Origin of the sequence: Arthrobacter sp. GMC3, from assembly GCF_002929305.1 — a bacterium.
Classification (GTDB): Bacteria; Actinomycetota; Actinomycetes; order Actinomycetales; family Micrococcaceae; genus Specibacter.
The window spans coordinates 1-115,343 of sequence record NZ_PJIO01000002.1; the positions used below are offsets into that span (position 1 = coordinate 1).

Genomic DNA, 115,343 nt, shown 5'->3' on the forward strand with positions numbered 1-115,343 from the left:
TCGTAGACCCTACAGAGTCAAAGCATGCTCGCGTTCACTATGTGGTTCCCAAACAACAAACCCAGGTTTATTGTTCACGGGAAACAAACACCACAGTCCCACAGGAAAACACTCCTGTGACTAACCCCACCCCCGGTGGGAAACCGTCACAGCAACAAACCCTGTAGACTGTACAAAAGAAAATACTGATTGATCCACAAACAATCACCAACAAGAATTCCCCCCAACCCCCCACGGGTGCGGGAGCGGAGAACGAGTTACGGTGGTCATAGCGTGGGGGAAACGCCCGGTCCCATTCCGAACCCGGAAGCTAAGACCCACAGCGCCGATGGTACTGCATTCGTGAGGATGTGGGAGAGTAGGACACCGCCGGACAAACAGTAAACAGGTCGAGGCCCCACACCACACGGTGCGGGGCCTCCCTACTTTAACAACCCACCATCACCAACCCGGAACACAACCCACCACGGCCGCAACAATAGACTCGCCCGCACGGTCTGATCTGTGAACAAGGTACTCGGTCAGGGGCGGAAGAGCCTGCATGAAATCCAGCAGGACAAGGCGGGGATCGTGGCTAAATTCATCCTCGGCAACCAGGCCGATACCCAGGCCGGCCAGAACTGCCGCATGAACAGCTTCCCTGCTGTCAGCTTCGGTAATGTGCCCTGGAGTTACGCCATAACTTGCTAGCGCCGATTCCGTTGCGAGACGAGTGACGGAGCCAAGTTCGCGAACAATGATGGGCGCATCCCTGAGCGCCGTCAGATTTAGTTTCTTCAGGAGGGCATAGCGGGAGTCGCTGTGCACCACCGCCACCAGATCATGACTAGACAGGGCGGTGTACGCCAAATCAGGCCCCGGCGGGCCCTCGGCAACAATGCCCAGATCCAAAGAGCCGTTGATGACTGCCTTCTTGATGCTGGCTGAGTTTCCGGTGATGATGCGGATGCTTATCCCCGGATAGTTTGTGCGCAGCGCGGTGAGGATGGGGACAGCGTGGATGGGAGCGTCGGTACCAAACCGTAGGTGTCCGCGAAGGAGTCCGCCAGAGCCCAGCAGGTCTTGCGCCTCGGATTCGGCGGCAAAAAGCTTGGTGGCGATAACCATGAGCGCCTCACCCGCGCTGGTCAATTCCATTGCGTGTCCCTCCCTGCGAAGCAGCGCAAGCCCGTATTCGCTCTCTAGGAGGCGGACGTGTTCGGAGAGCGTGGGCTGGCGCAATCCGGCGGCCTGGGCCGCGGCGGTGTAGCCTCCATGGGTGGCGACCAGGTGGAAGGCGCGCAAGCGAGTCAAGTTCATAGGTTGAACCAATTATCTCTATAGGTTTTGTCGTTGATTTTGACTAATGATTCCAGAATTTCTATAGCGTTGCATTTATGAACACGAGATTTACACCCCGCCGCCCGCATGTGCTGGTAGTGGGCATTGACGGCATTCGCTTCGATTCTCTGCTGGCGGCAGCCACACCCGTCATGGACAGGCTCGCGGCAGACGGCGTACTCCTGCCTGTGCGCGTTCATGAAAAGAACTACACAGTCTCCGGACCCGTCTGGTCCACGGTTGCCACAGGCGTCTACATGGACAGACACAAAGTGGTGGACAACTCGAACCATCCTCCCGAGATGAAGATGTTCCCAGACTTTACCGCCCTGCTGCGGGCCCAGCGCCCCGAGCTGGAAACCATGATTGCCGCCAGCTGGTTCCCTCTCGCATCCGACGTTGAGTGTGGGCCGATCTTTTCCTCGCGCGGTTGGGTGAACGAGATAGACCCCGAACGTGAGAACAACAACCAAAGCTGGACCAAGGCCGATGATGAAGTAGCGGCGTATGCTTCCGCAAGGCTCCGGGAGGAGGAACTGGCGGTTAGCTTCGTCTACTTCGGCGAGAGTGACGTCAACGCCCACAACCACGGTGTGGGCCCTGACTACCTGGCGTGCATTGAACGTTGCGACGCGCGACTGGGGATGTTGCTGGACGCCATTGCAGCCCGTCCCTCGCGGGTGGAGGAGGACTGGACGGTCTTGGTTGTCACGGACCACGGACACCTTGATGCCGGTGGTCACGGTGGTGATAGCGACGAGGAGCGCACTGCCTGGATGCTCGCCTCGGGACCAACCGTACCGAACTCCATCACAGCCCTTGACCATGCCGATATTGCCATCCATGTGCTGGACACCTTCGGTGTGCCCGCGGTGGACCTCGACGGTGTCACGTTCGGTCACCGCTAAATGACGCCAGCAATTGCCGGGCTCGTCCTTTTCGCGGCATTGCTCCACAGCAGCTGGAACGCCATAGCGAAGGCCATTCCGGACAGACTTGCATCCTCGACGCTCATAGCACTGGTGTACTTGGTGGCCGGATTCATTGGCATATTCGTCTTCGGCTTGCCAGCGGCAGCGGCTTGGCCGTTCGTTGTTGTGTCGGCGTTCCTGCAGACGGCGTATCTGATCTTGCTGACCACCTCCTACAAGTACGGAGATTTCAGCCAGGTCTATCCGCTGGCGCGCGGCCTCGCAGTCCTTCTGATCGCCATCGTGGCCGTGACATTTCTGGCCGAAAACTTGAGCGTCCTGCAGTTGGCGGGTGTCGCCGTCGTCGGTGGATCGTTACTGGCACTGGCGCTCATAGGTAAAGGGTCCAGCCGACTGGGGGTCATGTTCGCCGTTCTCACGGGGATTTTTATAGCCGCCTACTCGCTTGTGGACGGGCTGGGGGTACGCGAATCGGGTAACCCGTTGGCGTACATTTCCTGGCTGTTCTTCTTGCAGGGATGGATGATTCCCGCGGTGTGTTGGCGCCTTTCACCGAGCCGCACCGTATATGTCGCCGGGATCAAGGCGCACTGGAAGCTTGGAGCTTTGGGCGGATTGCTGTCCATGCTCGCCTACGGGATGGTGGTCTGGGCGCAGAACATCGCCCCGCTGGCCCTGGTCTCGGCCTTGCGCGAGTCCTCTGTACTGCTGGCCGGTGTCATGGGCGCAGTGTTTTTCCGGGAAAAGTTCTCCCTTGTGCGGCTGGCACTGACGACGACGGCTGTCGCCGGGATTGCCGCACTGCAATTGGGCTGAAACTGGGCCCTGCGTGCTAACGCAGAATGATGTCGGTGGCTGTCGCCGGGGAACGTCCTGTGGAGACGAAACCCGAGACATTGGCTTGCGGGTGTTTGATGATGTCGGTGACCGAACCCAGGTGCTTGGAGAGGTCCACTTTGTCCTCCGGGGCCGCAAGGAGCAGCTGGAAGCCAAACTCTTGCAAGGCGTTGATGCCCGCGCCGGCGTACTCCGAGTTGGCCTGGATGAAAGCCTCGTCGATCATGACCGTGCCGTAGGTACTGTAACCCTGGGTATCTATACCCAGCTGGTAGGCCAGTGCGGCACCCATGATGAAGGAGGTGAAACGCTGCCCTTCACCGCCCGACAAGGTGCCCGGCTCCAGACCTAGCTCAACCTCGCCGTTGGGGCGATACTCATTGCAGCTGATGGTGACATGTTGGCGGACGTCCAGCACAGTGTCCGCCCAGTGCTGCAAGGAAGAATCGCTGAGAGCATCTACCAGGCGTTCCAATTGCAGGTAGCTGCTGGCCATGGTTTCCTCACCTGTCTTCGCGTAGGCGTTGCCCAGTGCTTCCTTGAGTTCGGTGCGGAACGCCCGGGCCTCGTCGGGAATGGTTGTTTTGACCTCGAGCCGCAGCCTGCTGCCCTTTTCAAAGGGCACGTCCTCCAAAATCTGGTTCAACGGCAGGATTCGATCTTCAATGGCGCGGCGCTCCTCTTCCAACAGAGCCAGCAGGTCCGAGAAGCGTTCGTAGGAGCGGTTGTTGAAGTACTCGCGGAACTCCTCCTGCCGTTGCGGCAATCCGTCCGCGAGAATGCGTTCGTGCAGCTCCTCATACGCCTCCACGGCGTCGACTCCGGTGCCATGGCTGGCACTGACTGAAGGGCCAAACTCGCGGGCAAAGGCCCTGAACGTCTCGCTGAGTGCGCCTTCTGTACGGAAGACCCGTTCCTTGACGGCGGCCAGGCGCTCACCCAAATCAACCGTGGCCTTGGTGAAAACGGCCTCCAGCTCGGCCAGCGTGGCGGGATCGCCGTCGGGAAGGTAACTGGCAAATTCGCCAAGAGCCCAGTCAGCGGCAGGGTTCTGGGCAGCCTTGCGGGCCAGCTTGTCACCTGAGGAACTGGCCGCGGAGAATTCCGTGTCGAGGCGGGACAAGTCATGGTGCAAGATCGCCACCTTGCCAACCCCTGCCTCTAGATCGGCCCTTGCGGACGTCAGGGAGTCCCGGATGTGGGCGAGCGTTGCGCTGCTCTCGATAGTGGCCTGCAGCGACGCCTGCAAGGTGGTCAGGGAAGCCGACAATGGGCCGCTGTCGAGTTGCTCGAACGACCGCTGGTCCTTGGCCACCCGCACTAGGGCATCCAGGCGGCCGGTCAGGGTTTCCTTTGCGTGGCTGCGCTGATCGGCCAAGGCAGTGGCGCTTTGGTACGCGGCAGCCAAATCGTCGGCCTGGGTTTCCAACTGGGCGATCTTGTCTACATTGTTAAAGCCCAGCAAGTAATCGCCCGGATTGACTTGGCGGGTGTCGCGTTCAAAGGTGGCGGAGTTGACCTTCAGCGTGCCGGCCAAAGAGATGACACGGTCGTGGCCGTGGAGCTCGGCGTCGCCTTCCACGCACCGGAACCCAAAATCACGGGTGATCTTGGCACGGAGCCAATCGCCGGCGTCGGAATTCTGAAATTCCATTTTTGCGACGAGATCCGTGGGGCCAGCCTCCAGAAGAGGGATTGGCGTGCCGATGTTGATCCAGCGCAGCTTCCCGTGATCGTCCAGGGAATTGATGGCGCCGGTGACGGCCTTGATGTCCTCGTTGCGCACCAGCAGCGTGGTAGCCATTGACCGCAGGACCTTCTCCGCGGCGGGGCGCCACTGGCTGTGTTCACTGGCAATATCCACCAATTCACCGGCAAACGGCATCAGCTCGGGCTCAAGGCCGGTTGCGGCGCAGATGGCGCGGCGGGCCGCGGCATTGCGGCCGTCAATGTTGCTGCCGCGGCGCTGGTAGGAGGCGATTTCCGCACGCAGCCTCTTCTCATCGGCCTTGGTGTTGATGCTGGCGGCCACCGCCTCATACTCGCGGGTGCGGGCAGTCTCCGTCTCGGCTTGTTGACGTTCGACGCCGTTTGCCGCCGCAAGGCGTGCGGCTGCCAGTCCCTGGGTGCTCCAGTCATATTCGAGATCGGCCAGCTCTAGGTCGTCGCGGACCGAAGCCTCCCGTCGGAGACGTTCCTCAAGCTCACGTTTGGCAGTGCGAATGTCCTTTTCGAGGCCCTCAATGGCCCGCCCACCGTGGTTGGCATGCTGCTCGTCCAGAGAGGCGACCGAGTCGGCCAGAGACTCCTTGGCGGCCGTGGCGGACTCAATCTCCTGGGCCTTTTCGGTGCGCTGTTCGGCCAAGGCAGCAGCCTTGGCGGCTAGTAGCTCCGCCTGGAACTGTTGGCGCAGCAGGGGCAGCTGAACATTTTTTAGCTCAACTGTACGAGAATGCGATTCTCTGAATTCACGCAATTTTCGGTGCAGTTCAGGAACCGGTGCCAATGCATCGCGCTGGCCCCGGGCATCTTGCAGCTGGCGGTAGATGCCACGCAGGTGGCTGAAGTCCTCGACGGCGGACTTGGCGGCGGCCATTGTGGCCGGGATGTCCAGCACTTCGTAGCGGAAGAACCTATTGACGCCCTTGTCCAGGCCCTTGCCGTTTTGCAGGGTGCGCAACAGGCTAAACGCCTTGTCGTTATCGATCCCGAGCCGGCGGCGGAACCTCTCGGCGAAGGTTCGGTGGACATCGAACGCCTCGGCGCCGGGGAGTGCTGCGTGCAGGGAGGAAGGCGAGAACCGGCGACTGCCGTGGTTTTCCAACGCCTCCGTATCCAGTGGCTTGTCGTGGGTGATGTAGTGCTTGCCTACCTGGCCTTCCAACCCATTGGCGGGCAAGTCGAACAGGGCGGCAATGCTGACCTGGCGGCCCAGGCCGTCCTCAAAGACCAAGGCTGTGGCAGACCAGGTGGCGCTTGGGCGTTGGTAGAGCGTGCCCTCGGCGGTCTTGATCTTACGCCCTCGCATGTAGCTAAAGGTGGTGCGGCGGTCCTTGCGGTTCGACGCCTCGTGGGCGGACTCGTTCAGCCGTGGGGCGGCGTAAAAGATGTGCTGGATACCGTCAAAAAGGGTGGATTTTCCTACGCCAGGGTGGCCGGTAAGCAAGGTGCCGGCCCTGTCGACATACATGGAGTGCCGCCCGTGGAAGGTGCCCCAGTTGATGATCTGGATCTGGCTGAGACGGTACTGCCCCGGGTTAAGTTCTTCGCCGATCGGCAAGGTCACTGCAATGCTCATTTAGAGGTTCTCCTCAAGGGGCGTTTGGGTGGCATCGTAGCCAGTGCCCGGTTCAAATATGTCCTCATCGGAGCCGTTGTCCAATGCGGCCAAGTAGGCCGGAATCTGATCGATCGAATCAAAGGGCAAGGCAAGTGCCAGCGCATTGCTGACCCTGTACTCGCCGCCCAGCTCAGTAGGCAGCAACAACTTCAATGCCAGCAACCTCGCCAGCGAGGAATCGGTCGCCTCATCCAGCCGCTTGTCATCCACGGTGCCGGGCTGGCGATGTTCAGCCAGGATTTCCCTGGCTCCGGCCCGGGTGATGGTGACATCGTTGCCGGTGCCCGCGTGCCGGTCAAGCAGTACTCGCAGGCGTAACGCCAGCAGTGTTTCTTCCCGGCGCAGGGGCTTGCGGGCCACAATCGGCTGGGTGTGGACGGCGTCGATCTGAGCGGGCGTCAACATGGCAATCTTGCGGTCCGTGTCCAAGGTGAGCAACAAAAAGATCTCGGACAGGTATTGCTGCAGCGAGGCACGGTGAGTCTGGATGGTTGTCCACAGTGCGGCATCCACGGTGCCGTCAATGTAGGGTCCGCGCAGCAGTCGCACCAGCGCCTGCCGAATCTCGAAGGGGAAGGCTCCAGTGTCCCCGATAAACAGGGCCCTTTCGGTACGGTACGGGTCTGTGCCTCCAGGAACAGAAGGTGCCGCGTCGGCGTCGTAGGTCTGCGAATCCAGTTCGGGGAGGTCGGTCATGGCGCGGAGTCCTTTGTGAAGGTGATCATCGGAACTCGGGCGGTGCGCTCCGAGCCGTCGATCTGGGTGAAGCGGAGGGTCTGGCTGTGGTCGGGGTCAAACGACTGGTCGGTGCCCCTGGCGGCAAGGATGAGGCCCCTGATGGTGTTGATGTGGTGCAGTTCAGGCGGCATTTCGGCATAAACATCGCTGAGGGTTGCGGTGCCGTTGCGGGCGGCCCTGGTGCGTGCGACGGCGGCGTGGACCGCTGGCATGTCGGCTTGCGCCGTGACGGGGGTGCGGTGGATGTCGGCGTCGCTGAGAGCCGGCGGGGCGGCTAGCTTGGGCGGCGGAATGTGATCCTCTGGGTTGAAGATCCCCAGTCCGGCCAAGGTTTCAAAGTCGGGGGAGAACAGCACCGGCGCGACCACGGGCGTGCGTGGGCGCAGAGGCGCTGTGGCCACCGCTTGCTCGGCCGCGTGGATGGCCTTGCGCAGCAGGATAGATTCCTTGAATTCATCCGAGCTGACGTAGCTGTGCAGACTCTCGGACAGCCGGCCGTAGATGGTGTGGACGTCATTGGCCTGGCGCCGCATCTCCTTGACCAGGGTTGCAAGATTGGCGCGTTCCTCGGTGCTGAGATGCTCGGAGAAGCCGCGTTCCAAGACCTCGTTGACCGATTGCCGGAAGCGCGCCTGCTGGATGGGGTCGTTTAGGAACTCGGTGAAGCCCTGGAAGGTCTCTCCCTCGGCGGTGTCTCGCAGCGCCTTATCGCCTTCCAGGACCTGGCCGACAGCCACGCCCTTCGTCACGGAGGACTCCATGATTTCCTGGCGTATGGTGTGCAGCATCAGCTCGACGCCGTCGCGCATCCGCTTGAAATCGGCGGGCAGGCTGGCGGCCAAGTCCAGAACGCTGCGCGTGGCGGCAACTGCGGAGGCGTCGGTGAGCACAGCCGGGCTTTGGCCGCCCTTCAGCGCCTCGATCTCGTTGCGTCGCTCCGCGATCTCTGCCTCCAGCGCCGCGATCCGGCTCTCCGGGTTCGGATCCGTTTGGAACGACAGCGTCTCAATACTTGTCAAAAGGGTGGCAAGGCGTGAGCTGTTGAGATTGGTGCGCTCAATGGTGAACGTTTCGAGGAACGTCAGCACCCGTGCCGTGGTGGCTGTAGGTTCGTAAATAAACCGGCCATCGACCATGGGGCGTGCCAGGAACTGGCTGCGAACCCACGAGTCGGCGTAATTGGAGGCCTGCCAGGCGTCGTTCAGGCTCAGGTTCTCGTGTCTGAGCTCCTTCATAAACGCGGCTAGATCGGCGTGGAACTGCTCCAGCGGCACTCGCTGCCTGGCAGGGGTAAACTCGGCCCGCAGGAAGGCAACCGTCCACGGCGCCGCCTGCATCAGCTTCCAGGCGGGGGAGTTCCGTAACTGTTTTTGCGCGTGCCACTGGGCAACGGCGTTTTCAGTGGAGCGCATGGAGGGGCCTTTGAAAGTCGGGGCGGGAACTCTTATTTTATCGCGTGGAACGTTGGGCGGAGATCAGGCTGCCGACGCAGGAAGCGGGCGTAAGCTGATGCCGGAATGCCAACGAAAGGAACGATCCGTTGAACTTTGTTGAAGAAGCCAGAATCATCCATCCAGGCCTGCGCGAGCTGCGCCGGTCATTGCACCGGGACCCTGAAGTGGGTTTGGACTTGCCCCGAACGCAGGCAAAGGTACTTGCGGCACTCGAAGGCCTGGGACTGGAGATCACACTAGGCACGCGGACCACCTCAATAACGGCCGTGCTCCGCGGTGTTTCCCCCGGCCCCACCGTGCTGCTGCGCGGGGACATGGACGCATTGCCGGTCATTGAAGAGACCAGTCTGGAGTACGCCTCGGGTAACAATGCCATGCACGCCTGCGGCCACGATCTGCACACGGCCGGCTTGGTCGGTGCCGCCCAACTCCTTGCGGCCCACCGCGAGGACCTCAAAGGGACCATCGTTTTCATGTTCCAGCCGGGCGAAGAGGGCTTTGACGGCGCCAAGGTCATGATCGAAGAAGGAATCCTTGAAATAGCCGGCAAACCCGACGCCGCCTACGGCTTGCATGTCATGCCAGGAGCACCTGGCGTGTTTGCCACCAAGCCCGGCCCGGTCATGTCCGGCGCCAGCGAGTTGAGAATCACCGTCCACGGCGAGGGAGGGCACGGCTCGGCCCCAGCGAATGCGCGCAACCCGGTGGCCGTGGTGGGTGTTCTGGTAGGCGAGTTGCAGTCCCTGGTGAACCGCCGGTTCTCCGTGTTCGAGCCCCTCATCCTGACCGTGACACAAATTCGCGGGAGCGACGCCGTCAACGTCATCCCCGGAACGGCCATGCTGGCTGCGACGGTGCGCAGTTTTGCTGCCGACACCGTTGACAGACTGCGCGAGGAGGTCACTGAACTCGCCAATGGGATGGCCGCAGCCCACGGCTGCACCGCAGAAGTGGACATTAAGTCCACCTTTCCCGTCACCATGAACGACGACGCTGAGACGGCTGCGGCACTTGGTGTCCTGTCCAAGACTTTTGGTGCCCAACGGGTGCACGTGCTGACGGACCCGGTCACGGCCTCCGAGGACTTCTCGCACGTACTCGCAGAGGTTCCGGGGGCGTTCGTGTTCTTGTCAGCATCACCTGCCGGGCTGGAAAACCCCGCCTACAACCATTCCCCGAAGGTGCTTTTCAACGACGATGTGCTCGGAGACCAAGCCGCAGCGCTCGCCGAACTGGCCTGGGCAAGGATCCAGCGCGGATGACGTGCCGGGCGGGTGTCAACGCCACTCACACAGTCCAATGAACGCGCCCAGTTCGGCCATGCCCGACGGTGTGGCCGGCATGAAGTTCGTCAACTCAGGGGACCGGATGATCACAGCCCGCCACTGCCCACGGGAAATTGCCACATTGATGCGGTTCCGGTTCAGCAGGAACTCCATGCCCCGCGGGGCTCCGGAGGGATCGGCGCAGGCCATGCTCACGATGACAACGGGGGCTTCCTGCCCCTGAAACTTGTCCACCGTGCCTACCTTTACCTCCGGCAGCCCGGCCGAATCCAGGACCCCACGTACCAGGTGGACCTGAGCGTTGTAGGCGGCAACGACCAGGAAATCCTCCTGTCCCAAGGGCCGGGGTTCCTGGCCCGGTCCCGGCGTCCACGCCAACCCAAGCTGATCCCTGATTTGCTGCGCCACCGCGGTGGCTTCCTCCGGGGACGACTGTTTGTTTTCCCGTTCGCTCCCGGCGGCTTGCGGCACGAGGATAGTTTCGACACCAGCTGGCTTGCCTGCCAAGTGACGCAGGGACGCGGCCGGCGCTGATTCCAGCTTGCCCTCGTAGCTTAGCCGCGACACCGCCCCGCACAGCGCGGGGTGCATACGCCACGAATCGGCAAGGAAGTACCCCATTTCGGGCGGCAAGGTGGGATGACCGGCCGACAACCAACCCAAAGCTGACTCATCCACCGGAACAGGGTGGGAACCCTGGGTGACCTGGGGTAGTTGTTGCGGGTCGCCCAGCAGCAACAAGCGCCGGGCGGATTGTGCGACAGCTAAGGTGTTGGCCAGCGAATACTGTCCGGCCTCATCGATGACCAGCAAATCCAACGAACCGGCCGGCACATTGGCGCCCGTCATGGTCCACGCGGTGCCGCCGATCAATGCTCCCTCCGCCGAACTCAACAGCCTGCCGAACTGCTTGTCATCGGTGATCTCCCACGGCACATCGTGCGGCGTGGCAAGTTTCTTTCCGACCCTTGTTGGGTCCACGCCGGCCTTGTCGATGGCAGCCCGCAGCATGTTCTCCACGACGGCATGCGACTGGCCCACCACACCAACCTTCCAGCCCTGCGCCACCAGATTTGCGATGACATGGGAGCCCACATGGGTTTTGCCGGTTCCGGGCGGCCCCTGCACCGCGAGGTAGGAATGGTCCAGCTCCAGCACGGCCGCAGTGATGGCGCCGACGTAGTCGGCCCGATCCTCGCCGTCGTCGCCTTGACGGAGGACGACGGCGGGCAGGCTTGTGCCGTTGGCTAACCTGGGCGCGGCCTTGCGAAGGATTTCCACGCCCGGATGCATGGGAAGGTGCGGAAGGGAGCCGCCCACGGTGTCTGCCAGGGCGGTCAGGGCGGCCTTGAGCGACTTTGAATTGATGGGCTGGTCGGGGGTCAGTGCCAGGGGGAATTGGCTGTGCGCGGGCATCTTCTTGGAGACCTTTTCCTTCACCACAAGAATGGTGAGCTCCGGGGAGTCCGGGGCTGAAATGTTCTCCACGATGGTCATGTTGAAGTCGCCGCCACGTCCCAGTTTGCTGGCCGCCGTCTCGTCAAAGCCATCCGGCAGGGGCGCATCAAACATGCCAAACCACGAGGTGCCGGGGCGGAAATCGGAGCCCTCGGTGGCGTCCCCGGTCAGCCGCAGTGTCCTGACTTCGTTGGAACGAGGCGTTGGTTTGACCCAGTCCTCGATGATTTCGGCGGTACGCACCACGAAGATGTTGCGTTCGGTCGGCCAGTCGTCCACGCTCCGGTCCAGCCGGTCGAAGTGCCCCCACCAGAACTGTTTGTCTTCGCGGCGGTGATAGCTGGCGGCGGCGGACACCATAGCGATGGCGTTCTCATCGGGGGTGAGTTTGTGGTCTTTCTCGGCTCGAAGCTCGCCGATGTAGGCGTCCAGCTTCGCCTCACCGGGGCCGGGCTCATAGGCGTTCGCGGGCGCGGCGGTGCCCTCTAGCTGGTGTTGTTTGCCGCTGCCCTCGGTCCAGGTGTCCACCACGGTGGCTGCGCCGATCTCTATCAGCCAGTCCCTCAGACGCATCGTGGAGAGGCAGTCGTACTCGTTGTAGGCGCTGATGGAGGCCAGAATCGTTTCAGCCTCGGCGGCCTTGGCCGCATCCCCAGCCAGTCCGGCGTCGCGCGCGGCACAGTAGTCGGCGTAGGCCACCACGGAGGCGCCAGCGTTTGTTACCTCGCCCTTACGCGCGTCCGACATGTAGAACGGCTCCAACTTCTTGATGGAGTACGACGCCTCGGATATCCGCACCGACTGCCGAACGGTGTCCAACAGGTCCACGAGCAGGCCGGCGCGCAACCAATCGTCCACCGTGTCCTCGGCGGCCTTGTCGCCGTGCAGGATCGCCAGATTGCGCAGGGCGGATTTCTCATACGGCGCGTAGTGATAGACGTGCATGTCTGGGTGTGCCGCCCGCCGTTGTTCCACATAGGCGAGGAAGTCCAGGAAAGCCTGCCGTTCCTGGGCTCGCGAATGCGCCCAGAACGGCACGAACGCTTCCTTGGTTCCGGGCTCAGCGCCGGGGGCAGGGGTCTCGATGGATCCGAAGAGGTACTCGATGCCCCATTTTTCCGTGGCCGGGTCCTGCCAGAGGGGATCGCCCTCAAAATCAAAGAAGATGTCGCCATCGCTTGGTGCGGGCAGGCGGCTAGTACTTTCGCGCAGCACCTTGTAGCTGACCTGGTGGGCGTTGGGCCCCTCGCCAGCCGTGGCTGTGCCGTCCACCGCTTCCTTGCCCAGTTGCATGCGGGCCTGGCTGCGCAGCCGGGACAACGGCCCGGTGGCCGTTGTCACTGGCATCGAGGCGAGTGCATCGACTGTGGTGATGTTTTGGGCCAGTAGCTTACGGCGCACCGATCCGCTCATGCCGTTGACCAGCAACAAGTCCTGGTTCAGGCGGACCTGCTCGGAACAGTAGTCGCAGCGGCCGCAGTAGCTGAGGCCGTCCTGCATCCACTTGACCGTTTCAGTCTGGGCCCTGTGCCCGGAGGTGAGTGCCAGAAAGTTCCGACGCCGTTCGCGGAAGACCGGAAGGAGATCGGCCATGGGGTGGTTGCTTTCGCTGCGGTCACCGAGCATCAGCGTTGTCACCGCGGCCACGGGAATCCCATATTTTTCCAACTGGTCCCCGTACGCGGCCAATTGCAGCAGTGCGCTGACCCTGGCATGGCGGGCCAACTTGGTGTCCCACACGGCATACGAACCATCGCTTTGCCTGATCAGGAAGTCGGCGAAACCCACCAAGGAGCCGTCAAAGAACGTGGCCTGGAAGACGACGTCGGCTCCGCCCCGCAGCGCCGCGAGCGTCTCCTCCCGCTTGGATTCCAGACCGTCCCTGCTTGGCGCCGTGCGCTCGAGAATCTTCACCCCGCGCCCGGTTGCCGGGTTCCACGGGCCGTGCTCGGCCGTGAGTTCGTGAAGAATCTTATGCTCAAAGGCGTCCCCCAGTTCGGAGGCTCGTTTGAGCATGGCGTCCTCGGGGAAGGCTGGCTTCGGTGCCCTGCCAAGTTTCGTGTCCAAGATCCGCAGGGTGCGGTACTGGCACTCGCTGGCAACCACCAGGTCGGATGCTGAAAAGATCAGCGGCGCGTCGCCACCTGCGGGGGAGTCAAGCAAAAACACGTCGGAGCCTTCCAATGGGGAGGGTGCAGTCCCTTGAATCTAGCAAGGGGTACCGACAATTCAGGTTTCGGTTGAGCCCGCGGTGGCATGATGGGAGCAAAGGTCCGGATTTCACCATGCCCAAACCCTTCGGAGTTGCCATGCCCACGTTCAGCTACACCACAGCCCTTCCCTTTCCGCGGGCCGAGGTTTTCGCATGGTTCACCCGGCCCGGCGCCTTGGTGCGACTCACGCCGTCGTTCTTTGGAAAGGTGCTGGCGGAGTCCAGTCACGGCATCAACCCAGGCTCGACGGCGTCCATGGGCGTGGGTGCGCCCGGCGGCTTGGGCATGTGGCTGGGGGCGGCAACGGGGACCGCCCACGGCCTGCTGCCACAAGCTTTGAGTGGGCTACGGTCGATCCGTCCCGAGCTGCGGTGGGATGCACTCCACACGGAGCTGGTGCCAGGCGAGAAGTTCACGGATGTCATGACCAACGGCCCCCTGACCAGCTGGACGCACCACCACACCTTTGCCGACGGGAGGGCCCAGGGCAGCACCGTCATGACGGACACCGTGAACTATGAGCTGCCCGCGGTGGCTGCGGGACACTGGGCGAGGCAGCGCTTTGAGGCCGAGTTGGGTCGAATGTTTGCTTTCCGGGAAAGGCAACTGCTGGGGGACCTGGCATTCCATGCCAGCCACGACGGAGACGCCCGCACCATTGCAGTGACGGGAGCCTCCGGACTGGTTGGCTCGCAGCTGTGTGCCCTGTTGACCGGGGGCGGACATACCGTCCTGAAGCTGGTGCGTCGGCCGCCACGCAATGCATCGGAGATCTTTTGGGACCCCGCCACTGGGACCTTGGACGCCGCTTCCCTGGCCGCCTGCGACGCTGTCATTCACCTGGCGGGGCACACCATTGGTGGAAGATTTACGGCCAAGAACAAGGACGCGATCTACCGCAGCCGTATCCAGGGCACCGGGCTGCTAGCCGAAAAGTTGGCTTTGCTTGCTGCCGACGGACGGCAACGGGTGATGGTCTCCGGATCCGCCGTGGGGTACTACGGTGCATCCCCCCACGGGCCCGGCGGGCACCACGATGGCCACGATTCCCGGGCGCTGGAAGAGTCCGATCCGGCAGGCTCAGACTTTTTGGCACAAGTGTGCCGTGATTGGGAGGCGGCGTGTAGGCCGGCGGCCGACGCGGGGCTTCGGGTTGTCAACGTCCGCACGGGTCTGGTGCTGTCTGCCGCAGGAGGTGTGCTTCAAACACTTCTGCCCCTATACCTGGCTGGGGTTGGCGGACCCTTGGGGAAGGACCAGTGGCAGAGCTGGGTTGGGATTGATGACATCGCCGGGATCTTCGCCCACGCGGCCCTGACCCCCTCCTTGCAAGGACCTGTCAATGGGGTGGCGCCGCACCCTGTCACGGCCGAACAATTCGCTCACACCCTAGGTGCCGTGCTGCACAGGCCCGCGCGGCTAAAAGTGCCCGCGGCGGGGCCAGTCCTGTTGCTGGGGAAGGAAGGTGCCGCAGAGCTTGCACTGGCCAGCCAGCGGGTTTCCTGCGCCAAGGTTGTGACCAGCGGCTACGAGTTCAGGAACGAGTCGCTAGATGCGGCCCTCAAGCACATTCTGGGCGCCTGAGGCTTCCCCTATGCGTCGGACTCGGCACGGGTTCGGCGCCAGTGACCAAGATGCGCGAAACTCGTTGCGGGTCGAGTGCGGCAAGTTCGCTAACGGTGCACTCAGGCCGCGGTGTCCTGGTTTGCGGGGGTGGTAAGCGGGCTCCGGAAGGCCCGCACGGCCAGGATGACGATGGGGATCAGGACTATCAGGGCCACGATATTCACCCAGCGGAAGCCGCCCGCCGTGAGCACCGGCCCGGCCACGGCGGCCATACCAGCGGCGCCAAAGTTCATCATCATGTCACTGGCGCCCTGCAGCGGAACCCGGATTTCCTGGGGTGCGGAGGCGCTGAGCAGGGACGATCCACCGATGAGGCACGCGGACCAGCCCAGCCCCAAGGTGGTGAGTGCTATCGACATGAATAGGGGATCGCTGCTGTCCGAGACCAGGGCGCCGAGGATGATCGCCGCCAAGAAGATGACACATCCGGCCAGGACCACCCGCAGCGCGCCAAGCTTATCCACCAGCCAGCCGAACACGGGGCTCGCCGCATACATCCCCACAATGTGCAGGCTGATCACCAGGCCGATGATCTCCAGGGAATGCCCGTGCGCGTTCATGGACACCGGCGTCATGACCATCACGCCCACCATAATCATGTGCCCGCCGGTCACCGCGGCAAGCGCGGCCAGCGCTCGCGGGCTCCTTGCGGCGATGCGCAGCGCTGTCCAAGCGCCGGGTCCCTTTTCCTTCTTCCCCGCCTGGGCAGGGGCGACAGCGTCATCCGCCACCGCCGAAGGTGCCGGCTTGGGTGCCCCCAGAAAGAAGGTGGCGATTACCAAGGCAGCCGTGACAAACGCGACCAGGGAAAAGATGAACGGACCGGAGAGCGGCACCATCTCGAGGCTGATGCCCAGCTGGCGACCTGGCTCGGAAAGGTTGGGGCCGGCCACCGATCCCACGGTGGTGGCCCAGATGACGATCGCCATGGCCCGGCCAGCCTTCTCCGGGGCCACGCCGTCCACCGCCGCATACCGGGCCTGAAGCCCCGAAGCGCTGGCGGCGCCAAAGAACAGCATGCCAACTGCCATCAACCAGAACTGGCCAAGGCTCGCGGCGAGCAGGACCAGCACCGCGCCCAAGGCTCCCAGGGCAAACCCGGTGCTCAACGCCCAGCGGCGCCCCGCCCGGACGGCAAGATTGGCCAACGGCACCGCCACCAGCCCGGCACCCAAGGTGGAGGCCGTCTGCACAAAACCGGAGGCCGCCGTGGTGCCCGCCAGCTGCGCGGCAAGAATACCGCCCACGGAGATCCCCGACGCCACGCCCACGCCCGAGAGGAGCTGGCCGATCACCAACACCAGCTGGTTGCGGCGCTGGCGCGAACGCTGTGTGGTTTTCTCACGGGACTGCAGGGCTGCGGGGGTGCTCATGGACTCCTTGCGGCGAAGACGGGGCCGCGGATCGGGGACTGTGGGACGATGTGGCCTAAGGAAAAGCAGAGCCATAGACAAGTGTGACAGAGGAGCGGCCCGCTATGACAGAGACGTCCGGAACCGGCAAGGGAACGGCAGAAGAACTATTTGACGCCATCACGGCCGGAGAGTTGCACGCCGTGGGCTCCCTGAAATGGACCAGATTTGGGCAGCAATTACCGGCGTGGGTGGCGGAGATGGATTTCGGCATGGCAGGGCCCGTTACCGATGCCCTGCAGGATGCCGTGGGGCGCGGATTGGTAGGATATTTGCCGGATCATCTAATGACCGCCATGGGTTCAGCGTGCCGCAACTTCATGCTGGCCCGCCACAGTTGGGATGTCCCGGCGGACTGGATCCGCCCTGTGGCCGATGTCCTGACGGCACTGGAGTGCACCGTCAATCACTTCAGCGCACCGAATGCGAAGATTGTGGTCCTCACCCCCGCCTACATGCCGTTCCTTGAACTGCCGCCAATCTACGGGCGCGAACTGGTCGAAGTGCCCATGATCGCTGCTGCGGCATCCTGGGAGCTGGACTTCGACGCTCTGGACGCCGCGTTGTCAGGTGGAGGCCTGCTGGTCTTGTGTAACCCGCACAACCCCGTGGGCAAGGTGTACAGCCGCGCCGAACTGCTGCGCATCAGTGAGATTGTTGCCCGGAGCGGTGCCCGGGTTTTCTCGGATGAGATCCATGCGCCCTTGGTCTACGACGGCGGCACCCACGTTCCGTACGCATCCGTCAGTGCCGTTGTGGCGAGCCACACTGTGAGTGCCACATCGGCGTCGAAGGCGTGGAACCTCGCGGGACTCAAGGCCGCCCAAATGATCTTCTCCAACGCCGCCGACCGTGAGCACTGGGCGGGTGTGAGCCACTTTGTGGAACATGGGGCCAGCACCCTGGGTGTGGTGGCGAACATTGCCGCGTACTCCAACGGCGGGCCGTGGCTTGCACAGGTCCTGGACTACCTGGACGGAAGCCGGCAGCTGCTGGCCGAGTTAGTGGCCACGCATTTGCCCGGGGCGCGGGTTCTGGTGCCGGAAGGGACCTACCTGGCCTTCATCGATTGCTCCGCACTGAGGCTGGGCGGTTCCTTGGCCGATTTCTTCCACGAAAATGCTGGTGTGGCGTTGGTCGACGGTGCCGCGTGCGGCGAGCCAGGCAAGGGCTTTGTGCGGCTCAACTTCGCCACACCCCGGCCACTCTTGCGAGAGATTCTTGAGAAGATGGGGGCCGCCGTGGCGGCCTAGTCGAGCGAGCCGCTGCGGCTAGGAAAGTGCGGTGGCCGCTGCCGTGGTAACAGCGGCGCTGAGGAGGTCCAGCGCCGTGGACTGTATCCTCCAGCGCTGCCAGAACAGTTCGATGTGCGAGAGATGGCCGGGGAGAAGTTCCACCAGATCGCCGGAGCGCAGCCCCGCGCGGCAATGTGCCTCCGGCATCAGGCCCCACCCCAGACCAAGCTGGACGGCCGCGGCAAATTGGATTGTGTCCGGGATGAAATGCTGTGCACCGGTCAGCGCTGAACCTGTCACGGTGGTGAAGAAGTTGCTTTGCAAGGTGTCCGTGCGGTCGAATTGCACGGCCGGCGCCGCGGCCAATAGCCCTGGGGTGAATCCTCCGGGGAACCAGCGGCGCATGAAGGGTGCAGACGCGACCGCGCGGTATCTCATGGCGCCTAGTGGAACAACGGAGCAGCCCTGAACGGGATCCGGTGTGGCGGTGACTGCCGCCATGGCCGCGCCGGAGCGCAGCAGGCTTGCCGAGTGCTGCTCATCCTCGCGCAGCACCTCAAAACTCAGCCCCGAGTCCGCCGGGATGATGGCCAGCGCTGGCATGAACCAGGTGGCCAGGGAATCGGCGTTGACCACCACGGTGATGGCCGTCCGGGCTGTTCCGGTCAGACCCAGCTCCGTGGCCGCATCGGACTCCAATTGCCGCAGCTGCCGTGCCAACCTGTGCACAATAACGCCGGCCGCAGTGGGCGAAATCGGGGCAGTTCGTTGCAGCAGAACCTGGCCGGCAGCCTGCTCAAGGGCCTTAATTCGCTGGGAAACGGCCGACGCGGTGACATGCAATTGCTGCGCCGCCGCTTCGAAGGTGCCGCATTCCAGGACCGCTAGAAAGGTGCGGAGCTGCTCGGTTTGAAAGTTCATCATTAGAATCCCTTAGGTATACGTAAAATAATTAGCTGTACCGGTACTGGTCACTCTAGTAGTTTCAGTAGTTGTGATCGCACTTGAAATCCTCTCAACGACAGCCACCGGCCTAGGCGCCGGGCTGGCCCTCATCATCGCCATCGGCGCCCAAAACGCCTTTGTGTTGCGCCAAGGTCTTCGCGGTGAACACGTGCTGCTGGTGGTGTTGGTGTGCATGCTCAGTGACATAGTCCTTATTGCCGCCGGCATCGTTGGGATCGGCGAAGTGGTGCGGGCGGTACCCGCCGTGGTGGTGGTCATTCGGCTGGCTGGAGCGGCGTTCCTGCTCGCCTACGGTGCCCTGGCAGCCAAGCGGGCCTTCCGCCCGGGCGCCCTCAACGCAAGTGCGCAGCAGGGATCGCTGAGTCGCAGGGCAGTTATGGTGACGGTGCTGACGCTGACCTGGCTGAACCCCCATGTCTACCTGGACACCGTGCTGCTGCTGGGCACGCTTGCCAACCAGCACGGTGATTTGCGCTGGTGGTTTGGCGTTGGCGCAGCACTGGGAAGCGTCATCTGGTTCAGCGCCCTGGGCTTCGGGGCCAAGCTTCTGCGTCCAATTTTCGCCAAGCCCGGCGCGTGGCGGGTACTGGACGCCATGATCGCCGCGGTCATGGTTTTCCTCGGCGTGAAAATGGCGCTGGGGGCCTAGAGAAAGTCCATCTCTACCCGCAAGAACGCCTCGGCGGAGACAATGGACGCGGCAAAGGCCTCCTCCTCCGTGGGCGAGGCCCGCGGTGTGCGGGTGAACCACTCATGGCTGTCCATGCGAACCTTGCTAAAGCCGTGGCCCGGAGGGGCGTAGAACACGGCAAAACGTTGCACCGGCCATTCAGGTCCGGTCTCGATTGCCACCAGCAAGGCCGCGTTGAGGGCGGGGTTGAACCATTGGGCTATGGGGCGGCGGCGGTCGTGGTCGAATAGGCCCGCGGCGTACCGCGAGGCCGATTGCGGCCCCATCTGGGCACACAAACGCTCCCACCACAACGGCAGGATCTCGCTGTCGTGGCGAATCCACAGAGCCGGAACCACAGGTTGCTCATCGTGTGCGCCCATAAGTCAATATTAGCGATCAGGGACACAGTATCTAGGGGTGGATCCAGCAAAAATCATGGCAGGTGAGGGCGGCGCCTATTCGCACCCTACGCCGTCGCCGTCGCCGTCAAACTTGCTCTGGAATCCTGGCTGTCCGGCCCGGATGGGGGCGGCGCCCGCTGCCCGGACGGCGGCACAATTCTTGTAGTAGATGTCAGCGGCTGGAGCCTGTGCGGGTGCCTGCGCGGGGGCAGGGTTGGCCGGAGGGGCCGCTGCCTCGGCGGCGGGGGCACCCTGGCTGGTGGGCACCGTTGCATCGGTGCAGCTTCCAAGAACCACGGTCATTGCATCGTGTTCGGCGGCGGTAACCCAAAGCTTGTAGGTGGCTTTTACGGAAATTTGCCGCGCCACATAGTTGCAGCGGTACGCCCTGCTCGGCGGCAACCAGGTGGCGGCGTCGCCGTCGCTCTTTTGCTGGTTGGCGGGGCCATCAACGGCCAGTAGGTTCAGCGGATCGTTGGCCAAGGCCGTGCGCTGCTGCACGGTGAGTTGCTGAGCGCCTTTCTGCCAGGCATCGCTGAGCGCCACCACATGGTCAATTTGCACGGCGGAACTGGTGTCTGTCCCGCGTACAAAGGAAATGGACGTGGCCGTATAGGGGTCTGCCAGCACGCCGCTAAGGACCGTGCAATCCTGGGTTCCCGGCTTGTATGTCTTGGCACTCAGGTCCCGGTTCAGGATGTCATTGCGTGTGTCGCAGCCGTTCTTGTCCACATCCGCCCACGCCTGGCCAAATTCCGTGCGGCTGTACCCGGTCTTCGGCGCCCTGCCCTTGACGGGGAGTGTCGCCAGAACATCCAGGGCCTTGGACGCGAACTCTGGCTCGGTGTTGGCCGCCAGATCCGCGCCGCCGGCATCCGGTGCGTGATCGCCATCCATCGGGGCAGAATCACCCGGGGCTTCCGCTACGTCCAACGCCGGGGCGCCCGCAGGTGCTGGTGCGCCGCCGCAGGCCGTGGCCAGTAACAAGACGGTGGCAAGGACCGTCCCCAGGATGAAATCGGTGGTCCGGGAGGGGCCGGCGGTACGGATCTTGCGCAAGGCGGTGCTCTTTCGTGGAAACGAGGGGGTGACCCACAACCCTATCCCGGGGACCGGCCGGCAAGAGCCATGCAGCTGAGCAGGTGGGGATGCCGAAGCAGACTTTTACCCCTGCTATGTCAACCTCAAATGACCGATGCGGCATCCCGGCCGTTGGGACGGGCCCTAAACCGGTTGCAGCAGTGCCAGAATGTTTTTGAGGATTTCCTCGCCGGCCAGGACGCCCCGCACGGAGGTGAGGCGCAGATGCGGGGCCAGGTATCCGGCGTCGTGCATCTCACCATGGAGCGGACGGAAGGCGATGTCGGCGTTGGCCAGCATGTCCTGATCCAAAAGAGAGTCACCGGCGGCCATGACAGTGGTGGCCCCCGTGCGACGCGCCACCTCGGCCAGTGCGTCGGTCTTGTTGATGGGCACCGGTACGCAATACAGTTTGCGGCCCTGTACGGACACCGTCCACCCCGCCGTTGCGCACATGGCGGTCAGGTTTGCCAAAAATGCTGCGGGCATAGCGTCCCGCTCGATGATGGCGTAGACGAAGAGGTCCTCGGCCCGTCGCAAACGCAAAATCCAACTGGCGAAAGCCGGGTCGGAAAGGTACTCCTCGACGGTCTCCAGGGGCGCACAGTCGGCGGCGATTCGCAGCCTCAGATGCTCCTGCCAATGGGGATCGCGCACCCCTCGATGCAACAGCACGCCGCCGTTGGAAGTAATCGCGTATTCCGGGACCGGCCCGGGCAGTTGCACTCGCTCGTACTGAGCCTGCGTGCGCGTGGTGACGGGGACAAACGTCGAGGCGTCCATGACTTCAAGCAGGAGGTTCTCGGCGGTGCGGGTCATATAAGAGAGGGGAGCGCCGTCATAGACCTCGGCCACCATCATGGGCGGGGCGTCCTTGTCTGCGCCCTCGAGCCACAGGGCATTCTTGGAGTAGATCAGCGTCCTATCAAGATCACAGGCCACCACGACGGTACTGGTGAGCCCGGGCGCTGAGACGGCGGGTTCATCAAGTGTCAGGGTCTCATGCATGGTGCACCGCCTTGCCGTCGGCGCCCACAGCGCTTTTGTCGAACAGTGGATTGATCAGGCCAACGCAGCTGTAGGGCAGTTCGGGGACTTCTTCGACCGGGACGCCGCGTTGCTCAGCCAGCAGCAGGACGTGGGCGACGTCGGCGCGGGCATCGGGATTTACCAGCACCTTCCACGGCACCCGGCGCAGCAGCACACGCGTGGTCTCCCCAACGCCTGGCTTCACCAGGTTCACATTGTTGATGCCGTACTCGGAGCTGATCCGCTCCACCGCCTGCCAGCCCACCCAGCTAGGTGTCCTGTCAAGGCCCGCCAGGGCTGCCACTTCCGTTTCGACGGCGCCGCGGACGGCGGAAAACTGGCTGGAGATGGCGTCCAGAAACTCTTCCGAGACATCATTGGGTGCCAATTCCGCATAGAACTTGGCTCCGTGGAATTCGTCAGGGCCAATGTGTTCGGTGTTGAAGACGGTGCGCGAGACCAGACCGGAAACCGTGGAGTTCAGGCAGGCGGAGGGGATCAGGTAGTCCTCCCGCGTGCCGTACAGCTCCACGCAGTGGCCGGGATCGGCCAGGACGGCCAGATCGGCGGGGAAGCGCACGCCGTCGCTCTTTTCAAAGGCGTCCAAGGCGGCGGCAAGTTCCTTGGAAATGGCGCCCTTGCCCGTCCAGCCATCGACGAACATGATCCGTGCAGGGTCAAAGTTCGCGGCTAAATAGCGCAACGCCACCTGGTCAAGACCTACGCCGCGCACGATGCTCATGGTGAAGTGTGGGGCGTCGATCCCGTGGACCGCCTGCGCCCAGCGGCGCATCAAAATCCCGATGGGCGTGCCGGCCCGGGCCAGTGAAACCAGCACCGGCTGGTTGTTTCGCGCAGCCAGCACCAGTTCCGTCACGACTCCCACAGCCGTGGCAATCCGTTCGCCCGAACGTTCCAGTGCGTCCTGGTACAACGCCTGGTATTCGGGGCTCGGGGTGTATTCCACCGGCAGAGATTCGGCATAGTTCGCGGCACCGGACTGGATGGCATGCTCCCGCTCGGCCGTGGGCGCCTCCAACGCCAGGTGGCTCAAATCCTGCAGCAGCCACGTGACCTCGCCGGGGGCGTAGGAGCCAAACTCCGGCCCGGTCAACGGAACCGGAAGGGCGGTGGTGCTCATGGGTTTTCCTCTGCTGCTGCCGTAGTGGGGTGCGGTGTTGGGTAGTCTGCGGGCAAGAGCACCACGACGACGTCATCGGCCGCGGTTTGTAGTGCAGTTGCCAGCCCCACAAGCCCGGCGGTGGCGCTGCCCCGCGTGATGTCACCTATGCTGGTGCCGGGCTCGGGGAACGCAACAATAGTGCCCGGGCGCCGGCCGGTTCCGGTGAGGTTGTAGGCGTACCTGACACCTGGCCCGTCGGCTGTCAGGTCGTGACTGGCAAACGTCAGTGCCCCTGCGATGGCGTAGTCTTCCCTGTCGATGGGCACAATGGGGGAACGGGTGGTGGTGGAGAACTGCACCTCGACGCCGGGGCGCAGCCGCTGAAGTTGCGTCGCGACAGCAAGCGGAAGGAACATGTTCTCCTCGGTACCCACCACAACGACGGGGCCTTGCGATGCCTGGCGGTCCAGAAGGTTCGCCACCTTGTCAGCTACAAAGGCGATGGTTTCCGGCGCTGGCGGGGCCGTATTGCCAAAGCGGTCGCTGCGGATGGGGGTGACGTCCTCGGGCATGAATTCCAAGATTGACAGTCGCCCGGGCTGTGCCGTTGTGGATAGCTGTTGCGGCAGTCCGTCGATCAGCTCTGCCGCCCGGTCCAGGATGTCCCCGCCCAGTTCAATGGAACCGGTACCCAGGGCCACCACCGAAATTCGGCAGCCCAGCTCGGCGGCCAGGGCGTCAAAGCGCTCGCGGTCAGCGGCTGCTCGCAGGTCGATCAGCGCCGCCACCACATAGCTGGGGTGCGGCACCAAGGCATGCAGTTCGCGGATGGTGTTGATGACGGTGGAACCGGTGCTGAGCTCGTCGTCGACCAAAATAACCGGGCCCTTGCCAGCTAGCCAGTGCGGATCGGTGGGCACCAACAAATGCGATGTGGCGTGCGAATGCCCCTCCTGGAACCCGGCAGCCTCCGCAACGCCCGGGGTGGCATGCCGGGTCGAGTGGATGTAATAGGCGCCCAGGGCATTGGCTACGAGTCGGCCAAGGCCGGTAGCCGTTTCGGCGTAGCCAATTACGACGGCGTCGGGCACGCGGGTGCGCAGGCCAGTTACATGTTCGGCGAAAGAGTCGATGGCCCGGCGCCTCTGATCGGCAGAAGTGCCGGGTGCCAAGACGGCCGTGAGCTGTGCCGCCGCCAGCTGGATGGAACTTTCATCCGCAAGCGGTTGGGTGTGCCCGGCGTCGGCCAACGCCTGTGCCACGAAGGCCCCCAGCAGTTCGCCGGCGGCCATGACAAGTGCCGGTTCGGTGGGGATGTGCTTGGCGAGGACCTGCGATACCAGCAGGTGCGCTCGTTTGGGATTTCGGCGCAGGGCCAGGCCTACTAGGTCTTCTACTGCCACTGCGCTCGCGGGATCGGAGTGGATGCGGATGCCTAGGGCAGATGCGAGGAAGCTGCCGCTCCAGGGCGCAGGGCTGGGCCCGCTCATGACATGCTCGCTTCCAGGAGATCCACGAACGTGACGTCGTCGGCCGCAACACCAAAGGCCTGCGCGCGCAACAGGATCCGTTGCGCCCACGCCTGGTGTGGCTTCATCTCGTTCATCTTGTTGCGGTACGGGGAGGCTGCGGCACCCCCGCCCACATTGCCGGCGATGGCTGTGGCGTCCAGGAATTCCTCATGGCTGACAACGCTCATGGCGTGGACCAGGGCGACGTGCGTGGGGTGGATGACCGTCTTGCCGAGCAGGCCGTTGGCCAGATCCAGCTCGATCTCCCGGATCAACGTGTCAAGGTTTGCGGTCATGATCCTGGTGCGCAATTCTTGTTCGGAGGCGCCCACGAACGGGGTCAGGCGCAGCTGCGGGCGCAGCACCCGTTCGGTGTTTGCGTAGTGTTCCCAGACGGGTCCGGAGATCACGAAGCCGCCGTCGGGCCGGCCCAGGACGTTGACAATGTCACCGATGACGCCGGCCACCACGTTGACGTCGTAGATGGTCAGATCGCGGGAACGGCGCAGCCCAAAGGCGCTGGACATGTCGGTGGCACCGATGCGCACGGACAAGATGTCCTCCCGGTTGGCGCGCAAAAGCTCATGGATGTTCGTTAGCGCCTGCGCACGAGTTTCCAGATGGATGACGGCCGGTGATTCCAGGATCGGCATGATCCGCAGGCGCCGGCCGGTCCCATCGAGACCCTGTTCGGCCTGGATGGTGTGCAGGGCATCAAGGAATGCTGCGCCCGCCCCCGTTTCGTTGTCGAACTTGGGGATCACAAAACCGGTCAGGATCGACAAACTGTGGCCGGCGCGGCGCGAGACGCTGAGCATTTGTTCGGGTGTGCGGACCCGCACAAACAGCAAGGGCAGGTCGCCGTCGTGCTCCGACAAGCGAGAAAGCGCCTGAACCACGTTGCTCTCTGCCGCCGGAACATCGGCGTCGGGAATGGAGTCCTCAAGGCACAGCACCATGGATGCGCAGCCCAAGTCGCGCTGACGCAGGACGTCCTTGACTAGATCTGCACGGTTCGCCGGGGTGTAAAGCGTGCCGCCCAGGGCAACGGCCAGCAGCCCCGGGTCAGTAGTGGCCGTCAACTCCTGCGGTTGCCGAAAAAACAGCCGGCTCAGCTGGGACGGTGTGAGGTACCGAAAGTGTCGCATGTGCCCTTTCGCACTATTTTCAAGAATTGGGGTGCTGCGCTGCGGCAGGGCACACTCGACGCTGGTTAACGCCGGTAAGAGGAGACCGGCGCCGCGTGCGTCATGGTGAAGTCAAACTCCTGCCAGATCTGCAGATCGGACCAACCGTGCGGAACCGGCTCGGCCCGCAGTTCCAGCACATTGCCAATACGCAGTGCCAGGACAAGGATCTGGGTGCCGTCGGCTGGCGGTGGCACGGCCACAGACGCGCCGCTAAAAATCTGCACACCCATGGGCCGGGTGCCACGGTTGATGAAAATGGCCCGCCGGAGCTGGCGAATGTGGCGCAGGGTCACCAGGGCGTTCTGGCCGTCGTAGCCCGCCAGGGGCCGGTTCCCCTTGGTCATCACGGTGCTGCCAGCGGTGTGCCCGTCGACGTCGGCGCCGCCGGTCACCCGCCGCACGCTCTCCCACGCCATGGCGGTGCTGCCGCTGACAACCAGGGTTCCCACAGCCGATTCCAGGGCCGATAACCGCAGGACACGATCCTGTATGTTCAGTTCATAAATGTCTCTGATTCCAGGGGCGGGGAAGAGAAGTTCCACCTCATGGTCCATAACGGTTGCGGCCTCGCGCAGAGCCTTGAGTTTTTGCGCCCGGGGGTTGGCGGACGACGCCGGGGCGTTGTGTCCCAGCACCAGGCCAGCTGATGCTTGCCGTGCCGATGGTGCGGGCGATGGTGGCTGAGGTGCCAGCGGGCGGCCCAGATTCAAGCCACCTGAGGTTGGGGTTGCCGGCGGTGCCGTTGCAATCATAGGCACGCTGGGTGCCGCTGATGCCTGCCCGGGTTTGATCCGGCGTCGTAAATACGGCAGATCCGTGCGAGGGGTGGGGGACCTATTGATCATTGGCTAGAGGCTGATTCCGAAGTCCTTGGCCACGCCGGCCAAGCCCGTGGTGTAGCCCTGGCCCAGGGCACGGAACTTCCATTCGGTGCGGTGCCTGTAGAGCTCGCCGAAGATCAACGCCGTGACGGATTCCATGTTGGAGGCGGGGATGTCGAACCGCAGAATCTCCCGGTCCCCGGCCGTGGAGAGGCGGATATGAGAATTACGCACGGAGGCAAAAGTGCCCTTGCCGCGCACGTCCGGGTCTACGTAGACAAAAAAGACGATCTTGGTGATGTCCTCCGGGACCAGTGAGAGAGCAACGTCAATCTGCTCTTGATCCTCATCCCCCGAAAAGGCGACCGAGGCGTCGGCGCTGACAATCTGGTTGAAGAAAACCAGATGATCGTTGGAGGCTGCCACACCGTTGGCATCACACATGACGGCAAAAGGCACCAGCTCGGCGCTGGGACCGTGGCTGGGGATGGTGTCCCAGCCCAAGCCCACCACCACGTGATCCAGTCCCGGGTTTTCAACTGTCAGGGCAGCATTGGCCCCGGCTACTAGTGTTGCCACGACTGGCCTTCCAAACGCAATGGGTCCCTTTCGGCGGGTACATGGGGTGCGGGTCGGTGTTCGAGTTGCAAGGCGGCGTCCTGGCCGGCAAATTTGTCGGCCAGGAAACGCCCATGGGTGGAAAGTTCCTCGACGGCGCCGATCCGGATCTGGTTGAGCAGATCGGCCAAGGTTTCTTCCAAGGTGGCCAGCTGCTCGGCAAACATGAACGTCGCCTTGGATTCGCCGTCGTGGTGCTCCGGCGGCAGGGCCAAATAAGCTTGCAACGGCGTGGGCACATAAGAACAGATCATGGCGTTGAGCAGCACCCGCTGTTCGGTGGAACAGCCACGGATGCTGATGTCCGTCACAGCCTCGCGCATCAGGTCACCCAAATGGCGCAACTGGGAGGTCAACAGGGGTGGCAGATGACTGCCGGAACGGCGCACTGCAGTACGGAGCGAGTCCACCGCAGTTCCCATTTCGGCGATTTCCGCCGCCACGGGGTCCAATGCGTCGGCGGGCGGCACTGCCGGTTCTTGCCCGCCCCCGAAGAGACCACCTACAAAACGGCCAATCATTGTGGTTCCCTTTGCTTCGAAGAAAGTATTTCCTAGGCTACTCCCGGTCGGTCTGGCGTGAACGCTCAAGGTACGGCTTGGCCTTGGCCAGTCCGTCCTCCAGGGCGTGCACAGTACCTTCCATGTTCTTGGCCGCGGTGGCACGGAACGTGTCGATGGCATCCATGGTGGCGAAGACGTTATCGAAGGCCTTCTGCAAGGTCTCGACGCTGACGCCGGAACTGGAAGCCTGCTGGTGGATGCGAACCGTCTGATCCTTCAACATTTCGCTAGTCTTCAGGATCATGTTGTTGGTGGTGGTGTTGATGGCGTCGATCTGATCCAGCACCATCTTCTGGTTCGCCAGGGCCTGGGCCACAATGACGGCGGTGCGCAGGGCGGAGATGGTGGTGGTGCGGGCCCGGTCCACTCCCTTGATGAGTTCAACGTTGTTCTTACGGATCAGGTCCATGGCGAGGTAGCCCTGGACTGACACGGCCAGCTGGGTCAGGATGTCCTGATGGCGTTGGCGGATGGGGAACAGGACGTCAGCTTCCAGCTTCTGTGCCTGCTCGATCTGGCCGGCAGCGCGGGTCGCGTCAATTTTCTCCACACACGCGGCGTCCAGGGCCTTGGCGAACACGGCGTATTCGCTCAGGCTCTGCATGGTCTCCCACATCTTGACCTTTTCCCCAGCAAGTGAGGCGTTGTCCTTCAGGAGTTCGTCCTGGCCGGCCATGAGGGACTTGATGATGGCGTCGAGCTGGGTCTGCGCCGACTCGTACTTTTGGAAGTACTTGGCCATCTTGTTGCCACCGGGGATGAAACCGAGAATCTTCCGGCCCACGCCAAGATCTGCATTGTTGGGGGTCAGATCCTCAACCGTGCTGCGGAGGTCATTCAGCGTCCCGGCGACCTGGGCCTGGGCGCCGTTGCCGCTCTTCTTGGCACCGGCCAGCGAGGTGGTGGAGCGCTCCAACATGCGGCTGGAGGCGTCCGAGGAGGACGTCATTTCTGAGCCGGCCAGCTTGGAAATACCATCAACTTTTTCCGTGAACTCCGGGCTGCGGGCATCAAAGTTGGCAATCTCCGAAATGTATTCCTTCGCCTGGCGATTGATCTCGACCTGGCGTTCGGCCGGGACCGGAACCATACCTGGTGCCTGCTCCGGCTCAACAATGTCCGGTGCGTCGGGAGCCTTCAGTACCAATGAGGTTTCGGCTTCGGTGGGAGGAGTCAGCGGGCTTGTCATGTGTTTATCCAGATTCGTTTGCGGTGGATACAGAGCATTAGTGGGGCCGGAGCACGTCTCGGTTTGTCGGGCCCAGACATGTCTCGGGTCGTTGGGCCCACGCTCCTTTATCCGGTTCGTTGGGCCCACGCGACCGAGGGGCCCCAACTGGATTCGCTCTAGCGAATTCAGTTGGGGAGGGCGCGGGGACTAGCCCAGCGGTACGCCGAAGTCGGTGGCGATTCCCGCGAGTCCGGTGGCGTAGCCCTGGCCAACAGCCTTGAACTTCCATTCGGAACCGTTGCGGTAAATCTCGGCGAACAGCATGGACGTCTCCGGGGCTGCGTCTTCGCTCAGGTCGAAGCGCACGATTTCGGTGTCGTTGCTGGCGTTGATCACGCGGCAGTAAGCGCCGCGGACCTGGCCGAAGTTCTGGCGACGCTCCTCGGCCTTGTCGATCGAGACGACGATGACCACGCGGTCGACGTCTGCTGCGATCTTGGTGAGGTCGATGGCGATTTGCTCGTCGTCGCCTGCCCCGTCACCGGAACGGTTGTCACCCTTGTGAACTACTGAGCCGTCCTTGGCGGAGGGCTGGTTGTAGAAGATGAAGTCGTCGCCGGAGCGTACCTTGCCGTTGGCGCCCAGCAGCAAGGCCGAGGCGTCCAGGTCGAAGGCGTCACCGGTTGTGGTGCGCGGATCCCAACCCAAACCAACCAAAGCCTGTGCAAGGCCCGGATCGGTTTTGGTCAGTGAGAGGTTGTTACCTTTTTCAAGCGTCAATCCAGCCATGAAGTCTTTTCCTTCGTTTCGGTTGTTCTCAAGCGTACCCGCGGGCAAATACCGGTGGGAGGGGTGGAACTAGTCCAGGACGATGCCGAAGTCGGTGGCGATTCCGTGCAAGCCGGTGGCGTAGCCCTGCCCGACGGCGCGGAATTTCCATTCGGCACCGTTGCGGTAGATCTCGGCAAAGATCATGGTGGTTTCCGATGCGGCGTCCTCGGAAAGGTCGTAGCGGACAATTTCCGTGTCCGTGTCCTGGTTGACCACGCGGCAGAAGGCGTCACGTACCTGGCCAAAGTTCTGCCGGCGGGCGTCAGCTTGATCAATGGAAACCACAATGATGACCCGGTCGATGTCCGCCGAGACCGCGTTGAGGTTGATCAGGATCTGCTCGTCGTCGCCGTCGCCTTCGCCAGTACGGTTGTCACCTTGGTGGATGACGGAGCCGTCCTTGGCTTCGAGCTGGTTGTAGAAGATGAAGTCGTCGTTGTTGCGGACTTTACCGTTCTTGCCCACCAACAATGCCGAGGCATCGAGGTCGAAAGCTTCCCCGCTGGTGGTTCGCGGGTCCCACCCCAAGCCAATCATGGCCTTGCTCAAGCCGGGATCTGCCTTGGTCAAGGAAAGGTTGCTGCCCTTGGACAGTGTCAAAGATGCCATGTTGTTGGACTCCTTCGCTGATTTTTGGTTTTTGATGAACGGTTAGAGAGCGTTGGCGGCCGGGGCTACCAGGTCCATGGCGGTGCGGCCGTTGGCGCGTTCGCCGATGGCTTTGAAGGACCAGCCCGAGCCCTCACGGGACACCTTGGCCATGATCATGGCAGTGTGCGTGCCAGCGTCGGTGAGCTGGAAGCGTGCCACTTCGGGGGAGCCGGGGGTTGAGTCATCGAGCAGGCGGCAAAACGCGTTCTGAACCTGGTCGAAAGTCTGGCGGCTGTAGCTGCTGATGACAAAGACAATCTGCTCCACTGTGGCGGAGACCTTGCTCAGGTCGACGTTGATCACTTCATCGTCGCCGTCGCCCTCACCTGTCAGGTTGTCGCCGGCGTGCGAGGCGGAGCCGTCCTTGCTCTGCAACTGGTTGAAGAAAACCACGTCCAGGGCCTTGCCGTTCTTGTCAAAGAAGATGGCCGAGGCATCAAGGTCGATGTCCGCTGCCTTCTTCATGCCGAACAGCCCGCGTTTGACCGGGGCTGCTGAGTCCCAGCCCAAGCCCATGCGGACCCGGGTGAGGGAGCCGCCGTCGTTCTTCTTCAGTGAAAGAGCCTGGCCCTTTTGCAAGCTAAGTCCCATAATGAATTACTCCTTTAGAAAAGTTGCCTGTTTTAGTTGGAAAATTGTTGTGTTTTGGTCGCATCGCCGGCGGCCTTCTTTTTGTTGCGCAGGATCGAGGAGCCGAAAGCGGCCCCGATGAAAACGACGCCGATGACACCGGTAATTACTTCGTTGATTTCAACACTAATGGTGAGCAGCAAAATAATTGATAGGGCGCCTATGGCCCAGTGCGCGCCGTGGTCAAGGTATTCGAACTCATCCAAGGTGCCTTCCTTGACAAGGAAGACCGTCAGTGAACGGACGAAGATGGCCCCGATCAGGCCCAGGCCCAGGGCGATGATGATTGGGTCTGAGGTGATGGCGAAGGCGCCGATGACGCCGTCGAAGGAGAAGGAGGCGTCGATAACTTCCAGGTAGAGGAAGAGCATGAATGCCGCCTTGCCAATGGCTTTGCCGGCGCTGTTAGTGGATTTGGATTTGGACTTGGGTGCGGCGTCGTCGTTCTCGTCGGGAAGGTTGAACAGTTCGCCCAGGCCGTTGACCAGCAGGTAGGTGACCATGCCGAGGACGCCGGCAATCAGGACGTCAATTTCCTTACCGGGGCGGACCATGGAGGCGGAGGCTACCAGCAGGATCAGGCCGATTGCCACCGAGGCGCCATGGAGCCGGCCGATGAATGCCAGCGGCTTTTCAAGGAAGCCGATCCAGTGCAGCTCCCGCTCCTCAAACATGAAGTCCAGGAAAAGCATCAGCAAGAAGATGCCACCGAAAGCGGCGATCTGGGGGTGAGCGTCATGGAGTAGATAGGCGTAGGTGCCGGGATCGTGGATGCTGCCCTTTTCCAAGGCAAGCGAGATGGCCTGCACCGGATTCAGGTTGGCGGTGACACCAACAATCAGCAGTGGGAAGGCGACACGCATACCCAGAACTGCGATCAAGATACCGACCGTGAGGAAGATCTTTTGCCAAAAATCGCTCATCTTTTCCAAGATGCGAGCATTGACCACGGCGTTGTCGAAGCTGAGGCTAACTTCAAGAACTCCAAGGATTGCGCACAGGATAAGTGCCTCTACGCCGCCATAAAAGAACGCGACTATGAGAGCCACGGCAGTAATCGCGAACGACCACCCAAAAGTCTTCATGAACACGCGGTGACTAGCTCCTCGAGAGTTCCAGACCTGAAATGGGCCTGATTTTGCATCCGGCTCCGTTGCCAGTCGATCGACCCAACGGTCCAAAGACTGTGAAGCTTTAGTCAATTATCTCCAATTGAGCGACTAATTCCTAATGGAATGCCCGTTGTAAAGCTGGGAAAACCCTGATGATTTGCCGCAGGTATGAGGTGGGTCAGCCGTAGACTGACTCAGACGACGGGCTGGACTATGACAAGTTCAAGGACCTGACTACCGAATACATGGTGAGGCAGGACTTTGCCGACTACGGCGTTCGTATCGACAAGCAACTCGTCGCCTTCATTGAGGTCAAGCGGATCAGCCAAAAACTCAACGAGCGGCACCTGCGGCAGGTTCAGATGTACGCCGTCAATGAGGGTATTGAATGGATGGTTCTGACCAACGGCGCCGTGTGGCAGGCTTACCATCTAACCGGCGGATTGCCGGTCATTGTCAACATGGCCTTCGAGATTGACCTGCTGGGGCCGGAGTCGTTGGAGGAAAAGGCTGAGCTGATGTTCCTGCTCCACCGGGAGGCTTTGAAGCGCCGGCGCATTGACGAATCTTGGAAGCATCGTGCGGCAACTGAGCCCAAAGCCCTCTTGGAAATGATCCTTTCCGAGACCATGCTGGAGCAGATTCGTAAAGAAGTGAAGCGGCGGACGGGAATCACCACAACCCCGCAGGCCCTGAGTGAGGTCATCCGTGCGGAAATCGTGGATCCCAAGCTTTTGGCCAAGATCTACAAATCCTGACGTGGGGTTTGGGGTAGGGCCGTCATCGTAGACTGGCGGTCATGACAACCGCACTGTCCTCGATGCCCAAAGCCGAGCTGCACCTTCACATTGAGGGCACCCTGGAGCCCGAGCTGATCCTTGCGCTGGCTGCCCGCAACGGCATCGCCATGCCCTTTCCCACACTGGCGGAATTACGGGCGCAGTACGAGTTCGCAGACTTGCAGTCGTTTTTGAACCTGTACTACGCCAACATGGCTGTTCTGGTGACGGCCGAGGACTTTGCCGACATGACCCGCGCCTACCTGGGCCGTGCCCAGGCGTCCGGGTTGCGGCATGTGGAAATCATGTTCGATCCGCAGGCGCACCTGTTGCGTGGCGTTGACCTGGCGACGGCGGTGAACGGGATTGCGGGTGCGCTGGCTGCCAGTGAGGCCGAGTTTGGCATCAGCACGGCGCTGATAGCGGCATTCTTGCGTGATCAGTCAGAGGCCTCCGCGTTGGAGGTTCTGGCGGAACTGCTGGCCATGGATGCGCCCATCGTCGGGATCGGCCTGGACTCGGCGGAGGTGGGGAATCCGCCGTCGAAGTTCGTGCGGTTATACGAGCGGGCCCGTGACGCAGGCCTGCGACTGGTGGCCCACGCCGGTGAGGAAGGCTCGCCGAGCTATGTGTGGGACGCCTTGGACCTGCTCGATGTTGAGCGTATTGACCACGGGATTCGCAGCATGGAGGACCCGGCACTGGTGGAACGACTGGCCCGTGAGCAGGTTCCCCTGACGGTGTGTCCGCTCTCGAATGTGCGCCTGCGCGCGGTGGACGTCCTGGCAGCACACCCGTTGCCAGCCATGCTCGCCGCGCGACTGAACGTCTGCGTCAATTCCGATGATCCGGCCTACTTTGGCGGCTATGTGGACAGCAATTTTCAGGCTCTGGTGGACGAGTTCAATTTTGACGCCGACACTTTAGCGACCTTGGCGGCAAATTCCATCCGTTCCTCGTTTGCCCCGGAGGAACGCAAAGCGGAACTGCTGGCCGAGCTTGCAGTATGGCGGGCCGCGCAGGCCTAGCGTGTGCCGCGACGACGGCGACAACTCGCGCGGACGGCGCATCTTCGACGGCGTTTGGCGAGTTGGCGCCGTCCTCGCGATGACGGCGCCACTACGCGCCGCCGTCGGCCCTATCCCCGGGCCAACAGGTGCCCGGCAACTGCCGCGACCGGACCCGCCTGCTCCACGAGAAGGACAGCGCCGAGCCCGCACATGATGATCCCGCTGGCCAGCGTAATTCCGCGTGCGGCCCCCGGGCGTGAGCGGAGCAATTTGCGCGAACCGGCGGCAACAACCGTGTAGATGATGGCCGCCGAGGCTACGAATGTCAGCCCCAGAATGACGGACTGCACCGGGACGGGGAAGGCGGCGTGCGGGCTGATGAATTGAGGCGTCAGGGCCAGGAACAACAGCATCCCCTTCGGGTTGATGCTGCTGACCCCAAAACCGTTCAGGAACGCGCCGAGGTGGGTTCCGGCTCCGCCTGTGGAACCGGAGGTATCGGTGGTGAAGCCTGCGCCGCGCCACGATTTCACCGTTGAGACGCCCAGCCACAGCAGGTACAGGGCACCCACAACGGTCAGCCACAACAGCAGGGCCGGCACCGCCGCCATGAGCGCGGCGATCCCGGCGGCCAGCAAAATGGTGTGCAGGATGTAGCCGCTGCACAGCCCGGCGATGGCCGGGGCAAAACTGCGTTCACGCAGCCCGGCCGAGATGGAATACGCCCAGTCGGGGCCCGGCGTGCACGTCAAGGTGACGGCGACGATGAGGAATCCGATGATTGCCTGCGGATCCATGGTGCTCCTGAGCTGGAAGTAATGATGGAGCAAGCTTAGGGAAATTGTTGCCACAAGTGCTTACTAATTACTGCCCAAAAGCTGTTGTTTGGGATAAAATCCGATAGTGATTGACGCTATTGACAGAGAAATTTTGCGCAGGCTTCAGGAAGATGGCCGCATGACTGCCACGGCGCTCGCCGCCGAAGTGGGGTTGACGGTTGCCCCCTGCCATCGCCGCATGAAGGACCTGGAGGCCGACGGCGTGATCAGCGGCTACCGTGTTGTCATTGACGCGGCGTCCGTGGGCTTGGGTTTTGAGGCGATCGTATTTGTCACCCTTGCCCAAGTGGACCGTGCAACTCTGGACAAATTTGAGGCGCAGGTCAGTGCCAATGTCCACATCACTAGCGCCCAGCGGCTCTTTGGCGACCCCGACTACATCTTGAAAGTCATGGCCGAGGACCTTCACGCGTACCAGCAGTTCTTCGACAATGAGCTGACTGTCCTGCCCGGCGTGCAGCGGGTCAGTTCCACCCTGGTCATGAAAAACCTCAAGCCCGGGTCCGGGCTGCCGCTCTAGCCCGGCCAGGCGGAATTGTGGCCCCCTGCTGTCCGTCGCTTCACGTCCGACGGCGGTGATCGCCTCATTCACGGTGGGGCAGGCTGCGTGGTGAACGGCTTGTCCAACGCCCGCGAAATGAGGCCCTGGCGATCATCCGGAGCGGGCTTTTGTGGAACTTAGGGTGTGGTCAGTCCACATCCAAGGTGATTTGCCCTACAGTGGGCCTTATGAAAATTGCGCTCTTTGCCACGTGCATCGTGGACGCCATGTATCCGCGCACGGCACGCGCCACGGTCACCATCCTGGAACGGCTGGGTCACGAGGTTGTCTTCCCTCAAGGCCAGGCCTGCTGTGGGCAAATGCATGTGAACTCCGGTTACTTCAAAGAGGCACTGCCCGTGGTGGCCAACCACGTGAAGGCCTTTGACACCGATGACTATGACGTCGCCGTGGCACCCTCGGGATCCTGCGTCGCCAGCGTCAAGCACCAGCACGAAATGGTGGCCCGGCGCTGTGGTGACGCCGCGCTGGAAGCCCGGGCCGCCGTCGTCGGCGCCAAAACCTACGAGCTCTCCCAATTGCTCACGGACGTTCTGGGTATTAGCAACGCTGCAGAGCAGTTGGGATCGTACTTCCCGCACAAGGTCACCTACCATCCCAGCTGCCACGGCATGCGCCTACTCCGTTTGGAGGATAGGCAGCTAAATCTGCTGGCGAGCGTGGGCGGTATCGAGATGGTGGCGCTGCCCGAGGCAGATCAGTGCTGCGGATTTGGCGGCACCTTCTCCATGAAAAACGCTGACGTCTCCAGCGCCATGAATGCCGACAAAGCCGCCAACATTTGCGGCACGGGCGCAGAGCTGTGTTCCGGTGGCGACGCCAGCTGCCTGCTGCACATTGGCGGCGGGCTCTCCCGGCAAGGCAGCGAGGTGGGCACACTACACTTCGCAGAAATCCTAGCCAGCACACTTGAAAACCCCGTCACCGTCACGGGCGAGGTCCAACTGGCCGGAGGCAAACGATGAGCAACACGTTCCTAGGCATGCCCACCCTGCCCGTTTTTGGCCACGGCAACCTCAACGCCACTGAGCCTTTTCCCAAGGCCGCCCGCCGGGAACTGGCCAACACGCAGCTGCGGGCCAACCTGGGCCACGCAACGCACACTATTCGGGACAAGCGGCTGAAGGTAGTGGCGGAGCTGCCTGACTGGGAAGAGCTTCGAAACGCCGGCAGTGCCATCAAAAACGCCACCATGGCGAACTTGCCGGCCCTGCTGGAGCAGTTCGAGGCCAACTTCACAGCCCGCGGCGGCATCATTCATTGGGCCCGCGACGCCCAGGAAGCCAACGAGATTGTCACCGATCTGATCCGCGCAACGGGTGAAACCGAGGTGGTCAAGGTCAAATCCATGGCCACCCAGGAAATCGGCCTGAACGAATACCTGGAAGAACAAGGCATTGCGGCTTTTGAGACGGATCTGGCCGAGCTCATCGTCCAGCTGGACCACGACAAGCCCAGCCACATCCTGGTGCCAGCCATCCACAAGAACCGCAGCCAGATCCGGGAGATCTTCCTGCGCGAGATGGCCGACGTCGACCCCGCCCTGACCGACGACCCCGCCCGTCTGGCTGAGGCAGCCCGCAAACACCTGCGCAAGAAGTTCCTTTCTGCCAAGGTGGCCGTCTCCGGCGCCAACTTTGGCCTGGCCGACACCGGGACACTGACCGTGGTGGAATCCGAGGGCAATGGCCGCATGTGCCTGACCCTGCCGGAAACGCTCATCACCGTCATGGGCATCGAGAAGCTGCTGCCGTCGTGGACGGACCTTGAGGTGTTCATGCAATTGCTGCCGCGCTCCTCCACGGGCGAGCGGATGAACCCGTACACGTCCTTGTGGACCGGCGTCACCCCTGGGGACGGGCCACAAAACGTGCACCTGGTCATGCTGGATAACGGCCGCACCGCTGCCCTCGCCGACGAAATGGGCCGCACAGCCCTGAACTGTATCCGCTGCTCCGCCTGCATGAACGTGTGCCCGGTCTACGAGCGCACGGGCGGGCACGCCTACGGTTCCACCTACCCGGGGCCCATTGGCGCCATTTTGTCCCCGCTCATGACGGGTATCAAGAGCGAGGAAAACAATTCCCTGCCCTACGCCTCATCCCTGTGCGGTGCCTGCTATGACGCCTGCCCGGTGAAGATCAACATCCCGGAAATCCTTGTCCATTTGCGGGGTGAGGACGTGGATTCCAAACGTTCCAAAACTAAGGCCCCCACGCAGATGGATCTGATGATGAAGGGCGCGCAATGGGCCTTCTCCTCAGGCTCGCACCTGAATTTGCTGGAAAAGGGTCTCCCCTTGGGCAAGCTCGTGGCCGGGCGCAACAAGGTGATCAAGAAACTGCCCGGTCTCGCCGCCGGGTGGACTCAATCACGTGACATCCCCGCCCCGCCCAGCCAGTCATTCCGCCAGTGGTGGGCCACAGAACACCAGGCTCCGGCCGGCGTCGAGCATCCAGAAGGAGACCAGGCATGAGCGCCCGTGACGACGTGATGAGCCGGATCAAATCCGCGCTCCGCGACTCCCCAATTGCCCCGGAGATCCCGCGCAACTACAGCCGCACATCGACCATGAACGACGAGCAGCGTCTGGAACAGCTGGTCGACCGCCTCATTGACTACAAGGCCAACGTGTTTGTGGTGGCGGCCGGACAGGCACCGGTCAAGCTGGCCGAACTACTGGCCGGTTCCTCCTCGATTGTGGTGCCCCACGGCCTCCCCGACTCCTGGCTTTCCGGCCTGCCTTCCATCGGAGGGAACGACGCCGGGACCGTGGCCGTGCAGGTTGACTCGCCCGAGCGCCGCCTCACGGTGGAGGAGTTGGATGCCGTGGATGCTGTGGTGACCGCGGCCGCCGTGGCCGTGGCTGAGACGGGCACCATCATGCTGGACGGCAGCCCGTCGCAGGGCCGGCGCATCATTTCCCTGGTCCCGGACCGGCACATCTGCCTGTTGCAGGCCCGGGACATTGTTGGGCTGCTGCCCGAGGCGATTGCCCGCCTGGACGCCACCGCACCGCAGACCTGGATCAGCGGTCCCAGCGCCACGAGCGACATTGAGCTTGAACGTGTGGAAGGTGTTCACGGGCCGCGGACCCTTGATGTGCTCATCCTGACATAGGAGGGGCTGGGGGTTCCGTGCCGTGGCAACTAGTGGAATCATGGCATCCATGAGGTCTGCAGAGTTGCTCAGCGACGCGTTTAGCCGGATTGACCACATTGTGTCCCAGGTTCTGACGGGACTGGATGTGGAGGCACTGAATTGGCGCCCCGGCGGGAGCGGCAATTCAATCTCTTGGCTGGTCTGGCACCTCTCTCGCGCCCAGGATGAGCAAGTTGCCGACGTGGCAGGGATCGGCTCGGTCTGGGCCACCTCGGCGTTTGCCGCACGGTTTGCCCTGCCCCTGGAGGCATCGGACACCGGTTACGGACACAGCTCGGACCAGGTGTCAGCCGTCCATTTTGAGTCCACCAAGTTGCTGCGCGACTACCACCAGGCCGTGCTGGCGCAGAGCCTGGAATATGTCCGGGGGCTACAGGACGCCGATCTGGACAGGATTGTGGACCGCCGCTGGGATCCTCCCGTAAGCCTGGGTGTCAGGCTCATCAGCATCCTTGACGACTGCGTCCAGCACGGCGGCCAAGCCGCCTACGTCAAGGGCTTGCACAGAAAATAGCTGCGCCTCCCGAATCGAAATAGTGATCCGCCTCAGAACGGCCAAGGGCGAATCGCCACTAGTGCCCCCCGGGAGTCGCGCTAGCGACTTCTCTGCTTGCTGGGCCCACGCGCCCGGGGACTTGGGAGGTCGTGGGGATGAACGCCGCCAAGACCGCCGAAAGCACGGCGGCGCCGATAGCAATGGTGAAGGTGATGCGGAAGGCGTCGATGGCGGGCAGCGCCACCGGGCCCAGTTGCATAGTCATCGAGGCAAGGACCACGCTCATGACCGCGGCCGAGGTTGAAGTGCCGATGGCGCGCATCAGGGAATTGAGCCCGTTGGCGGCAGCGGTTTCGGTGATCGGCACGGCGCCCATGATTAGGGCAGGCATGGCGGCGAAGGCCAGGCCCACACCGGCGCTGATCACCATGGAGGAGACGATGACCTGCCACACCTCGCTGTTGAGCAGCAGCGCCACCACATACCCGGCGGCAATCACCAGCGCACCGGAGATCAACGTGACCTTGGGGCCCCGGCGGGCCGAAAGCCGTGCTGAGACGGGGGACAGTGCCATCATGACCAGTCCACCGGGGGCAAGGGCCAGGCCTGCACGGAGCATGGACTGGTCAAGCCCGTAGCCGGTGGCGGCCGGGGCCATGAGCAGCTGAGGGAAGATCAGTGAGGTGCCGTACATGGCGAAACCCACCATGACCGAGGCCAGGTTGGTGAACAGCACCCGCGGGCGGGCGGAGACGCGCAGATCCACCAACGGTGCCTTGACGCGAAGCTCGTAAACTCCCCAGGCCAGCAGCGTGATCGCCGAAACCGCAAACAGGCCGATGGTCAGCGGGCTGCCCCAACCCCACGTTGCACCCTTGGTGATGGGCAGCAGCAACGCCACCAGGCCCACAGCAAGTCCGCCGGCTCCCACGCCGTCGAACTTGGCCGGGGTGCGGACGGCGGACTCGGGCAGGACCACCGCAACAAGTACCGCGCACAGCACGCCCAACGCAGCGGAGGCCCAAAACAGCATGTGCCAATTGAAGTTCTGGGCGATGAAAGCGGCCAGGGGAAGGCCAATGGCCCCGCCGACACCCATGGTGGCGCTCATGGTCGCCACGGCCGTGCCGACCTGTTTGGGCTCAAGCAGGTCGCGCATGATGCTGATGCCCAGCGGGATGGCGCCCATGGCAAGCCCTTGCATGGCCCGGCCGACGACGACGATCCCCAGGCTGTCGCCGACTGCGCACAGCACGGAGCCGGCCACCAAGGCGGCGAGGCTGAGTAGCAGGATGCGGCGCTTGCCAAACATGTCACCGAGCCGCCCTCCGATGGGGGTGACGACGGCGCCAGCCAGCAGCGTGGCGGTGATGGCCCAGGAAGCGTCCGCCGCGGAAGCGTTCAGGAGCTTGGGCAATTCGGGTATGAGCGGGATGATCAGCGTCTGCATGAGCGAGACCACGATCCCGCAGAAGGCCAAGGTGGTGATAACCATTCGTGGAGAGGGTTTCTGGGTGGAACGAATAATGCGGGACACGATGCTCCTGATAGCCGAAGAACGCCAGCTGATGTATTTGCCAAGCGGCTTGCATCATACATAAATGCGAAATCTGGTGTTCGTGCTACACAAAAAATCGGCACCCTGGCCATGGACCTGAAAAGCGGCCCCGTTACGCCTACAGGCCGTCGTCGAGGTTCCAGTGCTCCTGCCAGCGCCAGTCGATAGGCTCGCCCTTGCGTTGATACCTGATGTCCGTAGACAGGCGCAATTTGTTCGCCGGATCCACGTTGTCGGTTGAGGCATGCACTATGTGCGCCGAATGCACCATCACGTCCCCGGCCTCGTAGTTGGTGATGAGCCAGCGGGAGTCGTGTGTTTCCGCCAAACCGGGCAGGTCGGCGGTGATGGACGCGGCCGGTTGCGCCAAGGTGCCCTCGCGTTCCTGGGCCAGGACCCAATGATGGCTGTTTTCCAGGTATGCCAAGCCGCCACGCTCCACGGGGCAGTCTCCCAGCGGAATCCACATGGATAAAACACGGTCGCTGCCCCCGCGCAGGTAGACAAGATCGTAGTGTGCTTGTGTTGCCGTACCGATGCCAGCCTCTCCCGGTTTGGTGTGGCGGATGATTTTCCGCCGGTGCAAATGGACCTCGTCCTCCAAGAACCAGGCGAACCAGTCCGCGATTCGCGGATCGGTGCAAAGGCTTTGGTATTGCTCGCCAGGAACGATGGTGGTGAAAAGTGCTTCACGCATTGCGGTCCTGTCAACAGGCTCCGGGGAACTGAGGCCCTCCTGTGGATCACTGCCCGGAGCCGTCACGTTGGCACCAACAAGTTGGCCAAAGTAGTAGCCCCGGAACTCGTTCACGGTCTCAGGCTTGAGGTGGCCCTTGAGAAAAAGGTAGCCATCTCGGCGCAGCCTGTCCCACAGTGCCTGGCGATCGTCTCGCTCGTGCAAGGGAACTGGCTCCAGCTCACCGAGACGGTGTACGGATTCGTCGAGAACATAGCCGTTGGAGGTAATCATGGACTAATCCTGTCCGCAAAAGAGCCACTTTTCCATGGACTTCGCTACTGTTAACTTGGACTTTTCTACTCTCAAAGGGGGTCACAGTGGAAACGTGGGCAAAGTACCGTGGAGCAGCACATCCGCTCCGAAACTTGAGCATGGCCTGCGTGGGTGCCGGGGAACAAGAAGGACAAATTTTACCGTTTTCACGGCGCACACTGGATGTCCATGCCCTCGTGTTCGTCTCCTCCGGAAGCGGCTGGTTGCGGTACCGCGGAACATCACAAGTGGTCACGGCGCCGGCCCTCATTTGGATTTTTCCTGGTGTGGAACATGGCTATGGACCTGATGCCGCCGGGTGGCGCGAACACTGGGTGCTTTTCACCGGAACAGGTGCCCGCGCCTTCGAGGAAATGGGCTGCTTTAGCCGCGACGCACCGTTGGTCCCCGTGAGTGGAGCGCTGCCCGTGGAGAACTTCGCGCTCCTTCGTTCGGCCTTGGAAGAGGGTGGCCCCCAAGGGGATCTTGCGGCTTCAGCTTTGGTACAACAAATCCTGGTCGACGCCGGGCGGCAGGGGCAGCGCCGCACGGAAGACAGTGAGGAATCCGTCCTGACAGCGTTGCGGGAGATCGCCTGCCTGCCGCTGAATATTGGCGAGCAGGCGGCCCGGCTGGGGCACACGACGCAGTCGCTGAGGACTCTGGTGCACAAGACAACTGGAGTGGGACCCAAGGAAATGGTGTTGGCTATCCGCATCTCGCGAGCCCAATCGCTGCTGGCCGGAACGGATCATCCAGTTCAGCGGGTAGCGGGAATGGTCGGCTACGAAGACGGCGCCTACTTTAGTCGCCTCTTTACGAACAAGGTGGGCCTGTCGCCATCAAAATTTAGGCTTGCCCACCGGCGCAACTAGACCGGCAAAAAGGACCCCTTACATATTTTCCAAACCGCCCATAGACTGACAGCGACCCCACCATTCGCCGCCGATCACCCACACCCTCGTGCGCCTGGAGAGTGCCGAAAACGCGGCAAGGGGTTGTTTTCTCGTTGCACTTGAAGGCGCCACCTGGCGCCTTCTGAACTAACTGGGAAGGAAATAATCCATGTCAGGAAACAGAGCCGTTGCCTACAAAGGACCGGGAATCGTCGAGGTTATCGACATCGACTACCCAACGTTTGAACTCAAGGACGGGCCGGGCGTCAATCCGGCCAATGTGGGGCGCAAAGTGCCCCACGGCGTCATCCTGCGCACAGTAGCCACCAACATCTGCGGATCAGACCAGCACATGGTGCGAGGACGCACCACGGCGCCGTCGGATCTGGTCCTGGGCCATGAAATCACCGGTGAGGTGGTTGAAGTTGGCTCAGATGTTGAATTCATCAAGGTGGGGGACATCTGTTCGGTTCCCTTCAACATCTCCTGCGGGCGCTGCCGCAACTGCAAGGAGCGCAAGACCGGCATCTGCCTGAACGTCAACCCGGACAGACCCGGCAGCGCCTACGGCTACGTTGACATGGGTGGCTGGGTTGGCGGGCAGGCCGAATACGTCCTAGTGCCCTACGCGGACTGGAACCTGCTGAAGTTCCCGGACCGGGACCAGGCGTTGGAGAAGATGCTGGATCTGACCATGCTCTCGGACATCTTCCCCACCGGATTCCACGGCGCCGTCACGGCCGGGGTTACGGTGGGATCCACCGTGTACATCGCAGGAGCAGGCCCGGTTGGCCTCGCCGCGGCAACCAGCGCTCACCTGTTGGGAGCCGCCGTCGTAATTGTCGGTGACATGAACGCCGACAGGCTGGCTCAGGCACGCACCTTCGGCTGCGAAACGATCGATCTCTCCCAGGGCGACCCGGGAAGTCAGATTGAGCAGCTGCTGGGTGTGCCCGAGGTGGACTGTGCCGTGGATGCCGTCGGTTTTGAGGCCAAGGGCCACGGCCACGGGGCAGGAGAGGCCCCGGCAACGGTGCTGAACTCGCTCATGGACATCACGGCAGCCGGCGGCTCGCTGGGCATCCCGGGGCTCTACGTGACAGGCGATCCGGGCGGCATTGACGCCGCCGCGCAAAAGGGCGCCCTGAGCCTGAGCCTGGGCACTGGTTGGGCAAAGTCGCTCTCCTTCACCACAGGACAGTGCCCCGTCATGAAATACAACCGTGGTTTGATGATGGCGATCCTCCATGACAAGGTCTCCATTGCCAAGAACGTCAACGCCAAGGCCATTTCCTTGGTGGACGCACCCCGCGGCTACGCCGAGTTCGACGCCGGTGCGGCAACTAAGTACGTGCTGAACCCGAACGGCTACCTCAACTAGTCCCCAGTTCCTCCCCGCCTTCAGCCGCTGGCGCGTCTGAAGGCGGGGCCCCTCGGAACTGTGGGCCCAACGATTCGCATGGCTTGATCGTGAGCGAGCCAAAGGCGGGTCCCTCGGGCGTGTGGGCCCAACGATTCGCATGGCTTGATCGTGAGGGAGCTATTTGTTGGCTCAGGCGATTCAGGCTGGTGTGAGCGGGGCTCGCAACGGCCAGTCGCCACCTTCGAGGATGACTTGCGTGCAGGAACCATCCTGGCTGTTCAACAGGATCGGCGCCGCCAAATTAACGGTGCTTTGCACACCCGGGTTTACCACCACCAAGACGGTGACTCCGGAAACATCCGTGCCAATAGCGGAAAGCTCGGCAGCCGGTAGCCGAGGGCTGTAGTCGGGCAGGTGGGTGGCTGCGTCCAGGACGTAAAGGCGTGCGGTGCCGTCGTTGGCCGTCAGTGAAAAGAGCCCCACGGCATTTTCAATGGCCGCCAGGGTGAAGTTGACCTTCGGCTCCAAGCCCGGTGGCGGTGTGACAAAACGCAGTTCTGCGATGAGCGCCTCGACACTCATCGCAGGAAGTCCATCAGCGTCGGCTGGAGCACTTTGGCCGTGACGCTCAGGGCGGCCTGGTAGGCGAGCTCCTGCGTTTTGACGTCGAGGATGGCCCTGCCCAGGTCAAGGTCCTCAATGCTTGAGCGCTGATTTTCCAGGTCCACGGCGCCGTTGGTATTGGCCGTTTGTGCCCGCAACAGCTGGGCCTGCCGGGTACCCAGCTCGGCACGGGCGTCAATGGCGCCGCTCACGGCCTTGTCCATGGCGCCAAGTTCTGCAGAAACATCGCCGCCGGGGGCACGCAATGCATCGGCAATTCTTGAAAGTAGCCCAAACACCGAGTTTCCTTCCGTGGTGCCAAAGATCGCGGCGCCGTCGGCGTCCACCCGTACTGCCGCGCCAGAACTGATGCGGCGTTCCACTGAACTGTTCGGATCTCCCGTGTAGCTGAGCGGATTGTCAGTGAATGCTGCGCCTTGGTTCGAGTTGCCGGCGAAAATGGTCCGCCCTAGATACTTGGTGTTGGCTTGGGTAAGTAGCTCGGCCCGGATGGACTCAATCTCCTTGGCGATGGCGTCCCGGCCAGCAGGTGTAGTGGCCCCGTTGGCGCCTTGAAGGCTCAAGTCCTTGGCTCGTTGCAGCAGGGTGGTGACACTTGCCATGGCGCTGTCGGCCGTGGCAAGCCAGTTGGTGCCATCGGAAATGTTGCGCCCGTACTGTTCCGATGCTGCCTGCTGGGCGCGTACGGCCATAGCGTCGGCTGCTGCAGTCGGATTGTCCGAAATGTTGGCGAACTTCTTCAAATCCAGCGCGGACTGCTGGGCCTGTGCCAGCTTGGCTGAGCTCGACTCAAGGTTTCTGTGGGCCGTCGCGGCCATGGTTTGCATGGTGACTCGTCCCATCATGGTCAGCGTCCCACCCTTCCGGTCTGGTTGATAAGCACGTCAAGGGCCTCATCGATGGCCGTCATGACCCGGCTCGCTGCCTGGTAGGCGTGCGTGTAGGAGAGCAGATTCACGTTCTCCTCGTCGATGTCCACTGAAGCGTTAGACTGCTGGGCGGCCATGGCATTGGTAAGCGAGGTTCCGGCCGCAACGTCTTGCTGCAGACCCACGCGCACCGCAGCGCCCGTGGTGAGGACGGTTTCGGTCCACTTTGCGTCCGGGGAATCCTTGGCGGAGCCAAGCTTGAAGATCTCATCCGCCTTGGAGCCGTTCAGAGCATTGCTTGCACTACCCGAGGTGGCGATGTCGGCCGGGCCCTGGGCTTTCACCTCTAGGCGCATTGCGGCCCCGGGCCCCGAGCCAGGCTTAAAGCCGAAGAACGGATCGCCCAGGGTTCCGTCGGCCTTGAAAGCGGTGGTGTGGATGTCGTTGACCTGCTTGGCCAACTTCTCCGCCAGACGGTCGTATTCGGCCGCCGTCTCGGCGATGACTCCACCGGTTTTACCCGCATTGGCCGGGCCAAGAACTGACAAGGTGCCAGCTAGCTGGCCACCGTCCAGATCCACGGCCACGCCAGGGCGACGCTCCCATTCCAGCTGGACGGGCTTACCTTCTGACATGGTGTTGGGGCCGGCCACCTTGAGCGTGTTGACCTGCTTGCCGGAAACCAGGACGTTGCCGCCCACCAGAATTTCGTTGTCCCCGTTCGGCAGATCCCGCACGGTGCCGCCGGTCAGCTGGGAGATTTTGGCGGTCAGCGTGTTGCGCTGGTCGATCAGTTCGTTGCTGGGGTGGCCGGTGGCCGCTGCGGAACGAATTTGGTCGTTGAGGGAGGCTATCTGACCCGCTGTGGTGTTGACTTCCTGCACCAGCATGTCCGCCCGGCCACGTGTCTGTGACCATTGGTTGTCCAGGGCCCGGTAGCCCTCGGAAATGTTCTGGGCGAGGGAGTTGGCGCTTCCCAACAGCTTGGCTGTGGAGGCTGTCTCGCCGGCATGGTTGGAGATGTCACCCCAGGCCGCCCAAAAGGAGTGCAGCTGGCCGGAGATGGCCTCGGTGCCGGGTTCTTTCATGCGGTCCTGGATTTGTGTCAACGCATCGGCACGGGCGCTGGTGTAGCCGGCGCTGGAAAACGCCGTGCGCACACGGGCGTCCAAGAAAGTGTCGCCCAGGCGGGAAATGCCGGTGACATTGACCCCTTGCCCGGGTTTGACGCCGACGTCGAACAGCGAGCCGTTGGCGGGCATGCCAACGGCGGAAAGCTCGGCCCGCTGGCGCGTGTATCCGGCCGTGTTGACGTTGGTCAGGTTCTGGCCCACGACGTTCAGCCCGGTTCGGGCGGCATTCAGGCCGGAGAGTGCCGTGTTCAGGCCACTAAAAGTACTCACAATTTCCTCAACATTTTAGACGCTCTTATCCAGGAATCGTGATCCCGGCTCCGTGCTGGTGTTGCCCAGGTGGTCGTAGGTTCCCGCATCCGCGACCACGGTGGCCATGGTCTCCTGGGCGGAGCGCAGACCTTCCCGCAGAAATTGCAGATTGGTGTCGCGCAGGGTGCGAACCTGGTCCACCGCACCGCTCAAGGCGGCCAAGTGGGAGCCAAGGATCTCCGCCCACGGGCCTGCGCCACCTGCGGCACTAAGTTCCTGAAGGCTGGCGTCCTCCGGCAGTCCCCACTGGAGAGCAACGGCGGAGGCGATGGTGGTTCGTTCAAGGGACGTCACGCGCAGGCGCGTCATGACGTGTTCAACTTCCCGTGTTGCGTGATCAAGCCAACGGGACTTTCCTGACGCCAGAACAAGGTGTTCTTCTTCGAGTTTAAAGACCAATAGGTCTAATAATTCTCGTTCGCGCCATAAAGCGGCGGTCAATTCCTGAGGCCCCATAGGGAGGTCCTTTCAACTGGCCGAGGGGTTGCAAACTCTACTATCGGCGCAGGTGGCGGATTCGTAATGGGCCGCGTTTTACTTCTTCTGCGCCCCGGACCTAGCGCCTTGCTCGTGCACAATTTCATACGAATGGACAGCGGAAAGTTGCATTCTTCAGGCATATTTTCGCTTACAGTAAGGTGTCACTTGCTTGCATTGCCGGTGGCGCACGCTGGGGGGCGTTCATATCGACTACTAAAGTCATGTGTTGGCGAGGGGGGCATTACCGTTGAATCGCGAGGACCGCGACAGTTTAGTCGTGCAAAATTTACCTTTGGTTGGGTACCTGGTAACCGAAATTTGCATGCGCGCCAGTCACTTGTCTCGTCCAGATCTTGCGCAGGTCGGAGCCGTGGCTCTCATTCAGTGTGCGGAGTCCTTTGACGCCAGTTTGGGTGTGCCTTTTGGTGCCTATGCCCGACGCCGGATCAAGGGTGCGTTCGCTGACGAGCTTCGCCGTGAAGATTGGGCCACTCGGGGTGCCCGCTCCCGTATGAGCGAACTTGCCATGATGCAAGAAACACTCTCCGGTGCACTGGGCCGCTTGCCTTCCACCGATGAGCTCGCGGGCGCGCTCGGCGTGGACAGGGCCGCCGTCGAAGCCTCGCAGCTCGATGCTGCCCGAAGCGTTACCCCATTGACCGATGTGATCGCCGATCTTGTGGCGGCCACCTCGCAAACTCCCGAGGAACTGGTGCTGGCGAACGAGCACGAGGCGTTCCTGGGGGAGGCGGTTGCTGCGCTGCCGCAGCGTATGCAATACATTGTGGAGCAGATTTACTACCGTGACAGGACCGTGAAGGATCTGGCCGAGGAGCTTGGTTCCAGCCATTCGGCCGTGTCCCAGCAACGGGCCGAGGCCATGCGACTTTTGCGTGACGGAATAGAACGCCACTATTTGGCTACGGCGGACGCCAGCTCGGTGCCGCACACCCGGATTGCGGCCTCTCGCCGAGAGGACTACCTGACCCACCTTGGGGCCCGAACTATCGGCGGGGCAACACGGGCGTTGGGTCTGGTGGTTCACGACCACGCGGCAAAGACCGCCCCGATGATGGGATGAGCAAACCGGGCTGGGCAACAAAAATCTCCCGATAAATCCCTTACCGGTAGCGGCCGTGTGCCGAGTGTTAAGTTCAGTTGCCCATGGATGGGCGGCGTTTCTTTTCCCACTTTTCACGGAGGACTTTACTCATGGGCATGCAGGTTAATACCAACATTGCGGCAAACAATTCTTACCGCAACCTCAGCAACACTCAGAATGATCTTTCCAAGTCGCTGGAGAAGCTTTCCAGTGGTTTCCGCATCAACCGTGCAGCCGATGACGCTGCCGGCCTGGCCATTTCCGAGGGCTTGAAGTCTCAGGTCAATGGCAACACCGTTGCTGCCCGCAACGCCCAGGACGGCATCTCCGTTATTCAGACCGCTGAAGGCGCGTTGACTGAAGTCCACACCATCTTGCAGCGCATGCGTGACTTGGGTGTTCAGGCCGGTAACGACTCCAACAACGTTGATTCACGCAAGGCCATCACCACCGAGGCTGCCGCGCTGACCGCAGAGTTGGACCGTATCTCCTCGGCCACCAACTTCAACGGCATCAAGCTCCTTGACTCCTCCGCCGGCACGGCCGGTGTCATGTCCTTCCAGATCGGTGCCGGCGACACCGCTGACAACCAGATCAAGGTTGACCTGACAGGGGCGAACGTGAAGACCGTTTCCACCGCAGTTGGTGTCTTGACGTTCGACAGCGCGGCAAACGCTGCCTTGGCTGTCAAGGGCTTGGATGTCCAGATCACGGCGATCTCCTCGGCTCGTGCCGATTTGGGTGCTGCCCAGAACCGTATGGAGTCTGCTGGCCGCTCGCTGGCAGTATCCAAGGAGAACCTGTCCGCTGCTGCCTCGCGCATCACGGATACCGACATGGCTGAGGAAATGGTGAAGTTCACCCGCGCGAACATCCTCTCCCAGGCAGGCACGGCCATGCTGGCCCAGGCCAACCAGTCAAACCAGGGCGTTCTGAAGCTCTTGGGCTAAACCGCAACACCCGCCGGGTACTAAACCATCCGGCACCCTTGCCGCAAGCCGTCCCGAAATGCTGGCCATTTCGGGACGGCTTGCGGCATTTAAAGCCCAAATGAAAATTGTGGCGCCCAAGTTGCTAACCGGCGGGTGTGACGTGCCGAGTGTTAAGTTCAGTTGCCCATGGATGGGCGGCGTTTCTTTTCCCACTTTTCACGGAGGACTTTACTCATGGGCATGCAGGTTAATACCAACATTGCGGCAAACAATTCTTACCGCAACCTCAGCAACACTCAGAATGATCTTTCCAAGTCGCTGGAGAAGCTTTCCAGTGGTTTCCGCATCAACCGTGCAGCCGATGACGCTGCCGGCCTGGCCATTTCCGAGGGCTTGAAGTCTCAGGTCAATGGCAACACCGTTGCTGCCCGCAACGCCCAGGACGGCATCTCCGTTATTCAGACCGCTGAAGGCGCGTTGACTGAAGTCCACACCATCTTGCAGCGTCTGCGCGATCTTTCCGTGCAGGCCGGTAACGACTCCAACAATGGCGATTCACGCACGGCCATCACCACCGAGGCTACGGCCTTGACCGACGAGCTGACCCGTATTTCCACGGCCACCAACTTCAACGGCATCAAGCTCCTGAACTCCTCCGCCGGTACGGCCGGAGTTATGTCCTTCCAGGTGGGCGCCGGAGACGGTGCGGAAAACCAGATCACGGTTGACCTGAAGAAGGCCGATGTCACCAAGGTTGTTACCGGCCTTGGCGCCCTGGACTTCTCCAGCGCCACCGCGGCAGCAACCTCCCTTGGCAAGATCGACGCACAGGTCACCGCGGTGTCCTCGGCTCGTGCCGATTTGGGTGCTGCCCAGAACCGTATGGAGTCTGCTGGCCGCTCGCTGGCAGTATCCAAGGAGAACCTGTCCGCTGCTGCCTCGCGCATCACGGATACCGACATGGCTGAGGAAATGGTGAAGTTCACCCGCGCGAACATCCTCTCCCAGGCAGGCACGGCCATGCTGGCCCAGGCCAACCAGTCAAACCAGGGCGTTCTGAAGCTCTTGGGCTAAACCGCAACACCCGCCGGGTACTAAACCATCCGGCACCCTTGCCGCCGGCGGCCGGGCCAGTCACATAAGACCGGCCCGGCCGCCAGTGGTGCAATTACGGCAAAGGTCCCGAGTCGCACAACGGGCCACACAAAAGTCACTGCCGGCCAGATCCGGCCACGGGTAGTGCAGCGGAGAGGAACTCCCCATGGGCATGGGAATCGACGGATTGACTTCAGGGCTGAAGACAAGTGAAATCATCAATGCGCTGATGAACGCCGAGGCCATTCCGCAGTCGTTGATGAAGAAGACTGTCGCCAATGACACCTACCTGCTCACGGCACTTCAGGCGCTCAACACGAAGTTTGCCAGCCTGTTCAAACAGGCCTCGGAACTATCGAAACCCGATGGCCTGGCCATGTACCAGGCCAATTCCTCCTCTCCCGCCATTACCGTGACAGCCGCGGCAGGTGCCCGGCCTATCGCCCTTGACCTGAACGTCACCCAATTGGCGCAGGCCCACGCGGTGGTCACCGCCCCGCAGGCTGCCTGGCCCACCAGCCCCGCGGTCCTCACGTTCGTCAAGACCGACGGAACCACCACTACCAAGGTTGAGGTGAACGCGGACTCCGACTCCCTCGATGCCATTGCCTATGCTGTCAACAAGTCAGACGCCGGAGTCTCCGCCGTCAAGGTGGCCTCCGGTACCGACGCCTCAGGTGCCACCCTTTACCGTCTGCAGTTCACAGCCAAGGAAACCGGCGCCGCCGGTGCGTTCAAGGTGTACCAGGGCAGTGCAGCCGACGTGGACGCCGGCGCTCTCCCCCTGACAGCCGTTCCCGGTGCTGCTGTGCTCCGCACGGGCCAGGACGCAAAAGTCACGTTGTGGGCCGGTACTCCGGCGGAACAAACCATAACCTCGAAATCGAACACCTTCACTGCGATTTCCCCGGGCATTGACATCACCGTCAACCAGGTGACCACCGCGCCTGCCGTTGTCACCGTTCTCCGCGACGACAAGGCAGTCACGGCGGCAGCCAAAGACCTGACAAGCAATGTCAACATCATTCTTGGCTCAATCTTTACCCAGTCCGCCGTCTCTGCGGCCGGGGCCGCCGCCGGCAACGTCACCTCCGGCCTGTTCACCAGCAACAGCACCACCGCCGCGGCCAAGGACAAGCTCTTCACCGCCGTCGTGTCCCCGGTCAATGGGAAATCACTGTCCACCATCGGCATCAACTCCACCAAGAACGGCGATCTGGTCTTCGACGAGGCAGTATTCGCCGCGGCCTACGCCAAAGACCCTGCCCTGGTTGAAAGCACCCTGCAAACCGTCACCGCACGTGTGGCCGACGCTGCCAAAGCCATCTCCGACCCCTATTCGGGCACCTTGTCCCAGAGCATCAAGGGCAAGGAAACGGTCATCAACGACCTGAATGCCCAAATCCTGAAGTGGGATGACCGGCTGGCACAACGCCGTGGCGCACTCCAGTCCATCTACACGAACCTGGAAGTCCAATTGGGTAAGATGCAGTCACAACAGAACTGGCTGACCTCCCAAATTGGCTCCCTTGATTCAGGAAGCAGCAAGAAGTAGTGAACGTTTCCCCCAGCTCCAGCCGCTCCCTTAACGCCTACCAGCGCGAGGCTGTCATGTCAGCGTCCCCGGCACGCCTGCTGGTGATGCTCTACGACAGGCTCCTGCTTGACCTGGCCCGTGCCGAGGCCGCCCAGCTGGTCGAGTCGTGGGAGGTGGCGCGGGAGAACCTGCTGCACGCACAGGAGATCATTGGGGAACTTGCGGGGTCCCTGGATATGGATGCCTGGGACGGCGCAGATCACCTGCTAGGCATTTACAACTACACGGGCACCGCCCTCATGAACGCGAACATCTACCGCAACGTGGAGCTGACCCGCGAATGCATCACCATTCTGGAGCCTCTGCGCCAGACCTGGCACGAGGCCGCCACACAGCCACTGGCTTCCACTCCGGGCGGACACCTGGGGGAGCTGGCGTGAGTGCGACGGCGACCCCCGCCGACGCGTCATTCCAGCGCTGGGAGAGCACGTTGGAGCAAATGCGGCTCGATGCGCAAAGCGCCGTCGAGCAGGCAACAAACCGTACCTCAGTGGAGGAGATCGACGGCGGTTATCAAGCGTGGACCCCGCCGGCTGACCTAGGCGTTTTGCCCGATGAGTTGGCAGACCGTGCCGCGGCGTTGCTGGCACTACAGGAGCGGGCGGCGAGGCTGATCGCGGAGTCCCGCAACGCCGTCGAACGCGAAATCCAGGCGCTTACCGTGACACGCACACCCGTCAGGTCAGTGTACGTAGACGTCACCGGATAGACCCAGCGAAGGAGTCGGTAATTCCTTTGCTTTCGGATCCTTACGAAACTACGTAGTTTGCCGATAGATACGTAGGAGCACGGATTGCTCAACCCCTCGGCCATGGATAGGCCATGTTTCTCATACAAGGAAGAGCGCATTGCTGGATTCCGTGGTCACCGTAGCGCTGACGAGTGCGCTTAACTCGTTGTCGGAACGCCAAAAGGCGATCGCCAACAACATCGCCAACATCAACACCCCTGGCTACACGGCCAAGCGTGTCATGTTTGAAGATGCCCTGGCAGCCTCGGTGAAGGCCGGCGACGGTCATGTAAAGGCCACCACCTTGCGTTCCCTTGAACCCACACAGCTCAACGGAAACAACGTGAACCTGGACACCGAAACGCTCTCCAACGTTGAAACGACCCTGCGCTACCAATTCGCGGCCCAGGCCGTCAACGGCGAGTTCACCTCCATGCGCACAGCGTTGAAGACCCAGTAATGGCCGACGCAATTGGCATTGCCTCAACCGGGCTGACCCTCCATCGCAAATGGCTGGATGCCGTCTCCGACAACCTTGCCAACATCAACACCGCGGCCCCCACCAACGGCGAGGCATTCCGTGCCCGCTACGTACTGGCCCAGGCAGGCGAGGGAAACTCCGGCGCGTACGTCGCCGGCGCGGCCTTTGGTGATGCGGAAGGCCGAATGGTCTACCAACCCGACCACCCCCTGGCCGACGCGGAAGGCTATGTGCGGTACCCGGACATCGACCTCGGCTCGCAGATGAGCCAGCTCATCATGGCCCAGCGCGGATACCAAGCCAATGCCGGCGTTGTTGATCGCGCCAAGACTATGTATGAAGCCGGACTTCAGATTGGAAAATAGCCCATGAGTCTCACACCCATCACCGGGGTCCAGGCGACAACGCCCACCGCTTTCCTGCCTTCCGTGGACAAGAGCGCCGGCACTTCCAGTGGGGACGGGTTCGGGGTAGCACTGACAGGTGCCTTGGATAACGCGCAGGCACTGTCCTCCCAGTCCAAGACTCTCGCCGTGCAGGCCGTGACAGGCAGGCTCGATGACATCCACAACGCCACCATCGCCTCCACACGCGCGCAGGTGACCCTGGAACTAATTGCCACAGTTCGCAACAAGGGAGTAGATGCGTTTAACGAGATCATGAGGATGCAGGCCTAATGCCACCTGTCATCACCAAATTCATGGGCCGGGCCTCCGGGACCCTCAAGGGCTTCAGTATTGCCCAGCGCACGCTCGCCGTCATTGGGGTTGCCGTGCTGGTGCTGGGTTCAGTGGCATTGGTCTCCTGGATGTCCAAGCCCACGTACTCGCCACTTTTTTCAGGTGTTGCCGCCGCCGATGCCAGCGCCATTGTGGCCCAGCTGAAGACCGACAACGTGCCGTACCAGCTGACCAATGGTGGTTCCACCATCCTGGTCCCCGACGCCAACGTCTATGAGGAACGGCTCAAATCGGCCTCCGCCGGCCTGCCCGCGGCCACCACGGGTGGTTACTCACTCCTGGACACCATGGGCGTGACGTCATCGGAATTCCAGCAAAACGTCACGTACAAACGTGCCATGGAAGGGGAATTGGCAAAGACCATCATGGCCATGAAAGGCGTACAAAACGCCTCCGTGAAACTCGCCATCCCCGAAAAGACCGTTTTCACCTCCACCAAGACCGATCCCACGGCCTCAGTTTTTGTCGAAACCGGCGGATCCACCTCCTTGTCCAGCGACCAGGTTGAGGCCGTGGTCCACCTTGTTTCCTCCGCCGTAGACGGACTGACGCCAGCAAATGTCTCCGTAGTGGACGCCAAGGGTACGGTTTTGTCGGCCGCAGGCAGCGCCGGGGCCGGCGGAGCGGACAAGCAGCGAACCGAGTATGAAAAGCGGGTGGGCGCGGCAGTTCAGACCATGCTGGACCGGGTGGTGGGGCCGGGCAACTCCACCGTCTCACTGACGGCAGCCATGGATGAGTCCTCCTCCGAGGTACTCAAAGAGTCATTCAACTCACCACAGGGCGCCCCCGCCTTGAACGAGTCCTCCGAGTCCAACAAGACCACCTCCGGCACAGGTGCCGGCGCCGGTATTCTGGGCCCGGACAACATCGCGGTCCCCAACGGCACGGCCACCGGGGGAAGTTCGGAATCCACGAACGTCACCAAAAACAATGCCGTGGACAAGACCACTGCCAACACCTCCATCCCGGCCGGAACCTTGCAAAAGCAGTCGCTTGCGGTGGCCGTGGACACCGATGCCGCCAATAAGGTCGATGCCGCCACACTGACAGACATGGTGGTTGCGGCGGCCGGAATCGACCGAGCCAGGGGGGATGTGGTGACACTGAAGGTGATGCCGTTCTCCACGGCCGCCGCCGATCAGGCGAAGTCGGCGCTGGATGCCGCCAAGTCGGAGGCCAATGCGGCAGCCACGGCCAAAACGTGGCAAACCATCCTCTATGTGGCGCTAGGGGTCCTGCTGCTCTTGCTGATCCTGGTCCTGTACGCCCGCAAGAACCGGCGCCAGGTGCGTGAACTCGTGGACCTGGGCGAACGCAATGACGCTCAGCGCCAGCTCGACACCATGAGCATGACCACAGGCCTGGAAACTGCCACGCTGCCGAGCATCCCGCAACCGGCGTCCCTGCCCGCCGTGGAAAATAGTGACACCGACACGAAACGGGCCTCCATCAATGCCTTGGCACTGGCGGACCCGGCAAAGGCTGCGGTGTTGATGCGCACACTCATGGACGACGGGGGCAAATCATGAGGGACACCATGGTACTCACCGGCGCACAAAAAGTAGCCGCAATTTTGATGCAGCTTTCCCCGCAGGGTGCCGCCGGCGTCATGGGACACCTCAACGACGAAGAGGCAGAGATTGTGGCCTCGGAGATTGTGCGCATGCGCCGCGTCCAGCCGGAGATTGCCGACGCCGTCATCGAGGAAATTCACGAGCTCGCCATCAGCGGACGCACCGCGGCCATGGGCGGCAAAGAGTTCGCCGCCGGCTTGCTGGAAGCCTCCTTTGGCAGCGAACGGGCCGCCGGATTCATGGAACGGCTGGCCACCGACATGGCCGGGAAACGCTTTGAGTTCCTCGACGACGCCGGCCCCACACAAGTGGTTTCCCTGTTGGAAGGCGAACTGCCGCAAACCATTGCCCTGGTGCTGGCGCACCTAAGCTCGCAAAGCGCCTCCGCCGCGCTCTCGGCCATGCCGCAGGCCAGCCGGGCAGAGGTGGCACAAGCCATCGCCACCATGAGTCCTGCCCACCCCGAGGCCGTGGACATTGTTGCCGAGACACTTAAGCAACGTGCCGTGGCCATGGTGGCACCACGCGGCAGGCGTGCGGCAATCGGCGGAGTACAACCGCTAGTGGAGATCATCAACCGCTCCGATAGCGCCACCGAAAAGGCGCTCATGGAAGACCTTGACGCCAGCAACCCGGAGCTTGCCGCAGAACTGCGCTCGAAAATGCTCTCCCTGGCCGACCTGGTCCGGTTTGCCAACCATGACATCCAAAAGGTGCTCCGTGGCATCGATCCCACCACGCTGGCCAAGGCCATGAACGGCATGCCAGCACCAGTTGAGGACGCCGTACGGGGCAATATCTCCGAACGCAACCGTGAACTGTTGGAGTCCGAGATCGAAATCCTGGGCCCTGTCCGCGCCGTCGACGTGGAGCTGGCGCAGGCGGAGATTGTGCGGGCCATCCGTGGCTTGTTTGCCGCCGGAGAAATCACCGTCCTAGACGACGACGAGGCCCCCCTTGGCCACTAACACCACCGTCCCGGGCGCCACCGTCTCTAGCGCCACCGTCTCTAACACCACCGTCCTCACCGCCACCCCGCTGGTCTTCCCGGCCGTGAACGGCCCGGGCGGTCCCGGCGCAGAAACGCGCCAGGAGCGCCAGCGCGGCTACACGGACGGTCACACGGCCGGCTATACGGCCGGCATGCGCAAAGCCGCCGAGGAGGCTGCGCGTCTGAAGCACCACCAAGACGCCGAGCATGCGGCTTTGCTTGCCGAGTTGCGGGCCGTCTATGCTGCACAGGCTGCGGCCCTGACCATCTGCGCCGATGCGGTTGCCGCGACCGTGGTTCCTGTCCTGGCCGACGTTGAGCAAACCCTTTTTGACTGCGCATTGACCCTGGCCCAGACGGTGCTCGGAGAAGTGCTCGACGACGCCGAAGCCTCCGCCCGCGCGGCGCTCTCCCGGGTGGTTGGCGGGGGAGCGGACGTACCGCCATTGCGGGTGCGGATGAACCCGCGCGACGTTCAGGCACTTGCGGGCCACTCGGCCGGGGAGCGGAGCGCGGCCCGGGTCGATGGACTGGACATTGTTGCCGATTCCAGCATTACGCCAGGGGACGCCATCGCCGATTTTGTCGACGGTTTCCTGGATGCTGGCCTCACTTCCGCCCTGGGCCGGGCCCGCCAGGCGCTGCAGGACGCGCGGACGTGACGGCACCCGGGCCCCGAACTTTTACCCACCCACGGTCGCTGACAGGCCAGGGTTCGGGCCATTTCGCCGCGGCGTTGCGGGCCGCGGCGCCCCAACGCGTGGGCGTTGTCTCCTCTGTGGTGGGGCTGAGCGCCGAAGTGCGCGGGCTGCGCTGTGCGGTGGGTGACCTGGTGTGCCTGAACGGGCGCGCGCCCGGGTCCGCGCCGATCGACGCCGAAGTTGTCGCCGTCGGGTGGGACACCCTCACGATCATGCCCTTGGGCCCCGTCGCCGGACTGGCGCAAGGGGACATGGTCCACGCCAAAACGGATCCCCTCCTTGTTCCCACCGGTCGCGGCTTGCTGGGCCGGGTGCTGGACGGGCTGGGACGCCCCATCGACGGCAAGGGGCCGCTGCCCGCAAACCAGGGCGTGCCCATGGCCAACTCGGCACCCAACTCGATGGAGCGGGCGCGCATCCGTACGCCCCTGAGCACGGGCGTACGCGTCATGGATACGCTGACAACTGTTGGGCGGGGGCAGCGCATGGGCCTGTTTGCCGGCTCGGGCGTCGGCAAGTCGTCGTTACTGTCCATGATTGCCCGGGGCACCGAGGCAGATGTTTCGGTGATCGCCCTGGTGGGGGAGCGCGGCCGCGAGGTGCGCGAGTTCCTTGAAGATGATCTGGGCCCGGAGGGCCTGGCCCGGTCCATTGTGGTGGTGGCTACCAGCGACGAACCCGCCCTGGTCCGGTTGCGGGCCGCATTCACCGCCACCCGCATTGCCGAGTCTTTCCGCGACAGCGGGGCTGACGTCATGCTGATGATGGACTCACTGACCCGTGTGGCCATGGCGCAGCGTGAAATCGGCCTCTCGGTGGGTGAGCCGCCGGCAACACGAGGCTATCCGCCGTCGACCTTTTCCATCTTGGCCCGGCTGCTGGAACGTGCCGGCACGGACAAGATCGGCTCGGTCACTGGCATGTACACGGTCCTGGTGGACGGCGATGACCACAATGAGCCCATCGCCGATGCCGTGCGATCGATCCTCGACGGGCATATTGTGCTCGAACGGAAACTTGCTGTTGCAGGGCACTTCCCCTCCATCGACGCCCTGGCCTCCATCTCCCGCGTCGCCTCGAAGGTGTGCACGGCCGAGCAAAAGCACGACGCCGAAACGTTGCGTCGCGTCATGGCCGCCCGCCGCGGGGCTCAGGACTTGATAGACGTGGGCGCCTATCACGGGGGTTCGAACCCGTTGGTGGATGCCGCCCTGGCGCATGAGGGTGTCATTGATGGTTTTCTGCAGCAAAGTCTTGAAAACCAGGTGCCGGGAGATCGGTCCTGGCAGGAATTGCGTTCACTTGTCACCTCGTTTGGAGGGCTTCAATGACCAAAGCATTCAGGCTGGGCGGTCTTCTGCGCTACCGCCGGCTCCAAGAAGACCAGGCATCGGCCAACCTGGCCCGGGCTAACGCCAGCCGCCGCACCCATGCCCAACGCATGGCCGCCGTGCGCGGTGAACTCTCCGAGGGCGACGCCGACGTCAGCTCCGTGATAGCGCTCAAGGCCGCAGCGGCCGCGCGGGCCACCTCACGGAGCCTGTTGCTGGAACTGCAAACCCTGGGTGCGGTCATTGACGCCGATGCCCAATCCGCCCAGGCGGCCCTGGTTGCGGCGAAGATGGCAGCCAGCTCGCTGGAAAAACTGGCCGACCAACACGAGAAGGACAGTGTGGAAGCGCAATTGCTGGATGAACAAAAGTACCTGGATGAACTGGCACTGACCCGCAAGGTGGGCAAACTATGAGCGTCATTGGGGCAGGCGCCCTGCTTGCTCCGGCGGCTCCTGCGCGCCGTGGCAGCGGCGGCGAGCAAGGCCAGGGCGGTGCAGACTTTTTGGACAGCCTGCAAGGCGCCGTTGACGCGAGCCGCAGCGACGCAAACGCAGTGACGACGGCAACCGAACCGGAAACCGCCGCAGACGCAGACGCTTCGCCCAGTCCTGACAATTCTTCCGGTGCTGACATCCCGGCCAGCCCCGAGGCCCAGGACACGCCAGTTCCCCTAGCTCTCATGCCCTGGGCATTCCCGTCCCTGAATCAGACGGCTCCCGTGGCGACCCCCGTGGCCACCGTGCCAGCGAACCTTGAAACGACGCCGGTTGTCGATCTGCCGGACGTCGCGCCGCTGACAGGAACCGCTGAGCCCGCGGCCACCGAACCCCAGGCTGGCAACACCGGCGCCGGCGGACCGTCCGCGGCGATTCCGGCAGCGGCACCCGCACTGGCAGCTGCGGCAACTGGAGCCATGCCCCCAGCTGCAGGCAAGCCGGCGGGGGAACCCGCTCCGGCTACGGCCACCACGCCGGCCATGGACACCACCGCGCCCACCACCGAAACTGAACAGTCCGCTGCGGTCAGCAACGGGCCGCTGCCAAAGAATTCCGGGACGAACGCCGGAGTGCAGCCCAGCCAGGCGGCACCCCCATCCGTTGTGACAACCGTTGTGGCCGACACAGCATCTCAAGGTGCCCAGACCGGAGACGGGGAGCCGGCCACTGCCGTACGGGCCGCGAGTTCGGAACCTGGGTCGGGCGACGCCGTCGTACTCCCCAAAACCCCTGAAGTGGGAGCGGCTCAGCTTGTGACTGTCCCCAACCCCGCAGCGGCGGTTGCCAGTCCAGCCGTCCTGACCGCTCCGGTGGCAGCAGCGCCTGCCGCACCCGTAGGGAACCAGCCGGGGCATCCGCCCTTGGCCGAACAGCTGAGCCGGCCCATCTTTGCGCTCGCCACCGGCCAAAGCGGCAGCCAGGTCATGACCGTGCAGGTGGTGCCGGATTCCTTGGGGCCGGTAACCGTGCGGGCACATATGGGTGCCGACGGCGTGCGGATTGAACTGCTGGCTGCCACCGATGCGGGCCGGGATGGTCTGCGGCTGATCATGACCGATCTCAAACGCGACTTGGCAGGGCAAGGAATATCGTCGTCGTTGAGTCTGAACCCGGATCTGGGAAGCGGGGCCGGGGGATCCGGTCAGGCATTCCGGGGCAACACCAGCACTCCAACAAGCAGCTGGCAGCAAGGGCCTACCAATGAGGGATCCGGCACGGAACCCCCGGCTCAAGCCCCGGCGGCCAGGACCACCAGCACCATCTCACTCGACATTACGGTTTAGAAAGGAGCGCCACCATCGCTATTGACCCACTGACTGGGCCTCCAAAGGCCAGCGGTATATACGCCAACACTCCTACGCGCGCGCCTAAACAGGAGATGGACTCTGAAGTGTTCATGAACCTGCTGGTGGCGCAGCTGCGCAACCAGGACCCGTCCTCGCCCATGGATACCAACCAGATGATCTCCCAGACCACCCAGCTGGCCACCATGGAAAAGCTCACCAGCATGGACAAGGTTGCCCTCGAGAACTTCTCGCTGCAGATGCGAACTGCAGCGGCCGCCATGATCGGGCAAACAGTCTCATGGCTGGATAAGGACGGCACCACCAAGAGCGGCATCGCCGAATCTGTCTCGTTCGCCTCCGGTGTTCCCGTGGTGAAAGTGGGCGAAGTCAACATCCCCCTTGATCAAATTTCCGGTGTAAATACACCCGCAGACAATATTCCCAAACAGGCATAGAAGGGTTTCAACCATGCTTCGCTCACTGTATTCAGGTATTTCCGGCCTCCGCGCCCACCAGACCATGCTCGATGTCACCGGCAACAACATTGCCAACGTCAACACGGCCGGATTCAAGGGATCCTCGGTGCAATTCCAGGACACCCTGTCCCAGATTTCCCGTCCAGGCTCGCCCGCGCAGGAACGCACCGGCGGAACCAACGCGGCACAGGTGGGTTTGGGTGTGCAGGTTTCCGCCATCTCCACCAACTTCTCCCAAGGTTCGGCACAGGCCACCGGCCGCGCCACCGACATGATGATCTCCGGTGACGGCTTCTTCATCACCGCCAAGGGAGGCCAGCAGTCCTACGCCCGCGCCGGGGCCTTTGACTTTGACTCACGCGGCCGCCTGGTATCCCCCGACGGGGCGTTGCTCCAAGGCTGGGTTGCCAACAACGGCGTCGTGAACAACGGGGGCGCCCTGGGTGACATTCGCGTCTCCAAGGACATGGTGGCGCCCCCGGCGGCAAGCACCAACGCAGTGCTGGGCGGGAACCTGCCCACCGATGCCAAGGACGGCACCGTGGTGGTCCGGGATGTGCAGGTCTACGACGCCACGGGTGCCGCACGCCAGCTGTCGCTGACCTTCACCAAAACCGCTGCCGGCTGGAATGCCGACGCCGCTGATGACGCGGGCGCCACGACCGGCACCCAGGCGCTGACGTTCCTCAACGGCAAGCTCACCACCGGCGGCACCCTGGGCCCCGTGGGTGGCGTGACCGTGGACCTGACCGCGCTGACAGGCAACGCCGGAGACACCACCGTGGCTGTCAAGAGCCACGACGGCAACGCCGCCGGAACCCTGGAATCCTTCAGCATGGGCACCGATGGAACCCTGACCGGAACCTTCTCCAACGGCGAAAACATGGTGATTGGACAGGTTGCCCTGGCGAACTTCACCAACCCGGGCGGTTTGGAAAAGATCGGCTCCTCCAGCTACCGGGCCACGGCATCCTCGGGCCAGGCAACCATTGGCATTGGCGGCCAGGGCGGCCTGGGTGAGCTCACCAGTGGCTACATTGAAATGTCCAACGTTGACTTGTCCCAGGAATTCACCAATCTGATCGTGGCCCAGCGTGGATTCCAAGCCAATGCGCGCATCATCACCACCTCCGATGAGGTCCTGCAGGAACTCACCCAGCTCAAGCGCTAGCATCTGCGCCACCCCGCCCCACTCCTAACGGATGGGGTGGGGTGGCCGACAGTGATTGGCAGTACGTGGTTGACACCATGCAAACTGCGAAAAAGGATGCCCGATGATAATAGTGACCCGCCTTGATGGCCGGCACTTTGCGGTAAATCCGGACCTGATTGAACGCATCTTTGAATCCCCAGACACAACCCTCATCATGGCCGACGGGGCGCGATTCATCGTCACCGAAACCATGGCCGAGGTCATTGAGAAGATCGCGCACTTCCGCGCCCGAGTGATCTCCATCGCCTACAACGACGACGCCGACGGCCACGCATCGCACACGTCACCACGCCTTAGCATCATTCACCCCACCGGGCCTACCGGCGGAACAACCACGGGCGGGCACTGACTCATGGATCCGGCAACACTTATTGGCCTCGTGATCGCCTTCGGCTCACTCGTGGCAATGATCAATCTCGAAGGATCACACGTGAGCAGCGTTATGCTGCTGCCGCCTATGCTCCTGGTCTTTGTTGGTACCATGGCCGTAGGGTTGGCAGGCTCCACGTTCAAGGACTTCATCTTCTCTTTCAAGTCCCTGCCCAAGGCCTTCCTGTCCAAGCCGGCGTCGCCTGCTGCAAGCATCGAAACCGTGGTACAGCTGGCCGACAAAGCCCGCAGGCAGGGACTGCTCTCCCTGGAGGAAGACGCGGCAGCCACCAAGGACGAATTTCTGCGTGATGCGCTGCAAAACATTGCCGACGGCACGGACGGCGATGAACTTCGGGAAATGCTTGACGACGCCATCGACACGAAAATGAAATCTGACGGCATCGCATCGAAGTTCTTCCAGACACTGGGCGGCTACGCCCCCACAGTGGGCATCATCGGCACCGTGGTTTCCCTGACACATGTGTTGGAGAACCTCTCCGACCCCGCCACACTTGGCCCCATGATTGCCAGTGCTTTCGTCGCCACCCTGTGGGGCCTGCTCTCCGCGAACTTCATCTGGCTGCCGATTGGTTCCCGTCTGGCGAGGCTCTCTGAGCTTGAGGTGGACCGGATGACGTTGGTTATGGAAGGCGTGCTTGCCGTCCAGGCGGGTTCCCAGCCCACACTGTTGCGTGAACGGCTCCTGGCCATGGTTCCCAAGCATCAGCGAGTATCTTCGAAGAAGTCGCCCAAGGCTGAGGCAATCAGTCCCGACGAGGAACTGAAGTCGGCCGCGTGAGCGGAGGCAGGGGCCGGGGCAGGGGCCGGAAGCGCCGGGGTGGGGCCACCGAGTCCCACAACGACGAGCGGTGGATGGCCTCTTACATGGACATGGTCACCGTGCTCATGTGCATGTTCATAGTGCTTTTTGCCATGTCATCGGTGGACAATGAGAAGTTTGTCCAGTTGCGGGACTCCCTGGCTACCGGTTTCGGCCAAGTGGAAGTCGGCAAGATCGACACCGCCAAGGGGGTGGTGGTTGCCCCGGCCGACGTCGGCAAAGAAGGCACCATGACCGAGGATTACATGGCCGTGGCAAGGGCAGAGGCTGACAAGCTCACCGCCCTCCGTGAGGACATGCACACCCGCCTGGTCAGCGCGGGACTGGACGGCAACGTCGAATTTGGTATTGACCAGCGCGGGCTGACCGTCAAGCTGGTGGGCTCACAAACCTTCTTCTACCCGGACAGCCCGGCACTATCCGACACCGCACTGCAGGTCCTCACGGCGGTGGCGCCCGTTCTGGATGCGGCGCACCTGGAAATATCCGTCGAAGGGCATGCAGCCAACGCCATCACCAACTACCCCTCTGTATGGGAACTGTCCTCAGAACGCGCCGTCGGGGTGCTGCGGTACTTAGTGGAGCAGCGCGGAATTGCCGCCACGAGAATCGGGGCGGTGGGATACGGTTCTGCCCGGCAGGTCAACGACGATTCCACAGAACCCCTGCGGGAACTGAACCGGCGGGTAGATATTGTCGTGCTTTCAAATCAGAGTGAAGAAGTACGTGCGCTCATACCCGAAGCATTGAAGGAAAAAGCGGCGCATCCCTAACATGCGGGCCTTGGCTGCCGATAGTGCCGTAAGTGCCAGTCTCCCAACATAGCCCACGTGCCTCTGAGTCCGGGCTGGATCGAGCCGTGGAACTTTATGATTTCACCCGCCCGGCCACCCTCGCCAGGGAACACGCCCGCAGGCTTGAAGTGGTTTTTGACTCCTTTTCGCGACATTGGGCGACACAACTAACGTCGCGTCTTCGCACCACGTCGGGCGCCACCGCCCACGGCATCTCCATGATGAGCTACGACCACTATGCGGCATCCCTGCCCGAATCCACCATCATGGTGCTCGTGACGTTGGACGGGCACGAGTCCAGGGGCGTCATGCAGTTCCCGGCCGAAGCGGCACTGTCCTGGGTTGCGCGCATGCTCGGCGGTGCCGACTCCGGAACGCCCGACTTCCGCAAGCTCACCCAAGTCGAGCAATCGCTCATCCGGCGGCTCGCCGAGGACGCCCTGGAAGACCTGGGCTACTCGTTCGGCCCGCTGTTGACAGCACGTCTCGGTGTGGCCGGCATGGATTTCAATTCGCGCACCGCACAGGCAGCGGCCACGGACACCTTGATGGTTGTTGCCCCGTTTAGCTTGCGTACCGGCGACGACGAATGGCAGGCCACTGTGGCCTTGCCCGCACAGCTTGTGCTTTCCCAACTGGTGGAACAGGACGCCGGCGGTGACGCGGGCGCTGCGGCCCTGTTGCTGCGAGGCCAAGTCTCCCAGGTGCCCGTTGACGTGGCGGTGGAACTGGACGCCACGCAGGTGACGGCCACCGCCATCTTGAATATGGCCGTTGGGGATGTTGTAGCGCTCCCGCATCCTGGGGGAAAACCCTTCAGTGTGACTTTGAATGGAAAGCCGGTGGCCCGGGCGGTGGGGGTTGCCCATGGGTCCCGGCAGGGCGCACAAATTGTTTCAATTGAGGAGAACGTTTCATGACCACCACGCTGACACAACAGGCCATTGCGGCGGATACGCTGGCAGCTTTGCTGCCTGCCTCAACTCCCTTGGAAGCCACGCCATGGCCCGTGACTGCAGGGGAAATACCCACTGCCGGGATGTCAACGCTGAGCGTGGACTATCTTGGCGCGGTCTCTGCCGAACTGGCAATCACGCTGCCCTCCGCCAGCCAGGATGCCGTCAAGAACGCAGGTGGGCCCGGGGCCATCTCAGCCGCGGATATCCTGCGACCGGCGCTGGAGGCAGCCGCGGAGACGCTCGGCTCGGGTGTGCTTGGGGATGTTTCTGAGGGCGCCTCGACTGCTCTCTTTGGTGATGCCGAAACGGCTGTCTACCGTCTCACTGAGCCCGGAAGCGCGCAAGCCTTTGCCTGGTTCGCCATCCGCATTCGCGACAATGGCAAGCGCGCCTCCACCTCGGGGGCCACGGTGAGCGCCCACAAGATGGGCCGCATCCACGACGTGGAAATGGCGTTGTCCGTGGTTATTGGTCATACCCGGATGACCGTGGCCAACGTCCTGGGCCTTGAACCTGGCGACGTGGTGGACCTTGACCGGGCCGCCGGCTCACCGGCCGATATTTTGCTCAACGGCCGCCTGATTGGCCACGGCGAAATTGTGGTTGTGGACCAAGAATACGGTGTCCGGGTCACCAAGATTCTAGATGCAGCGGAGACGGTCGGCTAGGTGGACACGTTCCTGCTTATTCTGCGGGTGGGGCTTGCCCTGGCCGTGGTGATGCTGTTGCTGTGGATGGCCCAGAAGAAGCTGGCCAAGGGAAACAGCGGCGGAGCTGGCGTGCACCTGGATGTTGTTAGCCGGCGCAATGTGGGCCAAAAAGCCTCCGTGGTGATGGTTGATGCTGACGGCATGCGTTTTTTGCTCGGCGTGACCGAGCACAACGTCAGTGTCCTTCACAGCGGTCCCGCACCCGAACCCGAGCCGGCGTTTTCGGCCGCCCTGGAGTATGCCGGAACCGCCGATGGGCTGATCCAACCCAGCAGTGACAAGCGGCCACGGTCCGAACCGAATCCGCTCTCCGGATCGATCCTGTCCCCGAAAACGTGGCAGCAGGCATGGGCCGCCGTGCGCAAAGGCTTCAATCTGTGAACGTCGATTCGGTAACCCTGCGCCGCTGGGGCAGGGCCGCACTTCTACTCGCGCTGCTCCTAGGCGCACTTGTGGCGTTCCAGCTGCTCTTTTCCACCTCCGCCCAGGCGCTCTCGGTCATGGCGCCCGGCGATCCGGTGGACCCTACGCCCCCCACGCCGCCCACCGACCCCGGTACCGGCGGAATTAACCTCTCCATCAACGGTCTCAACGGCGAACCCAGCTCGGCGATCGTCACACTCATCGCCATCACCTTGCTGTCGGTGGCCCCGGCACTGCTGTTGATGATGACCTCCTTCACCAAGATTTTTGTGGTCCTGGCCATGACACGCAACGCCTTGGGCCTTCCCTCGATCCCGCCGAACCAGGTTCTGGCAGGCCTTGCGCTGTTCCTGTCCCTGTTCATCATGGCCCCGGTACTGATCGAGATTAACAACATCGCCATCCAGCCGTATCTCAACGGCAGCCTGGACGTCACCAGCGCCTTCGATGCCGCCGGCGGTCCGCTGCGCCATTTCATGCTGCCGCAGACTCGTGAAGAAGACATTGCGTTGATGACCCGGTCGGCGGGCCGGGAAAACCCCGAAAGTCCCGACGCCGTGCCCATGCTGACGCTGATTCCGGCGTTCATGATCTCCGAACTTCGCAGTGCCTTCATCATCGGCTTCGTTATCTTCATTCCCTTTTTGATCATCGACATCGTGGTGGCCTCGGCGCTGATGTCCATGGGTATGATGATGCTTCCGCCGGTGATGATCTCCTTGCCGTTCAAGATTTTGCTGTTCATCCTGGTTGACGGTTGGGGCCTGATCATCACCGCCTTGGTGCAAAGCTACGGTGGTGGCACGTGAACACCTCCGAGATCTTGAACATTGCCGTTCAGGCTCTGTGGGTGGCTGCGAAGCTTTGCGCCCCCATCTTGTTGACCGCCTTGGTGATTGGCTTTGCCATCTCCTTGCTGCAATCAATTACCCAGGTCCAGGAAGCTACCCTGTCCTTTGTTCCCAAGGCGGTGGGCGTTGCCCTTGCACTGCTGATTGCGGGGCATTGGATGATCACCGAGATCGTCACGTTCACCCATGACCTCTTCGATAAGATCCCCATACTTCTGAGGGGTTGAGCGGTGAACATTCCGATCGACCTGGCATGGCTGGAGTCAACCATGCTGGCGGCTGTGCGCATGACGGCGTTCATTGTTATTGCGCCGCCGTTTTCCTACAACGCCATCCCTTTACGGATCAAGGGCATGCTGGCCCTGGGCCTGGCCCTTGCCATGTCCGCCCGGCTCCCGGCAACCGGGACGGTGAGCGAAACAGGCGCCTTTGTGGCGGCTCTGGTGTTGGAGATAGTCACCGGAGCAGCACTGGGCTTTTTGGTCTACCTGGTCTTCGCGGCCGTTCAGACCGCAGGGGCCTTGATTGACACCTTTGGCGGCTTTGCCATGGCCCAGGCCTTCGACCCGCAGTCCATGGTCAACGGAGCACAATTCACCAAGCTGTTCCAAATGACCGTGCTGGCGCTGCTATTCGCATCGGACGGTTACCAGCTGATCATCGGGGGATTGATGCGCTCCTTTGAGGCAATCCCCGTGGGGGCGGGCTTCGACCTTGCCCACCCTGCCCAGGTCATTGCCACCGCCACCACGGGCATGTTCCTGGCGGCGGTGCAAATTGCCGGACCGTTGCTGGTGGTCCTGTTCTTGGCCGACGCCGGGCTGGGCCTTTTGACACGTGTGGCCCCGGCCCTGAACGCCTTTGCCATGGGTTTCCCCTTGAAGATCATGCTCACACTGGCCCTGGGTGGCCTGCTGGTGCTGGGACTTGGGCACGTGGTTCCGGCAATGGTGGAGACCGTCCTGAGCTATCTGGCGAAAGCAGTCTCACGTGGCTGAGCCGTCGGGGGAGAGAACCGAGCAGGCCACCGACAAGCGGATGAAGGAAGTCCGCGAAAAGGGGCAGCTGTCCCGGTCGCAGGACTTGACTGCCTGGGTGGGAGTTGGGGCGGCGGTGATCATGGTTCCAGGTGTGATTGCCCGCTGCTCCGATGCGTTGGCGGATCAAATGTTCACGGCGGTCTCCATCACCGCACACCCCGATCCGAAACAGGCGTTGCAGGCGCTGGAATCGGCGCTGGGAGCCCTCGCCAGCATCTTGGGCCCCATGCTTTTTGTCGTGATGGCTGCCGTGCTGGCCGCGGCAGCCATCCAGGGCGGCATCCGGTTCAAGAAATTTGCCCCCAAATTTGAACAGTTCAATCTCCTGACGGGGCTCAAGAACGTGGTGGGCACCCAGGCCCTGTGGAACGGGGTGAAGGCCCTGCTGAAAACCGCCGTCGTGGGCCTGGTCCTCTACGGTGTCATCCAGGGCATGGTTCCGGTGCTGCTCCAGGCGGGTGGGCTGCAAATAACGGAGCTGCTGGGGGCAGCCGGGCGCGGCGTCATTTCCCTGGTCCAGTTTGCCGTGGCAGCGGGCATGCTCCTTGCCGTGGCGGACGTGTTTGTCATTGCCCGGCGCAACCGCAAGAAGACCCGCATGACCAAAAAAGAGGTCACCGATGAACACAAATCCAGCGACGGCGATCCCATGATCAAAGCTGCCCGCCGGCAACGCCAGCTCGCCATGGCCCGCAACCGCATGATGAGCGCGGTGGGGACGGCCGACGTCGTCCTCATCAACCCGACGCACGTGGCGGTGGCGCTGCGGTACGAGCCCGGAAAGTCGGCGCCCCGCGTGGTGGCCAAGGGGGCCGACAGGGTGGCCACCCGCATCCGTGCCGAGGCCGAGGCCAAGAAGGTACCCCTGGTGAAGGACATACCGCTGGCCCGTGCCCTCCACAGTTCCTGCGAGTTGGGCGCCGAAATCCCGGTTGAGCTGTACAACCAGGTGGCGGCTGTTCTGGCATTCGTTATGGCCCTGAAGAAACGCGGGGCCACGGCCGGAACGCACCAGATCTTGCCCGCCGGCTCCAGTATTCCGCCCTCCCTGATCCCCAAGCCCCTGATCCCCGCGACCGAAGGAATCCCCGCGTGAACCGCAACGTCTCGAAGCTGGCCATCCCCATGGGTGTGGTGGGAATTGTGCTGCTCCTGGTTGTCCCCATCCCGGCCATGCTGCTGGACATCTTGATCATTATCAACATCGTCTTCGCCCTGCTGGTGCTGATGAACAGCATGTTTGTGAAGAAGCCGCTGGACTTCTCGGTGTTCCCATCCCTGCTCCTGGTGGCCACGCTGTTCCGCCTGGGCCTGAACGTTGCCTCCACCCGACTGGTGCTGGGGCACGCCCACGCGGGGCAGGTAATCCAGGCGTTTGGTGAGGTGACCGTTGGTGGGAACCTGATCATTGGTGGCGTGATCTTCTTGATCCTGGTTGTCATCCAGTTTGTGGTGGTCACCAAGGGTGCCGAACGTGTCGCCGAGGTGGGTGCCCGCTTCACGCTCGACGCCATGCCGGGTAAGCAGATGGCCATTGACGCAGACCTGAACGCCGGGCTGATCACCGACGTCGAAGCCAAGGAACGACGCGTGGAGGTCTCCGCGGAAGCCGACTTCTATGGCGCCATGGACGGTGCCTCGAAGTTCGTCAAGGGTGATGCGATCGTGGGCATCATCATTATCATCATCAACCTGGTGGGCGGCATCGCCATCGGCATGGTGCAGCGTGGCATGGACATCGCCGACGCCGTGAACACCTACTCGCTGCTGTCCGTGGGTGACGGCCTGGTTTCGCAGATCCCGGCCCTGTTGATGGCCGTTGCCACCGGCATGATCGTCACGCGCGCCAACGCCTCCTCCGACATGGGAACGACGGCGGCACAGCAGCTGACGCAGTCACGCCCGGCACTGATGGTGGCCGGGACGGCGGCCATCATCATGGCTGTCATCCCCGGCATGCCCGTGTTCTTCTTCCTGGCTGTGGGAGCCCTGCTGCTGTTCATGGGGCAGCGGGTGAAAGCGGCCGAGAAGACGGCCGCCACAACGGCCGCTCTAGAGGCCATCTCGGCGGCACCCCAGACAGAAACCACAGATGACATCATGGCCCAAATGCGGGTCCAGCCACTGGAAATCCAGCTCTCCACGGATCTGGTGGACCTGGTCTCCGGATCGGCCGACGATCTGCTGGCCCGGATCAGGGCGCTGCGGCACAAGGTGGCCATGGAGATGGGTGTGGTGGTGCCCCCGGTCCGTACCCGCGACCATGTTGAACTTCCGCAGTCTACCTATGTGATCAGGATTGCCGGCGTGGAGGCGGGACGCGGCAATGCGCCGGCCGGACGAGTGTTGGCACTGGGCGAGCAGCTGTCCGGCCTGCCGGGCACCCCCACTGTGGAGCCGGTGTTTGGGCTTGCCGGAAAATGGATCCCGGCGGAGTTGCGGCACAGCGCCGAAATGTCCGGTGCCACGGTCATTGACCGGGTGTCGGTACTCATCACACACCTTTCGGCCATCGTCACCGCCAACGCTGCCCGGCTGCTCAGCCGTGAGGACGTGCGGGTCCTGACGGATGGGGTGAAGGAGGCTTCGCCGTCGATCGTTGAGGAATTGATCCCCGGAATGCTCTCCCTGGGTGAGGTGCAACGCGTCTTGCAAGGCCTGCTGAGTGAGCAGGTGCCCATCAACGACCTGCCACGCATTTACGAGGCCCTGTCGCTGCATGCGAAAAAGAGCACCGATCCTGAGGGGTTGGTGGAGGCCGCCAGGACTGCTTTGGGCCCTGTCATTGCCGATAAGTACATCGACGGCGGATCTCTGGCCGTGCTGATGATCGACCCAGGCCTGGAACAATCCCTGCTTGAGGGCCTGCGGCCCTCGGAACTTGGCACCCAGATTGTGCTTGACCCGTCCCGGCTCGAATCGTTTCTGGCCTCGGTGGCGGACACGAACGCCGTGGCCGAACAGTCGGGACGCAATGCCGTACTGGTCTGTGCACCGGCGCTTCGGCCAGCGATTTGGCGACTGGTTTCCGGACGCATCAAGGGACTCCCGGTGATCTCCTACACGGAGGCCACGGCAGGAAACCCCACCATTGAAACAGTAGGAGTTGTGCGCGTTGCCCAGTCGATTTCAGCTTAGGGGCCACAGCATGGAAAGCCTGCGATGGCAGCTTTTCGACAGTTACGGTACCCGGGCGCGCATCATCCGCGCCGAACGCATCCAAACGGGGGGACTGTTTGGCATTGGCGCCACTACCTCCTACGAGGTGACGGTGGAGGTGGACGGCGAGCCGCCCGCCAAGGCCGACGCTCCCACCCGCCGCACGGCTGCCCGCAACCGGGCTGGCCGGGGCCGGGAAGCGTTACGCAGCGGCCTGGCCAATCTGCTGGCCGACGCCGACGGCGGTGACCGTGCCATCGCGTCCACGCCCGTGGTGATATCCACCCAGAAGCCGGACTTTGACGTGGTGCTTGAGCGCGTGAGCTCCAGCATGGGCAGCAAGCCGGCCTCACCGGCTCTGCCCGTTTTCCCGGCTGCGCCCGTGGTGCGGCTCGTGTCCGACGAGCCGGCCGAGCCTTCCGCGGCTGCGCCAGCCGAGGCTGCGGCGCCGAGTATCCGTGCGGCAATCCAGGACCTGGGAGTGGCCCAGGAGCCCGGGGTGGATACCGGAATTCCTGTGCCGTCGTCACGGGCTGGGGATCTGGTGGTTCTCGTGGGAATCCGGGACCATGCGCTGCGCACAGCCTGGACCATGGCGCAGTCCTTTGCCGAGGGTGCCGTCATCCGGACAGCGGGTGACCACCGCCAGGAAGGTGTGGATCACCTCATTATTGACGGCCATGAGGTCAAGAAGGTGCAGGCCCTGGCAGCCATCGAGGGCAAACCACTGTTGGTGGCCTTTAGCATTGGCGAGCGACGCTCTTCTAACGCCGCCGTCCTGTCGTCCGTCCGGGCCGACCAGTTGTGGCTGGTGGTGGATGCGGCCCACAAGCCCGCGGACACGCAAGCCTGGGTAAAGCAGGCGTCTTGGTTCTCGGAACCGCTTGGATTGGCCGTACTGGGCTCAACGGAGACCTCCACACCGGAATCCGTCAACGACCTGGGATACCCGGTGGGCTGGGTGGACGGCTACCAGTCAACCTCGCCCCTGCTCTAAGATTGACCCGATCAGCACATCCATGGAAGGAAACTCATGCTGGTATTGACACGAAAAATTGGCGAGAAGATCGTCATAGGCAACAACATCACCATCACCATTCTTGAGGGTGGACGCGGCGAAGGTGTCCGCATTGGCATCGACGCGCCCCGGGACGTCAGCATTCACCGCAGCGAGGTGGTGGAGGCCGTTTCGGCAAGCAACCAAGAGGCGCTGCAGGCAACCGGGGCGGACGACGCCACGCCCGAACAGCTCATTATCGCGGCGCTGGGCCTGGGGCCTAGCTAAAGTCCATGCCGGCATCCGCCCCGTGTCGAACACGGCGTTCTCATCGGGAGAGAGAGTTGTCTGGATCCAATGCTGTTCGGTCGAGGACACGTGCTTGACCAGGCTGGCCAGTGACAATCTGCTCACGGTGCTGTGCGTCTTTCCCTGCTCGTCACTGAGATTCCGCATGGGGATCATGAACGTGTTCCGCTGATCCGAGAGGATTGCGGAAATGTCTGCCATTTCTGCGGAGAGTTTCGCGGGGGAATCTGTCGTGGCATGCTCCTACTGGTTGTGGCAACCTTGCGGAGCTAATTCTCCCACGGGGCCTTGAATGGGAAGTACTTTTCCAAAAATTCCGTGACGCGGGCCCGGCGTTCCTCGGCTTTCACTTCGGGGAAACTGCCGTCGTTCAGGCACAGAAAATCGGCCTTGCGCTTGCGGAGTATCCGGTCCAGGGAGGCCAGTCCCATCTCGGTGGTCGTGTCAACGTAAACGCCTTTTCCATCGGCGTGCATGACGGCGCGACCGGTGAATAGCGCGTAGTAATGGTAAAGCGAATTTGTCACGGAAATATTTGTCGCGGCCCGGAACCGGCTGGCGGCGGTCGCGGCAAATTCGGTCGGGAAGGCGTTCTCAAGGTCTGTCATGACAGACTTTCGAAACGGGGCCGCCGAATGCTCCAAGTGGCGAGTTGTGAAGCGGCCAAACTTGTTCCAGAGCAGGCGCCGGTTGACCCGGGCCGAATTTTCAAAGCCGCTGCGTTCCACCGAACTCTCGCCCAGGCCGATCCTGTTGGGGGAGAGCATGAACCGGGTGACACCACCGGGGGAGAAGAACATGTCGGGGGACAGTGGCCGGCCAAAGAACATATCATCATTGGAATATAAGTAGTGTTCGGCCAAGCCGTGAATGTGGTGCAGCTGCGACTCCACCGCCATGGAATTGTGCGTCGGCAAAACCGAGGGATCCGCAAAGTGCTCCGCGCTGCGGACCAGGCTGATGCGGGGATGGTCGCGCAGCCAGTGTGGCGCCGGGGAGTCCGTGGCGATGTAGATGTGTCCGACCCATGGCGCGAACATGTATATGGAGCGAAGGGCATATTTCAGTTCATCAATTTGCCTGAACCGCGACTCGTGTCGGTCCCCCTCGCCCAGTATCACCCCGGATTCCTGGTCGCGGCGGGCGCGCTGGTAGTCGGCGGAACTCCCATCCACCCAGCTGAAAATGATGTCCACCGGGAAACGGATGTCAAAGGCATGCTCGGCAAACATGTCCTCAATAGTGGGCCAGTTCAGGCCGTGCAGTTCCACGGTTCCGCGCCGCGCCTCGGCAGTCGTCATGGTGCGCCGGGTCAGCGAGTTCTCCACGGGCAGTTTTATCCGACCCTTTTTGAAGGTCCACAACTCAAGTTGCACCCCAGTTGCGGCACCAAAATAAAGCCCGCCACGAGGTTCCAGCCTCGGCCTGAAAAGTCGCAGGATGCGGGTCTTTTTGGACGTGGCCAGTTCGCCGTCGGCCAGCAGCACCGTGGACTTCCCTTTCACGTCGATGCTGCGCGCATAAAACGGTTCATCGGCGAATGCCCGCACCAGGGCGTTCGCCAGGGCGTGCCTGTGCGCACGGTCAATGGCCAGCACCGGCCGTTCGTCGTTGCCACGCACCAATAAATACGGGACCCCGTACCGCTCAAGTGAGGCGCGGATAGCCAGTAGATCGGCCACCATGGCCTGCTGGTGGGTTAGAGACTCATTAACAAGTGCCAGCCGCCCCTTGTGGAGGACGACGTCGCCACGTTCCAGGAGCCGGGCCGCCGCAACTGTTGGGGGAGTGTTCAACGCGACTCCTGAGCATCGGGCGCCGAACTGATTCGTCGGCAACTCCTTCAGAGCCTACCGCGCGGGCACCTGGCCCAGACGGAACAGTGCGTCCGGATCGAAGCGGGCGGCCAGTTCTGTCAGCCGTGTCAGCACCTCGGGGGTGTAGCAGGACGCGAAGCCTGCAGCACCCTGCCCTGCGGAAAAATTCGGCAGCGTCCCGCCAAAGTGCCAGGCTCCCATGGCTGCGTGCAGCCCCACGGCGTGGTCGGCAATAGCGGACAATTCGGGAGGTGGGGCAACACCCACCGAATACATGCCGAATGCGGCATCGCGGTGGCACAATGCGCTGGCCACCGCCGGTTCCTCGGAAATGGCCCCACCAAACTGTCTGATTTCCACGGCCAGTTGCGGAGAGCCCGTGCCGGGTCCGGCCGCCTGCAGGAGCGCCTCGACGGTGTTGGCGGTAAAGTCCGTCAACAGTGCCGACCGCTCCGAGGTCGGCATCGGGTCTTCCGGGTCCGAGTGCACCATGCCAATCATGGAAGAGGGCATCATCTGGACCGCGTCGATCAGCGGCACCCCAGCCGCACGCATCGGCGCAAGCCAGTGGGCGCCGTCGTCCTCATTCCCGGTGAAAACGAACCTGAGCGCCAGTGTGAATCTGCCGGCCAGCGGCTCCGGAACGCCGGGCATGGGAGGAAGTTGCATGAGTGCGAGGGAGGTGGTGGCCTCCGGTGGCAGTGTGGGGCACCACTGGGACCAGGCCATGGTGAGGGCGTCCACAAGGGCCGTGTCGAAGAAAAGCGCGCCAGCGTAGATGTAGGGCAGCTTGAGCAGTTCAAATTCGGTGGCCGTGATGATGCCCAGCGAGGACTTTCCGCCCCGCAGGCCCCAAAAGAGTTCCGGCTCGGTCTCGGCCGTGACGTGGCGGAGCAGGCCGTCGCCGGTGACAACGTCAAAGGCCCGAACGCGGTCCGACGCTGCCCCAAAGGTGCGCGCCATGGGCCCAATTCCGCCGCCGCTGGTGTATCCGGCCACGCTGACTCCCGGGGCCGATCCGCTGAGGCCTGACAGTCCGTGAGCTGCACTCGCGGCTAGCACGGTTTTCCAGGTTACGCCCGCGCCGGTGCGGGCCCAGCCGTCCGGGCTGATGGTGCATTCATCCAGCGCCCGGGTGTGGATCAGTAGCGCCCCGTCATGGTCGCTGGCAATGCCGTGCCCGGTGGCTTGGACGGCGACGGGGAGCCCGTTCGCCGCGGCAAAGCGCACGGCTTGCGCCACGTCGTCGGCCGTTGCAACTTCCACGACGGCCGCCGGGCTGGTGTGGACGGAAACGTTCCACGGGGTGGCCAGTTCGGCAAAGCCGGGATCCCCCGGCTCGAGGACGCTGCCACGAACCTGGCGGCGCAGGGTATCAAAAGCAACGGGTGAGGACGCAGATTTGCCGGAGGCGTTCATGAATACCTTCTCGGGTTGGTGCCGGGCTGAACAGGGGATGAGACTGTGAGCTAGCTGAAACAAGCCTGACACCGATTTGAGAACTTGACTAGAGATTGGCGGCAAAAAAGGTTCATTCGCGCCCCCTGAGAAGGCCGCTACTGGCGGCGACGGCGGAAGAACAGTGCCACGGCGATCCCCGCCAGCCAGAAATCCTTGGCCATGGCCGTACCGGCCGGCGTGGGGCGGATTCCGTCCTCTTCGGTCATGCCCGGGGACTTCAAGTAGGTTGCGACCAGGCCGCCGGAAAATACGCCCAGTGCCAGTCCGGCAAGGCGGGTGGGAATGAAAGGAAGAAGGATCAAGGTCCCCAAGCCGATCTCGGAGGCGCTCAGAAGCTTGCCAAACTGGGCCGCTTCCAACGTCCCGGCCTGGGGGATGACGCGGGCGGCCGCTGTTTGCAGGCCCGCGGCGTGTTCCTCCGCCAGGTGGAGCTTGCCGATCCCGGCGTTGAGAATGAAGGCCCCCGAAACCAGCCGAAGTGCTGCGTTGCCAATGCTGAAACCCATGGTGTGCTCCCTATTTTCCTAAACCGATGCTTACTTCTTCAGCCTAGGTACCAGAGCGGGCCGTGGCTAGGGGTGGTCCACGGTTGCCGCGAGACCTGCAATCATGGCCTGCAGGCCCAGCGAAAAGGCTGCGTGGGCGTCGCTAAGCTGCCCCGGGTTGCTTCGACGGGCGACGGCGGCGGTGAAAGTCGGTGCTGTCGCGGCCAGATCGCCGGGGGCAAAGATGTCATCCGGGGCGTTGACGTCGTATGCCGATCCGTAGATGAAAGATTCCAGCGCCACGATGGCGTCGATGATGCGTTCGGAGGGCCAGCCAGCCCGCAAAAAACCCTCTGTCACTGCCTCGTACATCAACAACGTTTGAGGTGCGTTTGTCACGGGCAGCAAGGCAATAACGGGTATCAGGGGCACGTGGGAGGAGAAGACGTCCCTATACGAATGCGCCCAGGTGTGCACGGCTTCCTCCCATGGCTGGTCGATGAACGCGGAGACGTCCACGCGGCCCATCAGCGAGTCCTCAATCAGTAGGAGCAGGTCCTGCTTGGATCCCACATGGTTGTACAGGGCGGACGGGGCTACGTTCAACGATTTGGCCAGCCCCGACATGGTCAGTGCCTTGTAGCCGTCGCGAGTCACTAGCCGCAGCGCCGCCTGGGTGATTTGGGCAGAACCCAGAAGTGCGCGTGGGGGTCGACCCGCCCGACGTCGTACTGCCTTCGTTGCCACTGTTCTCGACGGCACTGCTTTTGTTGGCGCTGAACCTTCACTCACTGCGGCCTCCCTTGCCAAATCACATGCCAGCTAGCGACACTATTCTTCACTCGCACCTTTACCAAATGAGTGATGTCCGTTACTGTCTATTCTAAATGAACGACATTCATTTAGTGAGTTAAGTCATTATGAATTTCACAGGAGAGGGAACCATGCAGAACATCGAGCGCGACGTCGTCATCATTGGCGCCGGCCCATCAGGAATGACAGCCGCCCGCGAGCTGAAGAAATCCGGTCTGAGCGTGGCAGTGGTTGAGGCCCGTGACAGGGTTGGTGGACGCACCTGGTCCAACACGATCGACGGCGCGTGGCTGGAAATTGGCGGCCAGTGGGTCTCCCCGGATCAGACCGCCCTGATTGGACTGCTCGATGAACTCGGCCTGGACACCTACTCGCGCTACCGCGACGGAGACAGCGTCTATGTTGCCCCCGATGGCAGCCACACCCGCTACACCGGCGAGATGTTCCCGGTTTCGGCGGACACCGAAGCGGCCATGAACAAGCTCATCGAAACCATGGACGAGCTCGCCGCTCTTATGGATCCGGAAAAGCCGTGGGACCACCCGGCCGCACGCGAGCTGGACACCATCTCCTTCCACCACTGGCTGCGTACCCAGTCCACCGATGAAGAGGCCTGCAACAACATCGGCCTGTTCATCGCTGGCGGCATGCTCACCAAGCCCGCCCACGCCTTCTCGGCCCTGCAGGCAGTTTTCATGGCCTCCTCGGCGGGATCCTTCTCCAACCTGGTGGATGACAACTTCATCCTGGACAAGCGGGTAGTGGGCGGCATGCAGGGCGTTTCCTTGAAGATGGCCGAAGAATTGGGCGACGACGTCATCCTCAACTCCCCGGCCCGCACCGTCCGCTGGACCGAGGTCGACGGCGACTACCGAGTCACCGTGATCAGCGACAACGCCACCGTCACCGCCAAGCGCGTAGTCATGGCCGTCCCGCCGAACCTGTACAGCCGTGTCTCCTTCGACCCGCCGCTGCCGCGCCGCCAGCACCAGATGCACCAGCACCAGTCCCTGGGCCTGGTCATCAAGGTCCACGCCGTCTACGAGACCCCGTTCTGGCGCAAAGACGGCCTCTCCGGCACCGGCTTCAGCGCCTCCACACTGGTCCAGGAGGTCTACGACAACACCAACCACGAGGATCCCCGCGGCACGCTGGTGGCCTTCGTCTCCGACGAAAAAGCCGACTACGCCTTCTCCCTCTCAGCCGAACAGCGCAAGAAGGAAATCACGGCCTCCCTGGCCCAATTCCTCGGCGCCGAAGCGGCCGAACCCGTTGTCTACTACGAATCCGACTGGGGTTCAGAGGAATGGACCCGCGGCGCCTACGCCTCGTCCTACGACTTGGGTGGCCTGCACCGTTACGGCCCGGACCAGCTGACCCCCGTGGGCCCCATCCACTGGTCCTGCTCCGACCTTGCCGCCGAAGGCTACCAACACGTCGACGGTGCAGTCCGCATGGGCCAGTTCACCGCCGCGAAGCTGGTCGCAGAACTGGCCTAACACCTGTTACGCAGCCGGGCGGCTACCTCGCCACCGGCGGCGAACGGGCGGCGGACCGGCATTTTTCCGGCGACTTTCCGACACACGGCCGCGGGCGGCCTTAGTGTCTCCCTGACGTCGCCTACAAAAAATGTCGGCTCCGCCGCCGGACGGATCCGCTGCTTTGGCGGCAGCCGGCCATCGTGCAAGTAGTTCGCGGGGGGCTGCGAACAGTTTGATGCGGAATCACTTTTCAGTAATCAGTGACAATGACGTCTTCAGGAGGACCCTTATGCGTTATGTAGTGGGATATACGGCTAACGCCCGTGGCGGCGATGCCGTCAACTTGGCAGTGGCCCTGGCACGCAGACAGGGTGCCTCCTTGGACCTGGTCATGGTGATGCCGGAGGACTCGCCCTACAACGGCGTTTATCCGCCGGTGGCAGGTTTTGAAAGCATTCTTGCGCAGCAAGTCTCGCAGTGGCTGGATGAGGGGCTGGCCCTGATTCCCGCGGATGTTTCCGCTGTGGCGCACATTCGCCGGGGCGATTCCGAGGCGGAGGCGCTGATTGCTGCAGCACAGGAATTGGGGGCTGTACTGCTGGTTATTGGGGCCAGCAGCACAGGTTTGTTCAAGCGTTTCTCCATCGGTTCAGTGGCCAGTGCCTTGTTGCACGCCTCCACCGTGCCGGTGGTTTTGGCGCCGTCGGGCTACAGTCGCACCGAGCCGATCACGCGCCTGACGTGCGCTGTGGGCACCCGGGCTGGTGCCGAAGACGTGCTGCGCACTGGTATTGCCATGGCCAAGCGACGGTCCCTTCCCCTGCGTGTGGTTTCCTTGGTTGCCCAGGGCGCCGACGACGCCGACGCCACCGTTGCCGAGGCAACCGCCCACCTGCGGGACGTCGCCGAAGCCAGCCAAGGCGTTGACGTAAGTGCCCTCGACAAACTCGACATCGACGTCGTGGTGGGGCGCGGGCGAAGCATCGAAGACGCCGTTGACCATCTCGACTGGGACGACGGAGAGCTCCTGCTCATTGGTTCCAGCCGTTTGGCGCAAAACAATTCCATCTTCCTTGGTGCCACCGCCAACAGGATTTTGCGGGCCTTGCCGGTGCCGATGATTGTGGTGCCGCGCAACTATGTGCTCCAATCCGAGGAACTTTTCCACACAACCCAGGTCCCCGTAGTTCAGGGCGCCGGAGCCTCCGAGGAGATGAAATGACGACGTCTGAATCAGTACGCAACGCCGCCGGCGACCACGGCCTGAGCGAAAAGGGCCTGAAAGCCGGCTCGGTCGGGTTGATCGGCGCCGTCGTCATCGGCATCTCCTGCATCGCCCCCGCTTACACGCTCACCGCGGCCCTGGGGCCCACGGTTTCCGAGGTGGGTGTACACCTGCCGGCGATCTTCCTGGTCGGTTTCATTCCCATGCTGCTTGTGGCTTTGGGCTACCGCGAGCTAAACAACGCCATGCCCGACGCCGGCACTTCCTTCACCTGGGCAACACGCGCCTTTGGTCCGTGGATGGGGTGGATGGGTGGCTGGGGCCTGATCGCGGCTACCATCATCGTGCTCTCGAATTTGGCGGCAGTGGCGGTGGACTTCTTTTACCTGATGCTGGGGCAGATCTTCCAGAACCCGGCATTGGCGGATTTGTCCACGGTGCTGCCACTGAACATTGCTACGACCTTGGTGTTCATTGCCGGTGCGTGCTGGATTTCCTACCGCGGAATGGAGACCACCAAAACGTTCCAGTATGTGCTGGTGGCGTTCCAGTTGCTGGTGCTGGGCTGGTTTGCGATCGCCGCATTTGCCCATGTGGCAAATGGAACCGCGTTTGACGCCACAGCCATCCAGGCCGACTGGTTCAACCCGTTCGCTGTGGAGTCCTTCTCCCAGTTTGCTGCCGGGGTGTCCTTGTCGATCTTCATCTTCTGGGGTTGGGATGTGACCTTGACGATGAACGAGGAAACGAAGAACCCGGAAAAGACGCCGGGGCGCGCGGCCACCGTGACAGTGGTTGTCATCGTCCTGATTTACATGACGGTTTCGCTGGCAACGCTCGCATTCGCTGGAATCGGCACCACCGGTCTTGGTGCCGGGAACCCGGAAAACCAGGGCAGCATCTTCGCCGTGCTGGCCGGTCCCGTGATGGGTCCGTTCGCGATCCTGATGTCACTTGCCATCCTGAGCTCGTCGGCCGCATCCCTGCAGTCAACGTTTGTTTCTCCGGCCCGGACGCTTTTGTCCATGGGGCACTACAAGGCGCTGCCGAAGAGTTTTAGCAAGATCAGCCCCACCCACAAGTCCCCGAGCTACGCGACCATCGCCGCCGCCATTGCCGCCGCAGCGTTCTACGTCATCACCCGGGTGCTCTCCGAAAACGCTTTGTGGGACACCATCACGGCCCTGGGCATGATGATCTGCTTCTACTACGGCATCACCGCCTTGGCCTGCGTTTGGTACTTCCGTGCCCAGGCGTTCCGCGGAGTGCATGCCTTCTTCTTCAAGTTCCTGGCCCCGCTGGTGGGTGGCGTGATCTTGCTGGTCATGTTCTTCAAGACCGCCTACGACTCCATGGACCCCAGCTATGGCTCGGGATCCAACATTGCCGGGCTGGGCCTGGTATTCATTCTGGGTGCCGGGGTGATCCTGCTCGGGGCGGTGCTGATGTTCGTCATGTACTGGCGCCACCCGGAGTTCTTCAAGGGCAAGGTGATTAGCCGCACCAGCCAGCCCTACAACCCGTAGGTCCACGAAAAAGGACGGCGCTCACGCACAAGGACGGTCGTAGACCACCGTCTCTTTGCGCGAGCGCCGTCCTTTTTGGGTTCAGCGGGTGTTAGCTCTTGGGGCGGCGAGCCGCCTCGCGCTCCTTGGCCAGCTTCGCCTCGGCGCGGGCCTTGGCGTGAACGGTGCGTTCCTCAACCAGCCACGCGGGGGGAGCCTGGAGCAGCTCGGTGATCTGCGCCGTCGTCAGCGCCTCGGTGACATCGGAACGGTTCAGGCCGCCAATGGAAATGTTGAGTTTCTGCGCGATAACGGCGCGCGGGTGCGGCCCGTTGCGGCGCAATTCGGCCAGCCACTCCGGAGGAGTCTCCTGCAAAACCTTGAATTCCTCCCGGCTGAGCGCGTTTTCCTGGAACTCTGCGGGGGCTGCGGGCAAGTAGATTCCCAGCTTCTTGGCCGCGGTGGCAGACTTCATGGCTTGGGGGGACGGTTTAAGGCTCATACCTCAAGGGTACCGTTGGCGGCAGGGTGCGTTAGGGTAAACAGGTGTCTGAACCCCGTGAACTTACAGTGACCTTTATCCCGGGCGTGACTCCTGGAAAGTGGATCCACCGCTGGGAGGACCGGATGCGCCAGGTTCCCTTGGTGGTGCACCCCGTCTCCGAAGTCCACCAGCTCGACGCCGTGCGCGCCGGAGAATCGGACATGGCGTTCGTGCGCCTGCCGGTAGACAAGACTGGGCTGAACGTCATTCCCTTGTACACCGAACTCTCGGTGGTGGTGGCCCCCAAGGATCATCCCATCGCCGCTTTCGAGGAGATCGACGTCGCGGAACTCGCCGACGAATATCTGCTGGCCGACCCCGACGACTTCCCCGCCTGGCGCGATATTTCCACGGAGATCAAGGACGGCACGCGCAAGCCGCTGCCGCCCATGGCGTCGGTAGAGGAAGCACTTGACCTGGTGGAAGCAGGACTTGGCATTCTCATTTTGCCCATGTCCGTTGCGCGGCACTTCAACCGCAGGGCCCTGCGCGCCCGCGTTGTCACTGGTGTTCCGGAATCCGGGATCGGCCTGGCGTGGCTGCAGTCGCAGGCTCCGCTGCCGGACGACTTTGACGCTGTCATCGAAGAATTCATTGGCGTAGTCCGCGGACGCAGCGCCAACAGTTCCCGTCAGCCCTCGGTCCAGGCCAAGCAGGATGCCGCACCCAAGAAAGGTGCCAAGGCGCCCACTAAGGGTGGCGCCCCGGCACGCGGCGGCGCGGCCAAGGGCAAGGGCGGCGCCGGCAAGGGCGGTGCGAACCTTCGCGGTGGCGGCCGGCCAGGCGGCAAGGGCCGCGCGCAGAAGCGCGGCCGGTAGTCCCCAACCTCTCCCCAGCCTCGTTCCTCGGCCGGGGCCCCTCGAGGTTGGGGGCCCAAAAACTGCCGCTGGCGCGATTTTCCGGGAACCGGGCAAGCGTGGGCCCAAAATACCGTTTTGATCCTCGGCGGAACGGGCGGCGTTCTATATGCTTAACGTGGGGGGAGCGCTATCCATAATCCGGGGACCGGAATAGCGGCGCAATTTCCAGCAAATGTTCCTTAGCTCCTGCGCATTGCGTGCAGGGGCCCGCTAGAAATGAAGCCGCGTGAATACACGTTTTCCTGTCCTGAAACGTCTAATCTCCTCCACCGCCTCCGTGGCCCTACTGAGCGCAATGGTGCTTAGCGGTGTTGCAGGCCCCGCAGTGGCGGCTCCGGTAGCCGCAGACGCGCAGGCAGCAGCTCTTGCGCTCCCGGACACGCAGTCGCCCAAACAGTGCAACCCTCCCGTGACTCTCGTCAATGGCGGCTTTGAGCAGCCGGCAATATCGCTGGGTGGCAATCAGACCATGAACGACTCGCAAGTCCCCGGATGGACGGTCGCGAATTCAGCCAACGACCATCTGGTGGAAATGTGGTCCACCGGTTTCTTGAGCACGCCTTCGGCTGAAGGTAAACAGTTTGTAGAACTTAACGCCAATTTACCGTCCACCCTCTTTCAGGACGTGGCCACCACTCCGGGGCAGGTCCTCCGCTGGAGCCTGAAACACCGGGGCCGTTCTGGCACCGATGTCATGGATGTCTTGATAGGTTCGCCTTCCGGAACCCTGGCATCTCAAACGAAGGGACTTTCGGACGGCATGGCCTGGGGAACCCACACGGGAACCTATACGGTCCCGGCAGGTCAGACCACAAGCCGCTTTGCGTTCAAGGCGATCAGTTCCTCCAATAATAATCCCTCGTACGGCAACTTCTTGGACGACATCTCCTTTGGCACCCAGCCATGCGTGATCACCACCAAGTCGGTGACCAACCTGAACGGACGCTCCCCGGCGCAGGCCGGGGATATCCTGCGGTACACGGTGGACACCGGCAACAACGGTGGAACACCTGCCAAGCAAATGGTCCTGAACGACACCATACCCACCGGGACCAGCTATGTTCCCGGGTCCATGAAGATTCTCACCGGCCCGGGGCAGGGCTCGTACACGGATGCCGTAGGTGACGACAGGGCAGAATTTACGGCCAACGCTGTGAAGATCCGGCTCGGCAACGGTGCCATGGCAACGGCCGGTGGCGACCTGAGCCCGGCAACAACCACAAGCGTCACCTTTGATGTCAGTGTCAACGCCGCGGCTACGGCGGTGGATGTTGTGAATGTAGCCAACGTCAAATATGGCGATGACTGGGATGCGCTGACCAAAACTGCTACTACCAACACCGTAGCTACACCAGTGGCGCCAGCCGCGGATCTCGCCGTAGCAAAGAAGATCAACACCTCTCCAGTTATCGCAGGCAAGTCGATTAGTTACACCATCACGGCCAGCAACAAGGGCCCCGCAAACGCCACTGGCGTTACAGTGGTGGATCAGTTGCCGTCGGGTCTGGCCAATGCTGTAGGAACCGTCAATGGGCAGCCCTGCACCGTTGCAGGTGCTTCCATGAGCTGTGCTGTAGGTAATCTTGCGAATCAGGCCAGCGTGGACATTGCCGTGACGGCGGATGTCCCGGCCGCCACGGATCCTGGTGCCCTGCTCTCCAACACCGTGCGCATTAGCGGTAATGAAACCGACCCTGTCAGCGCCAACAATGTGGCTGCGGCGAATGCCACTGTCGCCACATCTGCGGACCTCGCCATCACCAAGGAGTTCACCCCCGTAATCCCCGTGGCGGGTGAGGCCGTGACTTACACGTTAAAAGTCAACAATGCAGGACCCTCGGATGCCCGCAACGTAACAGTGGTTGATCCCCTCGACCCGGAAGTAACGTTTGTCTCAGCCGCTGTGACGGCTGGTGGTGGAGTTTGTCCCCCACCGACGGCCGGCGTCGTTTCCTGCGATCTTGGCACAGTTCCAGTCGGCGGAACTGTCACCATCCAGGTGGTTGCGACGATCGCCCCCGGCGCTGATGCCGTGGTTCAAAACTCGGCGGCGGTGTCATCTTCAACTCCGGATCCTGACTCAAGCAATAACGCTTCCTCAGTGAAGTTCCAGCCCACCATGGTCTCCGACATTGAGGTCACCAAGGCCGTTGTTGCCCCGTCGGATCCGAGCAAGGTTGCCGCCGGAGGGTCGGTGAGCTACGCCGTCACCGTCAAGAACAACGGTTCCTCGGTTGCTAAAAATACTGTGCTCACCGATACGCTCCCGGCCGGGTTGACATTGACGTCAGTCACCGGTGCAGCGAGCTGCGTTTCTTCACCCAGTGCCCCTGAAATTCGTTGCGAATGGGCTTCTCTGGCCGTTGACGAGGTAGCAACCATCACCATTGTTGCTACCGTGGACCCCAACACCCCGGCCGGTAGCATCCGCAATACGGCCACAGCCGTCTCGGCTGCCTTTGATGTTAACCCGGCAAACAACTCCGCATCAGCTGACATCACAGTGATTACCAATGCCGATCTCGCGGTAGCCAAGACGGCCACCATCAGCCCCATCGTTCCGGGGCTGAAAGACGGCATGAAGTACAAAATACTGCTCACAAACAATGGACCGTCTACGGCTTCGGCTGTGGTGGTCAGCGATGCAATCCCCGCAGGAATGCTCTCTGCCACAACCAGTACACCCGGCTGCATCATTGACGGCGGAGTGTTGAGCTGCCTCATTGCGCGCTTGGCTCCCGACGCCGTCGGAGTCTCCATCGAGATCACCGGAACCCTGGACCCTGCCTACTCCGGCGCGAGCATCGGCAATACGGCAGTCGTCACCTCGGCAACTCCCGACAACAAACCGGAAAACAACACAAGCGCGGTCACAACACCGGTAAAGCCTGATGTGGACATTGCTGTGACCAAGACGGCTTCCGGAGCGGCAGTCAATCAGGGCGGAGCCTCTGACTACGTCATCACCATCACCAACAAAGGTCCCTCGGCTGCTCATGACGTTCGATTGACCGACGCGCCCGGCCCCGGACTGACGCTCGGCAGCGGCGGGTCCGACACGGGTGTCTACGACTACCGGGACGGGAGCTGGTCAGTTGGCTCTTTGGCTGTCGGTGAAACGAAGGAACTGCGAGTTTCCAACAATGCGGTCAGTTCCGGTGCCTTGAGCAATACTGTCACGGCCGTGACCAGCAGCAACGAGCAAGCGTTCAACATGGCTAACAACACAGCCACAGCTAAGGTGACGTCAGCGCCGTCGGCCGACGTGGCCATCACCAAGACTGTGAACAACGCCGCTCCCAAACAAGGCGACACAGTTAGGTACTCGCTCAAGGTCACCAATTTCGGCCCTGCCGATGCGGTGGGCGTGGTAGCCAACGACGCACTTCCAGTGGGCGTCCAAATAGTTAGCGCCGTCTCCTCAGTCGGTTCCTATGACTTTGGCACGGGCGACTGGACCATAGGCACCTTGGCTAACGGAGCCACGCAAACCCTGACGCTGACCGTTACTGTTACCGGCGCTGGCGCAATAACGAACACGGCCACTGTCGCCTCTTCTACCTATGATCCGGTAAAAGCGAACAACACGGCCGACGCGATTTTGAACTCCGCACCTTCGGCGGACCTGGCCATCGTGAAGACGCTGACGTCCGGGCCCATGATTGCCGGCACCAAGGCCAGTTACGAGCTCACCATCACCAATAAGGGGCCCTCGGATGCCACCGCGTTGACCATCGCAGACACCGTACCGGTTTCCCTGACGAACGCTACGGCCATCAGTTCAAAAGCGATCTGTACCGTGGTCAATCAACAAGTGAATTGCGCGGCTGAAACACTGGCACGGGGCGACACCTTCACGGTAGCCGTTTCCGCAGACATCCCCGCCAACGCGGTAGTTGGCACAGTGGTCGCCAACACGGCAACGGTGACAGGCGCGCAGCATGATCCGAGCCCCAGCGACAACGTCAGCACCGTGGTTGGCATCGTCACAGCGGCAACCGACGTCGGCATCGTCAAGACACTGTTGACCGAGATTCCTGTCGCTGGCCAAGACGTCAGCTATGAATTAGCGGTGACAAATGCCGGCCCTTCGGATGCGGCAAATGTGAGTGTCACCGACATCCGCAACGCGGATCTAACGATTGTTTCAGTGGTGACACCACAGGGCAGCTGCACCACAGCGGCCGTTATTCGCTGCGACTTGGGTACCGTGGCAGCAGGGCAGAGCGTGAAACTCACCATGGTGGCCAAAGTGGTCAGTAGCGTGATTGATAAAACCAACAACACCGCCACCGTCTCAACCAGTACCCCGGACACCAACCCGGCGAATGATGCCAGCAGCGTTGGATTCCAACCCGTCACTGAAGCCGATCTCGTCGTGACCAAGCAGGCGAGCACGCCCATCATCGTCGCCGGAGCGTCCTTCTCCTACACTGTTGGCGTGCAAAACAACGGTCCTTCGGATGCGCAATTTGTGGTCCTGAGCGACACGGTGCCCGCAGGGATGAAAATTTCCGTGGTGGACAACAATGCCTGTGCAATCAATCAGGCAAAGACCGGCATCGAATGCACTTGGGCCACTTTGGCCGCCGGGGCCGATCAAAGCGTCACCGTTTACGTCCTGGTAGATGCCGCGGCCATCCCTGGTGCCACCATCAACACCGCCTCGGCACTCTCGGGCACCTTCGACCCCGATGCAAGCAACAACGCTGCCTCGGCACCCGTCGAGATCATCGCGTCGGCGGATTTGAGCACCATCAAAAAGGCAAAATCTGCTGCTACACCTGGCAAGCCGCTTTCGTACACCGTGGAGGTGAGCAACAACGGCCCGTCCATGGCCCGTGGTGTGAACCTCACCGACATGCTGCCGTCCGAGCTGAAGAATGCCTCCAGCCTCACGGCAGGCTGCACCGTCACAGGCCAACTTCTCTCCTGTCTGGTGGACACCCTTGCCTTTGGCGACACATTCACGGCGGAAATTACCGCCGACGTTGACCCGGCCTTCGCAGGAGGAACCATCACCAACGTTGCCACCGCAACGTCAGCAACCCCCGACCAGAACCTGACAAACAACGCTGGCAAGGCGGTGGTTGCCGCGACTCCAGTCGCCGATCTCAGTGTCACAAAAACTGCGAATGCAGTCTCGGTCAACCAAGGCGAAGAGGTCACCTATCAGCTGACTGTCCGAAACAATGGCCCTTCCTCCGCAGCCGGTGTACAGGTGCTTGAGAAGCCGGGCGCCGGTGTGCGGATCGATTCCGCGCAACCATCTGAAGGAGCGTGGGACGGGGCGTCAAGTACGTGGACCATTGGCGCCTTGGCCAGCGGCGCAGAGGCGACCTTGACACTGACGGCCACCATGACAGGGGCGGGAACTCTAACGAATGCTGCGAGCGTATCCGCAGACACCGTTGACCCTAACCCGGCCAACAACGCTGCCTCAGTCGATGTGGAAACCGCTCCGACGGCGGATGTAGCGATTCTCAAAACCGCTTCGTCCCCTGCCCCGCTGGCGGGGGAAACCGTCACTTATACGCTGACGGTGAGCAACTACGGCCCCTCCGCAGCGCAGAATGTGGTGGTCACAGATCCCCTAGCGGATGGCCTGGGCGCTAATTCCATTTCCACTGACAAGGGGACCTGCGTCGCGACGTCGCCCCTGAAGTGCACCATCGACTCCTTGGGACAGGGCGAAACGGCGGTGATTACCATCGTCGCGAAGGTTTCCCCCGAGCTGGATGCCACGCAACTCTCCAACACGGCAACCGTCACGTCGGCAACGCACGACGCCGACCTGTCCAATAACTCCTCAACGGTGTCCGTGGCGCCGACCGCTTTGGCGGATATCGCGGTGACCAAGAAAGCCTCCGCCACTTCCGTTTCGGTGGGAGGAGAGATTTCCTATGAATTGGTGGTGACAAACGCCGGTCCGGCAACCGCCAAGGGTGTCATTGTGACCGATCCCCTGCCAGTCGGGCTGACAGCGGTGCAGAGCAGTTCGACCGCGGGAACGTGTTCCGGGGACGCCACTGTCCTGTGTGCCCTCGGGGATCTTGCTCCCGGGGCCAACGTCACCGTGGACATCAAGGTATCTGTTGCGGCTGCCGCAATTCCTGGCATGAGCACCAACACGGCAATGGTCACTTCCCCGACTCCCGATCCTGACGTGGCAAACAACTCAAGCTCCGCGGCCGTGATGATTACAGGACTAGCCGATTTGGCTGTGTCGAAGTCGGCCGAGCGAAGCGAAGCCGTTCTCGGTGACAATCTCACGTACACCATCACCGTTTCCAATGCCGGTCCGTCGGCTGCGTTGAATCCCGTGGTGACTGATGTGTTGCCCAAGGGCCTCAGTTTTGTGAGCGCCAAACCCAGCACCGGTGCCTATGATTCGGTAACGGGCGCCTGGACCATGCCGAGCCTGGCATCAGGGAGTTCGGCGACCTTGCTGGTTGTCACCAAAGTGGACGCTGTAGGCAAGATCGTCAACACTGCCACAGCACGTTCGGACACCCCCGATCCCAGTGCACCCAACAATGCCTCGTCCGCCGAGATCATCAGCACGGCGCCTGTGGTACCCGGGGCGGGTTTGGGCAGCACAGGCGCGGCCATTGCCGGGCCGCTCGGCTTGGCCTTGGCGCTGTTGGCCATCGGGTTTGTTGTGGTGGGGATCCGCCGCCGCAAGGTGAGCTAGCGAAGGCGGCCGACTTGCGGCCGCCGACGTAACGAAATGGACGGGACAGTCACAACGTGTCCCGTCCATTTCGCTACGTTCAAGTGTGCGGTCCGCCCGGGTTAGGGGGAGACGTCTTCCTGTGCTGGCGCGGTCAGAGAATCTTTTGCCGCCACGGTTGCCTCCGTCATCTCCGCAAGGAACCGCTGGACAATCGCCAGCTCTTCCGGAGAATAATTCTGCAGCGAAACACTCATCTGCGCGGCGAGCGGGGTGAAAAGTTCACGGCCCACGGCCCGGGCGTGCTCGGTCATGGCGAGTTGGATCTGGCGACGGTCAGTTTCGCTGCGTTTCCTATTGACGTGTCCGGATTTCTCCAGCCGATCCACCAGTGCCGTGGTTGCTGGCGAACTCAGGTTCAGGGCGTCCCCGAGTTTTCCCGGGGTCATGGCATTTCCGTCCAGGCCGGGTCGAATGAGAAACCCCAAGGCGTTCAGGTCGGTCCTGTGCAGACCGTGCAGTGACGCCACCCGTTCCACGTACCTGTCCGACTCCAGGGAGAACTCCCGCATGGCTGCCAAGAGTTTGCCGTAAGGATTGCTTGCTTTCATACCCTCTATCTTCCGCCATCCGGGGAAGGAAAGTATCCCCTAAATCTCTACTATCGAATCTCTCCATCATGGAAGTAATATGGTGGAATGGATCTTATGAATTGGCAGCCCAGACGATGGCTTCGCATTGTCCTTCCCACCGCTTTGATCATCATTTGGCTGGCAGTAGCCGGACTCGGCGGACCCACATTTGGCAAGATTTCCGAGGTCTCCACCAATGATCAGGCCGCCTTCCTGCCTGCCAGCGCCGAGTCGACGGCGGTACAGGACTGGCAGTCGAAGTTTGTGGACAGCGCAAGCATTCCGGCCGTGGTGGTCCTGACTTCCCCGCGGCTCCTGACGCCGGCCCAGTTGGCGGAAATTGGGACGCTCTCCACAAAGCTTGGCGCCGTTGACGGCGTTCAAAAGCCTGTTGCTCCCCAGACCACCACCATCGCCGGTCCCATTCCCTCCAGCGACCAAATGGCGGTGGAATTCCTTGTACCCGTGGCCGACGTCGGAAACGTCAAGGCGGTGGTGGCCGATCTACGGGATGTTATTGGGGCCAATTTGCCGGCAGGCATGAGTTCGTACGTGACAGGCCCCGCCGGTCTGACCGCCGACCTCGTCAACGCGTTCTCCGGGATCGACGGCATCCTTTTGCTGGTGGCGCTGCTGGCAGTCTTCGTGATTTTGCTGGTGGTGTACAGGTCCGTGGTGCTGCCCATCCTGGTGCTGCTGACCTCCGTGGTGGCCCTGTGTGGGGCCATCGTCGTCGTCTTCTACCTCGCCAAATGGGACGTCATCAAGCTCAACGGCCAGAGCCAGGGCATCCTCTCGATCCTGGTGATTGGCGCCGCCACCGACTACTCGTTGCTGCTGGTGGCCAGATTCCGTGAGGCCCTCCACGAGGTCCAATCGAAGTGGACGGCGCTCGGCCGGGCCTTCAAGGGTGCGTGGGAGCCCATTGTGGCCTCGGGTGGAACTGTCATCCTGGCACTGCTCTGCCTGCTGTTTTCGGACCTGAATTCCAACCGCAGCCTGGGCCCGATCGCCGCGATCGGCATCTTCTTCTCCCTCCTGGCCGCGCTGACGTTCCTGCCGGCACTGTTGCTCGCCTTTGGGCGCGGAGCCTTCTGGCCGTTCCTGCCCAGGGTTGAGCACATCCACAAGCACACTGCCCCCGTGCCTGCGCAAGGGCTGGATGCCATGGCCCAGAACGACGTCGACCGTGGGCTTGCAGGGATTGGCGGGCTGTGGCGCCGGGTTGGCCTATTGATTGCCCGCAGGCCCAGGGCGACGTGGGTCCTGACGCTGGTCCTTTTGTTGGCAGCAGGAACGGGAATCTTCCAACTGCAAGCCAACGGGGTCTCGCAAACCCAGGTCATTCTGGGGGCCAGCAATGCCGTGGACGGTCAGAAGGTGCTGGCCGAGCACTTCGACGCCGGCAGCGGGAGTCCTGTGGTGATCATCGCCGATCAGGGCAAACAAGCGCAGGTGGTCTCCGCCGTGGAAGGGGTGAAAGGGATTGCCAGCGCCAGTGTCTATACGGGATCCGGGCGGCCAGATGCCACGGCGGCTCCGGTGGTCAAGGACGGGCGGGTGCTGATCAACGCCACCCTCGCCGACCAGGCCGACTCCGACGCGGCCGAGCAGGTGGTGCAGGACCTACGCGCACAACTTCCGGCCGTGGATTCAGGCGTGCTGGTGGGCGGTGTCAGTGCCATTGCCCTTGACACCAATGTCACCGCGCAACGCGACCTGGTGAAAATTGTCCCCCTGGTGCTGGTGGTGATCTTGCTGGTGCTCATGCTCTTGTTGCGTTCCATTGTGGCCCCGCTGGTGCTGATCGGCTCGGTGGTGCTTTCCTACGGGGCGGCCATGGGGATTTCGGCGATCGTGTTCAACCACGTGTTCGGCTTCCCCGGCGCCGACGCCACGGTGCCACTGTTTGGGTTCGTATTTCTCGTGGCGCTTGGGGTGGATTACAACATCTTCCTCATGACCCGTGTACGGGAGGAGGCCAAGATTATGGGCACCCGGGCCGGTGTGCTGCGCGGACTGGGCAAGACGGGGAGCGTGATTACCTCGGCCGGTGTGGTGCTGGCGGCAACCTTTGCCGCGCTTGGCGTGATTCCCCTACTGTTCCTAGCCCAGCTGGCGTTCATTGTGGCCTTCGGAGTGCTGCTGGACACCGTGGTGGTGCGTTCGCTGCTGGTCCCGGCACTCTCCTATGACATTGGCCGACACCTGTGGTGGCCGGCCAAACTAGGCCGCGCACAGAAAGAGGTGGAATCATAGTCATATGACTTCACAAGACGCCGCGATCACCACGTCCATGCCTGTCCCCACGGCGGAGAATCCCCGGGTTCCCCGCTTGGCGAACGTTAAGGCGTTCACCGACTACATGAGTACGGGGTGGGGCACTCCGGACAGGACCCCGCCGGTGGTTGCCGGTGCGGCCGCGGCAGCGGCGGAGCACCGAGCCCGGCTCTCCGAGCTCTTCCGCGGCCAAGCGCTTGTTATCGGGGCTGGCACCGCGCCTGTGCGAAGCTACGACACGTACTACGACTTCCGCCCGGATTCTGACTTCTACTGGCTGACAGGTGCCGCGATCGACGGCGCCGTCCTGGTGATGACGCCGTCGGCCTCCGGTCACGATGCCACTTTGTTCATTCCGGCACCGTTCTACCCCGACAACCCCGAGTTCTTCACCAACGCCGCCCACGGCGAAATGTGGGTTGGCGCCGCCTCCGACTTCTCCGATTGGGCAGCAGCCCTCTCCCTGGTGGTCAAGCCCCTGGGCGAGCTCGACGGCGGGATTGTCGCGGCCATGCGGGCGGGATCGCCTGCCTTGGGTGCTGGCAAGCTGCCTGCGGGCCTTGCCTCGCGCCATGGAATCGACGCCGGGGTCGCGTTGGGTCGCGAGCTGTCCGACCTGCGCATGGTCAAGGATGGCTGGGAGATTGCCCAACTCCGTGAGGCCGTTGACCACACCGTGGACGGTTTTGCCGCCGTGGTCCGTGAAGTTCCCAACGCCATCAAGAAGGGTGGCGAACGCTGGTTGCAGGGCACCTTCGACCGGCACGCCCGCACCACGGGCAACGGCGTGGGTTATGCCACGATTGTGGGTAGTGGCAAGCACGCACCCACCCTGCACTGGGTGCGCTGCGACGGCCCGGTCCTGGAGGACATGCCGCTGCTGCTTGACATGGGAGTGGAGACGAAGAGCTTCTACACGGCCGACGTCACGCGCACTTTCCCGGGATCGGGTACCTTTAGCCCCATTCAGCGCCAAGTGCACGACCTTGTGGAGAAGTCGCACAGGGCTGGTCTGGCCCAGGTGGGTCCCGGCAAGTATTTTGCCGATTTTCATGAGGCCTGCATGGAGGTCATCGCCAACGGTTTGAACGACTGGGGTCTGCTGCCGGTCTCCGTTGATGAGGCGCTGTCCCCGAAGGGTCAACACCACCGCCGCTACCTGGTGTGCGGTGTTGGTCACCACTTGGGTCTGGATTGCCACGACTGTGGCCAGTCCAGCTACGAAAGCTACCAGGGTGCCCCCATGGTGCCCGGCATGGTTCTGACGGTGGAACCGGGGCTGTACTTCCACGAGAACGATCTCACCGTGCCCCCGGAATTGCGCGGCATTGGCGTGCGCCTTGAGGATGACATTGTGGTGACAGCCACCGGATCGGACGTCATCTCTGACGCGCTGCCATTGGATGCCTCCGGCATCGAGGCCTGGATGAAGCGAGCCATCCAGGGGTAAGCGCGCCTTAAACGACAATGGCCTGGTGTGAATCATGAGGATTCACACCAGGCCATCGCTTTGGGCCATTGATGGGCCCACGCCCTCCCTGGCCGAGAAACCATGCCAGGAGCGGGGACTAGGAGGAAGCGTTGAGCTGTTCCTGCTTCTGCTTGTTCACGAGGTTCTTGACACTTTCCAATTCCTGGGACACGCGGGTCAGCGCGGTCTTGTGCTGGGGCCACTGCGTCGACTTGAAGCGAGTAGCATCCGGGCCTTCCCAGCGAACGGACTGTGCCTTGCTGTCCAACATGGCGGTGAGCTGGTGAATCTGCTCCACAGCCTGGTTCAGCTTCGTGGCCAATTCGCCCATGTCCTGCGGGTCGTTACCAATCATTCCAGCCATGATGCACATCCTTCGTGTAGTGGAGTTCGCCTCTCCGGGCGGTCCGGAGCAGCTATTACCTAGAATCTATCCCGACCCCGGACAGTCCGTCGATGGGTTGCACTGCCCATGAAGAACTCCCCATAACGTTTGAAAGGGAATGTTTCATTCGGGTCTCAATTGCGCCGGCGGAGTGGACAAACTGTTGACACCCCACGCCGTGCTATGTGATATTTTACTGATCGGGGAGTGTGAGCAACCCGACAATAGACAAGCGTGTGGGGACGTTCCTGCATGGTGGATTTGGTTTTGTCACGTCAAAGGAGATGCAGGCAATGAAACTTCGAATTCCCAAGGTATTTGCTGTTGGTGCGGTAGCGGCAGCCCTGCTGGCGACCACGGGCTGTGGTGGCATCCTAGGTGGCAGCGACAGTAAGACCGCCGATTCTGGTCCCATCAAGATTGCCGCCGTCATTCCGCTCTCCGGTTCCAGCGCGCCCACTGGCGTGTACATGAAGAACGGCATGCAGATGGCCGTTGATGAAATCAATGCCAAGGGGGGCGTGCTTGGCCGCCAGCTCCAGTTTGATCCCGAAGATGAGGCCTGTGACCCCACCCAGGCAGCGGCCGCAGCCAACAAGGCCGTCTCCAACGGTGCTGTGATCTCCGTGGGCGGGTACTGCTCAGGGGCCACGCTGCCCACGCTGCCCATCTTCAACAAGGCCAACATCCCCATGATCATCCCGGCCGCCAACTCCCAGGAGTTGGTGAACCAGAAACTGCCCAACGTGTTCCTGATCAACGGCACGGGCGTCCAGCAGGCGGCCGCTGCTGTGAAGTTCATGGTCAAGGACGGCGTCAAGACTGTGGCTCTGGTTGATGACAACACGAGCTACTCCAAAGACATTGCCGCCCAGACCAAGAAGGACCTGGAGTCCGACGGCGGCGTCAAGGTTGCGCTGTCCACCTCGGTTACGGCAGGGGAAAGCGACTACTCCTCGGTGGTTCACGACATCATGGGTGCCAACCCGGACATGCTGTACTGGACCGGCTACTACCAAGAAGGTGGCCTGATCATCAACCAGCTCAAGGCTGCCGGTTACCAGGGCAAAATCATGGTGGCCGACGGTAGCGTCGACGCATCCTTGATTCAGATCGCTGGCGCATCCAACGCCGAGGGCGTCTTCGCAACCATGACCCAGACCCCCGACACCATCAAGGGCGCCGAAACCTGGATCGCCGACTACACCAAGAAGTTTGGCTCGGCTCCCGGCCCTTACTCCACCCAGTCCTACGACGCCGTCCGGGTCGCAGCCGAGGCAATCACCAAGGCCGGCAGTACCGACGGCACCAAGGTGATCGCGGCCTTGCAGGCGATTGATGGCTTCCAACTGTTCTCCGGCCCCCTGAAGTTCACCCCGGAACACACCCTGACCAACGGTGGCTTCCAGATTCTTGTGGTCAAGGACGGCAAGTTCGTCCTCAAGGACACCCTGAGCTAGCGCCGCCGCGTCCCCACGCCGGGCGTCGCTCGGCGTGGGGCCTTTGCGAGCCAAGCTTCACAACCGGCGGGCCACGATCCCGCCGGTTGGGTCACTTTAGGTATCTGTAAGACTTTTCAGTCAAGGCGGGACGGCATGACACAGCTAATTTGGAACGGCCTGTTTGTGGGTTCGTTTTACGCATTGATCGCCCTGGGCTACTCCATGGTTTATGGCATCATCAAACTCCTTAACTTTGCCCACGGTGACATCTATATGTTGGGCGCCTTCATTGGCTTCGCCACCCTCAGCTCCTTCGGCGTCATCCCGGCTTCCATGTCCATCACGGCCCTGCTGATAGTGCTGCTGCTGACCATGATCATCACAGGCGGGATCGGCGTCGGCATTGAACGGCTGGCTTACCGGCCGCTGCGCAACTCGCCGAGGCTGGCAGTGCTCATCACCGCCGTCGGCGCCTCCTTCACCTTGGAGTACGGGGTCAGTGCCATCGCCGGCCCCAATCCCAAAGTCTTCCCGGTGCGCCTGCAGGGCGAAACTTTCGACGTCCTCGGTGCCCGGATCTCTGCCCCACAGATTGTTCTGATGGTGATTGCCGTGCTGCTCATGCTCGGCCTGAACTCCTACATTCAGCGCACGTCCATGGGCCGTGCCATGCGGGCCATTGCGCTGGATCCCAAGGGCTCGCTGCTTATGGGCATCAACGTCAACAAGGTCATCACCTGGACCTTCTTCATTGGCTCGGCACTGGCTGGTGCGGCCGGGGTCATGGCTGGCGCTTACTACGGCAAGATCGACTTTTTGATGGGCTTCATCATCGGTCTGAAAGCTTTCACGGCCGCCGTCATTGGTGGCATCGGCAACATCAAGGGCGCCATGCTGGGCGGCCTGCTGCTTGGCCTGCTCGAGGCGTTTGGTTCGCAGTGGCTTGGCGGTGAATGGCGGGATGTCTTTACCTTCGCCGTGCTGATCGCATTCCTGACGTTGAAACCAACAGGCCTGCTGGGCGAACGAGTAACGGAGCGTGTCTAAATGAGTGAAAACGTCGATTCCTCCACGGCCCCGCGCCGGATCGGCAAGCCCGCCAGCCGCCTTTCGGCCCTGTTTGAGAGCAAGCAACTGGGCTGGGGTGCCTTTGCCATCGCCTTGATCTTCCCGTTCATTCTGGCCAGCAACTACGCCATGAACATTGCCACCACCGCCGTGATCTTTGTGCTGCTGGCCTCCGGGCTGAACATTGTGGTGGGCTACTGCGGCCTGCTGGACCTTGGCTACATCGCCTTTATGGCGGTGGGGGCATATACGGCAGGGATCGTGTCCAAGGCCTGGGAGCTGCCCGTCTTGTTCACCGTCCCAGCCGTGCTGGTCATGACCGTCCTAGCCGGGCTCATTATTGGTGCCCCCACACTGCGCCTGCGCAGCGACTATCTGGCTATCGTGACGCTCGGTTTTGGTGAGATCATCCGCCTGACGGCCAACAACCTGACCATCACCGGCGGCCCGTCGGGCATCTATGGCATTCCCGGCATACACCTGTTTGGCCTGGACCTCTCCAACCCCGTGCCGTTCTACTACTTCTGTGTGGTCTTCGTCAGTTTGCTGGTGCTGGGCTCGGCGAGGCTCGGAAAATCCAGGCTGGGCCGCGCCTGGCGCTTCGTCCGCGAGGATGAGGACGCCGCCGAGGCCATGGGCATCCACACCTACAAGGTGAAACTGGCGGCCTACATCTTCGGCGCCATCTGGGGCGGGCTCGGCGGCATGCTGTTTGCCGCACACCTCTCGGCAATATCCCCGCAGAGCTTCGTCTTCCTCCAGTCGGCACTCGTACTCATGGCGGTAGTGCTTGGCGGCATGGGCAACACCCGCGGCGTGGTGGTTGGCGCCGTCGTCATCTCGCTGCTGCCGGAATTCCTACGCGACATGGGCAATCTGCGGTACGTGATCTTCGGTGTGGTGCTGATCCTTGTCATGGTGCTCAGGCCTCAAGGCTTTTGGCCGGCACGCGCCTTTGAACCGGAAAAGGGCGACGACGGATCCGACTCGGGTGAAGATGGCACCAAACGCTCCCGCAGGGACCGGCGGAAATTAGTGCCGGTAAACCCGGCGACAGGAGAGAAAGCATGAGCCCGCTGCTGGAAGTCAAGGATCTACAGATAGCCTTCGGCGGCGTGAAAGCAGTCAATGGGCTTTCCTTCACCGCCGACGCCGGTGAAATCGTCTCGGTGATCGGCCCCAACGGGGCTGGCAAAACCAGCGCATTCAACTGCATCACCGGGTTCTATAAGCCCGTCAGTGGCTCCGTCACAGTGGATGGCCAGGACATCACCGGCAAGCGCCCGGCCGTCATTGCGGCCACCGGCGTCACCCGCACTTTCCAAAACCTGCGCCTTTTCCCTGACCTGACTGTCTTGGACAATGTTCGCGGGGGCATGCACCTCTATGGTGGCCAGAATTTCCTTGACGCACTGTTCCACACTCCGCGCTACAGGAAAAGCGAGGCCTTCTACACCGAAGAAGCCCACCGCTGGCTGGACTTTGTTGGCTACAAGGGTGGGCGTGGGATCCCCGTACGCAATCTGGCTTACGGCCAGCAGCGGCAGGTTGAGATGGCCCGGGCCATGGCCCGCAAGGCCAAACTCGTGCTTCTGGACGAGCCGGGGGCGGGACTCAACCACTCGGAGAAACGTGAGTTGCTGGAACTGTGCCGCAAGATCCGAGACCTGGGCGCCGCCGTCGTACTCATTGAACACGACATGAGTGTGGTCATGGAGGTGAGCGAACGCGTGGTGGTGATGAACTTTGGCAAGGAGATCGCCGACGGCACGCCAGCTGAAGTGAAGAACAATCCGGCCGTCATCGAGGCCTATCTGGGCAAGGATGACGACGCTCCGTCGGCAAAGCCCACGGCCACCTCGGTAGAGGATGCCGAAAAGGCGGCCAACGCCGCCGCAGATGCACCGCGCGAGGGAGGCGAGTCCTGATGTCCATGCTCGAATTTGAAGACGTGGAAGTGTTTTACGGCAAGATTCAGGCGCTGCGCGGCATCAGCGTACGGGTCGAGGAGGGCGAGATCGTGGCCCTGCTGGGCAACAATGGGGCAGGGAAAACCACCACGCTTTCGGCGGCGTCGGCCCTTGTGAAGGCGCACTCGGGACGGATCAGTTTCGCCGGCACGGACATCACCCGGGCCAAGCCCTGGGAGGTGGTTGGGGCCGGGCTGATCCACGTCCCCGAAGGCAGACGCATCTTCTCCACGCTGTCGGTCATGGAGAACCTGCAATTGGGCGGCTACATGGTCAAAGACAAGGCGGCCATCGCTAAACGCCTCAAGGACGTCTTTGATCTGCTGCCGTTGCTGGCACAGCGGCGCACCCAGCAGGGCGGGACGCTCTCTGGCGGTGAACAGCAGATGCTGGCCATTGGCCGGGCATTGATTGCCGGACCGAAGATGCTCATGCTCGATGAGCCTTCCATGGGATTGGCTCCGCTGATAGTTGCCCAAGTTATGGAGGTCATCAAGGAAGTCAACGCCAACGGCACCACAGTGCTGCTCGTGGAGCAAAACGCGCGGGCCGCGCTGAAGATCACCAGCAGGGGCTACGTCATTGAAAACGGGGTCACCACCATGACCGGGACGGGGGCCGAGCTGCTGGCCGATTCACGCATTGTTGAGGCATATCTGGGTGCCTAACGAGGAAGAACTGAAGGATTTACGCATGGACGCCACACAGTGGGAAATATCCACCGTTGACTACCACACGGCCGGGGAGCCGTTCCGGATCGTTCCGACCCTGCCGTTTTCCATCGAGGGCGACACCGTCCTGGAACGACGGCAGAACGCCATGACCGGCCCGGCCAACATCCTGCGCCAGCTTCTGGTCAACGAACCCCGGGGCCACGCAGATATGTATGGCGGATTCATTGTGCCCCCCAACGATTCCGGGGCCCACTTCGGCGTGTTGTTTTGGCACAAGGACGGGTTCTCCACCGCGTGCGGTCACGGCACCATCGCCTTGGGTGCCTGGGCGGTCCGTAGCGGCCTCGTAGCCGCCCCGGACGACGGCGACACCGAGGCAGTGATCGATGTACCGTCGGGCCGCGTCAGCGCCACAGTACGCACCGAGGCCGGACGCATCACCGCAGTAACGTTTCGAAATGTGCCCTCCTATCTTGCGGCACAGAACATTGAAGTGGCCACGGCAGATTTCGGCACGCTGAAGCTGGACGTATTGTGGGGAGGCGCGCTCTACGCCTCCCTGCCCGCGCAGGCTGCGGGGCTTTCGGTCTCGGGATCGAACCTCAATCAGCTCATTGAAGCGGGCCGGCAAATCAAGGCAGCTTTGGCGGGGCATCCTGCCGCCAAGCACCCGACGGAGGCTCGTTTGGACGGCATCTACGGAACCATCTTTCATGAAGATGTGGGTCCCGGTAGCGGGCTTCCGGGTGCGGGTGCCATGGCGCAACGCAACGTCACGATCTTCGCAGACGGGCAAGTGGACAGGTCTCCGTGCGGCTCCGGAACGGCGGCCAGGGTGGCCTCCCTCAGCGCCTCCGGACACCTTGCTGACGGGGAGTTACTGGATCACTTCTCCATCATCGACTCCCACTTCACGGCTCGCGTGGCCGATGCCAGCGACGCCGGGGTGGTGGTGGAGGTAACCGGCAAGGCTTTTCCCGTCGGTGAATGCAAGTTCACCCTCGGGGACGATGACGAACTCGGCTTAGGCTTTGTCCTGCGGTGAGCTTGCGAGCCCTGGGAGGGGCTGCTGGGCCCACGGGCGGGTGGGGATTCGCCGCTTGGCAGTGATTGCTGGGACGATTGAACTATGAGCGATTCCAGTTACACCATCCCGGGCCTGCACGTGAGCGATTTTCGTGTCAGCGTGCCGCTGGACTGGTTTGATGAGAGCAACCCGGCCACCATTTCAGTTTTTGCCAGGGAGCTTGTGGACCCGGTCCGGCGCGGGGAAGAACTGCCCGTCATGATCTTTTTGCAGGGTGGCCCCGGAGGCAAGGGCCCGCGTCCGCTGGGGGCCACGGGCTGGATTGGCCAGGCCCTGAAAACTCACCGCGTGGTGCTTCTTGACCAGCGTGGAACCGGCCGCAGTACCCGGGTGGATGCACGCACCATGGCCGAATTTCCTGACGCCAACGCCGGGGCGGATTACCTCACGCATTTCCGTGCCGACTCAATCGTGGCCGACGCCGAACATATCCGTAAGACCCGTTTTGGCGGCCAGCGCTGGTCAACAGTGGGGCAGAGCTATGGTGGCTTCCTGACGTTGACCTACCTTTCCCGGGCGCCCGAAGCACTCACTGCCTGCTATGTGACCGGCGGTTTGGCAAGCATCTGGCCGGACCCATCCGAGGTCTACCGGCGCACTTTCCCGCGGACCGCTGGCAAGAACCGCGAATTCTACGCACGGTACCCGCAGGATCAGGAGCTTGTAGCTCGGCTGGCGGACCACCTGGCAAGCAACGACGTCAGGCTACCCGACGGGGACAGGCTCACCGTTCGACGCCTGCAGACCCTTGGTATTGACTTCGGCATGAAGCCCGGTTTTGAGCGCATGCACTGGTTGCTCGATGAGGCTTTCACCGACGACGGCGAACACCTCACCGATGGTTTCCTGGCCCAGGTGATGGCACGTACCTCGTTTGCCGACAATCCACTCTTTGCCGTCATGCAGGAGAGTATCTACTCTCACGGCTCCAACGGGCCCACGGCCTGGGCCGCCCAACGCGAGTTGGAGAACCACCAGGACTTTGCCGACACTGCCCGGCCTTTGATGTTCACAGGGGAAATGATGTTTCCTTGGATGTTCGAGGAAATCCGGCTGCTGCGTCCCTTTGCCGGTGCCGTCAATGAATTGGCCCGCCGCGAGACGTTTACAGAGCTCTATGATCTCGAGAAGCTTGCCGCCAATCAGGTGCCTCTTGCCGCCGCCGTTTACTATGACGATATGTACGTTGATGCAGGGCTCCAGCTGGACACCGCCGCGGCGGTGGGAAATGTCCATGCGTGGGTCACCAACGAGTTTGAACATGACGGTATAGGCGATGACAAAGTCTTCGCCTACTTGCGTAATTCGCTGGCCCAGCTCGGTGGAGGGATTGCGTAGTGGAGGCCAACTCGGACCCTCAAGACAAAGCCGTGCGGGTGCGCATGCGTAAGCCTTGGCGGAAGCTCTCAATTGCTGGCGCCTTGAAGGTCGGCATTTCGCCCATGCCTGCCTGGGTTTCTTTTGCCATTGCCCTATTTGTTACTGTCTCTGCTGTTGATGACTTCCGTCTGTTTTTTGTAACCCATCAAGATGGAATTTTCCCTTGGTGGGGACTAGTCGGCACCGTCAGCTACTGGGCCCTCTGGATGGCTCTGGCGTTCAGGCCGCAACTGGCGGCGCCGGCCCTGCTAGTGCTGCTGGTAACAATGTACGAGAACGAACAGCCCATCGGGGCTCTGGTCTTGATCTTTGCGGCCCTGCCAGTCGCGGCCTATCGAGTATCTACTCGCGCCCTGATTGCCATCGTGGGAACGTTTCTTGTGTGGCAGATCGCTTGGGTCCTTGGTGTCTCGACCCTGAGCCCGGCAGCGTTGTGGGGCTACTTCTTCATTACTTTCTTGCTCATAGCGCCGGGGCTTGCCGTGAAAATCCTGCGGGAAAGGTCAGTTCAAGCAGCTCAGGCCCAGCTGGCAGCCAAAGAAACTGCCGCCCGGGCTGCCCTGGAACAGCGCACGGAGCTTGCCAGAGAACTTCACGACGTGGTTACCCACGGTCTGACCATGATTGCCGTGCAGGCTAATCTCGGGAAGCTCGCAGACGATGGGCCTGTGAAGGAAGAGTCGTTGAATGAGATCGGGGCCATGGCCCGAAATTCTCTCGATGACCTTCGGCGTCTTCTGCGAACCATGCGCACGGAGGATCTGCCGCTGGCGGGTGGGCCCTCTGGTAGCGCTGGCGTCTCACCGAGCCCGGCCACCATCGACCTGGCACTTAGCGTTGCCGACACCCAAAAGCGTCTCAATAGCTTGGGAGTGCTCACCCTGGTCAAAACGTCGGGAGACCTGAGTCGCATTCCAAATGGGCTCCGATCCACGGTCCTGCGGATTCTGCAGGAAAGCGCCACCAATATTGCCAAGCACACAGGCCACAGCAGCGAATGCCATATCTCTTTGGAAGTGCTTGATGACCGCTTAGAGTTGACAATTCGCAATAGAATGACACCGGGTAAGCCACGTCTGCCCGTATCCGGCACGGGCCTTGTGGGTTTGCGGGAGCGGGCCTCCCGACTTGGCGGAACGCTGGAGGCTGGCCCGGAAGAAGGCTGGTGGAGAATATACGCTGTACTGCCATTCCAGGGCCCCCGGACCCTCCGGTAGAGACATCTCCCCACATGCCCTCACGTTGGTCCAAATGGGCAATTTACCCTAATTTATAGGCTTTTTCCTCGTCCATTCGGGCTGATGTCAATTGCATGCATTGCATGGGCAAATAGGGCTGCGTAGCGTCGTAGTATTCGGCGTTTAAGCATGCTCCCGGCTCATTCGAGCAGTACTGCAGGCGCCCCTGGTGAATCCAAGGAGAAAGTCATGAATGCATTGCACGTGTGCGACGCAGGTTCTACCTCCCGGCACAGCACCCTACGCTCAAGCGGCATTTGGCCCGACGGCACCAACTCACCGCCGGAACGTTGAAGTCTCGCGTTCCTGACATTTTGGCGGGCTGATCCCGCCAGCGCAACGGATGCCAGAAGCATCACCCAGATTACGTAGACTGTGAGCATGAATGTGAGCGTGCAAACCACAGAGGCAAACGGCGCCGAGCCGACTGAGGCAGAGACCATTAATGTGGTCATTGTGGATGATGAAAAGTTCGTTCGTGGCGCTTTGCGAACTTATTTGACCCAAACAACAGACGTAGTGGTGATCGGGGAAGGCGAAAGCGGCGTCGATGCCATCCGCCTGGTGCGCGAGCTCCATCCACAGGTCCTCCTTATTGACATTCAAATGCCCGTCATGGACGGGATTACCGCTATCGGGCACATTGTTGAGGAATTTCCTGAGATCCGGATCCTGGTTGTCACCGGCCACGTTGAGGATGGGCACCTCAAGGCGGCCCTGATGGCTGGTGCGAGTGGATATGTGGTCAAGGATGCCGAACCGGAAAGAATCATTGCCGCAGTCCGGGAAGTCCATGCGGGGGAATGTCCCATTGACCCGGCGGTCACACACCTTCTGGTGGAAGACGTTCGACAGAGCCGCCCTGCCAAACCCGATCATCCCGGTGTTGAACTTTCGGAGCGCGAGGAAGGTGTACTGAAACTTCTGTGCGAAGGCAGGAGCAACAGCGAAATCGCCTCGGCCCTTTACCTTTCCGAGTCAACGGTCAAGTACCACCTTGTCCGTTTGGGCCGTAAATTCGAGGCCAGGGACCGTTTGCAGCTTGTCATTACGGCCCTTCGTTCGGGAGTAGTTGCATAGGGAAAGCTACATGAGGTGCCGGTCGGTAGGAAAAGACTATCCAAATGGACAGGTGTCTTACGCGGCGTTTGCCGTATCCCCCTGCCATTCAGCCACCTATGCTAGGGAGCATCCCGTTCAGGCGGCCGTGGCCGCCACTTGTGAAAGGCACTTCCATGAAATCTCGCGTTGCTTCCCTAGCTATTGCCGCCGTTCTGGCCTCCGGCCTAGTCTTGGCTCCCACTGCGGCCATGGCCGACACTGTACCCGCCGGCACAACAACCACTGCACCCGCAGCCGGCAATGTGGCAACCACGTACGGCATGTGGTTCCTGCCCTGCGACCTTGGTTTCATCAAACTTTGCTAGAAGCGGCTTGAGGTTCGCTGAAATCGAGCATTAAAAGCTCTGGTGGAATGTGACATTGCACTGCTAGGGTGGGTGTGTAATCGGATAGTGGCGGTGCTGCCAGTGCCCAAGGGCCGGCAGCAGGCTGCTGTCCCTGGCATCTGACCCTCTGTAAGGGGAGCTCCATGACAACCCGCACCCAGCCCTGGCAGGGCATTCACGTTGCAACTGCACTTCCCTTTAATGCCGACAACAGCGTTGATTACTCCGCATTTGCCGAGCATGTGTCGTGGCTGGCAGCCAATGGATGCGACGGCGTTTGCCCCAACGGTTCCCTTGGCGAGTACCAGACGCTGACCCCGGCAGAACGCGCAAAAGTCGTAGAAACCGCTGTAGCTGCATCCCCTGAGGGTTTTACCGCCATGCCGGGTGTCGCCGCCTACGGCGCCGATGAGTCTCGCCGCTGGGCCGAACAGGCCCGAGATGCGGGTGCGGCCTCCGTACTGGCGCTCCCACCGAACACCTTCAAAGCCGATGACGAAACGGTGCTTGCGCACTACCGTGAGGTGGCGAAGGCCGGCCTTCCCGTTGTCGCATATAACAACCCCTATGACACCAAGGTGGACTTGTCGCCGGAACTGCTTGCACGAATGCATGCAGAAGGCCTGATTGTGGCCGTGAAGGAATTCACCGGAGACGTGCGCCGCGCCTACGAGATTGCCGAACTGGCCCCTGATCTGGACTTGCTGATCGGCTCCGACGACGTCCTGCTGGAACTGGGACTGGCAGGTGCAGTTGGCTGGATTGCCGGCTACCCCAACGCCATTCCGCAAAGCACAGTGAAGCTATACGAACTGGCCACGAGTGGTCGTTCCGAGGACATCACCGCTGCGCTGCCTCTCTACCGAGATCTGCACTCTTTGCTGCGCTGGGACTCCAAAACCGAGTTTGTCCAGGCGATCAAATTGTCCATGGACATTGCCGGGCGCAAGGGTGGCGGCTGCCGCCAGCCGCGCAGCCCGCTTCCGGCTGACATGGCGGCCCGCATCACCGCCGACACCGAGGCCGTGCTGGCCAAGGGCTACAGGTAAACGGCGCGCGATGCGTTCCAAAAGGGTATTCCACGCTGTCGACTCCCACACTGAGGGGATGCCTACACGCGTCATCACCGGTGGAATGGGCACCATCCCCGGCGCCACCATGGCCGAACGGCGTCAGTGGTTCATCGATAACAGCGACGATGTGCGCACCTTGCTGATGTTCGAACCTCGGGGTCATGCGTCGATGAGTGGCGCGATCCTCCAGCCGTCCACTCGCCCCGACGCCGATTTTGGTGTGCTGTTCATCGAAGTCTCCGGGCTGCTGCCCATGTGCGGGCACGGCACCATTGGGGTGGCCACGGTACTGGTGGAAACCGGCATGGTCCCCGTGGTGGAGCCGGTCACCACGATTCGGCTGGACACCCCTGCCGGACTGGTGGTGGCCGAGGTGGCCGTGGAGAATGGCGCGGCCAAAAAGGTGACCATCCGCAATGTCCCATCGTTCTCCTTGGCGCTTGAGCAAACCGTCGAGGTGGAGGGTTTTGGGGAAGTCCGCTACGACATGGCTTTTGGTGGAAACTTCTACGCCGTCGTCGAGCTTGCCGAACTAGGTCTACCGTTTGAGCGTGCGGCTAAGGATCGCCTGCTCGATGCCGGATTGAAGATCATGGATGCCATCAACACCCACAATCGTCCAGTTCACCCGGAGCGGGCCGATATCAGCGGCTGCCACCACGTGTACCTGAAGGCACCCGGCTCCACGGCCGAGCATTCTCGCCACGCCATGGCCATCTATCCTGGATGGTTCGACCGATCGCCCTGCGGCACTGGAACCAGCGCCCGGATGGCGCAATTGCATGCCCGCGGGGAACTGGCGCTCAACACAGATTTTGTGAATGAAAGCTACATCGGCACCCAGTTCATTGGCCGGTTGGTGGAAGAAACGACTGTGGGCGGGCTACCCGCAGTGGTGCCAACCATCACCGGACGCGCGTGGATCACCGGCACGGCCCAGTATCACCTGGACCCGGACGATCCCTTTCAGGCCGGATTCTTGTTGTGAACACGCTGGCGCTCACCGCCGTCGAGCAGGACATGCTCGACGGCGGGCGCGGTGCCGGAGTTGCCATGGCCATGCGCATGGTGGTGGCGCTGGCAGGGGTGTTGGGTGCCGCGCGGCTGATTCCCATCACCAATGCCCACATCGACAGTTGCCTTTACCACGGGCAGGCGGGACTCGACTTTGCCCAAAAGCTGGCCGGGCTGGGCGCCACCGTTTCCGTGCCTACCACCTTGAACACCAGCTCGCTTGACCTGCTTCACCCCGGGCTGGTGAGGTTGCCGCCGGAGGACGCCGTGCCCGCCCGCGCGCTCATGGATGCCTACCGGACCCTCGGCGCCCGCGCCACCTGGACGTGCGCCCCCTACCAAAGCACCCAGCGGCCAGCCTTCGGGGAGGACATTGCATGGGCCGAATCGAACGCCATCGTGTTCGCCAACTCGGTGCTGGGCGCCCGCACCGAACGTTATGGCGACTTCATTGACATTTGTGCCGCCATCACCGGGCGCGTCCCGTTTGCCGGGCTGCATCTGCCCGAACGCCGCAGGCCTACCGTTGAGCTGGATTGCCGGGCCCTGCCAGCGGCAATGCTTGACCACGAAGCTGTGTGGGCGGCCCTGGGAGACGTGGTCGGCCGGCAGGCGGGGTCAGCGGTGCCGTTGCTGACGGGGATCGATCCTGACTTGGTGGACGAAGACAAGCTCAAGGCCTTGGGGGCCACCGCAGCCTCCTCCGGTGGTGTGGCCCTCTTTCACGTCTCGGGAGTGACCCCGGAGGCGATCGAAGCCGCTGGCGATCCCGCTTGGGCTGGCTTGCCGGTTGTGGCCATCACGGCCCAGATGCTGCGTGCAGCCAGGGACGAACTGTCCAGCGGCGCGGATCTGTCCCTTCCCGTGGATGCGGTGGCCCTGGGCACCCCGCATTTTTCGCTTCGGGAGTTTGAAAAGCTGTCCGTGGCACTGGCGGGAACGGAGCCGTTCCATCCCGGCTGCACGGTGTGGATCAACACCTCACGCGAGGTGCTGGCCCAAGCTCAGGAAGCCGGGTTGGTGCAACAGGCGCAGGACCTCGGCGCCAAGATTGTGGTGGACACATGCACCTACATCACGCCTATCCTCGGGCCGCAGGAGCGAACCGTCATGACGCCGTCGGGCAAATGGGCCTGGTACGCGCCCATGAACATCGGGGTGGACGTAGTCTTTGGCACGCTGGAGGAATGCCTGGCCTCTGCCCGCGCCGGAAAGGTGATCCGCGATGAGCGACAATGGAGCTGAATGCACAATTTCAGGCACCACCCTGTGCGCCGGTGAGGCTTCCGGTCAACTGCTGGTGCTGGCAGAACCGCTTTCCTTCTGGGGCGGCACTGACAGGAAAACGGGCCTGATTATTGACACCCACCACCCGCAGCACGGTGCGTCGCTGGCAGGACGGGTGCTGCTGATGGACGCCTCACGTGGCTCCAGTTCTTCTTCCTCGGTTCTGGCCGAACAAATTCGAGCAGGCGTGGGGCCGGCGGCGATCCTGCTCACGGCAAGGGACGTCATCCTCGCGTTGGGTGCCCTGGCGGCCGCGGAACTTTATGGCACGCATATGCCAATTGTTCTGTTGGATTCTGCGGGAGCGGCGCTCCTGCGGCGAGAAGACACGCCAAAGCGTAATAGTTCAAGTGTGCTAAAAATTGCTTCGCTACATGTCTCGGTGCAGGCTGGCGGTGACGGAAACGCCGTCGTCGCATTTCCCGCGCACGTGGCTCCGGGGCCTGCTGACCCAGTAACTAAAAGAGGAACTCCATGACATTGCCCTACATTGACGCCGGAAACTTGATCGCATTATTGCCGCCAACTGTCATTGTGGCAGCCCTTGAGGAGGCCCTGCGAGGAGGTCAGGATCCGGAGCGGGACTCGCCCAGGCTTTTTGCCCCGCTGTCCGCCGGTGAGTTCCTGCTCATGCCAGCGGAATCTGTGAAGTATGCCGGTATCAAGGTGGCAACTGTGGCTCCGGGGAATCCCGCTCAAGGACATCCCAAGATCCAGGGCACGTATCTTTTGCTTGACAAGGGCACGTTGGCGCCGTTGGCTGCCATGGACGGTGCCGAACTTACGCTTATCCGGACGCCGGCCGTGACAACGCTTGCACTCAAGCACATGCTGCGGCTCCGTGGTGTTCGTTCTGCTGGAAACGTTGTGGTTTTTGGGGCCTCGCTGCAGGCTGACAGGCACATTGCGGCTATCCATGAGGTCTGCGGGATTGAGTCGCTTGTGGTGGTTGGTAGGCGGGCAGAAGCCGCGTCGGCGTTGGCGCAGAAATGGTCCAGCCGTGGCTTGTCTGCCCGTACGGGAGGCGTTTCGGACGTGAAGGGAGCGGATGTTGTGGTGTGCGCAACGTCGTCCGCGGTCCCGCTTTTTGACAGTTCCCTGGTGGCCGATCACGCGGTGTTGGCGGCAATTGGCTCGCACGGTTTGGATGCGCGGGAGATCGACCCTGTGCTGGCCCGCCGGGCCGAAGTGGTCGTGGAGGGGCGGGCGTCCGCGCTGCGGGAAGCTGGCGATTTGATCCCTGCGCTGTCCGTTGAGCAGTGGCAGGAGCGTGGCTTGGCGACGCTTGCCGATCTTGTTAATGGGCAATTTGCTCCGGCTTCCGGTAAGCCGCTGCTTTATACGGGCGTGGGGATGTCATGGGAGGATATTGTGGCTGCTGGGCGGGCGTTTGAACTCTTCACAGGGCCACCTGTCGACTAAAATGTCATATTGTAGTGGGACGTGTGTTCTGCTCTTAATTTTCTAACGGGGGTTGGAAGCGCCATGAGCTCACCTGAACTATCCCATCTGACTGCAGTCAAGAAGAACGTCAGCCTGCGTGAAACGGTGACGCTGGCCCTGCGCGCGGCGGTCATTTCCGGGGAAATGAAGCCCGGGGAAGTCTATTCGGCACCTACGTTGGGGAAGCGCTTTGGCGTCTCACCGACACCCGTCCGGGAGGCCATGCTCGATCTGGTCAAGGAAGGCTTGGTTGTCTCCTTACCCAACAAGGGCTTCCGTGTCACCGAGGTCTCCGATGATGACCTTGATGAGATCACTGCCCTGCGGCTTCTGATCGAGCCCCCTACTGTCCGGGATGTAACGGCGCTCATTGACGACGCCGGGGTGGTGCGGCTGCGCGAGATGGCGGCAGCCATCGTCACTTACGCCGGGGAGGGCGACTTGATCGCTTACACCGAATCCGACCGTCAGTTCCATATTGCGGTACTTGAATATAGTGGCAATAAGCGCCTGGTGGCCCTGATCTCCGATCTACGATCCCACACCCGCCTGCTGGGACTGGCGCCGCTGGTTGCCACCGGTGAACTGCGCGAGATGGCCCGTGAGCACCTTGAATTGGTTGACTTGATTGCCGCAGGGAAGGCCGTGGAGGCCCAGGAGCTCATGACGCGGCACATCGGCCATGTCCGCGGCGAATGGGCGCAACACTAGCGGATGCTCGCTTCTGTCATGACGGCGCCAACGCGCTCGGACGGCGCATCTTCGACGGCGTTTGGCGAGTGGGCGCCGTCGTCGCAGGTTTGGGCCAAACGGGCCTATTCCAGCTGAGTAAAATGTGACATACTACTGAGTATGAATCTTCCTCGATTCGCAGACGTTGTGGTCATTGGTGCCGGTGCCGTAGGCGCCGCGTGCGCCTATTTTGCCGCGCAAGCAGGGCTCAGAGTCGCCGTTGTGGACCGCGGACCCATTGCCGGCGGGACCTCGAGCGCCTGCGAAGGCAACATTTTGGTCTCAGACAAGGAAGCCGGCCCGGAACTCTCCCTTGCCCAGTACTCGCAAACGTTGTGGCGCGGGGAACTGGCCGAATTTGGCCACCTGTGGGAATTCGAGTCCAAGGGTGGCCTTGTGGTTTCCGCTAAGCCGGGGACGCAGGAGAATTTGACGCGGTTGGCGGCCCGGCAGCGAAACGTAGGGATCGACGTCGAACTCGTGGATGCCGCCAACCTCAAGGACTACGAACCCCACCTGGCCAACGGAATGGCGGGGGGAGCCTTTTACCCGCAGGATGCCCAGGTTCAGCCCATGCTGGCAGCGGCACACCTGCTCCGGCTGGCCCGCGGCATGGGCGCCACAGTCCACACCAACACCAAGGTCACGTCATTTGTGCGCCAGGGTGACGCCGTTACGGGCGTGGTGACCAGCCAGGGAACCATCGCAGCCCCCGCCGTGGTGAACGCCGCCGGTACCTGGGGTGCGGCCATTGCCGAACTTGCCGGCGTCGATGTCCCGGTGCTGCCGCGCAAGGGATACGTCATGGTGACTGAGCCGCTCCCTGAGCTGGTCCGCCACAAGGTTTACGCGGCCGAATATGTGGACAATGTGGCAAGTTCCTACGCCGGTCTGCAAACCTCCCCCGTTGTTGAGGGGACGCGCGGGGGCACCATCCTGATCGGTTCCAGCCGTGAACGGGTGGGCTTTGAGAAGTCCGTCAACCCGCTGGTTCTGGCCGAGATGGCAAACAAGGCAATCGCACTTTTCCCCTTTCTGGCGGACGTTTTGGCGCTGCGCAGCTACTCCGGATTCCGCCCGTACTGTCCGGACCACCTGCCAGTCATTGGGCCCGATCCCCGGGCGCCCGGGCTGTGGCACGCCTGCGGGCACGAGGGTGCTGGCATTGGGCTCTCGGTGGGCACGGGAGCGCTGATCGCTGCCACGCTAACCGGGACCGCGCCAGCCATGGACCTGTCACCCTTTGCCCCTGAACGTTTCGACTCCCTGCGACAGGAAGCCCATGCCTGAAATTCAGCTTTCACTCGATGGCATGCCCCTGCCGGCCCGCCCCGGGCAAACGGTGGGCGCAGCGCTGACTGACGCCGGGATTTCCGCGTGGCGGACCACGCGCAACGAAGGGCGCCCCCGCGGCTTGTTTTGCGGCATCGGCATCTGCTTCGACTGCCTGTTGGTGGTCGACGGCGTCCCCAACCAACGCGCCTGCCTCACTCCCGTGCGGGACGGCATGACCCTTGACACCGGGTGTGCACCCGGCGGCCCCGAAACGCCCACGCAGGGCGGGGGAGCAGCATGAGATTTGATGTGGCAATTGTGGGGGCGGGGCCGGCCGGCCTGGCCGCAGCCGTCAACGCGGCAGAGTCGGGTTTGACAGTCGTTTTGGTGGATGCCGGAACGCAACCCGGCGGACAGTTTTGGCGTCACCCCGACGAGGCGGCCGCAGCCGCCGCCGGAACCACGGTGGGGGAAAGTGATGGCCACCATGACTGGAAGCGCTTTGCGGACTTACGGGCCCGCCTCTACGCTCTCGAGGATAAGGGGGCCGTGGAGTATTGGCGCAACACCCAGGTGTGGCTCATTGAACCTGGCACCTCGGCAACAACCCTGCGACTGACGCCCACCGTGGCCCATGATTCGCACGCTCCGGAAGTGGTCACCGCACGCCACATCATCTTGTGCCCCGGCGGCTACGACCGTCAGCTTCCCATTCCGGGCTGGGACCTGCCCGGTGTCATGGCAGCCGGGGGAGTCCAGGCACTCCTGAAAGGCAACCGGACAGCGGCAGGAACCGTCGCCGTCGTCGGTGGAACAGGACCATTCCTGCTACCCGTAGCCACCGGCCTTGCCACGGCTGGTGTGAAGGTGGCCGCCATTTGTGAGGCCAACAGTCCCACCGGCTGGCTGAAGAACCTGCGCGGGGCCGTTCAGGCGCCGGAGAAGGGTCCGGAAGGTCTTGAGTATGCGGCGGCACTGGCCAAACACCGGATCCCCTACCGTGTGCGTACGGCGGTGACGGCGATTCATGGAAATGACAAGGTGGAGGCGGTCACCATCGCCAAGTTGGCTGCAGACGGTTCGGTGCTGCCGGGGACGGGCCGGCGGGTGCCGTGCGATCTCGTGGCCCTGGGCTGGGGTTTCACCGCCCAGCTGGAACTGGTGCTGGCCGCGGGGGCAGAAACCGCCGTCGACGTTGACGATTCACTTATCGCCGTGGTCGACGAGCGCTTGAGAAGCTCCGTGCCGGGTGTCAGTGTGGCGGGAGAAGCTACGGGCGTGGGTGGCGCGGCCATGGCAGTGGTGGAGGGCGAACTTGCCGCCCTGTGCGTGGCAGCAGAGGCGGGGCAGTCCAGCGCTGGCAATGCCACGTTGGGTGGGCGGATAGCCAAACTGCAACGCAACCGCGAGAGGCTGCGCGCATTCGCCGTGGCCATGCACCGGGCCAACCCCGTCCCGGCCCGCTGGCACAGCTGGCTCACGCCCGAGACCGTGGTGTGCCGTTGCGAGGAAGTCAGCTACGGATCCTTGTGCGACGCCCACACGGAACTCGGTGCGCAAGACGCCCGCAGCCTGAAGTCCTTCGCCCGCCCCGGCATGGGCTGGTGCCAGGGGCGCGTATGCGGCTTCGCCACCGCGTCCATTGCTGCGGATTTTGCCGGGTGCCCGACGTCGGCCGATGACTTGCGCTCCATGGCCAAGCGAACGCTCGCCGCCCCCGTGACCCTGGGGCAGCTGGCCGCCCTGACCCCTGCCATTCCCACCCCCTGCAACCCCGACGAAGGACTGTGACCATGACTGCGCACACCGACACCACCACTGCCGAGGAACTCGAGAATATTCTCGCCGCCGCGGATGCCGCCAGCGCTGACTGGGCCCAGCGCACGGCCGCCGAGCGGGCGGGCGCCCTCGTGGCCATTGCCGACGCCCTTGACGCCGCCGCGCCGGAGCTGGTCCCCGTGGCCCAGGAAGAGACAAACTTGCCGACCGCCCGGCTGAACGGGGAGCTGAAACGCACCACGTTCCAGCTGCGGCTCTTCGCCGAAATGCTGGCAGATGGCGGCTACCTTGATGCCCGCATTGACCATGGCGACGCCGCCTGGCCCATGGGCGCCCGCCCCGACATTCGCCGCGTCCTTGAACCACTTGGCCCGGTGCTGGTGTTTGCCGCCAGCAACTTCCCGTTTGCCTTCAGCGTCCTGGGTGGGGACACCTGTTCGGCGCTCGCCGCCGGGTGCTCAGTCGTCGTGAAGGTGCACTCGGGGCACCCGCGTCTGTCGGCCGCCGTCGGACGCATCGCCACTGACGCTCTCCGCGAGGCGGGCGCCCCCGAGGGCTTGCTGGCGTTGGTGTACGGCACCCAGGGAGGCCGGGATGCGCTCCTTGACCCGCGGATCAAGGCCGGGGCGTTCACAGGCTCCATCCCCGGCGGGCGTGCCCTGTTTGACCTGGCTAACTCCCGCCCGGAGCCGATCCCGTTCTACGGCGAATTGGGCAGCGTGAACCCCGTATTCGTCACCGAGGCGGCCGCCGCTGCCCGTGGCCCGGAGATCGTGTCCGAGTTCGTGGCCTCTTTCACCATGGGCGCCGGCCAGTTCTGCACCAAACCGGGCATCTTGTTGGTGCCCGAAGCGTCGTCGATGGTTGCGGAGCTATCCGAGGCCTCTCGCCCGGCACCGGCCATGCTGCTCAACGAGCGGATCCAGTCCGGCTACACCGCCTCGCTTGAGGAATTGTTGAAGCACGACGCCGTCGCCCCCTTGGGTGGGACCGAGGACATCCTCGCGTTCCCGCCTGCGCCGGCCCTGAGCGTCACCACGGCCTCAGCATTGCTTGCCGATCCCGAGGGCTTGATCACCGAATGCTTCGGCCCGTCGGCCCTGGTTGCCAGCTACCAGTCCGAGGAAGAGCTACTTGCCGTGGCGCGCATCCTCGACGGCCAGCTGACAGCCACCATCCAGGGCGAGGATACAGACGCCGTTGCACCCGAATTGGTGCGGGTACTGGCCGGCAAGGCGGGCCGGGTGCTGTGGAACCAGTGGCCCACCGGAGTCTCGGTCACGTACGCGCAGCAACACGGCGGACCGTACCCTGCCACCACTGCGCCCACCTCCACATCCGTGGGTACCGCGAGCATCAGCCGCTTCCTGCGCCCGGTGGCCTACCAGGGCCTGCCCGCGCACCTGCTGCCCGGCGCCCTGCGCGATGAGAACCCGCTGGGGATCCCACAACGGGTGAACGGCGCGCTCGCTATCTGAGCTCGATCGCGGGGATCGGGTGGCAAGCTGGCTTTTTCTCGGCGACTTCCCGGCCGTCGGCCGCGGGCGGCCTCAGGCCTCCTTGACGTCGCCTACGAAAAAGCCAGCCAGCCACCCCTCGTGGCTAGAAGCCGGAGGCCTTGCGGTAGCGCTGCATCTGCTGGTGGCGGCGTTGCAAACTGTCGCGGCGGGGTGTCTGCTCCAGGGCCGGATCCTCGGCCGTGAGGTCGATGTGGGACTGGCCAAACTGCCACAGCAATAGGTCATCGAGCAGCCGGTCGGGGCCGGGGGAGTACCTGTGGTCTAGGGCCTTGCGCACATTGGAGATGATCTTGGGCTGCAGCAGTGCCGCCAGGTCAATCGTCTTGGTGAGTCCGTGCGCGGCAACCAGCTCCGCAGCCCAGCCCCAGTCGTCGTCGGCCTTCCTGTCGACGTGCGGCAGAAGCGTCTGCCAGACCGCTTTGATCCGGTTGGGGGTCAGGGAAACTTTGCCCTCGCCGTCGGCATCCCAAAAACTGGTGACAGTCTCATACCTGTCGTGCAGCTCCGAAAATGCCTGCTCAACGGTCTCCAGCATGGCCGCCGTGGCGGTGAACTGCCGGTCAAAGTAGGGGCTCCAGGCGCGTGGATCCTGTGCTTTGAAGCGGATATCGTGCTCAATCTCGCTCCACGCATGCGCAAACACGGTGCGGATCTGGCACTCGAACAGGTAGCTGCCGTTGGCCTTTGTCTCCGGATCCAGCACCTCCTGATAGGCCTTCACCATGTCATTTTGGATGCTGCGCAGGATCAGGTGGCGGCTGGAGTACCCATACGTGCCG

Annotated in this window: 108 protein-coding genes, 1 rRNA gene and 1 pseudogene (1 of these 110 running past the window's edge); 73 read left to right on the forward strand and 37 right to left on the reverse strand. The window is 62.4% G+C overall.

The window, feature by feature from the left end:
• The first annotated feature begins 258 nt into the window (after positions 1–258).
• Positions 259–375, forward strand: a 5S ribosomal RNA gene (rrf, locus tag CXQ94_RS03260).
• A gap of 66 nt (positions 376–441) precedes the next feature.
• On the opposite strand, the gene CXQ94_RS03265 is transcribed toward rrf, so the two are convergent.
• A complete protein-coding gene (locus CXQ94_RS03265; RefSeq protein ID WP_104086808.1) occupies positions 442–1,299 on the reverse strand; it encodes a LysR substrate-binding domain-containing protein in 858 nt (285 codons plus the stop codon).
• A gap of 77 nt (positions 1,300–1,376) precedes the next feature.
• On the opposite strand from CXQ94_RS03265, the gene CXQ94_RS03270 reads away from it, so the two are divergent.
• Both CXQ94_RS03270 and CXQ94_RS03275 read left to right on the forward strand, forming a co-directional pair.
• The gene (locus tag CXQ94_RS03270) at positions 1,377–2,228 is read left to right on the forward strand and encodes an alkaline phosphatase family protein (protein WP_104086809.1); all 852 of its coding nucleotides are present in this window, start codon (positions 1,377–1,379) and stop codon (positions 2,226–2,228) included.
• A complete protein-coding gene (locus CXQ94_RS03275; protein ID WP_104086810.1) occupies positions 2,229–3,068 on the forward strand; it encodes an EamA family transporter in 840 nt (279 codons plus the stop codon).
• Between the two features lie 16 nt (positions 3,069–3,084).
• Here the strand turns inward: CXQ94_RS03275 and CXQ94_RS03280 are convergent, their stop codons facing one another.
• From CXQ94_RS03280 to CXQ94_RS03290, 3 genes are read right to left on the reverse strand one after another with little or no spacing between them, the layout of a single operon-like run.
• Positions 3,085–6,387: an ATP-binding protein gene (locus CXQ94_RS03280; RefSeq protein ID WP_104086811.1), complete on the reverse strand. Its 3,303-nt coding sequence runs from the start codon at positions 6,385–6,387 to the stop codon at positions 3,085–3,087.
• Positions 6,388–7,125 carry a DUF4194 domain-containing protein gene (locus CXQ94_RS03285; RefSeq protein WP_104086812.1) on the reverse strand — a complete coding sequence of 246 codons (738 nt, stop codon included), beginning with the start codon at positions 7,123–7,125 and terminating at the stop codon, positions 6,388–6,390. It lies immediately after the preceding gene.
• Positions 7,122–8,579, reverse strand: a complete 1,458-nt coding sequence (locus CXQ94_RS03290; protein ID WP_104086813.1) for a DUF3375 domain-containing protein — start codon at positions 8,577–8,579, stop codon at positions 7,122–7,124. Before CXQ94_RS03290 ends, CXQ94_RS03285 begins: the two co-directional genes overlap by 4 nt.
• 128 nt (positions 8,580–8,707) lie before the next feature.
• On the opposite strand from CXQ94_RS03290, the gene CXQ94_RS03295 reads away from it, so the two are divergent.
• Positions 8,708–9,883 carry a M20 family metallopeptidase gene (locus CXQ94_RS03295; protein WP_104086814.1) on the forward strand — a complete coding sequence of 392 codons (1,176 nt, stop codon included), beginning with the start codon at positions 8,708–8,710 and terminating at the stop codon, positions 9,881–9,883.
• Positions 9,884–9,898: 15 nt separating this feature from the next.
• Here CXQ94_RS03295 and CXQ94_RS03300 read toward each other — a convergent pair whose 3' ends face one another.
• A complete protein-coding gene (locus CXQ94_RS03300) occupies positions 9,899–13,534 on the reverse strand; it encodes a bifunctional RecB family nuclease/DEAD/DEAH box helicase (protein ID WP_104086815.1) in 3,636 nt (1,211 codons plus the stop codon).
• Positions 13,535–13,650: 116 nt separating this feature from the next.
• Here CXQ94_RS03300 and CXQ94_RS03305 point away from each other — a divergent pair, with 116 nt between their 5' ends.
• Entirely contained in the window at positions 13,651–15,162 is a 1,512-nt protein-coding gene (locus CXQ94_RS03305; RefSeq protein WP_258066635.1) for a TIGR01777 family oxidoreductase, read from the forward strand.
• A gap of 101 nt (positions 15,163–15,263) precedes the next feature.
• Here the strand turns inward: CXQ94_RS03305 and CXQ94_RS03310 are convergent, their stop codons facing one another.
• Positions 15,264–16,577, reverse strand: coding sequence for an MFS transporter (locus CXQ94_RS03310; RefSeq protein ID WP_104086816.1), 1,314 nt, complete (start codon positions 16,575–16,577; stop codon positions 15,264–15,266).
• A 104-nt stretch (positions 16,578–16,681) separates the two neighbouring features.
• Here CXQ94_RS03310 and CXQ94_RS03315 point away from each other — a divergent pair, with 104 nt between their 5' ends.
• Positions 16,682–17,869: a MalY/PatB family protein gene (locus CXQ94_RS03315; protein ID WP_104086817.1), complete on the forward strand. Its 1,188-nt coding sequence runs from the start codon at positions 16,682–16,684 to the stop codon at positions 17,867–17,869.
• Positions 17,870–17,887: 18 nt separating this feature from the next.
• Here CXQ94_RS03315 and CXQ94_RS03320 read toward each other — a convergent pair whose 3' ends face one another.
• Positions 17,888–18,775 (reverse strand): LysR family transcriptional regulator ArgP, encoded by an 888-nt coding sequence (locus CXQ94_RS03320; RefSeq protein ID WP_219816974.1) that lies wholly within the window; start codon positions 18,773–18,775, stop codon positions 17,888–17,890.
• A 70-nt stretch (positions 18,776–18,845) separates the two neighbouring features.
• Here CXQ94_RS03320 and CXQ94_RS03325 point away from each other — a divergent pair, with 70 nt between their 5' ends.
• The gene (locus CXQ94_RS03325; protein ID WP_258066637.1) at positions 18,846–19,466 is read left to right on the forward strand and encodes a LysE/ArgO family amino acid transporter; all 621 of its coding nucleotides are present in this window, start codon (positions 18,846–18,848) and stop codon (positions 19,464–19,466) included.
• On the opposite strand, the gene CXQ94_RS03330 is transcribed toward CXQ94_RS03325, so the two are convergent.
• The 14 genes from CXQ94_RS03330 to CXQ94_RS03390 form a co-directional block, all read right to left on the reverse strand.
• Positions 19,463–19,870, reverse strand: a complete 408-nt coding sequence (locus CXQ94_RS03330; protein ID WP_104086818.1) for a hypothetical protein — start codon at positions 19,868–19,870, stop codon at positions 19,463–19,465. The two genes, CXQ94_RS03325 and CXQ94_RS03330, sit on opposite strands and share 4 nt — an antisense overlap.
• A 75-nt stretch (positions 19,871–19,945) precedes the next feature.
• Positions 19,946–20,950, reverse strand: a complete 1,005-nt coding sequence (locus tag CXQ94_RS03335) for a DUF1524 domain-containing protein (RefSeq protein ID WP_258066639.1) — start codon at positions 20,948–20,950, stop codon at positions 19,946–19,948.
• 165 nt (positions 20,951–21,115) lie between these two features.
• Positions 21,116–21,979 carry an HAD family hydrolase gene (locus CXQ94_RS03340; RefSeq protein WP_104086819.1) on the reverse strand — a complete coding sequence of 288 codons (864 nt, stop codon included), beginning with the start codon at positions 21,977–21,979 and terminating at the stop codon, positions 21,116–21,118.
• Complete coding sequence (locus tag CXQ94_RS03345) at positions 21,972–23,141, reverse strand: cysteine protease StiP family protein (RefSeq protein WP_104086820.1); 1,170 nt, start codon at positions 23,139–23,141, stop codon at positions 21,972–21,974. The genes CXQ94_RS03340 and CXQ94_RS03345 overlap by 8 nt, the downstream gene beginning before the upstream one ends.
• The gene (locus CXQ94_RS03350) at positions 23,138–24,613 is read right to left on the reverse strand and encodes a phosphoribosyltransferase domain-containing protein (RefSeq protein ID WP_104086821.1); all 1,476 of its coding nucleotides are present in this window, start codon (positions 24,611–24,613) and stop codon (positions 23,138–23,140) included. Before CXQ94_RS03350 ends, CXQ94_RS03345 begins: the two co-directional genes overlap by 4 nt.
• Positions 24,610–25,782 (reverse strand): HpcH/HpaI aldolase/citrate lyase family protein, encoded by a 1,173-nt coding sequence (locus CXQ94_RS03355; RefSeq protein WP_104086822.1) that lies wholly within the window; start codon positions 25,780–25,782, stop codon positions 24,610–24,612. Before CXQ94_RS03355 ends, CXQ94_RS03350 begins: the two co-directional genes overlap by 4 nt.
• 65 nt (positions 25,783–25,847) lie before the next feature.
• Positions 25,848–26,669: a hypothetical protein gene (locus CXQ94_RS03360; protein ID WP_181034056.1), complete on the reverse strand. Its 822-nt coding sequence runs from the start codon at positions 26,667–26,669 to the stop codon at positions 25,848–25,850.
• Positions 26,670–26,672: 3 nt separating this feature from the next.
• Positions 26,673–27,224, reverse strand: a complete 552-nt coding sequence (locus CXQ94_RS22430) for a TerD family protein (protein WP_181034057.1) — start codon at positions 27,222–27,224, stop codon at positions 26,673–26,675.
• Positions 27,212–27,784: a hypothetical protein gene (locus CXQ94_RS22435; RefSeq protein WP_181034058.1), complete on the reverse strand. Its 573-nt coding sequence runs from the start codon at positions 27,782–27,784 to the stop codon at positions 27,212–27,214. Before CXQ94_RS22435 ends, CXQ94_RS22430 begins: the two co-directional genes overlap by 13 nt.
• Positions 27,785–27,821: 37 nt before the next feature.
• The gene (locus CXQ94_RS03370; RefSeq protein WP_104086825.1) at positions 27,822–29,015 is read right to left on the reverse strand and encodes a toxic anion resistance protein; all 1,194 of its coding nucleotides are present in this window, start codon (positions 29,013–29,015) and stop codon (positions 27,822–27,824) included.
• Positions 29,016–29,204: 189 nt separating this feature from the next.
• Positions 29,205–29,786 (reverse strand): TerD family protein, encoded by a 582-nt coding sequence (locus tag CXQ94_RS03375; RefSeq protein WP_104086826.1) that lies wholly within the window; start codon positions 29,784–29,786, stop codon positions 29,205–29,207.
• Positions 29,787–29,855: 69 nt separating this feature from the next.
• The gene (locus CXQ94_RS03380; protein ID WP_104086827.1) at positions 29,856–30,437 is read right to left on the reverse strand and encodes a TerD family protein; all 582 of its coding nucleotides are present in this window, start codon (positions 30,435–30,437) and stop codon (positions 29,856–29,858) included.
• Between the two features lie 42 nt (positions 30,438–30,479).
• Complete coding sequence (locus tag CXQ94_RS03385) at positions 30,480–31,070, reverse strand: TerD family protein (RefSeq protein WP_104086828.1); 591 nt, start codon at positions 31,068–31,070, stop codon at positions 30,480–30,482.
• A gap of 32 nt (positions 31,071–31,102) precedes the next feature.
• Positions 31,103–32,194 carry a DUF475 domain-containing protein gene (locus CXQ94_RS03390; protein WP_306418892.1) on the reverse strand — a complete coding sequence of 364 codons (1,092 nt, stop codon included), beginning with the start codon at positions 32,192–32,194 and terminating at the stop codon, positions 31,103–31,105.
• Positions 32,195–32,466: 272 nt separating this feature from the next.
• Between CXQ94_RS03390 and CXQ94_RS03395 the strand changes: the two genes are divergently transcribed.
• Both CXQ94_RS03395 and CXQ94_RS03400 read left to right on the forward strand, forming a co-directional pair.
• Positions 32,467–32,979 (forward strand): type I restriction enzyme HsdR N-terminal domain-containing protein, encoded by a 513-nt coding sequence (locus tag CXQ94_RS03395; RefSeq protein WP_104086830.1) that lies wholly within the window; start codon positions 32,467–32,469, stop codon positions 32,977–32,979.
• 41 nt (positions 32,980–33,020) lie between these two features.
• Positions 33,021–34,028, forward strand: coding sequence for an adenosine deaminase (locus CXQ94_RS03400; RefSeq protein WP_104086831.1), 1,008 nt, complete (start codon positions 33,021–33,023; stop codon positions 34,026–34,028).
• Positions 34,029–34,138: 110 nt separating this feature from the next.
• On the opposite strand, the gene CXQ94_RS03405 is transcribed toward CXQ94_RS03400, so the two are convergent.
• Positions 34,139–34,807 (reverse strand): LysE family translocator, encoded by a 669-nt coding sequence (locus CXQ94_RS03405; RefSeq protein WP_104086832.1) that lies wholly within the window; start codon positions 34,805–34,807, stop codon positions 34,139–34,141.
• 106 nt (positions 34,808–34,913) lie between these two features.
• On the opposite strand from CXQ94_RS03405, the gene CXQ94_RS03410 reads away from it, so the two are divergent.
• The 5 genes from CXQ94_RS03410 (at position 34,914) to CXQ94_RS03430 (ending at position 39,087) form a co-directional block, all read left to right on the forward strand.
• Entirely contained in the window at positions 34,914–35,369 is a 456-nt protein-coding gene (locus CXQ94_RS03410; protein ID WP_104086833.1) for an Lrp/AsnC family transcriptional regulator, read from the forward strand.
• A 209-nt stretch (positions 35,370–35,578) separates the two neighbouring features.
• Positions 35,579–36,376, forward strand: a complete 798-nt coding sequence (locus CXQ94_RS03415) for a (Fe-S)-binding protein (RefSeq protein ID WP_104086834.1) — start codon at positions 35,579–35,581, stop codon at positions 36,374–36,376.
• Positions 36,373–37,887 (forward strand): LutB/LldF family L-lactate oxidation iron-sulfur protein, encoded by a 1,515-nt coding sequence (locus CXQ94_RS03420; protein WP_104086835.1) that lies wholly within the window; start codon positions 36,373–36,375, stop codon positions 37,885–37,887. The genes CXQ94_RS03415 and CXQ94_RS03420 overlap by 4 nt, the downstream gene beginning before the upstream one ends.
• Complete coding sequence (locus CXQ94_RS03425; protein ID WP_104086836.1) at positions 37,884–38,531, forward strand: LUD domain-containing protein; 648 nt, start codon at positions 37,884–37,886, stop codon at positions 38,529–38,531. Before CXQ94_RS03420 ends, CXQ94_RS03425 begins: the two co-directional genes overlap by 4 nt.
• Positions 38,532–38,580: 49 nt before the next feature.
• A complete protein-coding gene (locus tag CXQ94_RS03430) occupies positions 38,581–39,087 on the forward strand; it encodes a DinB family protein (protein WP_104087302.1) in 507 nt (168 codons plus the stop codon).
• Between the two features lie 58 nt (positions 39,088–39,145).
• Here CXQ94_RS03430 and CXQ94_RS03435 read toward each other — a convergent pair whose 3' ends face one another.
• Both CXQ94_RS03435 and CXQ94_RS03440 read right to left on the reverse strand, forming a co-directional pair.
• Entirely contained in the window at positions 39,146–40,606 is a 1,461-nt protein-coding gene (locus tag CXQ94_RS03435; RefSeq protein WP_258066645.1) for an MFS transporter, read from the reverse strand.
• Positions 40,607–40,745: 139 nt separating this feature from the next.
• A complete protein-coding gene (locus CXQ94_RS03440; protein ID WP_104086838.1) occupies positions 40,746–41,597 on the reverse strand; it encodes a phytanoyl-CoA dioxygenase family protein in 852 nt (283 codons plus the stop codon).
• Positions 41,598–41,683: 86 nt separating this feature from the next.
• On the opposite strand from CXQ94_RS03440, the gene CXQ94_RS03445 reads away from it, so the two are divergent.
• Together CXQ94_RS03445 and fdhA are read left to right on the forward strand one after the other, a co-directional pair.
• A complete protein-coding gene (locus tag CXQ94_RS03445; protein WP_104086839.1) occupies positions 41,684–42,493 on the forward strand; it encodes an AraC family transcriptional regulator in 810 nt (269 codons plus the stop codon).
• A gap of 190 nt (positions 42,494–42,683) precedes the next feature.
• Positions 42,684–43,895 carry a formaldehyde dehydrogenase, glutathione-independent gene (gene fdhA / locus CXQ94_RS03450; protein WP_104086840.1) on the forward strand — a complete coding sequence of 404 codons (1,212 nt, stop codon included), beginning with the start codon at positions 42,684–42,686 and terminating at the stop codon, positions 43,893–43,895.
• Positions 43,896–44,075: 180 nt separating this feature from the next.
• On the opposite strand, the gene fliW is transcribed toward fdhA, so the two are convergent.
• From fliW to CXQ94_RS03470, 4 genes are read right to left on the reverse strand one after another with little or no spacing between them, the layout of a single operon-like run.
• Positions 44,076–44,459: a flagellar assembly protein FliW gene (fliW, locus tag CXQ94_RS03455; RefSeq protein WP_104086841.1), complete on the reverse strand. Its 384-nt coding sequence runs from the start codon at positions 44,457–44,459 to the stop codon at positions 44,076–44,078.
• Positions 44,456–45,346 (reverse strand): flagellar hook-associated protein FlgL, encoded by an 891-nt coding sequence (gene flgL, locus CXQ94_RS03460; protein ID WP_104086842.1) that lies wholly within the window; start codon positions 45,344–45,346, stop codon positions 44,456–44,458. Before flgL ends, fliW begins: the two co-directional genes overlap by 4 nt.
• Positions 45,347–45,348: 2 nt before the next feature.
• Positions 45,349–46,773 carry a flagellar hook-associated protein FlgK gene (gene flgK / locus CXQ94_RS03465; RefSeq protein WP_181034059.1) on the reverse strand — a complete coding sequence of 475 codons (1,425 nt, stop codon included), beginning with the start codon at positions 46,771–46,773 and terminating at the stop codon, positions 45,349–45,351.
• Positions 46,774–46,788: 15 nt separating this feature from the next.
• Complete coding sequence (locus CXQ94_RS03470; protein WP_104086844.1) at positions 46,789–47,271, reverse strand: flagellar protein FlgN; 483 nt, start codon at positions 47,269–47,271, stop codon at positions 46,789–46,791.
• 247 nt (positions 47,272–47,518) lie between these two features.
• On the opposite strand from CXQ94_RS03470, the gene CXQ94_RS03475 reads away from it, so the two are divergent.
• The 30 genes from CXQ94_RS03475 (at position 47,519) to csrA (ending at position 72,481) form a co-directional block, all read left to right on the forward strand.
• Positions 47,519–48,376 carry a sigma-70 family RNA polymerase sigma factor gene (locus CXQ94_RS03475; protein ID WP_258066647.1) on the forward strand — a complete coding sequence of 286 codons (858 nt, stop codon included), beginning with the start codon at positions 47,519–47,521 and terminating at the stop codon, positions 48,374–48,376.
• Between the two features lie 131 nt (positions 48,377–48,507).
• A complete protein-coding gene (locus tag CXQ94_RS03480) occupies positions 48,508–49,347 on the forward strand; it encodes a flagellin (protein ID WP_104086846.1) in 840 nt (279 codons plus the stop codon).
• A 216-nt stretch (positions 49,348–49,563) separates the two neighbouring features.
• On the forward strand, positions 49,564–50,403 hold the full coding sequence (locus tag CXQ94_RS03485; protein ID WP_258066648.1) for a flagellin: 840 nt from the start codon (positions 49,564–49,566) through the stop codon (positions 50,401–50,403).
• Between the two features lie 187 nt (positions 50,404–50,590).
• A complete protein-coding gene (fliD, locus tag CXQ94_RS03490) occupies positions 50,591–51,979 on the forward strand; it encodes a flagellar filament capping protein FliD (protein ID WP_104086847.1) in 1,389 nt (462 codons plus the stop codon).
• Entirely contained in the window at positions 51,979–52,401 is a 423-nt protein-coding gene (gene fliS / locus CXQ94_RS03495) for a flagellar export chaperone FliS (protein ID WP_104086848.1), read from the forward strand. Before fliD ends, fliS begins: the two co-directional genes overlap by 1 nt.
• Complete coding sequence (locus CXQ94_RS03500) at positions 52,398–52,730, forward strand: hypothetical protein (RefSeq protein ID WP_104086849.1); 333 nt, start codon at positions 52,398–52,400, stop codon at positions 52,728–52,730. The genes fliS and CXQ94_RS03500 overlap by 4 nt, the downstream gene beginning before the upstream one ends.
• Positions 52,731–52,869: 139 nt before the next feature.
• Positions 52,870–53,211, forward strand: coding sequence for a flagellar basal body protein (locus CXQ94_RS03505; protein WP_104086850.1), 342 nt, complete (start codon positions 52,870–52,872; stop codon positions 53,209–53,211).
• The gene (locus CXQ94_RS03510) at positions 53,211–53,597 is read left to right on the forward strand and encodes a flagellar basal body rod protein FlgC (protein WP_104086851.1); all 387 of its coding nucleotides are present in this window, start codon (positions 53,211–53,213) and stop codon (positions 53,595–53,597) included. Before CXQ94_RS03505 ends, CXQ94_RS03510 begins: the two co-directional genes overlap by 1 nt.
• A 3-nt stretch (positions 53,598–53,600) precedes the next feature.
• Positions 53,601–53,909, forward strand: a complete 309-nt coding sequence (locus tag CXQ94_RS03515) for a flagellar hook-basal body complex protein FliE (RefSeq protein WP_104086852.1) — start codon at positions 53,601–53,603, stop codon at positions 53,907–53,909.
• Complete coding sequence (gene fliF, locus CXQ94_RS03520) at positions 53,909–55,504, forward strand: flagellar basal-body MS-ring/collar protein FliF (RefSeq protein ID WP_104086853.1); 1,596 nt, start codon at positions 53,909–53,911, stop codon at positions 55,502–55,504. Before CXQ94_RS03515 ends, fliF begins: the two co-directional genes overlap by 1 nt.
• Positions 55,501–56,517 carry a flagellar motor switch protein FliG gene (gene fliG, locus CXQ94_RS03525; protein ID WP_104086854.1) on the forward strand — a complete coding sequence of 339 codons (1,017 nt, stop codon included), beginning with the start codon at positions 55,501–55,503 and terminating at the stop codon, positions 56,515–56,517. Before fliF ends, fliG begins: the two co-directional genes overlap by 4 nt.
• Positions 56,507–57,202 carry a FliH/SctL family protein gene (locus tag CXQ94_RS03535; protein ID WP_181034060.1) on the forward strand — a complete coding sequence of 232 codons (696 nt, stop codon included), beginning with the start codon at positions 56,507–56,509 and terminating at the stop codon, positions 57,200–57,202. Before fliG ends, CXQ94_RS03535 begins: the two co-directional genes overlap by 11 nt.
• 38 nt (positions 57,203–57,240) lie before the next feature.
• Positions 57,241–58,572 carry a FliI/YscN family ATPase gene (locus CXQ94_RS03540; protein WP_104087304.1) on the forward strand — a complete coding sequence of 444 codons (1,332 nt, stop codon included), beginning with the start codon at positions 57,241–57,243 and terminating at the stop codon, positions 58,570–58,572.
• Positions 58,569–58,988, forward strand: a complete 420-nt coding sequence (locus CXQ94_RS03545; protein ID WP_104086856.1) for a flagellar export protein FliJ — start codon at positions 58,569–58,571, stop codon at positions 58,986–58,988. Before CXQ94_RS03540 ends, CXQ94_RS03545 begins: the two co-directional genes overlap by 4 nt.
• Entirely contained in the window at positions 58,985–60,355 is a 1,371-nt protein-coding gene (locus tag CXQ94_RS03550; RefSeq protein ID WP_104086857.1) for a flagellar hook-length control protein FliK, read from the forward strand. Before CXQ94_RS03545 ends, CXQ94_RS03550 begins: the two co-directional genes overlap by 4 nt.
• Positions 60,356–60,450: 95 nt before the next feature.
• On the forward strand, positions 60,451–60,813 hold the full coding sequence (locus CXQ94_RS03555; RefSeq protein WP_258066653.1) for a flagellar hook assembly protein FlgD: 363 nt from the start codon (positions 60,451–60,453) through the stop codon (positions 60,811–60,813).
• A gap of 13 nt (positions 60,814–60,826) precedes the next feature.
• Positions 60,827–62,005, forward strand: coding sequence for a flagellar hook protein FlgE (locus tag CXQ94_RS03560; protein ID WP_104086859.1), 1,179 nt, complete (start codon positions 60,827–60,829; stop codon positions 62,003–62,005).
• Positions 62,006–62,108: 103 nt separating this feature from the next.
• Positions 62,109–62,396, forward strand: coding sequence for a flagellar FlbD family protein (locus CXQ94_RS03565; protein ID WP_104086860.1), 288 nt, complete (start codon positions 62,109–62,111; stop codon positions 62,394–62,396).
• 3 nt (positions 62,397–62,399) lie between these two features.
• Entirely contained in the window at positions 62,400–63,218 is an 819-nt protein-coding gene (locus CXQ94_RS03570; RefSeq protein ID WP_104086861.1) for a motility protein A, read from the forward strand.
• The gene (locus CXQ94_RS03575; RefSeq protein ID WP_258066656.1) at positions 63,215–64,033 is read left to right on the forward strand and encodes a flagellar motor protein MotB; all 819 of its coding nucleotides are present in this window, start codon (positions 63,215–63,217) and stop codon (positions 64,031–64,033) included. The genes CXQ94_RS03570 and CXQ94_RS03575 overlap by 4 nt, the downstream gene beginning before the upstream one ends.
• Positions 64,034–64,119: 86 nt before the next feature.
• Positions 64,120–64,974, forward strand: coding sequence for a flagellar motor switch protein FliM (locus CXQ94_RS03580; RefSeq protein WP_258066657.1), 855 nt, complete (start codon positions 64,120–64,122; stop codon positions 64,972–64,974).
• Complete coding sequence (gene fliN / locus CXQ94_RS03585; protein WP_104086862.1) at positions 64,971–65,681, forward strand: flagellar motor switch protein FliN; 711 nt, start codon at positions 64,971–64,973, stop codon at positions 65,679–65,681. Before CXQ94_RS03580 ends, fliN begins: the two co-directional genes overlap by 4 nt.
• Positions 65,682–66,104: a flagellar biosynthetic protein FliO gene (locus CXQ94_RS03590; RefSeq protein ID WP_104086863.1), complete on the forward strand. Its 423-nt coding sequence runs from the start codon at positions 65,682–65,684 to the stop codon at positions 66,102–66,104.
• An 83-nt stretch (positions 66,105–66,187) separates the two neighbouring features.
• Positions 66,188–66,955: a flagellar type III secretion system pore protein FliP gene (fliP, locus tag CXQ94_RS03595; RefSeq protein WP_258066781.1), complete on the forward strand. Its 768-nt coding sequence runs from the start codon at positions 66,188–66,190 to the stop codon at positions 66,953–66,955.
• Positions 66,952–67,224 carry a flagellar biosynthesis protein FliQ gene (gene fliQ / locus CXQ94_RS03600; protein WP_104086864.1) on the forward strand — a complete coding sequence of 91 codons (273 nt, stop codon included), beginning with the start codon at positions 66,952–66,954 and terminating at the stop codon, positions 67,222–67,224. Before fliP ends, fliQ begins: the two co-directional genes overlap by 4 nt.
• Before the next feature lie 3 nt (positions 67,225–67,227).
• Positions 67,228–67,995 (forward strand): flagellar biosynthetic protein FliR, encoded by a 768-nt coding sequence (locus CXQ94_RS03605; RefSeq protein ID WP_104086865.1) that lies wholly within the window; start codon positions 67,228–67,230, stop codon positions 67,993–67,995.
• Complete coding sequence (locus CXQ94_RS03610; protein WP_258066658.1) at positions 67,988–69,133, forward strand: flagellar biosynthesis protein FlhB; 1,146 nt, start codon at positions 67,988–67,990, stop codon at positions 69,131–69,133. The genes CXQ94_RS03605 and CXQ94_RS03610 overlap by 8 nt, the downstream gene beginning before the upstream one ends.
• Positions 69,130–71,175, forward strand: a complete 2,046-nt coding sequence (locus CXQ94_RS03615) for a flagellar biosynthesis protein FlhA (RefSeq protein WP_104086866.1) — start codon at positions 69,130–69,132, stop codon at positions 71,173–71,175. The genes CXQ94_RS03610 and CXQ94_RS03615 overlap by 4 nt, the downstream gene beginning before the upstream one ends.
• A 10-nt stretch (positions 71,176–71,185) precedes the next feature.
• Positions 71,186–72,193 (forward strand): hypothetical protein, encoded by a 1,008-nt coding sequence (locus tag CXQ94_RS03620; protein ID WP_104086867.1) that lies wholly within the window; start codon positions 71,186–71,188, stop codon positions 72,191–72,193.
• A gap of 36 nt (positions 72,194–72,229) precedes the next feature.
• Positions 72,230–72,481 (forward strand): carbon storage regulator CsrA, encoded by a 252-nt coding sequence (gene csrA / locus CXQ94_RS03625; RefSeq protein ID WP_104086868.1) that lies wholly within the window; start codon positions 72,230–72,232, stop codon positions 72,479–72,481.
• Between the two features lie 54 nt (positions 72,482–72,535).
• Here the strand turns inward: csrA and CXQ94_RS03630 are convergent.
• The 5 genes and pseudogenes from CXQ94_RS03630 to CXQ94_RS03650 all read right to left on the reverse strand — a co-directional run.
• Positions 72,536–72,703 (reverse strand): annotated as a pseudogene (locus CXQ94_RS03630) (DUF664 domain-containing protein); the annotation flags it as partial.
• Positions 72,704–72,771: 68 nt separating this feature from the next.
• A complete protein-coding gene (locus CXQ94_RS03635) occupies positions 72,772–74,298 on the reverse strand; it encodes a stealth family protein (RefSeq protein WP_258066659.1) in 1,527 nt (508 codons plus the stop codon).
• 54 nt (positions 74,299–74,352) lie between these two features.
• Complete coding sequence (locus CXQ94_RS03640) at positions 74,353–75,738, reverse strand: FAD-binding oxidoreductase (RefSeq protein WP_104086869.1); 1,386 nt, start codon at positions 75,736–75,738, stop codon at positions 74,353–74,355.
• Between the two features lie 137 nt (positions 75,739–75,875).
• Entirely contained in the window at positions 75,876–76,286 is a 411-nt protein-coding gene (locus CXQ94_RS03645) for a hypothetical protein (RefSeq protein WP_104086870.1), read from the reverse strand.
• A 66-nt stretch (positions 76,287–76,352) separates the two neighbouring features.
• Complete coding sequence (locus tag CXQ94_RS03650; RefSeq protein ID WP_181034061.1) at positions 76,353–77,057, reverse strand: TetR/AcrR family transcriptional regulator; 705 nt, start codon at positions 77,055–77,057, stop codon at positions 76,353–76,355.
• A gap of 152 nt (positions 77,058–77,209) precedes the next feature.
• Here CXQ94_RS03650 and CXQ94_RS03655 point away from each other — a divergent pair, with 152 nt between their 5' ends.
• The 3 genes from CXQ94_RS03655 (at position 77,210) to CXQ94_RS03665 (ending at position 81,310) form a co-directional block, all read left to right on the forward strand.
• Positions 77,210–78,577: an NAD(P)/FAD-dependent oxidoreductase gene (locus tag CXQ94_RS03655; RefSeq protein WP_104087310.1), complete on the forward strand. Its 1,368-nt coding sequence runs from the start codon at positions 77,210–77,212 to the stop codon at positions 78,575–78,577.
• A 271-nt stretch (positions 78,578–78,848) separates the two neighbouring features.
• Positions 78,849–79,781 (forward strand): universal stress protein, encoded by a 933-nt coding sequence (locus CXQ94_RS03660; RefSeq protein WP_104086872.1) that lies wholly within the window; start codon positions 78,849–78,851, stop codon positions 79,779–79,781.
• On the forward strand, positions 79,778–81,310 hold the full coding sequence (locus CXQ94_RS03665; RefSeq protein ID WP_104086873.1) for an APC family permease: 1,533 nt from the start codon (positions 79,778–79,780) through the stop codon (positions 81,308–81,310). The genes CXQ94_RS03660 and CXQ94_RS03665 overlap by 4 nt, the downstream gene beginning before the upstream one ends.
• A 91-nt stretch (positions 81,311–81,401) precedes the next feature.
• On the opposite strand, the gene CXQ94_RS03670 is transcribed toward CXQ94_RS03665, so the two are convergent.
• Positions 81,402–81,764 carry a DUF5997 family protein gene (locus tag CXQ94_RS03670; protein WP_181034096.1) on the reverse strand — a complete coding sequence of 121 codons (363 nt, stop codon included), beginning with the start codon at positions 81,762–81,764 and terminating at the stop codon, positions 81,402–81,404.
• Between the two features lie 71 nt (positions 81,765–81,835).
• Between CXQ94_RS03670 and CXQ94_RS03675 the strand changes: the two genes are divergently transcribed.
• Positions 81,836–82,651 (forward strand): substrate-binding domain-containing protein, encoded by an 816-nt coding sequence (locus tag CXQ94_RS03675; protein ID WP_258066661.1) that lies wholly within the window; start codon positions 81,836–81,838, stop codon positions 82,649–82,651.
• Positions 82,652–82,919: 268 nt separating this feature from the next.
• Positions 82,920–89,387 carry a DUF11 domain-containing protein gene (locus CXQ94_RS03680; RefSeq protein ID WP_104086876.1) on the forward strand — a complete coding sequence of 2,156 codons (6,468 nt, stop codon included), beginning with the start codon at positions 82,920–82,922 and terminating at the stop codon, positions 89,385–89,387.
• A 101-nt stretch (positions 89,388–89,488) separates the two neighbouring features.
• Here the strand turns inward: CXQ94_RS03680 and CXQ94_RS03685 are convergent, their stop codons facing one another.
• On the reverse strand, positions 89,489–89,977 hold the full coding sequence (locus CXQ94_RS03685) for a MarR family winged helix-turn-helix transcriptional regulator (RefSeq protein WP_104086877.1): 489 nt from the start codon (positions 89,975–89,977) through the stop codon (positions 89,489–89,491).
• Between the two features lie 87 nt (positions 89,978–90,064).
• On the opposite strand from CXQ94_RS03685, the gene CXQ94_RS03690 reads away from it, so the two are divergent.
• Both CXQ94_RS03690 and CXQ94_RS03695 read left to right on the forward strand, forming a co-directional pair.
• Positions 90,065–92,257, forward strand: coding sequence for an MMPL family transporter (locus CXQ94_RS03690; RefSeq protein ID WP_104086878.1), 2,193 nt, complete (start codon positions 90,065–90,067; stop codon positions 92,255–92,257).
• 4 nt (positions 92,258–92,261) lie between these two features.
• Positions 92,262–93,728 carry an aminopeptidase P family protein gene (locus CXQ94_RS03695; protein WP_258066662.1) on the forward strand — a complete coding sequence of 489 codons (1,467 nt, stop codon included), beginning with the start codon at positions 92,262–92,264 and terminating at the stop codon, positions 93,726–93,728.
• A gap of 118 nt (positions 93,729–93,846) precedes the next feature.
• Here CXQ94_RS03695 and CXQ94_RS03700 read toward each other — a convergent pair whose 3' ends face one another.
• Positions 93,847–94,113 (reverse strand): WXG100 family type VII secretion target, encoded by a 267-nt coding sequence (locus CXQ94_RS03700; protein ID WP_104086879.1) that lies wholly within the window; start codon positions 94,111–94,113, stop codon positions 93,847–93,849.
• 314 nt (positions 94,114–94,427) lie between these two features.
• Here CXQ94_RS03700 and CXQ94_RS03705 point away from each other — a divergent pair, with 314 nt between their 5' ends.
• The 20 genes from CXQ94_RS03705 to CXQ94_RS03800 all read left to right on the forward strand — a co-directional run bounded on the left by CXQ94_RS03705 (position 94,428) and on the right by CXQ94_RS03800 (position 114,522).
• The gene (locus CXQ94_RS03705) at positions 94,428–95,594 is read left to right on the forward strand and encodes a branched-chain amino acid ABC transporter substrate-binding protein (protein ID WP_219816975.1); all 1,167 of its coding nucleotides are present in this window, start codon (positions 94,428–94,430) and stop codon (positions 95,592–95,594) included.
• Between the two features lie 135 nt (positions 95,595–95,729).
• Complete coding sequence (locus CXQ94_RS03710) at positions 95,730–96,623, forward strand: branched-chain amino acid ABC transporter permease (protein WP_104086881.1); 894 nt, start codon at positions 95,730–95,732, stop codon at positions 96,621–96,623.
• The gene (locus tag CXQ94_RS03715; RefSeq protein ID WP_104086882.1) at positions 96,624–97,715 is read left to right on the forward strand and encodes a branched-chain amino acid ABC transporter permease; all 1,092 of its coding nucleotides are present in this window, start codon (positions 96,624–96,626) and stop codon (positions 97,713–97,715) included.
• The gene (locus CXQ94_RS03720; protein ID WP_104086883.1) at positions 97,712–98,572 is read left to right on the forward strand and encodes an ABC transporter ATP-binding protein; all 861 of its coding nucleotides are present in this window, start codon (positions 97,712–97,714) and stop codon (positions 98,570–98,572) included. Before CXQ94_RS03715 ends, CXQ94_RS03720 begins: the two co-directional genes overlap by 4 nt.
• Positions 98,569–99,282: an ABC transporter ATP-binding protein gene (locus CXQ94_RS03725; RefSeq protein ID WP_219816986.1), complete on the forward strand. Its 714-nt coding sequence runs from the start codon at positions 98,569–98,571 to the stop codon at positions 99,280–99,282. Before CXQ94_RS03720 ends, CXQ94_RS03725 begins: the two co-directional genes overlap by 4 nt.
• Before the next feature lie 25 nt (positions 99,283–99,307).
• Positions 99,308–100,333 (forward strand): proline racemase family protein, encoded by a 1,026-nt coding sequence (locus CXQ94_RS03730; protein WP_104086884.1) that lies wholly within the window; start codon positions 99,308–99,310, stop codon positions 100,331–100,333.
• An 84-nt stretch (positions 100,334–100,417) separates the two neighbouring features.
• A complete protein-coding gene (locus tag CXQ94_RS03735; RefSeq protein WP_104086885.1) occupies positions 100,418–101,713 on the forward strand; it encodes an alpha/beta fold hydrolase in 1,296 nt (431 codons plus the stop codon).
• The gene (locus tag CXQ94_RS03740) at positions 101,713–102,972 is read left to right on the forward strand and encodes a sensor histidine kinase (RefSeq protein ID WP_104086886.1); all 1,260 of its coding nucleotides are present in this window, start codon (positions 101,713–101,715) and stop codon (positions 102,970–102,972) included. The genes CXQ94_RS03735 and CXQ94_RS03740 overlap by 1 nt, the downstream gene beginning before the upstream one ends.
• 402 nt (positions 102,973–103,374) lie before the next feature.
• A complete protein-coding gene (locus tag CXQ94_RS03745; protein ID WP_146070223.1) occupies positions 103,375–104,073 on the forward strand; it encodes a response regulator transcription factor in 699 nt (232 codons plus the stop codon).
• Between the two features lie 155 nt (positions 104,074–104,228).
• The gene (locus CXQ94_RS03750) at positions 104,229–104,420 is read left to right on the forward strand and encodes a hypothetical protein (protein WP_104086888.1); all 192 of its coding nucleotides are present in this window, start codon (positions 104,229–104,231) and stop codon (positions 104,418–104,420) included.
• A 164-nt stretch (positions 104,421–104,584) separates the two neighbouring features.
• Entirely contained in the window at positions 104,585–105,490 is a 906-nt protein-coding gene (locus tag CXQ94_RS03755) for a dihydrodipicolinate synthase family protein (protein ID WP_104086889.1), read from the forward strand.
• Positions 105,491–105,500: 10 nt separating this feature from the next.
• Positions 105,501–106,502 (forward strand): proline racemase family protein, encoded by a 1,002-nt coding sequence (locus CXQ94_RS03760; protein ID WP_104086890.1) that lies wholly within the window; start codon positions 105,501–105,503, stop codon positions 106,500–106,502.
• The gene (locus CXQ94_RS03765) at positions 106,499–107,773 is read left to right on the forward strand and encodes an aconitase X catalytic domain-containing protein (protein WP_219816976.1); all 1,275 of its coding nucleotides are present in this window, start codon (positions 106,499–106,501) and stop codon (positions 107,771–107,773) included. The genes CXQ94_RS03760 and CXQ94_RS03765 overlap by 4 nt, the downstream gene beginning before the upstream one ends.
• Complete coding sequence (locus CXQ94_RS03770) at positions 107,754–108,293, forward strand: DUF126 domain-containing protein (protein ID WP_104086891.1); 540 nt, start codon at positions 107,754–107,756, stop codon at positions 108,291–108,293. Before CXQ94_RS03765 ends, CXQ94_RS03770 begins: the two co-directional genes overlap by 20 nt.
• On the forward strand, positions 108,290–109,237 hold the full coding sequence (locus tag CXQ94_RS03775; protein ID WP_104086892.1) for an ornithine cyclodeaminase family protein: 948 nt from the start codon (positions 108,290–108,292) through the stop codon (positions 109,235–109,237). The genes CXQ94_RS03770 and CXQ94_RS03775 overlap by 4 nt, the downstream gene beginning before the upstream one ends.
• 63 nt (positions 109,238–109,300) lie before the next feature.
• Positions 109,301–109,969 (forward strand): GntR family transcriptional regulator, encoded by a 669-nt coding sequence (locus CXQ94_RS03780; RefSeq protein WP_104086893.1) that lies wholly within the window; start codon positions 109,301–109,303, stop codon positions 109,967–109,969.
• A 141-nt stretch (positions 109,970–110,110) separates the two neighbouring features.
• Positions 110,111–111,280, forward strand: a complete 1,170-nt coding sequence (locus CXQ94_RS03785; RefSeq protein ID WP_104086894.1) for an FAD-binding oxidoreductase — start codon at positions 110,111–110,113, stop codon at positions 111,278–111,280.
• Positions 111,273–111,566 carry a (2Fe-2S)-binding protein gene (locus tag CXQ94_RS03790; protein ID WP_104086895.1) on the forward strand — a complete coding sequence of 98 codons (294 nt, stop codon included), beginning with the start codon at positions 111,273–111,275 and terminating at the stop codon, positions 111,564–111,566. Before CXQ94_RS03785 ends, CXQ94_RS03790 begins: the two co-directional genes overlap by 8 nt.
• Positions 111,563–113,056 carry an NAD(P)/FAD-dependent oxidoreductase gene (locus CXQ94_RS03795; protein WP_104086896.1) on the forward strand — a complete coding sequence of 498 codons (1,494 nt, stop codon included), beginning with the start codon at positions 111,563–111,565 and terminating at the stop codon, positions 113,054–113,056. Before CXQ94_RS03790 ends, CXQ94_RS03795 begins: the two co-directional genes overlap by 4 nt.
• Positions 113,057–113,058: 2 nt before the next feature.
• A complete protein-coding gene (locus tag CXQ94_RS03800; protein WP_104086897.1) occupies positions 113,059–114,522 on the forward strand; it encodes an aldehyde dehydrogenase (NADP(+)) in 1,464 nt (487 codons plus the stop codon).
• Between the two features lie 124 nt (positions 114,523–114,646).
• Here the strand turns inward: CXQ94_RS03800 and CXQ94_RS03805 are convergent, their stop codons facing one another.
• Positions 114,647–115,343, reverse strand: partial view of a GTP pyrophosphokinase family protein gene (locus CXQ94_RS03805; protein WP_104086898.1) — the 3' portion only. The gene runs 410 nt beyond the window's last position; only the last 697 of its 1,107 coding nucleotides appear in the window; the start codon falls outside the window, past its right edge; the stop codon is at positions 114,647–114,649.

Bases quoted from the DNA above. Each gene is read 5' to 3' on its own strand.
- CXQ94_RS03440 (WP_104086838.1), bottom strand. From the start codon at position 41,597: ATGATTACCTCCAACGGCTATGTTCTCGACGAATCCGTACACCGTCTC.
- CXQ94_RS22435 (WP_181034058.1), bottom strand. From the start codon at position 27,784: ATGATTGGCCGTTTTGTAGGTGGTCTCTTCGGGGGCGGGCAAGAACCG.
- CXQ94_RS03550 (WP_104086857.1), top strand. From the start codon at position 58,985: ATGAGCGTCATTGGGGCAGGCGCCCTGCTTGCTCCGGCGGCTCCTGCG.
- fliN (WP_104086862.1), top strand. From the start codon at position 64,971: ATGACCACCACGCTGACACAACAGGCCATTGCGGCGGATACGCTGGCA.
- CXQ94_RS03415 (WP_104086834.1), top strand. From the start codon at position 35,579: ATGAAAATTGCGCTCTTTGCCACGTGCATCGTGGACGCCATGTATCCG.
- CXQ94_RS03790 (WP_104086895.1), top strand. From the start codon at position 111,273: ATGCCTGAAATTCAGCTTTCACTCGATGGCATGCCCCTGCCGGCCCGC.
- CXQ94_RS03755 (WP_104086889.1), top strand. From the start codon at position 104,585: ATGACAACCCGCACCCAGCCCTGGCAGGGCATTCACGTTGCAACTGCA.
- CXQ94_RS03800 (WP_104086897.1), top strand. From the start codon at position 113,059: ATGACTGCGCACACCGACACCACCACTGCCGAGGAACTCGAGAATATT.
- CXQ94_RS03345 (WP_104086820.1), bottom strand. From the start codon at position 23,141: ATGAGCACCACCGCCCTTCCGGTTCCGTTGACCGGGCCGGAGTTTGGC.
- CXQ94_RS03420 (WP_104086835.1), top strand. From the start codon at position 36,373: ATGAGCAACACGTTCCTAGGCATGCCCACCCTGCCCGTTTTTGGCCAC.
- CXQ94_RS03330 (WP_104086818.1), bottom strand. From the start codon at position 19,870: ATGGGCGCACACGATGAGCAACCTGTGGTTCCGGCTCTGTGGATTCGC.
- CXQ94_RS03670 (WP_181034096.1), bottom strand. From the start codon at position 81,764: ATGAAGTCTGCCACCGCGGCCAAGAAGCTGGGAATCTACTTGCCCGCA.
- CXQ94_RS03355 (WP_104086822.1), bottom strand. From the start codon at position 25,782: ATGCGACACTTTCGGTACCTCACACCGTCCCAGCTGAGCCGGCTGTTT.
- CXQ94_RS03510 (WP_104086851.1), top strand. From the start codon at position 53,211: ATGGCCGACGCAATTGGCATTGCCTCAACCGGGCTGACCCTCCATCGC.
- CXQ94_RS03395 (WP_104086830.1), top strand. From the start codon at position 32,467: ATGGTGAGGCAGGACTTTGCCGACTACGGCGTTCGTATCGACAAGCAA.
- CXQ94_RS03695 (WP_258066662.1), top strand. From the start codon at position 92,262: ATGACTTCACAAGACGCCGCGATCACCACGTCCATGCCTGTCCCCACG.
- CXQ94_RS03560 (WP_104086859.1), top strand. From the start codon at position 60,827: ATGCTTCGCTCACTGTATTCAGGTATTTCCGGCCTCCGCGCCCACCAG.
- CXQ94_RS03285 (WP_104086812.1), bottom strand. From the start codon at position 7,125: ATGACCGACCTCCCCGAACTGGATTCGCAGACCTACGACGCCGACGCG.
- CXQ94_RS03360 (WP_181034056.1), bottom strand. From the start codon at position 26,669: ATGATCAATAGGTCCCCCACCCCTCGCACGGATCTGCCGTATTTACGA.
- CXQ94_RS03705 (WP_219816975.1), top strand. From the start codon at position 94,428: ATGAAACTTCGAATTCCCAAGGTATTTGCTGTTGGTGCGGTAGCGGCA.
- CXQ94_RS03775 (WP_104086892.1), top strand. From the start codon at position 108,290: ATGACATTGCCCTACATTGACGCCGGAAACTTGATCGCATTATTGCCG.
- CXQ94_RS03290 (WP_104086813.1), bottom strand. From the start codon at position 8,579: ATGCGCTCCACTGAAAACGCCGTTGCCCAGTGGCACGCGCAAAAACAG.
- CXQ94_RS03310 (WP_104086816.1), bottom strand. From the start codon at position 16,577: ATGAGCACCCCCGCAGCCCTGCAGTCCCGTGAGAAAACCACACAGCGT.
- CXQ94_RS03770 (WP_104086891.1), top strand. From the start codon at position 107,754: ATGAGCGACAATGGAGCTGAATGCACAATTTCAGGCACCACCCTGTGC.
- CXQ94_RS03340 (WP_104086819.1), bottom strand. From the start codon at position 21,979: ATGCATGAGACCCTGACACTTGATGAACCCGCCGTCTCAGCGCCCGGG.
- CXQ94_RS03480 (WP_104086846.1), top strand. From the start codon at position 48,508: ATGGGCATGCAGGTTAATACCAACATTGCGGCAAACAATTCTTACCGC.
- CXQ94_RS03685 (WP_104086877.1), bottom strand. From the start codon at position 89,977: ATGAAAGCAAGCAATCCTTACGGCAAACTCTTGGCAGCCATGCGGGAG.
- CXQ94_RS03750 (WP_104086888.1), top strand. From the start codon at position 104,229: ATGAAATCTCGCGTTGCTTCCCTAGCTATTGCCGCCGTTCTGGCCTCC.
- fliG (WP_104086854.1), top strand. From the start codon at position 55,501: ATGAGGGACACCATGGTACTCACCGGCGCACAAAAAGTAGCCGCAATT.
- CXQ94_RS03660 (WP_104086872.1), top strand. From the start codon at position 78,849: ATGCGTTATGTAGTGGGATATACGGCTAACGCCCGTGGCGGCGATGCC.
- CXQ94_RS03350 (WP_104086821.1), bottom strand. From the start codon at position 24,613: ATGAGCGGGCCCAGCCCTGCGCCCTGGAGCGGCAGCTTCCTCGCATCT.
- CXQ94_RS03385 (WP_104086828.1), bottom strand. From the start codon at position 31,070: ATGGGACTTAGCTTGCAAAAGGGCCAGGCTCTTTCACTGAAGAAGAAC.
- CXQ94_RS03370 (WP_104086825.1), bottom strand. From the start codon at position 29,015: ATGACAAGCCCGCTGACTCCTCCCACCGAAGCCGAAACCTCATTGGTA.
- CXQ94_RS03315 (WP_104086817.1), top strand. From the start codon at position 16,682: ATGACAGAGACGTCCGGAACCGGCAAGGGAACGGCAGAAGAACTATTT.
- CXQ94_RS03270 (WP_104086809.1), top strand. From the start codon at position 1,377: ATGAACACGAGATTTACACCCCGCCGCCCGCATGTGCTGGTAGTGGGC.
- CXQ94_RS03485 (WP_258066648.1), top strand. From the start codon at position 49,564: ATGGGCATGCAGGTTAATACCAACATTGCGGCAAACAATTCTTACCGC.
- CXQ94_RS03665 (WP_104086873.1), top strand. From the start codon at position 79,778: ATGACGACGTCTGAATCAGTACGCAACGCCGCCGGCGACCACGGCCTG.
- CXQ94_RS03570 (WP_104086861.1), top strand. From the start codon at position 62,400: ATGGATCCGGCAACACTTATTGGCCTCGTGATCGCCTTCGGCTCACTC.
- csrA (WP_104086868.1), top strand. From the start codon at position 72,230: ATGCTGGTATTGACACGAAAAATTGGCGAGAAGATCGTCATAGGCAAC.
- CXQ94_RS03655 (WP_104087310.1), top strand. From the start codon at position 77,210: ATGCAGAACATCGAGCGCGACGTCGTCATCATTGGCGCCGGCCCATCA.
- CXQ94_RS03275 (WP_104086810.1), top strand. From the start codon at position 2,229: ATGACGCCAGCAATTGCCGGGCTCGTCCTTTTCGCGGCATTGCTCCAC.
- CXQ94_RS03745 (WP_146070223.1), top strand. From the start codon at position 103,375: ATGAATGTGAGCGTGCAAACCACAGAGGCAAACGGCGCCGAGCCGACT.
- CXQ94_RS03690 (WP_104086878.1), top strand. From the start codon at position 90,065: ATGGATCTTATGAATTGGCAGCCCAGACGATGGCTTCGCATTGTCCTT.
- CXQ94_RS03710 (WP_104086881.1), top strand. From the start codon at position 95,730: ATGACACAGCTAATTTGGAACGGCCTGTTTGTGGGTTCGTTTTACGCA.
- CXQ94_RS03555 (WP_258066653.1), top strand. From the start codon at position 60,451: ATGGACTCTGAAGTGTTCATGAACCTGCTGGTGGCGCAGCTGCGCAAC.
- CXQ94_RS03785 (WP_104086894.1), top strand. From the start codon at position 110,111: ATGAATCTTCCTCGATTCGCAGACGTTGTGGTCATTGGTGCCGGTGCC.
- CXQ94_RS03515 (WP_104086852.1), top strand. From the start codon at position 53,601: ATGAGTCTCACACCCATCACCGGGGTCCAGGCGACAACGCCCACCGCT.
- CXQ94_RS03780 (WP_104086893.1), top strand. From the start codon at position 109,301: ATGAGCTCACCTGAACTATCCCATCTGACTGCAGTCAAGAAGAACGTC.
- CXQ94_RS03430 (WP_104087302.1), top strand. From the start codon at position 38,581: ATGAGGTCTGCAGAGTTGCTCAGCGACGCGTTTAGCCGGATTGACCAC.
- CXQ94_RS03715 (WP_104086882.1), top strand. From the start codon at position 96,624: ATGAGTGAAAACGTCGATTCCTCCACGGCCCCGCGCCGGATCGGCAAG.
- CXQ94_RS03640 (WP_104086869.1), bottom strand. From the start codon at position 75,738: ATGAACGCCTCCGGCAAATCTGCGTCCTCACCCGTTGCTTTTGATACC.
- CXQ94_RS03425 (WP_104086836.1), top strand. From the start codon at position 37,884: ATGAGCGCCCGTGACGACGTGATGAGCCGGATCAAATCCGCGCTCCGC.
- flgL (WP_104086842.1), bottom strand. From the start codon at position 45,346: ATGATGGGACGAGTCACCATGCAAACCATGGCCGCGACGGCCCACAGA.
- CXQ94_RS03470 (WP_104086844.1), bottom strand. From the start codon at position 47,271: ATGGGGCCTCAGGAATTGACCGCCGCTTTATGGCGCGAACGAGAATTA.
- CXQ94_RS03405 (WP_104086832.1), bottom strand. From the start codon at position 34,807: ATGGATCCGCAGGCAATCATCGGATTCCTCATCGTCGCCGTCACCTTG.
- CXQ94_RS03565 (WP_104086860.1), top strand. From the start codon at position 62,109: ATGATAATAGTGACCCGCCTTGATGGCCGGCACTTTGCGGTAAATCCG.
- CXQ94_RS03390 (WP_306418892.1), bottom strand. From the start codon at position 32,194: ATGAAGACTTTTGGGTGGTCGTTCGCGATTACTGCCGTGGCTCTCATA.
- CXQ94_RS03380 (WP_104086827.1), bottom strand. From the start codon at position 30,437: ATGGCATCTTTGACACTGTCCAAGGGCAGCAACCTTTCCTTGACCAAG.
- CXQ94_RS03545 (WP_104086856.1), top strand. From the start codon at position 58,569: ATGACCAAAGCATTCAGGCTGGGCGGTCTTCTGCGCTACCGCCGGCTC.
- CXQ94_RS03700 (WP_104086879.1), bottom strand. From the start codon at position 94,113: ATGGCTGGAATGATTGGTAACGACCCGCAGGACATGGGCGAATTGGCC.
- CXQ94_RS03730 (WP_104086884.1), top strand. From the start codon at position 99,308: ATGGACGCCACACAGTGGGAAATATCCACCGTTGACTACCACACGGCC.
- CXQ94_RS03760 (WP_104086890.1), top strand. From the start codon at position 105,501: ATGCGTTCCAAAAGGGTATTCCACGCTGTCGACTCCCACACTGAGGGG.
- fliF (WP_104086853.1), top strand. From the start codon at position 53,909: ATGCCACCTGTCATCACCAAATTCATGGGCCGGGCCTCCGGGACCCTC.
- CXQ94_RS03400 (WP_104086831.1), top strand. From the start codon at position 33,021: ATGACAACCGCACTGTCCTCGATGCCCAAAGCCGAGCTGCACCTTCAC.
- fliD (WP_104086847.1), top strand. From the start codon at position 50,591: ATGGGCATGGGAATCGACGGATTGACTTCAGGGCTGAAGACAAGTGAA.
- CXQ94_RS03735 (WP_104086885.1), top strand. From the start codon at position 100,418: ATGAGCGATTCCAGTTACACCATCCCGGGCCTGCACGTGAGCGATTTT.
- CXQ94_RS03375 (WP_104086826.1), bottom strand. From the start codon at position 29,786: ATGGCTGGATTGACGCTTGAAAAAGGTAACAACCTCTCACTGACCAAA.
- CXQ94_RS03720 (WP_104086883.1), top strand. From the start codon at position 97,712: ATGAGCCCGCTGCTGGAAGTCAAGGATCTACAGATAGCCTTCGGCGGC.
- CXQ94_RS03645 (WP_104086870.1), bottom strand. From the start codon at position 76,286: ATGGGTTTCAGCATTGGCAACGCAGCACTTCGGCTGGTTTCGGGGGCC.
- CXQ94_RS03280 (WP_104086811.1), bottom strand. From the start codon at position 6,387: ATGAGCATTGCAGTGACCTTGCCGATCGGCGAAGAACTTAACCCGGGG.
- CXQ94_RS03265 (WP_104086808.1), bottom strand. From the start codon at position 1,299: ATGAACTTGACTCGCTTGCGCGCCTTCCACCTGGTCGCCACCCATGGA.
- fdhA (WP_104086840.1), top strand. From the start codon at position 42,684: ATGTCAGGAAACAGAGCCGTTGCCTACAAAGGACCGGGAATCGTCGAG.
- CXQ94_RS03305 (WP_258066635.1), top strand. From the start codon at position 13,651: ATGCCCAAACCCTTCGGAGTTGCCATGCCCACGTTCAGCTACACCACA.
- fliW (WP_104086841.1), bottom strand. From the start codon at position 44,459: ATGAGTGTCGAGGCGCTCATCGCAGAACTGCGTTTTGTCACACCGCCA.
- CXQ94_RS03795 (WP_104086896.1), top strand. From the start codon at position 111,563: ATGAGATTTGATGTGGCAATTGTGGGGGCGGGGCCGGCCGGCCTGGCC.
- CXQ94_RS03320 (WP_219816974.1), bottom strand. From the start codon at position 18,775: ATGATGAACTTTCAAACCGAGCAGCTCCGCACCTTTCTAGCGGTCCTG.
- CXQ94_RS03620 (WP_104086867.1), top strand. From the start codon at position 71,186: ATGGAAAGCCTGCGATGGCAGCTTTTCGACAGTTACGGTACCCGGGCG.